The sequence below is a fragment of the Streptomyces sp. NPDC014894 genome (assembly GCF_043080985.1).
GTDB lineage: Bacteria > Actinomycetota > Actinomycetes > Streptomycetales > Streptomycetaceae > Streptomyces.
In genome coordinates, this window is sequence record NZ_JBIBWD010000003.1 from 427348 (window position 1) to 542690 (window position 115343).

Annotated in this window: 97 protein-coding genes, 2 tRNA genes and 3 pseudogenes (2 of these 102 only partly in view); 64 read left to right on the forward strand and 38 right to left on the reverse strand. The window is 72.8% G+C overall.

The features are described 5' to 3' along the window. The 8 genes from ACF089_RS09725 to ACF089_RS09760 all read left to right on the forward strand — a co-directional run. On the forward strand, positions 1-392 hold the end of the coding sequence (locus ACF089_RS09725) for a glycosyltransferase (RefSeq protein ID WP_392024184.1). Its footprint begins 1750 nt before the window's first position; the window shows 392 of its 2142 coding nt (coding positions 1751-2142); its start codon lies beyond the left edge, outside the window; its stop codon occupies positions 390-392. A 286-nt stretch (positions 393-678) separates the two neighbouring features. Next, positions 679-2181, forward strand: a complete 1503-nt coding sequence (locus ACF089_RS09730; protein ID WP_392024186.1) for a D-ribitol-5-phosphate cytidylyltransferase — start codon at positions 679-681, stop codon at positions 2179-2181. A gap of 205 nt (positions 2182-2386) precedes the next feature. Then, positions 2387-4534, forward strand: coding sequence for a hypothetical protein (locus tag ACF089_RS09735; RefSeq protein WP_392024187.1), 2148 nt, complete (start codon positions 2387-2389; stop codon positions 4532-4534). A gap of 162 nt (positions 4535-4696) precedes the next feature. After that, on the forward strand, positions 4697-5824 hold the full coding sequence (gene proB / locus ACF089_RS09740) for a glutamate 5-kinase (RefSeq protein WP_392024190.1): 1128 nt from the start codon (positions 4697-4699) through the stop codon (positions 5822-5824). Between the two features lie 289 nt (positions 5825-6113). Next, positions 6114-6662, forward strand: coding sequence for a hypothetical protein (locus ACF089_RS09745; protein WP_392024773.1), 549 nt, complete (start codon positions 6114-6116; stop codon positions 6660-6662). An 81-nt stretch (positions 6663-6743) separates the two neighbouring features. After that, positions 6744-8036, forward strand: a complete 1293-nt coding sequence (locus ACF089_RS09750) for a glutamate-5-semialdehyde dehydrogenase (protein ID WP_392024193.1) — start codon at positions 6744-6746, stop codon at positions 8034-8036. 296 nt (positions 8037-8332) lie between these two features. Further along, complete coding sequence (locus tag ACF089_RS09755) at positions 8333-8905, forward strand: hypothetical protein (RefSeq protein WP_392024195.1); 573 nt, start codon at positions 8333-8335, stop codon at positions 8903-8905. 138 nt (positions 8906-9043) lie between these two features. Further along, positions 9044-10123, forward strand: coding sequence for a hypothetical protein (locus ACF089_RS09760; RefSeq protein ID WP_392024196.1), 1080 nt, complete (start codon positions 9044-9046; stop codon positions 10121-10123). Positions 10124-10275: 152 nt separating this feature from the next. On the opposite strand, the gene ACF089_RS09765 is transcribed toward ACF089_RS09760, so the two are convergent. Continuing rightward, positions 10276-11358 carry a M48 family metallopeptidase gene (locus tag ACF089_RS09765; RefSeq protein WP_392024199.1) on the reverse strand — a complete coding sequence of 361 codons (1083 nt, stop codon included), beginning with the start codon at positions 11356-11358 and terminating at the stop codon, positions 10276-10278. 296 nt (positions 11359-11654) lie between these two features. Here ACF089_RS09765 and ACF089_RS09770 point away from each other — a divergent pair, with 296 nt between their 5' ends. The 8 genes from ACF089_RS09770 to ACF089_RS09805 all read left to right on the forward strand — a co-directional run bounded on the left by ACF089_RS09770 (position 11655) and on the right by ACF089_RS09805 (position 16634). Further along, positions 11655-11816 carry a hypothetical protein gene (locus ACF089_RS09770; protein WP_190122696.1) on the forward strand — a complete coding sequence of 54 codons (162 nt, stop codon included), beginning with the start codon at positions 11655-11657 and terminating at the stop codon, positions 11814-11816. Between the two features lie 44 nt (positions 11817-11860). Continuing rightward, positions 11861-12484, forward strand: coding sequence for a nicotinate-nucleotide adenylyltransferase (gene nadD, locus ACF089_RS09775; protein ID WP_392024202.1), 624 nt, complete (start codon positions 11861-11863; stop codon positions 12482-12484). Between the two features lie 19 nt (positions 12485-12503). Next, complete coding sequence (locus tag ACF089_RS09780) at positions 12504-14417, forward strand: LCP family protein (RefSeq protein WP_392024205.1); 1914 nt, start codon at positions 12504-12506, stop codon at positions 14415-14417. Positions 14418-14548: 131 nt separating this feature from the next. After that, on the forward strand, positions 14549-14980 hold the full coding sequence (gene rsfS, locus ACF089_RS09785; RefSeq protein WP_190122699.1) for a ribosome silencing factor: 432 nt from the start codon (positions 14549-14551) through the stop codon (positions 14978-14980). Further along, positions 14977-15633 carry a histidine phosphatase family protein gene (locus ACF089_RS09790; RefSeq protein WP_392024775.1) on the forward strand — a complete coding sequence of 219 codons (657 nt, stop codon included), beginning with the start codon at positions 14977-14979 and terminating at the stop codon, positions 15631-15633. Before rsfS ends, ACF089_RS09790 begins: the two co-directional genes overlap by 4 nt. A gap of 161 nt (positions 15634-15794) precedes the next feature. Further along, positions 15795-15867 (forward strand) — tRNA-Ala (locus ACF089_RS09795). A 268-nt stretch (positions 15868-16135) separates the two neighbouring features. Beyond that, positions 16136-16369 carry a hypothetical protein gene (locus ACF089_RS09800; protein ID WP_040916346.1) on the forward strand — a complete coding sequence of 78 codons (234 nt, stop codon included), beginning with the start codon at positions 16136-16138 and terminating at the stop codon, positions 16367-16369. 192 nt (positions 16370-16561) lie between these two features. Further along, a tRNA-Ala gene (locus ACF089_RS09805) sits at positions 16562-16634 on the forward strand. A 95-nt stretch (positions 16635-16729) separates the two neighbouring features. Here ACF089_RS09805 and ACF089_RS09810 read toward each other — a convergent pair. Together ACF089_RS09810 and ACF089_RS09815 are read right to left on the reverse strand one after the other, a co-directional pair. Next, the gene (locus ACF089_RS09810; protein WP_392024208.1) at positions 16730-18313 is read right to left on the reverse strand and encodes a ferredoxin; all 1584 of its coding nucleotides are present in this window, start codon (positions 18311-18313) and stop codon (positions 16730-16732) included. Further along, entirely contained in the window at positions 18310-19878 is a 1569-nt protein-coding gene (locus tag ACF089_RS09815) for a hypothetical protein (RefSeq protein WP_392024210.1), read from the reverse strand. Before ACF089_RS09815 ends, ACF089_RS09810 begins: the two co-directional genes overlap by 4 nt. 431 nt (positions 19879-20309) lie before the next feature. Here ACF089_RS09815 and leuS point away from each other — a divergent pair, with 431 nt between their 5' ends. From leuS to ACF089_RS09840, 5 genes and pseudogenes are all read left to right on the forward strand, one after another. Beyond that, positions 20310-23177 carry a leucine--tRNA ligase gene (gene leuS / locus ACF089_RS09820; RefSeq protein WP_392024213.1) on the forward strand — a complete coding sequence of 956 codons (2868 nt, stop codon included), beginning with the start codon at positions 20310-20312 and terminating at the stop codon, positions 23175-23177. 236 nt (positions 23178-23413) lie between these two features. Continuing rightward, positions 23414-24148 carry a hypothetical protein gene (locus tag ACF089_RS09825; RefSeq protein WP_392024216.1) on the forward strand — a complete coding sequence of 245 codons (735 nt, stop codon included), beginning with the start codon at positions 23414-23416 and terminating at the stop codon, positions 24146-24148. Between the two features lie 316 nt (positions 24149-24464). Continuing rightward, on the forward strand, positions 24465-25310 hold the full coding sequence (locus tag ACF089_RS09830) for a DegV family protein (RefSeq protein WP_392024218.1): 846 nt from the start codon (positions 24465-24467) through the stop codon (positions 25308-25310). A 424-nt stretch (positions 25311-25734) separates the two neighbouring features. Continuing rightward, the gene (locus tag ACF089_RS09835; RefSeq protein WP_392024220.1) at positions 25735-26460 is read left to right on the forward strand and encodes a helix-hairpin-helix domain-containing protein; all 726 of its coding nucleotides are present in this window, start codon (positions 25735-25737) and stop codon (positions 26458-26460) included. Between the two features lie 107 nt (positions 26461-26567). Beyond that, positions 26568-29267: pseudogene (locus ACF089_RS09840) on the forward strand (ComEC/Rec2 family competence protein); the annotation flags it as partial. A 129-nt stretch (positions 29268-29396) separates the two neighbouring features. Here ACF089_RS09840 and ACF089_RS09845 read toward each other — a convergent pair. Continuing rightward, entirely contained in the window at positions 29397-29858 is a 462-nt protein-coding gene (locus tag ACF089_RS09845; protein ID WP_392024222.1) for a pyridoxamine 5'-phosphate oxidase family protein, read from the reverse strand. 101 nt (positions 29859-29959) lie between these two features. On the opposite strand from ACF089_RS09845, the gene ACF089_RS09850 reads away from it, so the two are divergent. After that, positions 29960-30775 carry an arylamine N-acetyltransferase gene (locus ACF089_RS09850; protein ID WP_392024225.1) on the forward strand — a complete coding sequence of 272 codons (816 nt, stop codon included), beginning with the start codon at positions 29960-29962 and terminating at the stop codon, positions 30773-30775. Between the two features lie 49 nt (positions 30776-30824). Here the strand turns inward: ACF089_RS09850 and ACF089_RS09855 are convergent, their stop codons facing one another. Continuing rightward, a complete protein-coding gene (locus ACF089_RS09855) occupies positions 30825-31070 on the reverse strand; it encodes a hypothetical protein (RefSeq protein ID WP_392024228.1) in 246 nt (81 codons plus the stop codon). 56 nt (positions 31071-31126) lie between these two features. Between ACF089_RS09855 and holA the strand changes: the two genes are divergently transcribed. Next, positions 31127-32113, forward strand: a complete 987-nt coding sequence (gene holA, locus ACF089_RS09860; protein ID WP_392024230.1) for a DNA polymerase III subunit delta — start codon at positions 31127-31129, stop codon at positions 32111-32113. Between the two features lie 421 nt (positions 32114-32534). Here holA and rpsT read toward each other — a convergent pair whose 3' ends face one another. Continuing rightward, positions 32535-32801: a 30S ribosomal protein S20 gene (gene rpsT / locus ACF089_RS09865; RefSeq protein ID WP_392024233.1), complete on the reverse strand. Its 267-nt coding sequence runs from the start codon at positions 32799-32801 to the stop codon at positions 32535-32537. A 212-nt stretch (positions 32802-33013) separates the two neighbouring features. On the opposite strand from rpsT, the gene lepA reads away from it, so the two are divergent. From lepA to hemW, 3 genes are all read left to right on the forward strand, one after another. Beyond that, positions 33014-34882 carry a translation elongation factor 4 gene (lepA, locus tag ACF089_RS09870; protein ID WP_392024235.1) on the forward strand — a complete coding sequence of 623 codons (1869 nt, stop codon included), beginning with the start codon at positions 33014-33016 and terminating at the stop codon, positions 34880-34882. A 369-nt stretch (positions 34883-35251) separates the two neighbouring features. After that, entirely contained in the window at positions 35252-37141 is a 1890-nt protein-coding gene (locus ACF089_RS09875; protein ID WP_392024237.1) for an AMP-dependent synthetase/ligase, read from the forward strand. Between the two features lie 134 nt (positions 37142-37275). After that, positions 37276-38508, forward strand: a complete 1233-nt coding sequence (hemW, locus tag ACF089_RS09880; protein ID WP_392024239.1) for a radical SAM family heme chaperone HemW — start codon at positions 37276-37278, stop codon at positions 38506-38508. A 157-nt stretch (positions 38509-38665) separates the two neighbouring features. On the opposite strand, the gene ACF089_RS09885 is transcribed toward hemW, so the two are convergent. From ACF089_RS09885 to ACF089_RS09895, 3 genes are all read right to left on the reverse strand, one after another. Next, entirely contained in the window at positions 38666-39706 is a 1041-nt protein-coding gene (locus ACF089_RS09885) for a hypothetical protein (protein WP_392024242.1), read from the reverse strand. Between the two features lie 501 nt (positions 39707-40207). After that, complete coding sequence (locus ACF089_RS09890) at positions 40208-41011, reverse strand: DUF3097 domain-containing protein (protein WP_392024243.1); 804 nt, start codon at positions 41009-41011, stop codon at positions 40208-40210. A 9-nt stretch (positions 41012-41020) separates the two neighbouring features. Continuing rightward, complete coding sequence (locus ACF089_RS09895; RefSeq protein WP_392024244.1) at positions 41021-41746, reverse strand: MBL fold metallo-hydrolase; 726 nt, start codon at positions 41744-41746, stop codon at positions 41021-41023. Positions 41747-41923: 177 nt separating this feature from the next. On the opposite strand from ACF089_RS09895, the gene hrcA reads away from it, so the two are divergent. From hrcA to ACF089_RS09915, 4 genes are all read left to right on the forward strand, one after another. Further along, on the forward strand, positions 41924-42949 hold the full coding sequence (gene hrcA, locus ACF089_RS09900; protein ID WP_392024777.1) for a heat-inducible transcriptional repressor HrcA: 1026 nt from the start codon (positions 41924-41926) through the stop codon (positions 42947-42949). After that, entirely contained in the window at positions 42950-44086 is a 1137-nt protein-coding gene (gene dnaJ / locus ACF089_RS09905; protein WP_392024246.1) for a molecular chaperone DnaJ, read from the forward strand. It abuts the gene before it with no gap. A 382-nt stretch (positions 44087-44468) separates the two neighbouring features. Further along, positions 44469-45539 carry a nitronate monooxygenase gene (locus ACF089_RS09910; protein WP_392024249.1) on the forward strand — a complete coding sequence of 357 codons (1071 nt, stop codon included), beginning with the start codon at positions 44469-44471 and terminating at the stop codon, positions 45537-45539. Beyond that, on the forward strand, positions 45539-46282 hold the full coding sequence (locus ACF089_RS09915) for a 16S rRNA (uracil(1498)-N(3))-methyltransferase (RefSeq protein WP_392024251.1): 744 nt from the start codon (positions 45539-45541) through the stop codon (positions 46280-46282). Before ACF089_RS09910 ends, ACF089_RS09915 begins: the two co-directional genes overlap by 1 nt. A 109-nt stretch (positions 46283-46391) precedes the next feature. Here ACF089_RS09915 and ACF089_RS09920 read toward each other — a convergent pair whose 3' ends face one another. Continuing rightward, the gene (locus ACF089_RS09920; protein ID WP_392024253.1) at positions 46392-46775 is read right to left on the reverse strand and encodes a hypothetical protein; all 384 of its coding nucleotides are present in this window, start codon (positions 46773-46775) and stop codon (positions 46392-46394) included. A gap of 75 nt (positions 46776-46850) precedes the next feature. On the opposite strand from ACF089_RS09920, the gene ACF089_RS09925 reads away from it, so the two are divergent. The 5 genes from ACF089_RS09925 to ACF089_RS09945 all read left to right on the forward strand — a co-directional run bounded on the left by ACF089_RS09925 (position 46851) and on the right by ACF089_RS09945 (position 53254). Next, complete coding sequence (locus tag ACF089_RS09925) at positions 46851-47423, forward strand: hypothetical protein (protein WP_392024256.1); 573 nt, start codon at positions 46851-46853, stop codon at positions 47421-47423. Between the two features lie 197 nt (positions 47424-47620). Further along, entirely contained in the window at positions 47621-50827 is a 3207-nt protein-coding gene (locus tag ACF089_RS09930) for a S41 family peptidase (RefSeq protein WP_392024258.1), read from the forward strand. 114 nt (positions 50828-50941) lie between these two features. Continuing rightward, positions 50942-51301 (forward strand): histidine triad nucleotide-binding protein, encoded by a 360-nt coding sequence (locus tag ACF089_RS09935; RefSeq protein WP_392024260.1) that lies wholly within the window; start codon positions 50942-50944, stop codon positions 51299-51301. 13 nt (positions 51302-51314) lie between these two features. After that, positions 51315-52232 (forward strand): ribonuclease Z, encoded by a 918-nt coding sequence (locus ACF089_RS09940; protein ID WP_392024262.1) that lies wholly within the window; start codon positions 51315-51317, stop codon positions 52230-52232. A 14-nt stretch (positions 52233-52246) separates the two neighbouring features. Then, positions 52247-53254, forward strand: coding sequence for an adenosine deaminase (locus ACF089_RS09945; protein ID WP_392024263.1), 1008 nt, complete (start codon positions 52247-52249; stop codon positions 53252-53254). 31 nt (positions 53255-53285) lie between these two features. Here the strand turns inward: ACF089_RS09945 and ACF089_RS09950 are convergent, their stop codons facing one another. Continuing rightward, positions 53286-53804, reverse strand: a complete 519-nt coding sequence (locus tag ACF089_RS09950; protein WP_392024266.1) for a hypothetical protein — start codon at positions 53802-53804, stop codon at positions 53286-53288. Positions 53805-53883: 79 nt separating this feature from the next. Here ACF089_RS09950 and ACF089_RS09955 point away from each other — a divergent pair, with 79 nt between their 5' ends. The 13 genes from ACF089_RS09955 to era all read left to right on the forward strand — a co-directional run bounded on the left by ACF089_RS09955 (position 53884) and on the right by era (position 66110). Next, a complete protein-coding gene (locus ACF089_RS09955; RefSeq protein ID WP_392024269.1) occupies positions 53884-54222 on the forward strand; it encodes a helix-turn-helix transcriptional regulator in 339 nt (112 codons plus the stop codon). Then, a complete protein-coding gene (locus tag ACF089_RS09960) occupies positions 54219-54893 on the forward strand; it encodes a permease prefix domain 1-containing protein (RefSeq protein WP_392024272.1) in 675 nt (224 codons plus the stop codon). The genes ACF089_RS09955 and ACF089_RS09960 overlap by 4 nt, the downstream gene beginning before the upstream one ends. A 158-nt stretch (positions 54894-55051) precedes the next feature. Then, positions 55052-56260, forward strand: a complete 1209-nt coding sequence (locus tag ACF089_RS09965) for a carbohydrate kinase family protein (protein ID WP_392024275.1) — start codon at positions 55052-55054, stop codon at positions 56258-56260. Between the two features lie 228 nt (positions 56261-56488). Continuing rightward, positions 56489-57610: a PhoH family protein gene (locus ACF089_RS09970; protein ID WP_392024277.1), complete on the forward strand. Its 1122-nt coding sequence runs from the start codon at positions 56489-56491 to the stop codon at positions 57608-57610. A 15-nt stretch (positions 57611-57625) separates the two neighbouring features. Then, a complete protein-coding gene (gene ybeY, locus ACF089_RS09975; RefSeq protein WP_392024278.1) occupies positions 57626-58123 on the forward strand; it encodes an rRNA maturation RNase YbeY in 498 nt (165 codons plus the stop codon). Next, on the forward strand, positions 58120-59418 hold the full coding sequence (locus ACF089_RS09980; protein ID WP_392024280.1) for a hemolysin family protein: 1299 nt from the start codon (positions 58120-58122) through the stop codon (positions 59416-59418). Before ybeY ends, ACF089_RS09980 begins: the two co-directional genes overlap by 4 nt. Next, positions 59415-59768 carry an MmcQ/YjbR family DNA-binding protein gene (locus ACF089_RS09985; RefSeq protein ID WP_392024283.1) on the forward strand — a complete coding sequence of 118 codons (354 nt, stop codon included), beginning with the start codon at positions 59415-59417 and terminating at the stop codon, positions 59766-59768. The genes ACF089_RS09980 and ACF089_RS09985 overlap by 4 nt, the downstream gene beginning before the upstream one ends. A gap of 140 nt (positions 59769-59908) precedes the next feature. Beyond that, a complete protein-coding gene (locus ACF089_RS09990) occupies positions 59909-60616 on the forward strand; it encodes a hypothetical protein (protein WP_392024285.1) in 708 nt (235 codons plus the stop codon). 83 nt (positions 60617-60699) lie between these two features. After that, positions 60700-61062 (forward strand): cytidine deaminase, encoded by a 363-nt coding sequence (locus tag ACF089_RS09995; protein WP_392024288.1) that lies wholly within the window; start codon positions 60700-60702, stop codon positions 61060-61062. 857 nt (positions 61063-61919) lie between these two features. Then, positions 61920-62399, forward strand: coding sequence for a hypothetical protein (locus ACF089_RS10000; protein ID WP_392024290.1), 480 nt, complete (start codon positions 61920-61922; stop codon positions 62397-62399). A gap of 154 nt (positions 62400-62553) precedes the next feature. Next, positions 62554-63921, forward strand: a complete 1368-nt coding sequence (locus ACF089_RS10005) for a beta-xylosidase (RefSeq protein WP_392024292.1) — start codon at positions 62554-62556, stop codon at positions 63919-63921. A gap of 177 nt (positions 63922-64098) precedes the next feature. Further along, positions 64099-65127, forward strand: coding sequence for a WxL protein peptidoglycan domain-containing protein (locus ACF089_RS10010; protein WP_392024295.1), 1029 nt, complete (start codon positions 64099-64101; stop codon positions 65125-65127). 29 nt (positions 65128-65156) lie between these two features. Continuing rightward, positions 65157-66110 carry a GTPase Era gene (gene era / locus ACF089_RS10015; RefSeq protein WP_392024297.1) on the forward strand — a complete coding sequence of 318 codons (954 nt, stop codon included), beginning with the start codon at positions 65157-65159 and terminating at the stop codon, positions 66108-66110. Between the two features lie 139 nt (positions 66111-66249). Here the strand turns inward: era and ACF089_RS10020 are convergent, their stop codons facing one another. Both ACF089_RS10020 and ACF089_RS10025 read right to left on the reverse strand, forming a co-directional pair. Then, positions 66250-66516 carry a protealysin inhibitor emfourin gene (locus ACF089_RS10020; protein ID WP_392024299.1) on the reverse strand — a complete coding sequence of 89 codons (267 nt, stop codon included), beginning with the start codon at positions 66514-66516 and terminating at the stop codon, positions 66250-66252. A gap of 78 nt (positions 66517-66594) precedes the next feature. Further along, entirely contained in the window at positions 66595-67671 is a 1077-nt protein-coding gene (locus ACF089_RS10025; protein WP_392024301.1) for a M4 family metallopeptidase, read from the reverse strand. Positions 67672-67965: 294 nt separating this feature from the next. On the opposite strand from ACF089_RS10025, the gene leuA reads away from it, so the two are divergent. Both leuA and ACF089_RS10035 read left to right on the forward strand, forming a co-directional pair. Further along, positions 67966-69735, forward strand: coding sequence for a 2-isopropylmalate synthase (gene leuA / locus ACF089_RS10030; RefSeq protein ID WP_392024303.1), 1770 nt, complete (start codon positions 67966-67968; stop codon positions 69733-69735). Positions 69736-69993: 258 nt separating this feature from the next. Then, complete coding sequence (locus ACF089_RS10035) at positions 69994-70689, forward strand: TerB family tellurite resistance protein (RefSeq protein WP_392024305.1); 696 nt, start codon at positions 69994-69996, stop codon at positions 70687-70689. A 51-nt stretch (positions 70690-70740) separates the two neighbouring features. Here ACF089_RS10035 and ACF089_RS10040 read toward each other — a convergent pair whose 3' ends face one another. From ACF089_RS10040 to ACF089_RS10065, 6 genes are all read right to left on the reverse strand, one after another. Continuing rightward, positions 70741-71004: a hypothetical protein gene (locus tag ACF089_RS10040; protein ID WP_392024306.1), complete on the reverse strand. Its 264-nt coding sequence runs from the start codon at positions 71002-71004 to the stop codon at positions 70741-70743. Between the two features lie 90 nt (positions 71005-71094). Next, the gene (locus ACF089_RS10045) at positions 71095-72549 is read right to left on the reverse strand and encodes a S28 family serine protease (RefSeq protein ID WP_392024309.1); all 1455 of its coding nucleotides are present in this window, start codon (positions 72547-72549) and stop codon (positions 71095-71097) included. A gap of 118 nt (positions 72550-72667) precedes the next feature. Beyond that, positions 72668-73507 carry a hypothetical protein gene (locus ACF089_RS10050; protein ID WP_392024311.1) on the reverse strand — a complete coding sequence of 280 codons (840 nt, stop codon included), beginning with the start codon at positions 73505-73507 and terminating at the stop codon, positions 72668-72670. Then, the gene (locus ACF089_RS10055; protein ID WP_392024313.1) at positions 73431-74084 is read right to left on the reverse strand and encodes an RNA polymerase sigma factor; all 654 of its coding nucleotides are present in this window, start codon (positions 74082-74084) and stop codon (positions 73431-73433) included. The genes ACF089_RS10050 and ACF089_RS10055 overlap by 77 nt, the downstream gene beginning before the upstream one ends. 146 nt (positions 74085-74230) lie before the next feature. Then, positions 74231-74425 carry a DUF397 domain-containing protein gene (locus ACF089_RS10060; RefSeq protein ID WP_392024316.1) on the reverse strand — a complete coding sequence of 65 codons (195 nt, stop codon included), beginning with the start codon at positions 74423-74425 and terminating at the stop codon, positions 74231-74233. Then, positions 74407-75240, reverse strand: a complete 834-nt coding sequence (locus tag ACF089_RS10065; protein ID WP_392024318.1) for a Scr1 family TA system antitoxin-like transcriptional regulator — start codon at positions 75238-75240, stop codon at positions 74407-74409. Before ACF089_RS10065 ends, ACF089_RS10060 begins: the two co-directional genes overlap by 19 nt. A 358-nt stretch (positions 75241-75598) precedes the next feature. Between ACF089_RS10065 and ACF089_RS10070 the strand changes: the two genes are divergently transcribed. The 4 genes from ACF089_RS10070 to ACF089_RS10085 all read left to right on the forward strand — a co-directional run bounded on the left by ACF089_RS10070 (position 75599) and on the right by ACF089_RS10085 (position 78998). Next, complete coding sequence (locus ACF089_RS10070) at positions 75599-75823, forward strand: hypothetical protein (RefSeq protein ID WP_392024801.1); 225 nt, start codon at positions 75599-75601, stop codon at positions 75821-75823. Between the two features lie 339 nt (positions 75824-76162). After that, positions 76163-77128, forward strand: coding sequence for a prolyl aminopeptidase (pip, locus tag ACF089_RS10075; RefSeq protein WP_392024321.1), 966 nt, complete (start codon positions 76163-76165; stop codon positions 77126-77128). A gap of 175 nt (positions 77129-77303) precedes the next feature. Continuing rightward, positions 77304-78050 carry a DNA repair protein RecO gene (gene recO, locus ACF089_RS10080; protein ID WP_392024323.1) on the forward strand — a complete coding sequence of 249 codons (747 nt, stop codon included), beginning with the start codon at positions 77304-77306 and terminating at the stop codon, positions 78048-78050. A 111-nt stretch (positions 78051-78161) separates the two neighbouring features. Continuing rightward, entirely contained in the window at positions 78162-78998 is an 837-nt protein-coding gene (locus ACF089_RS10085; RefSeq protein WP_392024326.1) for an isoprenyl transferase, read from the forward strand. Between the two features lie 245 nt (positions 78999-79243). Here the strand turns inward: ACF089_RS10085 and ACF089_RS10090 are convergent, their stop codons facing one another. Genes ACF089_RS10090 through ACF089_RS10105 form a run of 4 tightly spaced genes read right to left on the reverse strand, consistent with a single transcriptional unit; the run spans position 79244 to position 82521 of the window. Further along, the gene (locus ACF089_RS10090) at positions 79244-79693 is read right to left on the reverse strand and encodes a Fur family transcriptional regulator (RefSeq protein WP_392024328.1); all 450 of its coding nucleotides are present in this window, start codon (positions 79691-79693) and stop codon (positions 79244-79246) included. A gap of 58 nt (positions 79694-79751) precedes the next feature. Continuing rightward, on the reverse strand, positions 79752-80687 hold the full coding sequence (locus ACF089_RS10095; RefSeq protein WP_392024331.1) for a metal ABC transporter permease: 936 nt from the start codon (positions 80685-80687) through the stop codon (positions 79752-79754). Positions 80688-80689: 2 nt separating this feature from the next. Next, on the reverse strand, positions 80690-81529 hold the full coding sequence (locus ACF089_RS10100) for a metal ABC transporter ATP-binding protein (protein ID WP_392024333.1): 840 nt from the start codon (positions 81527-81529) through the stop codon (positions 80690-80692). Continuing rightward, complete coding sequence (locus ACF089_RS10105) at positions 81526-82521, reverse strand: metal ABC transporter substrate-binding protein (RefSeq protein WP_392024336.1); 996 nt, start codon at positions 82519-82521, stop codon at positions 81526-81528. Before ACF089_RS10105 ends, ACF089_RS10100 begins: the two co-directional genes overlap by 4 nt. Positions 82522-82757: 236 nt before the next feature. On the opposite strand from ACF089_RS10105, the gene ACF089_RS10110 reads away from it, so the two are divergent. After that, positions 82758-84143 (forward strand): glycine--tRNA ligase, encoded by a 1386-nt coding sequence (locus ACF089_RS10110; RefSeq protein ID WP_392024338.1) that lies wholly within the window; start codon positions 82758-82760, stop codon positions 84141-84143. 215 nt (positions 84144-84358) lie between these two features. Next, on the forward strand, positions 84359-84565 hold the full coding sequence (locus ACF089_RS10115) for a DUF6243 family protein (protein ID WP_392024340.1): 207 nt from the start codon (positions 84359-84361) through the stop codon (positions 84563-84565). 137 nt (positions 84566-84702) lie between these two features. On the opposite strand, the gene ACF089_RS10120 is transcribed toward ACF089_RS10115, so the two are convergent. After that, the gene (locus tag ACF089_RS10120) at positions 84703-86142 is read right to left on the reverse strand and encodes an MFS transporter (protein WP_392024342.1); all 1440 of its coding nucleotides are present in this window, start codon (positions 86140-86142) and stop codon (positions 84703-84705) included. Between the two features lie 219 nt (positions 86143-86361). On the opposite strand from ACF089_RS10120, the gene dusB reads away from it, so the two are divergent. The 3 genes from dusB (at position 86362) to ACF089_RS10135 (ending at position 92237) form a co-directional block, all read left to right on the forward strand. Next, on the forward strand, positions 86362-87570 hold the full coding sequence (gene dusB / locus ACF089_RS10125; RefSeq protein WP_392024345.1) for a tRNA dihydrouridine synthase DusB: 1209 nt from the start codon (positions 86362-86364) through the stop codon (positions 87568-87570). A gap of 371 nt (positions 87571-87941) precedes the next feature. Beyond that, positions 87942-90659 (forward strand): pyruvate, phosphate dikinase, encoded by a 2718-nt coding sequence (gene ppdK, locus ACF089_RS10130; RefSeq protein WP_392024347.1) that lies wholly within the window; start codon positions 87942-87944, stop codon positions 90657-90659. A 528-nt stretch (positions 90660-91187) separates the two neighbouring features. Continuing rightward, positions 91188-92237, forward strand: coding sequence for a DUF5937 family protein (locus ACF089_RS10135; protein ID WP_392024350.1), 1050 nt, complete (start codon positions 91188-91190; stop codon positions 92235-92237). Between the two features lie 214 nt (positions 92238-92451). On the opposite strand, the gene ACF089_RS10140 is transcribed toward ACF089_RS10135, so the two are convergent. Then, complete coding sequence (locus ACF089_RS10140) at positions 92452-93612, reverse strand: alkaline phosphatase PhoX (RefSeq protein ID WP_392024353.1); 1161 nt, start codon at positions 93610-93612, stop codon at positions 92452-92454. Positions 93613-93758: 146 nt separating this feature from the next. Then, the gene (locus ACF089_RS10145) at positions 93759-95711 is read right to left on the reverse strand and encodes an APC family permease (protein WP_392024356.1); all 1953 of its coding nucleotides are present in this window, start codon (positions 95709-95711) and stop codon (positions 93759-93761) included. 193 nt (positions 95712-95904) lie between these two features. Here ACF089_RS10145 and ACF089_RS10150 point away from each other — a divergent pair, with 193 nt between their 5' ends. Then, complete coding sequence (locus ACF089_RS10150; RefSeq protein WP_392024359.1) at positions 95905-96579, forward strand: hypothetical protein; 675 nt, start codon at positions 95905-95907, stop codon at positions 96577-96579. Between the two features lie 16 nt (positions 96580-96595). Here ACF089_RS10150 and ACF089_RS10155 read toward each other — a convergent pair whose 3' ends face one another. From ACF089_RS10155 to ACF089_RS10180, 6 genes are all read right to left on the reverse strand, one after another. Continuing rightward, on the reverse strand, positions 96596-97522 hold the full coding sequence (locus ACF089_RS10155; RefSeq protein WP_392024363.1) for an oxidoreductase: 927 nt from the start codon (positions 97520-97522) through the stop codon (positions 96596-96598). Between the two features lie 49 nt (positions 97523-97571). Then, positions 97572-98333 carry an SDR family NAD(P)-dependent oxidoreductase gene (locus ACF089_RS10160; protein WP_392024366.1) on the reverse strand — a complete coding sequence of 254 codons (762 nt, stop codon included), beginning with the start codon at positions 98331-98333 and terminating at the stop codon, positions 97572-97574. 254 nt (positions 98334-98587) lie between these two features. Then, positions 98588-99172: a TetR/AcrR family transcriptional regulator gene (locus ACF089_RS10165; RefSeq protein WP_392024369.1), complete on the reverse strand. Its 585-nt coding sequence runs from the start codon at positions 99170-99172 to the stop codon at positions 98588-98590. Between the two features lie 32 nt (positions 99173-99204). Next, positions 99205-99834: a class F sortase gene (locus ACF089_RS10170; RefSeq protein ID WP_392024371.1), complete on the reverse strand. Its 630-nt coding sequence runs from the start codon at positions 99832-99834 to the stop codon at positions 99205-99207. A 248-nt stretch (positions 99835-100082) separates the two neighbouring features. Further along, positions 100083-100748, reverse strand: coding sequence for a hypothetical protein (locus tag ACF089_RS10175; protein ID WP_392024374.1), 666 nt, complete (start codon positions 100746-100748; stop codon positions 100083-100085). Between the two features lie 242 nt (positions 100749-100990). Beyond that, complete coding sequence (locus ACF089_RS10180) at positions 100991-101752, reverse strand: aminotransferase class IV (protein WP_392024377.1); 762 nt, start codon at positions 101750-101752, stop codon at positions 100991-100993. A 101-nt stretch (positions 101753-101853) separates the two neighbouring features. Here ACF089_RS10180 and ACF089_RS10185 point away from each other — a divergent pair, with 101 nt between their 5' ends. The 4 genes and pseudogenes from ACF089_RS10185 to ACF089_RS10200 all read left to right on the forward strand — a co-directional run. Then, positions 101854-102480: an NADPH-dependent FMN reductase gene (locus ACF089_RS10185; protein WP_392024379.1), complete on the forward strand. Its 627-nt coding sequence runs from the start codon at positions 101854-101856 to the stop codon at positions 102478-102480. A gap of 252 nt (positions 102481-102732) precedes the next feature. Next, entirely contained in the window at positions 102733-103077 is a 345-nt protein-coding gene (cutA, locus tag ACF089_RS10190) for a divalent-cation tolerance protein CutA (protein WP_392024779.1), read from the forward strand. Further along, a pseudogene (locus tag ACF089_RS10195) lies at positions 103074-103259 on the forward strand (gamma-glutamylcyclotransferase family protein); the annotation flags it as partial. The gene cutA and the pseudogene ACF089_RS10195, both read left to right, overlap by 4 nt. Positions 103260-103418: 159 nt before the next feature. Further along, positions 103419-103688 (forward strand): annotated as a pseudogene (locus tag ACF089_RS10200) (gamma-glutamylcyclotransferase); the annotation flags it as partial. A gap of 106 nt (positions 103689-103794) precedes the next feature. On the opposite strand, the gene ACF089_RS10205 reads toward ACF089_RS10200, so the two are convergent. From ACF089_RS10205 to ACF089_RS10230, 6 genes are all read right to left on the reverse strand, one after another. Continuing rightward, positions 103795-104376 (reverse strand): TIGR03086 family metal-binding protein, encoded by a 582-nt coding sequence (locus ACF089_RS10205; RefSeq protein ID WP_392024381.1) that lies wholly within the window; start codon positions 104374-104376, stop codon positions 103795-103797. 87 nt (positions 104377-104463) lie between these two features. Further along, positions 104464-105153 carry a vancomycin high temperature exclusion protein gene (locus ACF089_RS10210; RefSeq protein WP_392024383.1) on the reverse strand — a complete coding sequence of 230 codons (690 nt, stop codon included), beginning with the start codon at positions 105151-105153 and terminating at the stop codon, positions 104464-104466. A 47-nt stretch (positions 105154-105200) separates the two neighbouring features. Further along, on the reverse strand, positions 105201-107519 hold the full coding sequence (locus tag ACF089_RS10215) for a hypothetical protein (protein WP_392024386.1): 2319 nt from the start codon (positions 107517-107519) through the stop codon (positions 105201-105203). After that, on the reverse strand, positions 107516-111232 hold the full coding sequence (locus ACF089_RS10220) for a DUF5682 family protein (protein ID WP_392024389.1): 3717 nt from the start codon (positions 111230-111232) through the stop codon (positions 107516-107518). Before ACF089_RS10220 ends, ACF089_RS10215 begins: the two co-directional genes overlap by 4 nt. Further along, entirely contained in the window at positions 111219-112403 is a 1185-nt protein-coding gene (locus tag ACF089_RS10225; RefSeq protein WP_392024392.1) for an AAA family ATPase, read from the reverse strand. Before ACF089_RS10225 ends, ACF089_RS10220 begins: the two co-directional genes overlap by 14 nt. After that, on the reverse strand, positions 112400-115343 hold the 3' portion of the coding sequence (locus ACF089_RS10230; protein WP_392024395.1) for a hypothetical protein. The gene runs 2177 nt beyond the window's last position; 2944 of the gene's 5121 nt are visible here — the last part of the coding sequence; its start codon lies beyond the right edge, outside the window; its stop codon occupies positions 112400-112402. The genes ACF089_RS10225 and ACF089_RS10230 overlap by 4 nt, the downstream gene beginning before the upstream one ends.

Here is a 115343-nt window from a genome sequence, read left to right on the forward strand (position 1 = left end):
GGGCCGAGCTGACGCTGCGCCGCCGGGGCGGCCCCGAGGAGGAGATCGCCTTCCCCGCCGTCCGCGACGGCGCGCGCGGCTTCCGGGCCGTCATCCACGGCGAGGCCCCCGCCGCCCGGCAGCTGACCGCCCACGACGTCTGGGAGGTCTGGCTGCGCTGCGCCCCGGACCGGGACCCGGTGCGGGTGGCGCGGCTCCTCGACGACGTCGTCGACAAGAGCGACGTCTTCGTCTATCCGGACGCCCTCACCCACAAGCGGCGACCGCTGCTCCTGGCGCGCCGGGTGCTGCGCAGGCTCCTGGGCAGGGAGCAGCGGCTGGTGAAGGTGTCGCTCGGCTACGACGGCGACAATGGTCTGGTCCTCCGGCTCACCGACCGCCCGCCCGGATGACCGGGCCCGCGCCCGGGCCGCCCGCCCGTACCAGCCCCTGCCTGTCCGCCCGTACCAGCCCGTACCCGTCCGCCCGTACCAGCCCGTACCAGCCCGTACCTGTCCGCCCGTACCCGCCCCATGACGTCCGTCACCCGCCTCCCGCAGGCCCGGCGCCCCGACAGCCGGGGCCCCGGGTGAACACCGGGTGGACCCGGGGCGAGCGTCAGCCCCTACCCGCCTTGCGAGGTTGTCACACAGAGTGCGACCATCGCACCGTCTCACTCGTCTGAAGGTAGGTCGTTCTGTGTCTGTGCCGCACGAAGCCAAGCCCCGTACCACGGCAGTCGTCCTCGCCGGGGGTACCGGCCAGCGCGTGGGTCTGTCGATCCCGAAGCAGCTGCTGAAGATCGCCGGCAAGGCTGTCATCGAGCACACACTGACGATCTTCGAGCAGGCCGACTCCATCGACGATGTGATCGTGCTGATGGCCCCCGGGTTCGTCCCCGACATCGAGAAGATCGTCGCCAAGGCCGGACTGACCAAGGTCACCAAGGTGATCGAGGGCGGCGCGACCCGCAACGAGACCACCGAGCGCGCCATCGCCGCCCTCGGCGAGGGACTGGCCGAGGGCGAGGACCGCAACGTCCTCTTCCACGACGCCGTCCGCCCCCTGCTGTCACAGCGAGTGATCCAGGACTGTGTGGACGCCCTGGAGCGCTACCAGGCCGTCGACGTCGCCATCCCCTCCGCGGACACCATCATCGTGACCCGCACCCACGGCGAGGACGGCGAATTCATCACCGACGTCCCGGACCGCTCCCGGCTGCGCCGCGGCCAGACCCCGCAGGCGTTCAAGCTCTCCACCATCCGCAGGGCGTACGAGGTGGCCTCCGGCGACCCGAACTTCCAGGCCACCGACGACTGCTCGGTCGTGCTGAAGTACCTGCCGGACGTGCCGATCCACGTCGTCGCGGGCGACGAGTACAACATGAAGGTCACCCAGCCCGTCGACGTCTTCATCACCGACAAGCTCTTCCAGCTGGCCTCGACCGCCGCCCCCCGCCAGGCCGACGAGGCCGCCTACCGCGAGCTGCTCGAAGGCCGCACGCTGGTCGTCTTCGGCGGCTCGTACGGCATCGGCGCGGACATCGCCGAGCTGGCGAAGACGTACGGCGCGAACGTCTACGCGCTGGGCCGCTCCACCACCGGCACCCATGTCGAGAACCCGGAGCACGTGGACGACGCGCTCTCCAAGGCGTACTCGGAGACCGGCCGGATCGACTACGTCATCAACACCGCGGGCGTCCTGCGCATCGGCAAGCTCGCCGAGACGGACAACAGCACCATCCAGGAAGCGCTGAACGTCAATTACCTGGCGCCGGTCCAGATCGCCCGTGCTTCGTACAAGTACCTGGCGGAGACCAAGGGTCAGCTTCTGCTCTACACCTCCTCCAGCTATACGCGGGGCCGCGCCGAGTACAGCCTTTACTCGTCCACCAAGGCCGCGATGGTGAATCTGACCCAGGCGCTCTCCGACGAGTGGGCGAGCGAGGGCATCCGGGTCAACTGCGTCAATCCCGAGCGGACCGCGACCCCGATGCGGACCAAGGCGTTCGGCGCGGAGCCCGCGGGCAGCCTGCTCTCCTCCGAGGCCGTGGCGCGCACCTCCCTCGACGTCCTCCTCTCCGAGCTGACCGGTCATGTCATCGACGTCCGCCAGCAGGACCCGACCCGGGGCGCGAGCGAGGCCTCCGGCTTCGAGCAGGCGCTCGCCGCGGTCCTGATGCGCGAAGAAGATATGCAATAATTCGCTGTTAAAGCGATGAATGCTGTCACAGCAGTTTTGCGGGCCTCCGTGAACCTCCCTATGCGCGAAATGCCGGGGATGTTGGGGGACACGGAGGCCCGGCCGTTCGCTGTGTGAAGTCCTGACTCCGCCCTCGGGTTGCGAAGTCCCGGATTCGCAATTCTCGCAAAAAGGACCAAATCGGCACCCTTGGAGCAGGTTCTTCGTGATTTCCACAGCCATTCGTCTGGCGCGCGTCGGCAGCCTGTCCGAGCTGGCCGCCGCGGTTCTCCTCGGACTCGGTTATCCCTGCGTCATGATCGCCGCACTGCTGCCGAACGTCTGGATGTTCGCGGCAGCGGCCACCGCCACCTATGTCGCCGACTGGTATCTGCACCGCAAGGGCAGCTATCTGATCAACCGCCTCGGCAAGGTCCGCGTCGGCATCACGATCCGCTTCCTGCTGCGCCAGGTCCTCCTGGTGCTGCTGCTCGCCCGTGAGGGCCTGGCCGAGACCACGCTCTTCTACGTGGCCGTCGCGGGCTTCCTGGTCTTCTACGGCCTCCAGGCCCCGCACGGCGCCCTGGTCACCCTGATCCGGCTGCGCCGCTCGATGCCGGTGGTCACCCGGAACGTCGACCTCCAGAGCCTGGGCATCCCCGACGCGCCGCCGGCCGCGCTCCGCGTCCGCGCCGCCGAGAAGATCCTCCACATGGACATCCCGGCCGTGCTGGGCGTCCTGCTCGCCACCGCCCTGAACCGGGACGCCCTCGGCTACGCGGGCCTCGCCGTCAGCATCGGCCTCGCCGTGCTCTACATCCTCGCGCTCGCCCCCTACCTGCGCCGCAAGCGCCGGGTCCCGGCCGCGCCCGAGGTCCTCGACGCGGTCAGCGACTGGCTGCGCGAGTACCAGCCCACCGTCGTCCTGTACTTCTCCGGCTCCAAGGAGTCCGCCTACCAGGCCAACATGTGGCTGGAGACGATGGAGAACGTCGACGGACGGCCGCTGATCATCATGCGCGAGCGCGGACTGGTCAACAAGCTCCACCCGACCACCGTCCCGGTCATCTGCGTGCCCGGCGCGACCCACCTGATGAACATGGACCTCTCCTCGGTCCGGGTCGCGCTCTACGCGGCCAACGTCGGCAAGAACATCCACCTGCTCCGCGTGCCCACCATCCAGCACGTCTTCATCGGCCACGGCGACAGCGACAAGCTCGCCAGCGTCAACCCGTACAGCAAGGTGTACGACGAGGTCTGGACCGCGGGCCGGGCCGGCCGCGACCGCTACGCGCTGGCCGACGTCGGCGTCCGCGACGACGACATCGTCGAGGTCGGACGCCCGCAGCTGGCGCCCATCCAGTCCTGGACCGGCGCCCCGAAGAACCCGATCCCCACCGTGCTCTACGCCCCCACCTGGGAGGGCTGGGACGACAACCCGGGCAACACCTCGCTGCTGCTCGCCGGTGAGAACATCATCGGCCGGCTGCTCACCGCCGAGCGGCCCGTGCGCGTCATCTACAAGCCCCACCCCTTCACCGGCATCCGCGACAAGCAGGCCAAGGTCGTGCACCAGCGGATCAAGGACATGATCGCGGAGGCGACCGAGGCCCGCGCCGCCGACCCGAGGTGGTCGGGACAGGCCGCCGCCGCGAAGCAGGGCCAGGAGGCCGCCCGCGCCGAGATGGACCGGATCGAGGCCGAGCTGACCGCCCTGGCCAAGCCGGGCCGGGCCCGCCGCGACGCCGCCGAGGAGTCCCGCGACTCGCTCGCCGACCCGCAGCGCCTGGAGCGGATCAAGGCGCTCAGGGCCGAGTGGAACGACGCCTACTGGCGCTCCAACGGCTACTGGGAGCACCTGATCGTGACCGGCCCCGAGCCGAAGCTGTACGACTGCTTCAACGAGTCCGACGCGATGGTCTCGGACATCTCCAGCGTCGTCTCGGACTTCATGGCCAGCGGCAAGCCCTACGCCCTGACCGACTCCGCCGAACTGGGCGCCGCCGAGTTCCAGCGCCAGAACACCGCGGCCCGCGCCGCCGTGATCCTGAGCAACAGCGCCGCCGAACTGGACGCGCTGCTGGAGGCGGTGGCCTCCCCGGAGCGCGATCTGCTGGCGGCCGACCGCCAGGAGCTGAAGGAGTACCTCCTCGGCCCCGACCACCCCACCTCCATGGAGCGCTTCAACGACGCCGTGCGGGACCTCGCGGCCGAGTCGGAGGCCCGCAACCTGGGTGTGGAGCAGCGGCTGAACGAGGAGGCCCAGTACGAGCTGAACCTCCAGCCCGACGCCGGACCGGAGGCCGTCCCGGCCGAGGCCGAGTCCCTCGACCCGGTCGAGACCGACGGATCGGAAGCCTCGCTGCGGCGCTAGAGCGCACCGCTGTTCCCGAGGGCCCGTGCGGCGAGAGCCGCACGGGCCCTCTGGCGTTTCCCGGCCGCCGGGCGGGGAAGGGCGCGCCCCGGCCGGCCGCCGGCCTGTCCAGCCGGTGAAATGCCCGGGCGTACGCGGCCCGCACTGACATAGATTCAGCCTGTGACCGTGGCAAGAGAGCAGGTAACCCAGGCCCGCAGGATCGTCGTCAAGGTCGGTTCGTCCTCGCTGACCACCGCGTCGGGCGGCCTCGACGCCGACCGCGTGGACGCGCTCGTGGACGTGCTCGCCAAGGCCCGGGACGGGGGCGAGAAGGAGATCGTGCTGGTCTCCTCCGGGGCCATCGCCGCCGGGCTCGCCCCGCTCGGCCTGGCCCGCCGCCCCAAGGACCTGGCCCGGCAGCAGGCCGCCGCCAGCGTCGGCCAGGGACTGTTGGTCGCCCGCTACACCGCCTCCTTCGCCCGCTACGGCGTACGCGTCGGCCAGGTGCTGCTGACCGGCGACGACACCAGCCGCCGCGTCCACTACCGCAACGCCTACCGCACCCTCGACCAGCTGATCGCCATGGGCGCGGTGCCCGTGGTCAATGAGAACGACACCGTCGCCACCGACGAGATCCGCTTCGGCGACAACGACCGGCTGGCCGCCCTCGTGGCCCATCTGGTCCGCGCCGATCTGCTGGTCCTCCTCTCGGACGTGGACGGCCTCTACGACGGCGACCCGGCCAGGCCCGGCAGCTCGCGCGTCGAGGAGGTGCACGGGCCCGCCGACATCGCGCATGTCGAGACCGGCGGCGCGGGCCGGTCGGGCGTCGGCACCGGGGGCATGGCCACCAAGGTCGAGGCCGCCAGGATCGCGGCGGCGGCCGGGGTCCCCGTCGTCCTCACCTCCGCCGTCCGGGCCGCCGACGCGCTGGCGGGCCGGGTCACCGGCACCTTCTTCCACCGCACCGGACGCCGGTCCGCCGACCGGCTGCTGTGGCTGGCCCACGCCTCGACCCCGCGGGGCGCGCTGATCCTCGACGACGGCGCGGTCGAGGCGGTCGTCCACGGCCGTGCGTCGCTGCTGCCCGCCGGGATCGCCTCGGTCGAGGGCGAGTTCAGCGCCGGCGACCCGGTCGAACTGCGCGACGCCCGGGGCGCGGCGGTCGCCCGGGGCCTGGTCGGCTTCGACGCCAAGGAGATCCCCCAGCTGCTCGGCCGCTCCACCCGGGACCTCGCGAAGGAGCTGGGTCCCGAGTACGAGAGGGAAGTCGTACACAGGGACGATCTGGTCGTCCTGCACTCCTGAAACGGCTGAAAGTCCCGCCAACCAACAGGGACCTTTACCAAAACCACCCCATGTTCCGTCCAGGACTGGTCAACTTTGTGGCGGGGGGATGGCGGGGTACAGCAAGACGACACATGCAAACAGGAGGCCGCCGGTGAGACGAGCGCGCCCAGGGGATGTGCCCCGAGGGAACGGGGGCGTCCCGCGCATCCGCAGGACCGCGGGCGACCACGGCCGTACGACGGCGGGTGGAGCGTCCCGCACGACGGCGGGCGACCAGACCCGTGGGACGGCGGGTGAGGAACGCACTCTGACGAGCGTCGAGGCGGGCGCCGACTTCGACGACTCGGGCTTCGACGACTCCGACGTCGACGGCTCGGGTCGCGACGACTCCGGGGAGGGAGCCGAACAGGACCGGGAGGGGACCGACCGCCGGCCGCGCGGAACCGGCCGGGGCCCGGAGCCGGGCGCCGGCGCCAGAGCGGGGGAGTCCGGCGCGTACGGCGACGACCCGGCGCAGTCGAAGCTGTGGCACATCACCCTCAGCGTCTCCGGACCCGAGGCGCCGCTCACGGAGGTCAGACGCGGGCTCGAACAGCTGGCGCACGATCACCCCTTCCTGCTGACCAGCCGCTATGCGGGCGACCATGCCGAGATCCGGTACTGGGAGGAGGCCCGGGACCTGCATGACGCGGCGGCCGTCGCGCTCAGGCTCTGGGGCGAGCACCGCTCCACGGCGAAACTGCCGCCCTGGAAGATCGTGGGCCTGGAGGTCATCGACCGGCAGACCTACCACCAGCGGCTCGCGGAGGGCTACGGTCCGCCGCCCGCGTCCCGGGTGGGAGTCCACCCCTTCTGAGCCCCGGGGCCGCCGTCTCGCAGTACGGGACGGTGCGGAGTACGGCACGGACGGCCGCGGCGAGCGCACTACCCTGCGGGTATGACCACGCCCTCGCCGCTTTCGCCGTACGACAACCTCACCCCGGTCACCCAGGCCGCCTACCGGGCGCGGTCCGCCGCGGCGGATCTCGCGCCGCTGCCGCGCTCGGCGAAGGACGACGCGCTGCTGGCGATCGCGGACGCGCTGGAGGTCCGTACGAGCGAAGTCGTCTCGGCCAACGCCGAGGACATCGCCCGCGCCCGGGAGGCCGGCACCAGCGAGGCGATCATCGACCGGCTCACCCTCACCCCGGAGCGGGTGCGGGCCATCGCCGCCGACGTCCGCCATGTCGCCGCCCTGCCCGACCCGGTCGGCGAGGTGGTGCGCGGCTCCACCCTGCCCAACGGCATCGATCTGCGACAGGTCAGGGTGCCGCTGGGCGTGGTCGGCATCATCTACGAGGCCCGGCCCAATGTGACCGTGGACGCCGCCGCCCTCTGCCTCAAGTCCGGCAACGCGGTTCTGCTGCGCGGCTCGTCCTCCGCGTACTCCTCCAACACGGCCCTGGTGCGCGTGCTGCGCGACGCGGTGGGCGGCGCCGGGCTGCCGGCCGACGCGATCCAGCTGGTGCCCGGCGAGTCGCGGGACTCCGTCCAGGAACTCATGCGCGCCCGCGGCCTGGTGGACGTGCTGATCCCGCGCGGCGGCGCCGGACTGATCCGTACGGTGGTCGAGCAGTCCATCGTGCCCGTCATCGAGACCGGCACCGGCAACTGCCATGTGTACGTGGACGCCGAGACCGACATCGACATGGCCGTCGACATCCTGATCAACTCCAAGGCCCAGCGGCCCAGCGTCTGCAACACCGCCGAGACCCTGCTCGTCCACCAGGACGTCGCCGGGGCCTTCCTGCCGCGCGCCCTGGACGCCCTCGCGGAGGCGGGGGTGACCGTCCACGGCGACGAGCGGGTGCTGGAGCACGCCGAGAGCGCCAAGGCGACGGTGGTGGCGGCCACCCCCGAGGACTGGGAGACCGAATACCTCTCCCTGGACATCGCGGCGGCCGTGGTGGACTCGCTGGACGCCGCGGTGGCCCACATCCGGCTCTGGTCCTCCGGCCACACCGAGGCGATCGTCACCACCTCGCAGGCCGCGGCCCGCCGGTTCACCCAGTTGGTGGACTCGACCACGGTCGCCGTGAACGCCTCCACCCGCTTCACCGACGGCGGCCAGTTCGGCTTCGGGGCCGAGATCGGCATCTCCACCCAGAAACTGCACGCCCGGGGCCCGATGGGGCTGCCGGAGCTGACCTCCACGAAGTACATCGTCACCGGCGACGGTCACACCCGCTGACCCTCCCTCCCGCTCGCGGTCCCCGGCTCCCTCCGGGCCGGGGCCCGCGCCGTTTCACCGCGCCCCCTTCCCAGGTGGCTTGCCCGCGCCGTCTTCCCGCGCCGCCTTCCCGTCCCGGGCCGCCTTCCGTCCCGGCGGCCCTCCGTCCCGGCCGCTCTCCCGGCCCCGCGGGCTTCCGGTGCCGCCCGCCCCGGCGCACGGCGGTCGCACCCGCGGCTCGCGCCGAGGGCTCGCGCCGGCGGGGAGAGTTCTTCCCCGGACTGCCCAAACCCGGCGGCCCGGTCTACTCTGATTGCGTGCCGGACGACGTGGGGGGCAGGCCGTTCCCGGACGGCTGGGAGCCCGACGACGACCGCGGAGGCGCGGACGAGGACCTCGCCCCCGTGGTCTTCGACGAGGACTTCGTCAATGCCGCCCTCATCCACGAGCCCAGCGCCGTCGAACGGCTGCTCGCCGCCGCCGAGGCCCGCGCGGAGGCCGAGGCCGCCCGCGCCGCCGCCGCCCGTCCCGGCGTCCCCGACGACGAGCTGCACGAAGAGGGATACGGCCCCTACGACGACGACCGGCCGTACGAGGAGGGCTCCCACCCCGACGACGACGGCGATCCCTACGGCAGCCACGGCGGCGCCCTGCGCCCCTATCGCGGCAGCCCCCGCTGGCACCGCCCGGTCGCCTGGGTCCTCGCGCTGGTGATGGGCATCGGGATGGTCGCCCTCGCCTTCACCGCCGTGTACCGGGGAGCCTCGGGCCATCGCCACGACCAGGTGCCCCCGCCCGCGACCAGCGGCGTCGACGCCACCACCCCCGCCGGATCCACCGTCGACCGGCTCGTCGGCCCCTCCCTGTCCGCCGACCCCGGCGCCCCCTGACCGTCCCCCGTCCGGCCCGCTCCACCCCGGCCGGTGAACGCCCGCGTGCCCGGCCGGTGAACGCCCGCGTGGGAACTCGTCCGAGTTTGTCGCGCACCGTCACGTTTACCGAGGCCCCGCGAGACCCACCCTCAAGGTATGGCCGGCCGCGGAGACCCGCCTGAGGGAACACCCGAAGGGCGTCCCGGCGGCGGAGAGGACGAGTACCGATCCGTCGTCTTCGACGAATCGTTCGTCCAGGCTGCGCGGCTTCAGGAGTTCTCCGCGCGGGAGCGGATGGGCGCGCACGCGCCCGCCGTCCGCTCCCTCCCGTCCGCCTCCTGGAGCGTCGGACGCGGCACCGCCCCGGCCCTGCTGCTCGTCCTGATGGTCGCGCTCGTCTTCGGCACCGCGGTCTATCTGGGGGTGCGCCCCCCGTCCCCCTCCTCGTCCGCCAAACGGGCCGAGCCCCTGCGCATCACCCTGATCCCCCTCGCTCCCGCGGGGCGCGTCCCGGGCGGCGCCCCCGGCGATCTCTACGCCCGCAGCCCCGCCGCGCGCTTCCGCTCCGGAGCCGCGGGCATCACCCTCCCCGGCGTCCGCCGCACCGAGCACTTCTCGGTGGGCCAGGTGCTGACCGCGCTCACCACCGCCAAGGACTATCTGGTGGAGTCCTCCCTCGACCCCGACGTCCTCACCGGGGGCGCGGTCCGGCCCGTGCGGGTGCTCCTCGACCCCGACCAGCTGGAGCAGTTCGACCGCAGCATGTCCGCCCCGGCCGCCGACGGCCGCCACGCGGCCACCGGCTGGCTGGTGCGCTACGACCGGAGGCAGGTGGCCCTCGCCGACCCCGACGTACGCGTCAGGGGCACGCTGAGCGTCCGCGAGGCGGGCCCCGACGCCCTGGCGGTCACCTCCGACCACACCTTCGCCTACGCCCTGCGGCCCGTCGGCGGCGCCGAGGACGGTGCCTCGCTCTTCACCGTCCGCCGGGAGCTGCGATTCCGCTTCGACCGGGACGATCTGCGGCAGCACCGGACAGAACTGCTGACCAGCTCCGTCCAGGCCGGCCCCCAGGCGTGCTCGGCCGACGCCGTCTCGGTGCTGCGCCCGCTGCTGGCCGGCCGCCGGCCGCCCGCGGACGCCCCGCCGGGCACGGACCCGTACGCCCTCCGCGACACCCCGACGGCGCTCTGCGGCTCCCTGTCCCCCCGGGCCCAGCCGGGCCCGAGGCGATAGACCCGCCCGGCCGACGGGCCGGTCTACGGGCGCCCAGGCCCCGGGACGGGCAGCCTGACCGGCGGGCCTGACCGGCGGGTCGGACCGGTCGCGCCCGCCGCCGCTCTGGTCGGCCGCCGTCCGGGCCCGCCGCCAGGTCGGCCTCGGCCGGGTCAGCCGCCGCTGCGGCTGCCGTCGGCACCGCCGTCGCCGTTGCCGCTCCCGCCGCCGTTCCCGTTGCCGGTGAACTTGTCGCGGAGCTTCCCGCCCAGGTCGCCCGCGCCGCCGGCTATGTCGCCGACCAGCTTCATCAGCGGATCCTTGCTGGTGCGCACCGTGTCCGCGTAGTGCGAGGCGGACTCCCGGAACGAGTCGGTGACCGAGGTGTCCCGGTCCTCCGAGCGCCTCGGGTAGTGGCCGTCCATGATCCGCTGGTAGTCCCGGCCGTCGGCCCACTTCTTCAGCTCGGCGGCCCGCACCGTGGTGAACGGGTGCGAACGCGGCAGCACATTGAGGATCTTCAGCACGGAATCGCGGAGATCGCCGCCCTCCTCGTACTCCTCCGCCTGCTTCAGGAAGGCGTCGACATTCATCTCGTGGAGATGATTGCCGCCGGCGATCTTCATCAGACCGCGCATGGAGGCCTGAATGTCCTGGCCCACCAACAGCCCAGCCCGGTCCGCCGACAGCTCCGACTTGCGGAACCACTCCCGCAGTGCTGTGACGATCGCCATGATCGCCACATTGCCGAGCGGGATCCAGGCGACCTTCAGCGCCAGATTGGTGAGGAAGAGCAGCACCGTGCGGTAGACCGAGTGGCCCGAGAGCGCGTGACCGACCTCATGGCCCACGACCGCGCGCATCTCCTCCTCGTCCAGCAGCTCCACCAGACCGGTGGTGACGACGATGATCGGCTCGTCCAGACCGATGCACATCGCGTTGGGGCGCGGATCCTGGGTGACGTACATCGCGGGGACCTTCTCCAGGTCCAGGATGTAGCAGGCGTCCCTCAGCATCGAGTTGAGATGGGCGAACTGCTCGTCCCCGACCCGCACCGAGTCGGAGAGGAAGAGAAGCCGCAGGCTGCGCTCCGGCAGCAGCCCGCTCAGCGCCTTGAAGACGGTGTCGAACCCGGTGAGCTTGCGCAGCGCGACCAGCGCGGAGCGGTCCGCGGGGTGTTCGTACGCGCGGGACGAGATGCCGGGGAAGCGCTTGCGCTGCCTGCTCGGCACATTCTCGTGACTGCTTTCGGTCATTCATGCCCCCTGTGTGACCCGGATGGTGCTCGGTGTTTCGGTGTAACGGGTGTGGCTGGTGTGTTCGTCCCCCTGAACAGCCCCCAGCGTAGGCGCTGGGAACGATGTCCGCCGGAGGCTGTGGACAACCCCTGTTCGCCGTGCTCAGCGGGGTCTGTGGACACCCGCCGACGCCGTGGAACGGGGCCGTGACCACCTCAACGACCGAGTCGGCGTGAGCGTGCCCGAGCCTCCCGCATACGATGTGGGCGAAGTCTCTCCGCTTTGTCTCTCCGACCGATAAGGGCCCGCCGAAGATGAGCCTCACCAGCACCGCCACCCACCTGGTCACTCTCGCCGAGGGCGCCGAGGGCGGTGGCCGTCACCAGAGCCTCGAACCGATCGTCACCGGCGCCGGCGCGCTGGCGGTACTGCTGCTCCTGCTGTGGATCACCACCCGCTTCAACCGCGACCGCTGAGCGGCGGATCGGGCCGGGCGGCCGTGCCAGTAGGCTCTGCACGCATGGGAGAGCAGGAAGTGGCGGTGGGCTCCGCGCCCGGCCGGCGGCGACTCGGCGTGATGGGCGGGACATTCGACCCGATCCACCACGGACACCTGGTGGCCGCCAGCGAGGTGGCCTCCCTGTTCCACCTCGACGAGGTGATGTTCGTACCGACCGGGCAGCCGTGGCAGAAGAGTGAGAAGGCGGTCTCGCCCGCCGAGGACCGGTATCTGATGACCGTCATCGCGACGGCGTCGAATCCGCAGTTCTCGGTCAGCCGGATCGACATCGACCGCCCGGGTCCGACGTACACCATCGACACCCTGCGGGATCTGCGCTCCCTCAACGCGGACGCGGATCTGTTCTTCATCACCGGGGCCGACGCGCTCTCCCAGATCCTCGGCTGGCGGGACGCCACGGAGCTGTTCTCGCTGGCCCACTTCATCGGTGTGACCAGGCCGGGGCACGATCTGACCGACGACGGGCTGCCCGAGGGAAAGGTTTCCCTGGTGGAGGTCCCGGCGCTGGCGATCTCCTCGACCGGCTGCCGGGCCAGGGTCGCCCAGGGGGACCCGGTCTGGTATCTCGTGCCCGACGGTGTGGTGCGCTACATCGACAAGCGGCAGTTGTACCGCGGCGAGTGAGCCGCGGAGAGGGGCACCGGTGAACGACCAGCACAACCCGTACGACCCGTATCAGCCGCAGCCGCGCGTCATCGGCTACGACGAGTACGGGCAGCCGGTATACGAGCAGCCCCAGCAGTACGACCCGTACGCGCAGCAGCAGCAACCGCAGCAGCCACCGCTCCAGGCCCAGCAGCCGGACGCGGCCCCGGGCGGCCAGGACCAGGCCCAGACGTACGGCTACGACCCCTACGCCGATTCGCAGGCCCCGGTCTACCGGCAGCCGCAGCAGTACGACCCGTACGCGCCGCAGCAGCCGCTCCAGGCCCAGCAGCCGGACGCGGGCCAGGGCGGCCAGGACCAGGCGTACGGGTACGGCTACGGCGGCGCGTACGGCTACGGCCACGATCCCGCCGCGCCCGCGCCCGCGCCCGCGCCCGCGCCCGCGCCCGCGCCCTCCGCCGCCGTCGACACCGGCCAGGCGTGGGACATCCCGGAACAGCGGGCGGCGGCTCCGGCCGCGCCGCCCGCCCCGGGCCCCGCGCCCGAACCGCCCGCGCCCGCCCGGCCCGAACCGCCCGCGCCGGCGGCGAGCGGCCGGGCGGCCAAGAGGCGGGCGGCGAAGGGACCGGCGGCCAACGAGCCGACGGCGCCCGCGCCGGACCACTCCGGCCCTTCGGCGCCCGACGGCGAACGCGACTACCGCACCGAGCAGTTCTCCTTCATCGAGGAGCCGGACGGCGACTCCGAAGACGTCATCGACTGGCTGAAATTCACCGAGAGCCGCTCCGAGCGGCGCGAGGAGGCCAAGCGCCGCGGCCGCAATCGGGGCGTCGCCCTCGTCGTCGCCCTCGCGCTGGTTCTCGCGGGCGGCCTCGGCTATCTCTGGTACGCCGGACTGCTGCCCGGACTCTCCGACTCGGACAAGACCGGAGCCGCAGCCTCCGGTCCGCAGAAGCGCGATGTCATCGTCCTGCATCTGCACCACACCAAGAAGAAGGGCGTCACCTCCACGGCCCTCCTCGTCGACAACTCCACCACCCGCCGCGCGACCACCGTCCTGCTGCCCAACACCCTCTCCGTCGCCGACGACGACGGCATCGCCACCACCCTCGGCAAGTCCGTGGAGTCCGACGGGTCGGACGGCACCCGGGAGGCGATCGGCACCCTCCTCGGCGCGAAGATCACCGGCACCTGGCGGCTGGACACCCCGTTCCTGGAGAACCTCGTCGACCAGGTCGGCACCATCGACCTCACCACCGACGCCACGATCCCCGGCGCCAAGAGCGGCGACGACCCGCTGGTCGAGAAGGGCCAGGACCAGACCCTCAACGGCCGCGCGGCGGTCGCCTACGCCACCCACCGGGCCTCCGGCGAGCCCGAGACCCGGCAGCTGGAGCGCTTCGGACAGGTCATGCAGGCCGTCCTGAAGAAGATCCCCAGCGACGCCCGGTCCGCGACCGTCACCGTGGAGACCCTCGCCCAGATCCTCGATCCCTCGCTCACCGAGAGTGACCTCGGAGCCTCGCTGGCGAAGCTCGCGGAGCGCGCCAAGGGCGGCGACCACCGGACCGAGCTGCTCCCCGTGCAGCAGGACGGCACCCTCACCGAGCAGGCCACCACCGGAGTCGTCAAGAACGTCCTGGGCGGCTCGGTCAGCGCTCCCGACAAGGGCGACGCGGTTCGGGTGGGCGTCAAGAACGCCACCGGCGGCGCCGAGGCCGCCGAGACCGCCCGGGTCTCCCTGGTCAACGGCGGCTACGCGGTCGTCGACAGCGGCAAGGCGGACCCCGCCGCCACCTCGCGGGTCACCTACGGTGACGATGCGCGCAAGGAGGAGGCGGAAGAGGTCGCCAAGACGCTGGGGCTGCCCGCGAGCGCGGTCGAGAAGAGCGGCGCGGCGCCCAACGCGGACGTCAGCGTGGTGCTCGGCCAGGATTTCAAGACCGGGTGACGGGACCGACAGAAGCCGCGTGACCTGCGCGGACGACAGGAGACGAGCAAGGCGCGAAGAATCGCCGCGAGGAGTGTCGGCGGTACGTGAGACCCTGGTGGGGTCACCCGACCGCCGACGAAAGCCTGCTAGTGACCGCTACGGACCGCTCCATCGAGCTCGTCAGCACCGCCGCCCAGGCGGCTGCCGACCTGCTCGCCCACGACATCATCGCGTACGACGTCAGCGATGTGTTGTCGATCACCGACGCCTTCCTGCTCGCCTCCGCCCCCAACGACCGCCAGGTCAAGTCGATCGTCGACGAGATCGAGGAGCGGCTGAACAAGGAGCTGGGCGTCAAGCCGGTCCGCCGTGAAGGCGACCGCGACGCACGCTGGATCCTCCTCGACTACGTCGACATCGTCGTCCACGTCCAGCACAGCGAGGAGCGGGTCTTCTACGCCCTGGAGCGGCTGTGGAAGGACTGCCCCGAGCTGCCGCTGCCCGAGGACGCGCTGAAGACGCGCGGCAAGGGACAGGAGCACGCCCAGCTGACCGGCAATCCGGACGGTGAGTTGAGCTGAACGAGGACGCCTACAAACGGACCGGCCGCCGGATAGTCCTGTGGCGGCACGGTCAGACCTCGTGGAATCTGGAGCGCCGCTTCCAGGGCACCACGGACATCGCGCTGACCGAGACCGGCATCGCCCAGGCGCGCCGGGCGGCCCGCCTGCTCGCCTTCCTCCAGCCCGACGCGATCATCGCCTCCGACCTGAAGCGGGCCTCCGCCACGGCCGAGGAGCTGGCCGAGCTGGTCGGCCTCCCCGTCCAGTACGACCAGGCCCTGCGCGAGACCTACGCGGGCGTCTGGCAGGGGCTGAGCCACGCGGAGATCATCGAGCGGTACGGCGATCAGTACAACGCGTGGAAGCGCGGCGAGCCCGTCCGCCGGGGCGGCGGCGAGCTGGAGACCGAGGTGGCCGACCGGGCCGCGCCCGTGGTGCTGCGCCAGGTCGAGAAGCTCCCCGAGAACGGCACCCTGATCGTCGCCAGCCACGGCGGCACCATCCGTACCACCATCGGGCGTCTCCTCGGTCTGGAGTCCCAGCACTGGGAGAGCCTGGGCGGGCTCTCCAACTGCTGCTGGTCGGTGCTGGGCGAGGGCGCGCGCGGCTGGCGGCTGCTGGAGCACAACGCCGGCACCCTCCCGGAGCCGGTCCTCGGCGACGACGACTGACACCCGCTGACACCCGCCCGGCCTCCGGGATCCGGCCCTCGTGCGGCCGGCCCGGCCGGACCGGGGCGGTCCGCCTCGGCCCCGTACCCCCGGATTTCACTTTCGGGCAGGTCGCAGGCTAAAGTTCTTCTTGTTCGCAGCGCCGAGCGCGAAGAACACAAGGGGCTATAGCTCAGTTGGTAGAGCGCCTGCATGGCATGCAGGAGGTCAGGAGTTCAATTCTCCTTAGCTCCACAGAAGAAACCGTAAGGATCCCGTCCTCAGCAGAGGGCGGGATTCGGCGTTTCGCCAGCTCCTTCCTGTCAACGCCGCTGACCTTGTTGCGTGGTCATGGCAGAATCGGACGGCCGGAAGGGACCAACGGCCAGGACGGGAGGGGGAACGCGTGTCGGTTCTCCTCAGCTGCCCGTCCTGCGGATCGGTGCATGTCGCCCAGGTCCTCGGCGACAACGGCGGAGTTTCTTACGTGTGTACGTCCTGCGGTCACAGCTGGAGCTGAGTGATGGGGGCACACAGGCGTAAATGCGACTGGTGCGGCAGTGGTACGCCCATCGTCCGCGACATGGACCCGATCAACCCCGAGTACCAGTACTGGTGCGAGGAGTGCGCGCGGGCGCTGATCATAAAGGGCGACCCGATCGAGACCTATCGGGAGCTGGAGGGCGAGCCGATCTACGGCCGTCTCCTCGACGAGCACTGCACGCTGAAGCGCTTCTACTCGTTCGCCACGGCCTGAGCGGCCCCGACCGTCCCCGCAGGGCCCCTCTACGGCAGTCGATTTTCGGCCATCCTCGGCCGGGCGGCCGCGCCCCTCGTTCCCGCTGCTCCGGGGGGTGCGGGAATGGATTTGGTGAAGGGCGCGGGGGAGCGTTAATGTTGTCCACGTCGCCGAGCACGGAGGAAACTTCGGACCGGCGGTATCTCGCAAGGGGCTATAGCTCAGTTGGTAGAGCGCCTGCATGGCATGCAGGAGGTCAGGAGTTCAATTCTCCTTAGCTCCACAGGTACAGAAGCGGTGGATCACCCGATCGGGTGATCCACCGCTTCTGTGTTGTGGGCAGGGCCACGAGGGCCGGTCAGATGCGGTCGGCCGTGGTCAACCGCGTCCGCCGTCCAGCTCCTTGCGCCGGGGAACCCGCAGCTCGGAGCGGTCGTTCCCGGGTACGGGCCCGGCTGTCCGCTCGATCCGCATCGCCAGCGCGGGACACCGCCGCACCGCGCGCCGCGCCCGTCCCCGCAGATGCGCGGGCACGACCGCGTCGGCCACCGAGGGATAGCCGTCCGGATTGATCCGGATCAGCTCCGGGACGATGTCCGCGCAGAGCCCGTGCCCCTGGCAGAGCGTCCAGTCGACCAGAACCCGCTCCTCGCCCTCCGCCGGACCGGCCGTCTCGGCGGGGCCCGGCAGGGGCAGCACCCCGGCCGTCTCCCGTCCGCAGCCGCCGTGCAGCACATGGGCGGCCAGATCGTCCGTGAACGCGGCCAGCGTGGAGGTGAGGAAACGCGCCGAACCGTCCGGATGCTTGCACGCGCCCCGCCCCCGCACGGCCCCGGTGACCTCGCGCAGGGCCTCCAGCGCCGCCGGCCCGCCGCCGCCGATCACATCCGCCAGCCTTCCGGCCGCCGCCGGCAGCCCCAGCTTGCAGGGCCCGCACTGTCCCGCCGTCTCCGCGGCCAGCCAGTTCGCCACCCGCAGCGCCTCGCCCAGCGGGCAGGTCTCCTGGCCGATCGGCGAGATCGCGCCCGCGCCGAGCGAGCCGCCGGCGCCCGCCAGCGACTCGCGCGAGACCACCGACGCGTGGACGGCGGCCGAGTCGATCCAGCCGCCGTGATAGCCGCCGGTCAGCACCCCCTGCGGGTACGGCGGAGCCCCGGCCAGCTGGAGCACGTACCGCAGCGGCACGCCCGTCGGGACCTCCACCACCACCGGACGGGCGACCGCGCCCGAGAGCGTCAGCAGCACCGTGCCCGGCTCGGAGGGGACTCCGGCGGTGCCGTAGCGATGGGGGCCGACCCGGGCGGCGATCGCGAGCTGGGCGAAGGTCTCGGCGTTGGAGAGCAGCGTCGGCGCGCCGCCCACCCCCGCGTCCGAGGCCCGCGCCCGGCGGCCCGGCGGCAGGGCCGGGCCGCCGTTGACGGCCCGGACGACCGCGGCGGCCTCGCCCGAGACCAGGCGTTCCGGCGTACGGACGACCCGGGCGCGCAGCGGCCGGCCGCGCCGGTCGGACAGACCGCGCTCGGCCAGCGCGGCCCGCAGGGAGATCTCCGTGGAATCGCGGGTCACCACGACGACCAGGGTCCGCGCGCCGAGCGCCTCGGCGGCCAGCAGCGCGCCGTCCAGGATCAGATGCGGCGCCCGGTTCAGCAGGACGGTGTCCTTGCGGCAGGCCGGCTCGCCCTCGCTGCCGTTGACCACGACGACCGGTCGCACCCCGCGCCGGATCGCGGAGTCGGCCACGGCGCGCAGCTTCCGCGCGAAGGGGAAGCCGGCTCCGCCCCGGCCGCGGAGGGAGATCTCCTCCGCGAGCCGGGCCAGCCGCTCGCCCGCCATCGGCTCCAGGGGGCCGTGCGCCGTGAGATGCGTCCGCACGTCGAGGCGCGCGGCCAGGTCGAAGCCCCGCGTGAGCCGGGGCAGCCCGACGGCGCGGACCTCGGGGACATCGGGAAGGGGAAGGTTCAAGGCCGGTCTCCCGCAGAGGTGTTCCAGGGCTCTCCCGGCGGGGGAGCGACGAGCGGGCCGGGCGTCGCCGTGTCGCCGTCGTCGTACGGGGCGCGCGCCCCGGGCTCGGGGATCCCGTACGGGGAGGGGGAGGCGTGCGACACGGTGCTCCGGGCGACGGGGCCGCGCCCGGCGCGTCCGTACGGCGGAGGGCCGGGCGCGGGGGGTTCGTACGGCGGGGGTGTGCGGGGCGTGGGTTCGTACGGTCCGGGGTGGTACCGCGGGGGCGTGTGGGGCGGTGGGGGCTCGGACAGCCGCTCGTGCGGTCTTCCGGGCGGTCCGGGATCGTGCGGTCTTCCGGGCGGTCCGTCTTCGTGCGGTCTGCCCGGCGATCCGAGGCCCGGCGGGGGCGAGTGGCCCGGGGCCGGACCGGCCCGCGGGACGTCGGGGGCCTCCCCGGCCCCCGGCCCGCGTTCGGCGGCCTCGCCCGCCTGGGAGACCGCGCGGTACGCGGCCGAGATCCCGCGTTCCGCGCCCCGCCCGTGGACGCCGGCGACCCGCTCCGCCCCGTACGGCGCGGGGGCCTCGTACAGCCGCGGGGAAGGGGCGGTGAGCCCCGGCGGCCGGGGATCGCGGCCGAGCGGAGCGGGCCGCCGGAAGCCGTCGGCCGGGGCGGGTCCGCGCTGCGGCGGGACACCGTCCAGCCGGTCGAGCCCGGTCCTCGGCCCGTAGCCTTCCGGTCCGAAGTTCTCCGAGCCGAAGCTCCCCGGTCCGAAGTCCTCCGGATCGACGCGGTCGAAGCGGTCGAAGCGGTCGACGCGGTCGAAGCCGTCGAGCGGTGCGGCCGGATCGTGGTGTTCCGGTTCGGCGGCCCGGCGGCCCCGGCCCCCGTCGCCCGCCCGGCCCGGCAGCCGGTCCGCGACGATCCGCCGCGTCGGCCGGGGCAGCAGCCGCAGGGACAGCGCGCCCGCGACGCCGATCAGCGCCAGGCAGTACGCCGCGACCACCCAGCCGGCGGCCGGACGGCCCGCGAACAGCCCGTGGACCAGGGCGAGGCACCAGGCGGGGTAGGCGATCATATGCAGCGCCCGCCAGCGGCCGGCGGCCCCGGCCCGGCCCGCCAGGGCGCTGCGCAGCGCCCCGCCGGCGGCCGTGACGATCACGAGCAGCCCGGCCAGCGTGCCGAAGCCGATCAGCCCCGCCGCGCCGGTGACCCCCAGTCCGAACGGGATCAGCGCGCCGACGGGGCCGATGTGCCCGAGTGCGAGTTTCACGGCCGCGTGCAGCAGCAGGAGGCCGAGTGAGGCGGTCGCGGTCGCCCGGTGGACGGCCTGGGAGAGAAGGCGGTGGCGGGGGGAGAGCAGCAGCCGGTCGGTGGCGAGCAGCCCCCAGGCGACGGACGCCGTGAGGGCCACCAGGCACAGGACTCCGGTGGTGTGGTCGAGCGCGTGCCGGAAGTCCTCGCTCGCGCCGACGGCGAGTAAGGGGATCGACGCGAACGCCGCCGCGATGACGCCGCCTTGCACGGGGCGGCGTACTCCGGGGCTCGGTACGGGGGAGGAACGGCTCTTTCGGTGTGGCTTCATGGGGCAGCTCCGAGGGTGCGGGAAATGCGGTCCCGTTGACGCATGCTAGGGCGGCCCCCGCAGGCGGTCCGGGGTTTCGCGTTTACCGGGAGAGCACGCGATCGGGTGACGCGGAGGGCTGTCCCGGATAGATCGGTCATGCCGGGTAATAAGGCGTCCGGAACCGCCCGCGACCGGCCGATCGACGCCGTCGAGCCGCGCGGTCGGTCCGTACGGCGGCCGTCCCCGCGCCCGGATCGGCCGCTGCGGTACCCTGAGGCCATGCGTGCCGTACGCCTTCTGCTTAGCGAGCCGCGCTGATCAGTCCCGACGGATGAACAGATCCGGTCGGAATCGGCGCGGCGTCCCCTCCTGTGTGAGGGGTCCTTTTGTTTCTGGGCATGCCCGCCCGCAAACCGCCGGCAGAGACGATCGATGGAGCTTTAAGGATCATGAGCGAGACGACTTCTGCTGCTTCCGCCGCCGAGGCGGCCGCGCCTCATCGCTATACGGCCGCCATGGCCGCCGATGTCGAGGCACGCTGGCAGGACTTCTGGGACGCCGACGGCACGTACGAGGCGCCCAACCCGAGCGGCGAGCTGGCCGGGGACCCCGCTCTGGTGGCCCGGCCCAAGAAGTTCGTCATGGACATGTTCCCGTACCCCTCGGGCGCGGGTCTGCACGTCGGGCACCCCCTCGGCTATATCGCCACGGACGTCTTCGCCCGCCATCAGCGCATGACCGGCCACAATGTGCTGCACACCCTGGGCTTCGACGCCTTCGGCCTCCCCGCCGAGCAGCACGCGGTCGCCACCGGCACCCACCCCCGGGTGTCGACCGAAGAGGCCATGGCGAACATGAAGCGCCAGCTGCGCAGGCTGGGCCTGGGCCACGACCAGCGGCGGTCGATCGCGACGATCGACCCGGAGTACTACAAGTGGACGCAGTGGATCTTCCTGCAGATCTTCAACTCCTGGTACGACGAGACCGCCGGCAGGGCCCGCCCGATCGCGGAGCTGGTGGCGCAGTTCGAGAGCGGTGAGCGCGCGGTCGAGGGCGCCACGCGCCCCTGGGGCGAGCTGAGCGCCGTCGAGCGCGCCGAGGCGCTGGGCCGGTACCGGCTGGCGTACGCCTCGGACGCCCCCGTCAACTGGTGCCCCGGCCTGGGCACCGTGCTGGCGAACGAGGAGGTCACCGCCGACGGCCGGTCCGAGCGCGGCAACTTCCCCGTCTTCAAGGCCAAGCTGCGCCAGTGGAACATGCGGATCACCGCCTACGCCGACCGGCTGCTGGACGATCTGGACGCCCTGGACTGGCCCGAGGCCATCAAGCTCCAGCAGCGCAACTGGATCGGCCGCTCCGAGGGCGCGCGCGTCGACTTCGCCGTCGAAGGGCGCTCCGACGCCCGGATCACCGTCTTCACCACCCGCCCCGACACCCTCTTCGGCGCGACCTACATGGTGCTGGCGCCCGAGCACGGTCTGATCGACTCCATCCTGCCCGCCGAATGGCCGCAGGGCGTCAAGGAGGCGTGGACCGGCGGTGCCGCCACCCCGGCGGAGGCCGTGGCCGCCTACCGCAAGCAGGCGCAGACCAAGAGCGACGTCGAGCGCCAGACCGAGCACAAGAACAAGACCGGCGTCTTCAGCGGCGCGTACGCGCTGAACCCGGTCACCGGCACCCGGGTCCCGGTCTTCGTCGCCGACTACGTCCTGATGGGCTACGGCACCGGCGCGATCATGGCCGTACCCGGTCAGGACGAGCGCGACTGGGAGTTCGCCGAGGCCTTCAGCCTGCCGATCATCCGTACCGTGCAGCCGCCGGACGGCTGGGAGGGCGAGGCGTTCACCGGCCAGGGCCCGGCGATCAACTCCTCCAACAGCGAGATCTCCCTGGACGGCCTGGACGTCGCCGAGGCCAAGGCGCGGATCACCCAGTGGCTCACCGAGCGCGGCATCGGCGAGGGGACGATCAACTTCCGGCTGCGCGACTGGCTGTTCAGCCGCCAGCGGTACTGGGGCGAGCCCTTCCCGATCGTCTACGACGAGGACGGCGTCGCGCACCCGCTGCCGGAGTCGATGCTGCCGCTGGAGCTGCCGGAGGTCGACGACTACTCGCCGCGCACCTTCGACCCCGACGACGCCGACAGCCGGCCCGAGACCCCGCTCTCCCGCAACGAGGAGTGGGTGAATGTCACCCTCGACCTGGGCGACGGCCCCCGGACGTACCGCCGCGAGACCAACACCATGCCCAACTGGGCCGGTTCGTGCTGGTACGAGCTGCGCTATCTGGACCCGCGCAACAGCGAGCAGCTGGTCGCACCCGACATCGAGCGGTACTGGATGGGCCCGCGCGACGGCATGCCGCACGGCGGAGTCGACCTCTACGTCGGCGGCGCCGAGCACGCCGTACTGCATCTGCTGTACGCGCGGTTCTGGTCCAAGGTGCTGTTCGACCTGGGGCACGTCTCGTCCCCGGAGCCGTTCCACAAGCTGTTCAACCAGGGCATGATCCAGGCCTACGTCTACCGCGACGCCCGCGGCTTCCCGGTCCCGGCGACGGAGGTCGAGGAAGGGGCCGACGGGACGTTCTCGTACCAGGGCGAGCCCGTCAAGCGCGAGCTGGGCAAGATGGGCAAGTCCCTGAAGAACGCCGTCACCCCGGACGAGATCGCCGCCGAGTACGGCGCGGACACGCTGCGTCTGTACGAGATGGCGATGGGCCCGCTGGACGTCTCCCGGCCGTGGGACACCCGCGCCGTCGTCGGCCAGTACCGGCTGCTCCAGCGGCTGTGGCGCAATGTCGTCGACGAGTCGACGGGCGAGGTCACCGTCGTCGACGGCGAAGCGGACGAGACCGTGCTGCGCGCCCTGCACAAGGCGATCGACGGCGTCGGCCAGGACATGACCGCGCTGCGGTTCAACACGGCGATCGCCAAGATCACCGAGCTGAACAACCACCTCACCAAGGCGGGCGGCCCGCTGACCCGAGAGGTGGCCGAGCGCCTGGTGCTGCTGATCGCGCCGCTGGCCCCGCACATCGCCGAGGAGCTGTGGCACAAGCTGGGCCACACCGACACCGTGGTCCACCAGGACTTCCCGGTCGCCGACCCGGCGTATGTCGTGGACGAGTCGGTGACCTGCGTCGTGCAGATCAAGGGCAAGGTCAAGGCGCGGCTGGAGGTCTCGCCCTCCATCGCCCAGGACGAGCTGGAGGCGCTGGCGCTGGGCGACGCCGGGGTCGTGGCGGCGCTGGGCGGCGCGGGCATCCGCAAGGTGATCGTGCGGGCGCCGAAGCTGGTCAACATCGTCCCCGAGTAGTCGGCCGCAGCCGCCGTCAGGGGGGCCGAGAGGTCTCCCCGCGCCGGTGCGCAGGGGTTTTCCGCGGGTTCGCCGCAGATTTTCCGCGGCCTTCCCGCGGGCTCCCCTGCGGGTTTCCCCTACGGGCAGGTTGGGGGTTCCGATGGAACCCCTGGCCTGCCTGTTCCGTTTACGGTGGAGAGAAGCACAATGGACGTACGCAGCCGGCGCACACAGCCGACGCCGAAGGGGCGCACATGGAAGTCGTGATCACGATACTGGCGCTGCTTCTTGTCGCCTTCGTGGCACTGGGGGTCTTCGCCACGGTCAAGGCCGTCCGCGTCGCCAAGCGCGGTGTGGAGCGCACGGTCACCCAGGCCCGCCGCACGGTGGAGGACACCACCCTGCGGGCCAAGAGCCTGGGTCAGGGCGGTGTCGCCGGCGAGCTGGCCCAGCTCCGGCTCTCGCTGCGCACCTCGATGAGGGCCACTCAGGACGCCCTTCAGGCCGGGGCCGCCGAGGACGCGTCCCTCACCGAGACCATCGGTCTCTTCGAACGGCTGAGCGTGCACGGCCGTGAGCTGGACGATGAACTGAAGCGTCTGGAGCGCGAGCCCGACCGGTCCACCGTCGCCTCCCGCCTTCCCGACCTCCGGGAGCGTACGGAGCGGATCACACACTCGGCGGAGTCCCTGCGCTGGGCCGCGCGCGACCGCGCCCGGAGGTTCGCCGACGACGAGCTGGACCTGCTCAGCTCCGAGATCGACATGGAGGCGGGGGCGCTGCGCCACTGGTCGGAGCCCGAGGACCAGAGCACCCGGCCCGCGGCCGGAGCCTCCGGCCGGACGCGGCCGGAAGCGGCCGCCGCCCCGGCAGGGCCCGCCGAGACGCCGGATCCGCAGCCGCAGGCGATCACCGCGCGTGACCCGCGACAGCCGACCGCGTATCCGTGGGAGAAGACCGCCCGCCCCGAGACCGAGACCACGAACTGACCGCGGACCACCGGCGCACGGCGGGCCGGGTTTCGGTGCGGCGTACGACGGTCCTGGTGCCGGGGCGGTGTGGCGTGGTGCCGGTGCTGCGTACGGCGGTGTCGGTGCCGGGGTGGCATGCGGCGGTGCCGGTGCGGTGTACGGCGGTGTCGGTACGAGCGGCGGCCTGCGGGGGCGTCGACGGGGGCGGTTGCGGGGAGTCCGGCGGACATGACCTGCTCCGGGGTCCCGGCGACGGCGTACGCGGCCCGCTCCGCGGCGATACGGCTGTGGTCCCGGCTGCCCTCCGATGCCCGTGACCGGTAATCTCCCGCTCATGTCCCGCCATGTCGCGATCGTCACCGATTCCACGGCCTACCTGCCGCAGCCGGCGATGGACCGCCACGACATCGTGGCGGTTCCGCTGACCGTCGTGCTCGGCGGCCAGGCCCTTGAAGAGGGCACCGAGATCTCGGCCCGATCACTCGCGCAGGCGCTCCAGAAGCGGCGTCCGGTGACCACCTCGCGGCCGAGCCCCGAGACGTTCGCCGAGGTGTACCGGGCGAGTGCGGCGGCCGGGGCGACCGGCATCGTGTCGCTGCATCTGTCCGCCGAGATCTCCGGCACCTACGACGCGGCCGTGCTCGCCGCCAAGGACGCGCCCGTGCCCGTCGTCGTGGTGGACACCGGCATGGTCGCGATGGCGCTCGGGTTCTGCGCGCTCGCGGCGGCCGAGACTGCGGAGAGCGGCGGGTCTCTCGACGAGGCCGTGGCCGCCGCCGAGAAGCGTGCCTCCGGCACCTCCGCCTATTTCTATGTCGACACCCTGGACTATCTGCGGCGCGGCGGCCGGATCGGAGCCGCGCAGGCCCTGCTGGGCTCGGCGCTCGCGGTGAAGCCGCTGCTGCAACTGGACGGCGGCCGGATCGAGTTGCTGGAGAAGGTGCGCACCGCCTCCCGGGCGATCGCCCGCCTGGAGGAGCTGGCTGTGGAGCGGGCGGGCACAAGCGGTGTGGATATCGCGATCCACCATCTCGCCGCCCCCGAGCGGGCCGCCGCCCTCGCCGACCGACTGCGCGAGCGGGTGCCCGGACTGGTGGAACTGCATGTCAGCGAGGTGGGCGCGGTGATCGGCGCGCACACCGGACCGGGACTGCTCGGGGCCGTGATCTCGCCCCGCTGAGGGCCCCCGCTCGACAGACCGCGATCCTTAGCCCGTACGGGTGACGGAGTTGTCCACAACTCCGAGGTTTTCCACGGGATTTCGGTGTCTTCAGCGGGATTCGGCCCCGCTGCCTACCGTCCTGTTCATGGCTCCTCGATCACGTTCCGCGACCAGCGGGCCGGGCCGCGCCCCGGCCTCCGACAGCCGCGCCCGGTTCAGACGCGCGGCGGCCCCCGGCCACGGTCCGGGACGGACGGCCCGAAGGCGGCCGCCCTCCCGTACGAGGGCCCTTGCCCGTACGCGGACGGCCCGTTCCGCTGCCACGGCCGCCGGCCGCCGGGCGGACGCGCTGTTCGGCGCTCCGCCGCCGGGGGCTTCCGGGGCGGCTGGAACGCCCGGCGCACAGCCGCCGGTCGCGGGCGCGGAGGCGGACGCGGACGTCTTGAGCGGTGCGGACACGGGCAGGGCCGAGTCGGCGGTCCAGGGGCGGGGGAGCGCCGGCCTGGCTCTGCGGGAGCGGCTCCCGCTGTGGATCCAGCTCCGCTGCGGTCTGCGGCCCAGGGCCCTTGCCGCGCTCTCCGTCGTCCTCGTGGTGGCCGCGGTCCTCGCCGTCCAGCACTTCTGGGCGGGCCGGCCGCAGGCCGTGCGCGCTCCGGACCTCGTCCGCCCGGCGCCCTCGGCGGCGCAGCAGCCGTCCGGTGCGGGAGGCGCGGGGCGGATCGTCGTCGACATCGGCGGCAAGGTGCGGCGGCCGGGCGTGCTGCGACTGCCCGCGGGCTCCCGGGTCGCCGACGCGCTGCGCGCCGCGGGCGGGGTCAGGGCGGGCGCGGACCTCACCGGTCTCAACCGGGCGCGGCCGCTCGTCGACGGCGAGCAGGTCGTGGTGGGCGCTCCGCCCCCGACGGGCCCGCCCGTCCCCGGAGCGGATCCGCCCCGGCCCGGCGGGAGCGCGGCAGCCGCCCCGGGCGGGACCGCCGGTCCGCTCAGCCTCAACGCGGCCACCGCCGACCAGCTCGAAACCCTGCCGGGAGTGGGCCCGGTCCTGGCGCGGCACATCATCGACTACCGCACCCGCCAGGGCGGGTTCCGCTCCGTCGACCAACTGCGCGAGGTCGACGGCATCGGGGACCGCCGCTTCGCCGACCTCCGACCGCTGGTGCGGCCATGACGAGCCGTCATTCCTCGCGCGCCGGAGCGGACGGCCGGGCGGGGGGCGCTCCGTCACCGCCCGCCGGGGCCGGGCCGGGGAGCGCTCCTGCCCGGGCCCGCCAGGAGGTGCACGCGGCGTCGGGCCACCGGCTCGGCTCGGCCCACCCTCGGCAGGAGGGACCGGCCGATCTCCGGCTGGCGCCCCCGGCCCTGGCCGCCTGGGCGGCCTCCGCCCTGGCCGTGGGCGCTCCCGGGCGGTGGACGGCGATCGGGGTGGCCTTCTGTGTCGCCCTGGCGCTGCTGCTCCTGGTTCTGGCGTCGGCGCGCACGCCGGCCCGAAGGGGCTGGGGGAGGGGCCCGGGCTCGGTGGTTCGCCGTCCGCCTTCGCGACAGGATCGCGCTGGCCTGCCGGGCCGCCGTCCGCCGTCGCCGCAGGGCCTGCCGGGCCGCCGTCCGCCCTCACTCCAGCTTCGCCCGGTCCTGCCCGGCCGACGCCGGGCCCGGGCCCGCGCCTTAGGTGTCCCCTCCGGCTCCACCACTCCCTCCGTCTCCTCCGGCCGCGGTGTCCGTATCGGCTCCGGCGTCACCGCGCTCGCCGCGGTTCTGCTCTGCGCGGCGGCGGGCGGGGCCACCGCCGGGCTCTACGGCGCGGATCTGCGGCGCGGCCCGCTGCCCGGGCTGGCGGAGCGCCATGCCCACGCCACCCTGGAAGTGACGGTCACCACCGACCCACGACTCACCCGCCCCCGGGCCGCCGGGGACCATCAGGGCGCGCGGGCGCTGGTGTTCGACGCGGAGGCGACCCGGGTCACCGCGTCCGACGGGACGGCCACCCGCACCCGGAACCCGGTGCTCGTCGTCGTCCGCCCCGGGCTCTCCCGTGCCGGACTCGACCGCTGGCAGCGGCTGCTGCCCTCGACCCGGCTGCGGCTGACGGGCCGGCTCGCGCCCCCGCTGAACGGGGACGACCGGTTCGCCGCCGTGGTCCGCGTGCCGGGGGACCGCCCGGAGACCATCGGCCCGCCCACCGCCGTCCAGCGCACGGCCGGAGCGCTCAGAGCGGGGCTGCGGGAAGCGTCCGACGGGCTCGATCCGGATCCCCGGGCGCTGCTGCCCGGGCTGGTCGTCGGAGACACCTCACGTATCCCGCCCGATCTTCAGAGCGCCTTCGAGGCCACCGACCTCACCCATCTGCTCGCGGTCTCCGGCAGCAATCTCACCATCCTCCTCATGGTGCTGATCGGACCCCCGGGCAGAGCGCTCAGGGCCGAACGGGGCGGTCTCGCACCCCGGCTGGGCATCACCCTGCGAGGCACCGCCCTGACCGGCGGGGCGCTGACCCTCGCCTTCGTCATCGTCTGCAGACCCGAGCCGAGCGTCCTGCGCGCGGCCGCCTGCGGAGCCGTCGCGCTGCTCGCGATCGGCACCGGCCGTCGGCGTTCCCTCGTCCCCGCACTGGCCGCCGCCGTACTCCTGCTCGTCCTCTGCGTCCCCGCCCTCTCCCGGAGCTACGGCTTCCTGCTCTCCGTCCTGGCCACCGGCGCGCTGCTCACCGTCGCACCCGGCTGGAGCGCGGCGCTGCGACGGCGCGGTGTGCCGCCGAGGCTCGCGGAGGCGCTGGCGGCGGCCGGCGCGGCCCAGGCCGTGTGCGCGCCCGTGGTCGCGGTCTTCGCCGCCCGGGTCAGCCTGGTCGCCGTCCCCTGCAATCTGATCGCGGAGTTCGCCGTCGCCCCGGCCACCGTCCTCGGCTTCGCCGCGCTCGCCGCCGCCCCGGTGGCGATGCCCGTGGCCGAGGCCCTCGCCCGGGTGGCGGGCTGGCCGGCCGGGTGGATCGCGTCCGTCGCCCGGACCGGGGCGTCCCTGCCGGGAGCCCAGCTGGACTGGCCCGGCGGCTGGCGCGGCGGCCTGCTGCTCGCCGTGGTCACCGCGTCGGCGGTGCTCGCCGCCCGCAGGCTGCGCCGCCACCCCTGGACGGCCGCCGGCTGCGCCCTGCTGCTCCTGCTCGCGATCCTCCGCCCGGCCCCGCTGACCAGGGCCGTCACCGGCTGGCCGCCGCCGGGCTGGAGCTTCGCCCTGTGCGATGTGGGACAGGGGGACGCCATGGTCCTGGCGGCGGGCGACGGCACGGGCGTGATGGTCGACGTGGGCCCCGATCCGGAGCCGGTCGACCGCTGTCTGCGCGATCTGGGCATCAGCAGAATCCCGCTGATCCTGCTGACCCACTTCCACGCCGACCACATCAGAGGACTTCCCGGAGCGCTGCGGGGCAGATCGGTCGGCGCGGTGCAGACCACCACGCTCGAAGAGCCGGAGGAACAGAGCGCGTTCGTCCGCAGAACGGCGGCGGAGGCCGGTGTGCCGCTGCTGCGGGCGACGGCGGGGGAGCGCGGACGGACCGGGCGGCTGGAGTGGCGGGTGCTCTGGCCGGAAAGCCCCTCCCCGGACGCCCACTCCGCGCCCCAGGGGCCGTCTGCCGAACCCAACGACGCCAGCGTCACCCTGCTGGCTCGCGTCGACGGCGGTCCCACGCTGCTGCTCCTCGGCGACCTCGAACCCCCGGCCCAGCGCGGGCTGCTGCTCGCCCATCCGGCGCTGCCGCCGGTGGATGTGCTCAAGGTCGCCCATCACGGCTCCGCCCACCAGCACCCCGCCCTGCTGCACGCGGTGCGCCCGCGACTGGCGCTGATCTCGGCGGGCCGGGACAACCCGTACGGCCACCCCGCTCCCCGTACCGTGGACGCGCTGCGGTCCCAGGGGGCCGCGGTGCTGCGCACCGACCGGGACGGGCCGATCGCGGTGACCGGGGCGGGCCGCGGCCTGCGGGCCCATCCGCGCCGGGGAGCCCTCAGGGCCGACCGGACCGCCCGGACCGCACAGACCCGGACCGCCCGCACCTGGGCCGCGCGGGTCGACCAGCACGGGCGCACCGGGGCAGGCCCGAGCGCCCGTCCCGGGTCAGACCAGCCATACGCCGTCGCGCATGAGGTCCCGGTCGGCCAGCTCGTTCACCTCGCGCCAGGCCTTCACCACCACGGGGGTGACCCGGAGATAGACGTACGCCTTGTGCTCACGCGGATTCCAGCCGCGCTGCTTCACCGTGAACGCCTCGCCGGACGACGGCTCCAGCGCCGAGCCCTCCACCATCTCGGCGGAGCCCTCGATGTGCACCACATCCCTGCTGTGTCCCAGCGTGACGACCATCCGCCCGCGCGGGGTCACATTGCGCGCGGTCGGATTCGTCCGCCGCGTGGCCATCAGCAGCGTCTCCCGGTCCCAGACGAACGACAGCGGTACGAGGGTGGGTTCACCGTCCGCCGACGCGGTCGCCGCCCAGAGGTCCTCCTCCGTCTCCAGCTTCGCCAGTACGTCCTGTTTGCGCTGTTCCGGCGTACGCGCCGGCTCCCTCTGAACAGTCATGATCTGCACGCTAGCGGTCGCCGCGCCCTCCCGGCCTCGGGCTCGGGCCCTAGGACCAGCGGTGCATGGCGCGGGTCCGCCGCCGCGCCCACACTGGGGCCATGGACGCCTACCTTCGCCGTATCGGAGCCGAGCGCCCGCGCCGCGCCGACCACGCCGCGCTCCGGGAGCTGCAGGAGCGCCATCTCCTGGCGGTTCCGTTCGAGAATCTCTCGGTCCATTTGGGCGAGGAGATCGTCCTGGAGGAGAAGGCGCTCCTCGCCAAGGTGGTCGAGGGCGGGCGCGGCGGCTTCTGCTACGAACTGGGCGGCGCGTTCGCCGCGTTGCTGCGGGATGTCGGGTTCACCGTCAGCCTGCTCCAGGCCCGGGTCCACGACGGGGCCGGCGGAATCGGCATCCCCTACGACCATCTCGCCCTGCTGGTGGAGACGGAGGCGGGTACGGCGGGGACGGTGGAGCCCGGGGCCGGTGGGCGATGGCTGGTCGATGTGGGCTTCGGTGAGAACTCCCGCCATCCGCTGGACTTCGACGCGCGCGGCGACCAGCCCGATCCCGCGGGGACCTTCCGGATCGTCGAGACCGAGCACGGGGATCTCGATCTGTACCGGGACGGGAAGCCGCAGTACCGCATGGAGACCAGGCCGCGCGTGCTGGAGGACTTCCGGGCGGGCGCCCGGTGGCACAGCACCGCCCCCGAGTCGCCCTTCCTCAAGTCCCTGGTCTGCTCGAAGCTCACCGCGGACGGCCGGATCACGCTCAGCGGCAGCAAGCTCGTCCGCACCGGGCCCGGCGGACGCCGGGAGGAGCCGCTCGCGGACGACGCCGCGGTGCTCGCCGCCTACCGCGACCACTTCGGGCTCCGGCTCGACCGGCTGCCGCCCGATCCGCGGGCCGGCCGGGGCCGGGCGGAGGTCTGACCGGCCCCGGCCGGCCGGGACCGCCGGCGCGACGGTCCGGGCGGGCGGGTCAGGGGGCCTCCAGCCATCCCTCGTACTCGTCGGCGAAGGCGTCCAGGGCCGCCGGGTCGAGCCGGGCGGCCGGGTCCTCCACCACGACCAGCCACTGGGCGTCCTCGGCGTCGTCCTCGCCGGCCAGCGCGTCCCGTACGAGCTGGGGCTCCTCGGTCACGCCGAAGCGGTCGGCCAGCTCCCGCGCCACCTCCTCCGCGGCGTCGCGGTCGGGCAGCACCAATACATGTCGTCCATCGCTCACCCGCCCATTCTCCGGCACGGGAAGGGGTGTCAGCGGCCCATGGGATGCTGGACGCGATGGCCACCAGGAAGAATTCGACCGACGATCCGCTCGCCCCCGTCACGCTCGCCGTGGGCCAGGAGGATCTGCTTCTCGACCGCGCGGTGCAGCAGGTGGTGGCGGCGGCGCGCGCCGCCGACGCCGACACGGATGTGCGCGATCTCACCGCTGACCAGCTCCAGCCCGGCACCCTCGCCGAGCTGACGAGCCCGTCGCTCTTCGCCGAGCGCAAAGTCGTGATCGTGCGGAACGCCCAGGATCTCTCCGCCGACACGATCAAGGACGTCAAGGGCTATCTCGCCGCTCCGGTGGAGGAGATCACCCTCGTCCTGCTCCACCCCGGGGGCGCGAAGGGCAAGGGGCTGCTGGACGCGGCCCGCAAGGCCGGCGCGCGTGAGGTCGCCTGCCCGAAGACGACCAAGCCGGCCGAGCGGCTCACCTTCGTCCGGTCCGAGTTCCGGACGCTGGGCCGGTCCGCCACTCCGGAGGCGTGCCAGGCGCTGGTGGACTCCATCGGCAGTGATCTGCGGGAGCTGGCCGGCGCGGTGTCGCAGCTCGCGGCGGATGTGGAGGGCACGATCGACGAGGCCGTCGTCGGGCGCTACTACACGGGCCGGGCGGAGGCGTCCAGCTTCACCGTCGCCGACCGCGCGGTGGAGGGGCGGACGGCGGAGGCGCTGGAGGCGCTGCGGTGGTCGCTGTCGACCGGGGTCGCGCCCGTGCTGATCACCAGTGCGCTGGCGCAGGGGGTGCGGGCGATCGGGAAGCTCTCCTCGGCGCGCGGGGGCAGGCCGGCGGATCTGGCGCGGGAGCTGGGGATGCCGCCCTGGAAGATCGACAGGGTGCGGCAGCAGATGCGGGGGTGGACGCCGGACGGGGTGGCGGTGGCGTTGCGGGCGGTGGCGGAGGCGGATGCGGGGGTGAAGGGGGGCGGGGATGATCCGGAGTACGCGTTGGAGAAGGCGGTCGTCGCGGTCGCCCGGGCCGCGAGGGCTCGGCGCTGATCCCGGCGGGGGGCCGGGGGTGCGCGGCCTCCCGCGAGGGCCCGGGTCGTGGTCGGGGGCGCTGCCCCCGAGCCCCTGCTCCTCAATCGCCGGAGGGGCTGGGTATGCCTCGACCCGGTGGGCTGGATGTGTCTCCCCCCGGAGGAGCGCTGGAGGCGGCGCATACCGAAGGCCCCGAGCCGGGGCCGTGTCCTGGGGAAGGACAAGGGGGGTTCGGGGCCTTGGTGAGGTGGTGCGGTGGTGCGGTGGACTCGCACCCGCGTGGCGAACGCAGGTCCAAGTGCGAGTCCGGAGGGATGCCGGTCGGGGAGCGGAGAGAGAGGGCCCGCTCGGGTCCGTCCGGCGATCAAGTCGTCCGGCGGTTCACCCGCGAAGGGTGGGGCCGGGGTCCGGGGTCGCCCCCGGGGTCACAGCGGAGTGCTCAGCCCTGGAGGGAGACCAGCTTGGACGCCAGCGCCGACTTCTTGTTGGCGGCGGCGTTCTTGTGGATGACACCCTTCGAGACAGCCTTGTCGAGCTTGCGGGTGGCCTCGCGAGTGGCCACGGTGGCCTTCTCGACGTCGCCCGCGGCAGCGGCCTCACGGGCCTTGCGGATAGCGGTCTTGAGCGACGACTTGACGGCCTTGTTGCGCAGGCGCGCCTTCTCGTTGGTCTTGTTCCGCTTGATCTGGGACTTGATGTTCGCCACGAAAGAGCCTTCTCAGGTTCGATTGATCTTCGATGAGCGTCTCGAGCGTCATGGACTGATCCACGACATGAGACACAGCTAGCCAGGCTACCAGCAGCATTCCCGGCGGCCCAAACCGGCCGCAGTCCCTCACCCGTGGGACGATAGGGGCTACGTATCGATCCGCCATCGCCCAGACGAGACGCCCGGCGTCTCAAGAATCAGGACCTTGCGTGCCCGCGACTCCTTCCAACGTGCCCGAGCCGAGCCGTACAGACCCGGCGCTGATCCGCAATTTCTGCATCATCGCGCACATCGACCACGGCAAGTCCACGCTCGCCGACCGGATGCTCCAGCTGACCGGTGTGGTCGACCAGCGGCAGATGCGTGCTCAGTATCTCGACCGGATGGACATCGAGCGTGAGCGCGGCATCACGATCAAGTCCCAGGCGGTCCGGCTGCCCTGGGCACCCACGGAGGGCGACGGCCGGGGCACGACCCACATCCTGAACATGATCGACACCCCGGGGCACGTGGACTTCACCTATGAGGTCTCCCGTTCCCTGGCCGCCTGCGAGGGCACGATCCTGCTCGTGGACGCGGCCCAGGGCATCGAGGCGCAGACCCTCGCCAATCTCTATCTGGCGATGGAGAACGACCTCGCCATCGTCCCGGTCCTCAACAAGATCGACCTGCCGGCCGCCCAGCCGGAGAAGTTCGCCGAGGAGCTGGCGAACCTCGTCGGCTGCGACCCGGACGATGTGCTGAAGGTCTCGGCGAAGACAGGTCTCGGCGTCGAGGCGCTGCTCGACCGTGTGGTGCGCGAGGTCCCCGCCCCCGTCGGCGTCGCCGACGCGCCCGCCCGCGCCATGATCTTCGACTCGGTCTACGACTCCTACCGGGGCGTCGTGACCTATGTGCGAGTGATCGACGGCAAGCTCGGCAAGCGCGAGCGGATCCGGATGATGTCCACCGGGGCCACCCACGAGCTGCTGGAGATCGGCACCAACTCGCCCGAGATGCTCCCGGCCGACGGCCTGGGCGTCGGCGAGGTCGGCTATCTGATCACCGGGGTGAAGGACGTCCGCCAGTCCAAGGTCGGCGACACCATCACCCAGCAGCACAAGGGGGCCACCGAGGCGCTCGGCGGCTACAAGGACCCCAAGCCGATGGTGTTCTCCGGCCTCTATCCGCTGGACGGCTCGGACTACCCCGAGCTGCGCGACGCCCTCGACAAGCTCCAGCTCAACGACGCCGCGCTGGTCTACGAGCCGGAGACCTCCGCCGCGCTCGGCTTCGGCTTCCGCGTCGGCTTCCTCGGGCTGCTGCACCTGGATGTGATCCGGGAGCGGCTGGAGCGCGAATTCGGCCTCGACCTGATCGCCACCGCGCCCAACGTGGTCTACCGCGTCCTCATGGAGGACGGCGCCGAGCACACGGTGACCAATCCGAGCGAGTTCCCCGAGGGCAAGATCTCGGAGGTCTACGAGCCGGTGGTCCGGGCCACGATCCTCGCGCCCAGCGAGTTCATCGGCGCGATCATGGAGCTGTGCCAGACCCGCCGGGGCACCCTCATCGGGATGGACTACCTCTCCGAGGACCGGGTCGAGATCCGCTACACCCTCCCGCTCGCGGAGATCGTCTTCGACTTCTTCGACCAGCTGAAGTCCAAGACCCGCGGCTATGCCTCGCTCGACTACGAGCCCATCGGCGAGCAGACGTCCAGCCTGGTCAAGGTGGACATCCTGCTCCACGGCGACAAGGTCGACGCCTTCTCCGCGATCACCCACAAGGACGCGGCGTACGCGTACGGGGTGCGGCTCGTGGCCAAGCTGCGCGAGCTGATCCCCCGGCAGGCGTTCGAGGTGCCGATCCAGGCCGCCATCGGCTCCCGGGTCATCGCCCGCGAGACCATCCGCGCCATCCGCAAGGACGTCCTCGCCAAGTGCTACGGCGGTGACATCTCCCGTAAGCGGAAGCTGCTGGAGAAGCAGAAGGAGGGCAAGAAGCGGATGAAGATGGTCGGCAGCGTGGAGGTGCCGCAGGACGCCTTCATCGCCGTTCTCTCCAGCGACGAGAGCGGCGGCAAGAACAAGAAGTAGCGGAGTGCCGGCCGGCCCCGGACCTCCGGAGCCGCCCGGCCCCGGAATCCAGAGCCGCCCGGCCCCGGAGCGCCCCGCGCCGCTCCGGAAGCCCCGCGCCGCCCCCGGATCCCTGGGCGGCGCCGGGCCCGCCGCGCCCTCCCCGTACGCGTACGAAAAAGCGCCCGCCCCACCCCCGGAGCGGGCGCTTTCGCCGTCCGCACCCGGCCTGAGCTGCCCCCTCCCGGCCGTACCCTTCGTTATCAAGCGGCAGCCCGCATCCTCTTACGCACTGGCAGAGTGGCCTCTACTCTGATCACGGCTCGATGGTTACTCGCCAGTTAAAGAACCAGCCCGTCGTGCAGTGCTGCCGCAGGCCCGGAGGACATCGTGAGCGACACACAGACCCAGATCGAGAACCGGCCGCCCTCGGTGGCGACCCTCTTCACCGAGCGCGTCGCGGCCACCCCGGACGCCGAGGCCTTCCGCTATCCCGTGCCGCCCGCCTCCGGCCGGGGCCCCGACGACTGGGCGTCGCTCAGCTGGGCGGAGACCGCCGCACGGGTCTACGCCGTCGCCGCCGGTCTGATCGGGCTCGGGATCGAACCCGAGGACCGGGTCGCCCTGCTCTCCGCCACCCGCGTCGAGTGGATCCTCGCCGACCTCGGGGTGATGTGCGCGGGCGGCGCGACCACGACGATCTATCCGTCCACCAACGCCGAGGAATCGGCGTACATCCTCTCCGACTCCGGCAGCCGGATCCTCATCGCCGAGGACGCCGCCCAGCTCGCCAAGGCGCGCGAGCGCCGCGCCGGACTGCCCGAGCTGCGGCATGTCGTCGTCATCGACGGCGCGGGCGTCGCCGCCGAGGAGGGCGACCCCGAGGGATGGGTGCTCACCCTCGACGACCTGGAGCGACGCGGGGCCGCCCGGCTGCTGGAGGAGCCCGGCCTCGTCACCGGACGGATCGGCGCGATCACCGCCGAACAGCTGGCCACGCTGATCTACACCTCCGGCACCACCGGCCGCCCCAAGGGCGTACGGCTGCGCCACGACAACTGGTCGTACATGGCGAAGGCCATCGCCGCGACCGGGCTGATCTCCCGGGAGGACGTCCAGTACCTCTGGCTGCCGCTCGCCCACGTCTTCGGCAAGGTGCTCACCTCCGGACAGATCGAGCTGGGACACGTCACCGCGGTCGACGGCCGTATCGACAAGATCATCGAGAATCTGCCGGTCGTCCGGCCAACCTACATGGCCGCCGTGCCGCGCATCTTCGAGAAGGTCTACAACGGCGTCGCCGCCAAGGCCCGGGCCGGCGGCCCCGCGAAGTACAAGATCTTCCAGTGGGCGGCCGGGGTCTCCCGCGAGTACGCCAAGGCCGCCCAGGACAACTTCCGCCGCACCGGGACCGCCTCCGCGCCCTTCGCGCTGACCGCCAAGCACAAGGTCGCCGACGCGCTGGTCTACGCCAAGCTCCGCGAGGCCTTCGGCGGCCGGTTGCGCGCCGCCGTCTCCGGCTCCGCCGCCCTCTCGCCCGAGATCGGCTACTTCTTCGCGGGCGCCGGGATCCACATCTTGGAGGGGTACGGACTGACCGAGTCCAGCGCCGCGTCCTTCGTCAATCCCGGCGAGGCCTATCGCACCGGCACCGTCGGCAAGCCGCTGCCCGGCACCGAGGTCCGGATCGCCGACGACGGCGAGGTGCTGCTGCGCGGCCCGGGGATCATGGAGGGCTACCACGGCCTCCCCGACAAGACCGCCGAGGTGCTGGAGGCGGACGGCTGGCTGCACACCGGGGACATCGGCGAACTCTCCCCCGACGGCTATCTGCGGATCACCGACCGCAAGAAGGACCTGATCAAGACCTCCGGCGGAAAGTACATCGCGCCGACCGAGGTGGAGATCCAGTTCAAGGCGGTCTGTCCGTTCGTCTCCAACATCATCGTCATCGGCGCGGACCGCAACTACTGCACCGCGCTGATCGCGCTGGACGAACCGGCGATCCTCGGCTGGGCGAAGGACCACGGTCTGGCGGGCCGGTCGTACGCCCAGGTGATCGCCGCCCCAGCGACCCAGGAGCTGATCCAGGGGCAGGTCGACCGGCTGAACGACGGGCTCCAGCGCTGGCAGACGGTCAAGAAGTTCCGGCTGCTGCCCCGGGACCTCGATGTGGAGCACGGCGATCTGACGCCCAGCCTCAAGCTGAAGCGGCCGGCCGTCGAGCGTGAGTTCAAGCACCTGATCGAGGAGATGTACGAGGGGGCGAGGGAGGCGTAGCGGCGGAAATCGCCCCGCGGGCGGCCTCCCGCCCCACCCCCAGGACTGTCCGTCACCGGTCACGGCACCGCTCACCGTGCCCGGTGACGGACACACGGCACGGCCCCCGCGCCCGGTGACGGACAATGGGGGACATGCCTTCCGTACTGCCCGACGGCGAGTCCGTGCCCGAGGACGGGTCGCTCCCGGCCTCCGCCCTGCACGGAGCCGGTGACCGGCCGCTCGCCTTCTATCTGCATGTTCCGTACTGCGCCACGCGCTGCGGCTACTGCGACTTCAACACCTACACGGCCACCGAGCTGCGCGGCTCGGGCGGTGTGCTGGCCTCCCGCGACAATTACGCCGCCACCCTCGCCGAGGAGGTCCGGCTCGCCCGCAAGGTGCTGGGCGACGATCCCCGCCAGGTGCGCACGGTCTTCGTCGGCGGCGGTACGCCGACGCTGCTGGCCGCCGCCGACCTGGTGGCGATGCTGGCGGCGGTCCGGGAGGAGTTCGGCTTCGCGGAGGGCGCGGAGATCACCACCGAGGCCAATCCGGAGTCGGTGAATCCGGAGTATCTGGAGGAGCTGCGGGCCGGCGGCTTCAACCGGATCTCCTTCGGCATGCAGAGCGCCCGCCCGCATGTGCTGAAGGTGCTCGACCGCAATCACACCCCCGGCCGGCCCGAGGCGTGTGTCGCCGAGGCGCGCGCGGCCGGATTCGATCATGTGAATCTGGACCTGATCTACGGCACGCCGGGGGAGAGCGACGACGACTGGCGCGCCTCGCTGGCGGCGGCGGTGGCCGCCGGGCCCGACCACATCTCGGCGTACGCGCTGATCGTGGAGGAGGGCACCCAGCTGGCCCGCCGCATCCGGCGCGGCGAGGTGCCGATGACCGACGACGACGTCCACGCGGACCGCTATCTGATCGCGGACTCCGTGCTCGCGGACGCGGGCTACTCCTGGTACGAGGTCTCCAACTGGGCCACGTCGGACGCCGGGCGCTGTCTCCACAACGAGCTGTACTGGCGGGGCGCGGACTGGTGGGGCGCGGGCCCGGGGGCGCACAGCCATGTGGGCGGGGTGCGCTGGTGGAATGTGAAGCACCCCGGCGCGTACGCGGCGGCGCTGGCCGAGGGCCGCTCCCCGGGCGCGGGCCGGGAGCTGCTGCCGGCGGAGGACCGCCGGGTGGAGCGGATCCTGCTGGAGCTGAGGCTGCGGGAGGGCGTGCCGCTCACCCTGCTGAAGCCGGCCGGTCTGGCGGCCTCCCGCCGCGCCCTCGCGGACGGGCTGCTGGAGGAGTCGGCGTACGCACAGGGGTACGGGGTGCTGACGCTGCGCGGCCGGCTGCTGGCGGACGCGGTGGTGCGCGACCTGGTGGACTGAACGGCGTCCGGGCGGGCCGAGGGGCGCCCGGGCCGAGGGGCGCCCGGGCCGAGTGAGGCCCTGGCCGTGGGGCGCCCGGGCTCTGAGACGCCCGGGCTCTGAGACGCCCGGGCCGTACCCGCCTGAACCGGCCCCGCGAGGGAATCGCCGTCCCCGGCTACAGGCCCGACAGGCTGCCGCCGCGGGCCGCCCAGCTCGCCGTCCATCCGTTGTTGGCCGAGGTCTGCCATTTGTGCCACAGCGCGTTGTCGAAGCTGAGGTGGAGCGATTCCAGCCGCCCGTCGGCGTTGCGCCCGAGGACGGGGTCGGTCGCGAGCAGCCCGCCGTGGGCCTGCCAGTCGCCCCAGGGCCCGTTGGGCACCTGCTGCTCGGCCCGCCATCCGCCCAGGTCGCTCCCCCGGGCGAAGACGACCAGCCGCCCGTCGGCCTCCTGGAAGACGGCGGGCACGCCGATCCGGGGCCCGCCGCGATTGGCCCAGTTCGGGTGCCAGCCGCCGCCCGGCGTGGTCTGCCAGATGTGGCGCAGGGTGTTGTCGGGGGCCTTGGCGAAGACCTCCAGCCGGCCGTCCTTGTTGGCGAACACCGCCGGGTCGGCCCGCAGATCGCCGCCGCGCGAGGCCCAGCTCCTGGTCCACGCCCCGTCGGGCGCGGTCTGCCACAGATGCCACAGGGCGTCGTCGCCGCCGCGTACGAAGACCTCCAGCCGCCCGTCCCGGTTCTGGAAGACCGCCGGACAGCCGCGCAGCACCCCGCCCCGGGAGATCCACCGCTCGTGCCAGTCGCCGCCGGGCGTGGTCTGCCAGATGTGCCAGAGCGCGTTGTCCTCGCCCCGGGCGAAGACCTCCAGCCGGCCCCCGGCGCTCTGGAACACCGCGACCCGCCGCCCCAGGATCCGCTGATCGCCCAGGGCCCGCCAGGACGTCGTCCAGCTGCCGCCCGGCTTCTGCTGCCACAGATGCCACACCCGGCCGTCGACGCCTCCGGCGAAGACCTCCAGCCGTCCGTCCGCGTTGCGGAAGACCGTGGGGGAGGTGGTCAGCGCGCCGCCCCGGCTGGCCCAGTCCCCGGTCCACGCGCCGCCGGGCTCGGTCTGCCAGATGTGCCAGAGGGCGCGGTCCGAACCGGTGGCGAACACCTCGAGGCGGTCGTCCGCGTTGCGGGCGGCGCGGATGCTCGCGAGGCCGGGGTCGAGAGCCATGGCGGTCCTCCTCAGTCTGCGGGGCGGCCGGGGAACGGGCGCACGCCCGCTGCACAGGGTACGCACGCTGTCGCAGAGAGGAGTTGTCCACGGTCGGCGGCCCTTACACGACAGGACCGATTAACGACTCAAAGTCGCAATACTGACCGGAAGGAGACTTATTCACATATTCATCCCGCCTGGGGAGTGTTGCGACGGCCGCTCGGCGGCGGGCAACGGCGCTCATCGGTGGGCGGAAACGGTCAGCGGAAGGCGAATGGGAGACAGAGGCGGGCAGGAACTGGCAGGGGACGGCAGCCCCGGTCATACCGCGGTCCGCCGGCGCTCACCCCCGGTCCCCGGCCCCCGCCGACCACCCGCCCGGAGCCCGTACCGCCCCGACCGCCCACCGGGAGCGGACCGCCCGCGCGCCGGGAACCCCGGTCGCCCACCGGTCGCCGCCCGGTCGCCGCCCGGTCGCCGCCCGACCGCCCGCCGGGAGCCCCGACCGCCCACCGGCCGTCATTCCGCGGTCACAAAATCGATCAGCTCTTCCACCCGCCCCAGCAGCGCGGGCTCCAGATCCCGGTACGAGCCCACCCGCGACAGGATGTGCTGCCAGGCCGCGCCCGTGTTCGGGGGCCAGCCCAGCGCCCGGCACACCCCCGTCTTCCAGTCCTCGCCGTGCGGAATCCGCGGCCACGCCGCGATCCCCAGGGACGACGGCTTCACCGCCTCCCAGACGTCGATGTAGGGATGGCCCACCACCAGCACGTCGTCGCCGGTCACCGTCGCCGCGATCCGGGACTCCTTGGAGCCCGGCACCAGATGGTCCACCAGCACCCCGAGCCGGGCGTCCGGCCCCGGGTCGAACTCGTCGACGACGGCGGGCAGATCGTCGATCCCCTCCAGATACTCGACCACCACCCCCTCGATCCGCAGATCGTCCCCCCAGACCCGCTCCACCAGCTCCGCGTCGTGTCTGCCCTCGACATAGATCCGGCCCGCCCGCGCCACCCGCGCCCGCGCGCCCGGGACCGCGACGGACCCCGAGGCGGTGCGCGTCGCTCCGGCGGCGGCGGACCGCACCGGCCGGACGAGGGTCACCGTCCGGCCCTCCAGCAGAAAGCCCCGGGGAGCCAGCGGGAAGACCCGGCGCCGGCCGAAGCGGTCCTCCAGCGTCACCGTCCCCGCCTCACAGCCGGTCACCGCGCCGCAGAAGCCCGTGGCGACCTCCTCCACGACCAGATCGGGATCGGCCGGCACCTCGGGCGCCGGGGCCGACTTCTTCCAGGGCGGGGTCAGATCGGGGCTGTAGCTGCGCATCCGGCGACGCTACGACACCGGGAACCGCTCCGCCAGCGCATCCCGCTGGGCGCGTACGAACGCCGCGCCGACCACCGCGCCGTGCCCCGGCACGTACAGCGCGTCCTCGCCGCCGAGCGCCAGCAGCCGGTCCAGCGCCGCCGGCCAGCGCGCGCCCATCGCGTCCGGGCCCGCCTGCGGTTCGCCCGACTCCTCCACCAGATCGCCGCAGAAGACCACCTCCGGCCGGCCCGGGACCAGGGCGGCCAGATCGTGCCCGGTGTGCCCCGGGCCCACGTTCGCCAGCAGCACCCGGCAGCCGCCGCCCAGATCCAGGGTCAGCTCCCCGCTGACCGGGTGCTCCGGGGCGACCAGCACATCGGCGGCCAGGGCCGCGTCCCGTTCGGCGACCCCGTGGCGCACCGCGTCCGCGCGCAGCGCCTCCCGCTCCCGCCGCAGCAGCGCGTCGACGCCCACCGCGCCGTACACCGAGGCCCCCGCGAAGGCCGCCGTCCCCATCACATGGTCGAAATGGGGATGGCTGAGTGCGACATGCGTCACCCGGCGGCCGCCCAGCAGGGCCTGCGCCTGGGTGCGCAGCGCGGCCCCTTCGCGGAGCGTGGAGCCCGTGTCGTACAGCAGCGCGCCCTCCGTGCCGACGATCAGTCCGCAGGTGGCGTCCCAGCCGGGCAGCCTGCGCCTGCCCACTCCGTCGGCCAGTCGTTCCCAGCCGTGGTCTTCCCAACGCACGTTCATACCGGGACGCTACTGGCAACGCCCCGAGCGGGGCACGCGGTACCGTGGCCGGTCGCCCTTGCCCAGGGCGTACCCCACGGCCGTACACTGGCACGGAGAAATTTTGGCACTCGAACGGGGTGAGTGCCAGGCAGTGACCGAAGAACCACCGAGGGAACACAGCTGGAGGTGTGCGCGATGCTCAGCGAACGCAGACTCGAGGTGCTGCGCGCCATCGTCCAGGACTATGTGGGCACCGAGGAGCCCGTCGGTTCCAAGGCCCTCACCGAGCGGCACCGGCTCGGCGTCTCCCCGGCGACCGTCCGCAATGACATGGCCGTGCTGGAGGAGGAGGGCTTCATCGCCCAGCCGCACACCAGCGCGGGGCGCATCCCCACGGACAAGGGCTATCGCCTCTTCGTGGACCGGCTGGCCGGGGTCAAGCCCCTCTCCTCGGCCGAGCGCCGCGCGATCCAGAGCTTTCTGGACGGCGCGGTGGACCTGGACGACGTCGTCGGCCGTACGGTACGGCTGCTCGCGCAGCTGACCCGGCAGGTCGCCGTCGTCCAGTACCCCTCGCTCACCCGGTCCACCGTCCGGCACGTGGAGCTGCTCTCCCTCGCGCCGGCGCGGCTGATGCTGGTGCTGATCACGGACACCGGCCGGGTCGAGCAGCGCATGATCGACTGCCCGGCGCCCTTCGGGGACACCTCGCTCGCGGATCTGCGGGCGCGGCTGAACAGCCGGGTCGTCGGACGCCGCTTCTCGGACGTCCCGCAGCTGGTGCAGGATCTCGCCGACTCCTTCGACCCCGAGGACCGGGGTACGGTCACCACCGTGCTCTCCACTCTGCTGGAGACCCTGGTCGAGGAGACCGAGGAGCGGCTGGTGATCGGCGGCACCGCCAATCTCACTCGCTTCGGGCACGATTTCCCGCTCACCATCCGGCCCGTGCTGGAGGCGCTGGAGGAGCATGTGGTGCTCCTCAAGCTGCTCGGTGAGGCGAAGGAGTCGGGCGGTATGGGCATGACCGTCCGTATTGGTCATGAGAACGCCCATGAAGGGCTCAACTCCACCTCCGTGGTCGCCGTCGGCTACGGTTCGGGCGACGAGGCAGTCGCCAAACTCGGCGTGGTCGGACCGACCCGCATGGACTACCCCGGAACGATGGGAGCGGTACGCGCAGTGGCACGTTACGTCGGACAGATCCTGGCGGAGTCGTAAGTGGCCACGGACTACTACGCCGTACTCGGCGTGCGCCGCGACGCATCGCAGGACGAGATCAAGAAGGCCTTCCGGCGGCTCGCACGCGAGCTGCATCCGGACGTCAATCCGGACCCGAAGACCCAGGAGCGGTTCAAGGAGATCAACGCCGCTTACGAGGTGCTCTCCGACCCGCAGAAGAAGCAGGTCTACGACCTCGGCGGGGATCCGCTGTCGCAGGCCGGCGGCGCGGGCGCGGGCGGCTTCGGAGCCGGCGGCTTCGGGAACTTCTCGGACATCATGGACGCGTTCTTCGGGACGGCGTCCCAGCGCGGGCCCCGGTCGCGGACGCGGCGCGGCCAGGACGCGATGATCCGTCTGGAGATCGACCTCAGCGAGTCCGCCTTCGGTACCACGAAGGAGATCCAGGTCGACACCGCTGTGGTCTGTACGACCTGCAGCGGCGAGGGCGCGGCGCCGGGCACCTCGGCGCAGACCTGCGACATGTGCCGCGGCCGCGGTGAGGTCTCGCAGGTGACCCGGTCCTTCCTGGGCCAGGTCATGACCTCGCGGCCGTGCCCCCAGTGCCAGGGCTTCGGGACGGTCGTCCCGACCCCGTGCCCGGAGTGCGCGGGCGACGGACGGGTGCGTTCCCGCCGGACGCTGACTGTGAAGATCCCCGCCGGTGTCGACAACGGCACCCGGATCCAGCTCGCGGGCGAGGGCGAGGTCGGCCCCGGCGGCGGTCCCGCCGGCGATCTGTACGTCGAGATCCACGAGCTTCCGCACCCCGTCTTCCAGCGGCGCGGCGACGATCTCCATGTCACGGTGACCGTGCCGATGACGGCGGGCGCGCTGGGCACCAAGGTGCCGCTGGAGACCCTCGACGGCGTGGAGGAGGTCGACATCCGGCCGGGCACCCAGTCCGGGCAGTCGATCCCGCTGCACGGCAGAGGCGTCACCCATCTCCGGGGCGGCGGACGCGGCGATCTCATCGTGCACGTCGAGGTGATGACGCCCCAGAAGCTCGACGTCGAGCAGGAACGGCTGCTGCGCGAGCTGGCGAAACTGCGGGGCGAGGAGCGCCCGCTGGGCCAGTTCCAGCCCGGTCAGCAGGGGCTCTTCTCCCGGCTGAAGGACGCTTTCAACGGCCGCTGAGGCCGCTTGACGCGGGTATGGGGGGTACGGGGTTTCCCGTGCCCCCCTTTCCCGTGCCCTCGCGCTTCCCGTGCCCCGCGCTTCCCCCGCCCCCGGGCTCCCGCGCTCTCCGTGGGCGGGCCCGGGCTTCCGGGCGCGGGGTTCGGGTCCGGGGCCAACGGGACCCCGGCGCGCGGGCCTTGGCGGCCCGCCCGGGCCGCGCCGGGGTCCCGGCCGCGATACGCCGGAGCCCCGCCGCACCCTCGTTCGCGACCCGCCGGAGCCTCGCCCGGTCCTCGCCCGGACCTCACCCCGGCCCCGCCCGGGACCCGTCGGGGATCAGGGGCCCGCGCCCGGTCCCGCTCGATTCGGCGGCCCGGGGGCGACGTGGCACGATGCAAGCATGTCCTCCGCACTGACCGATCTCTGCCGGTATCCCATCGTGCAGGCCCCCATGGCGGGCGGCGCGTCGTGCCCGCAACTGGCCGCGGCCGTGTCCGAGGCGGGCGGACTCGGCTTCCTCGCCGCCGGGTACAAGACCGCGGGCGGCATGTACCAGGAGATCAAACAGATCCGGGGACTCACCGCACAGCCCTTCGGGGTCAATCTCTTCATGCCGCAGCGGGCGGCCGCCGACCCCGCCGCCATCGAGGTCTACCAGCAGCAGCTCGCGGGCGAGACCGCCTGGTACGAGACCCCGCTCGGCGACCCCGACTCCGACTCGGACGACGGCTACGAGGCGAAGCTCGCCATCCTCCGCGACGACCCGGTGCCCGTGGTCTCCTTCACCTTCGGCTGTCCCGACGCCGAGGTCCTGGAGTCCTTCGCCAAGGCCGGCACCCTCACCGTCGTCACCGTCACCACCCCCGAGGAGGCGCGCACCGCCCAGCTCGCGGGGGCGGACGCGCTCTGCGTCCAGGGCGTCGAGGCCGGCGGACACCGGGGGACCCACCGGGACGACCCCGCCGCCGACGGAGCCGGGATCGGACTGCTCACCCTGATCGCGCTGATCCGGGAGAGCGTGGACCTGCCGGTCATCGCCACCGGCGGACTGATGCGCGGCACCCAGATCGCCGCCGCGTTCGCGGCCGGGGCGAACGCCGCCCAGCTCGGCACCGCGTTCCTGGTCTGCCCCGAATCGGGCGCCCACACCCTGCACAAGCAGGCCATGACCAATCCGCTCTTCACCCGCACCGAGCTGACCCGGGCCTTCTCCGGGCGTCCCGCGCGCGGGCTGGTGAACCGTTTCATGCGTGAGCACGGGCCCTACGCCCCCGCCGCCTACCCCCAGGTGCACCATCTGACGAGCGGTCTGCGCAAGGCCGCCGCGAAAGCGGGAGACCCGCAGGGGATGTCCCTCTGGGCCGGTCAGGGCCACCGGATGGCGCGCGCCCTGCCCGCCGGGGAGCTGGTCGAGACGCTCGCCGCCGAAACGGACCGCGCCCGCGCCGAACTCGTCCCGGAGGACTCCTGATGACCGCTCCCGTCTTCGTCGTGGACTCGCTGGAGGGCGCGTCGCCCGGCGTCCCGCTCACCCTCGACGGCTCCGAGGGCCGGCACGCCGTCTCCGTACGGCGGCTGGAGCCCGGCGAGGACATCGTCCTGACGGACGGTCTGGGCCGGGGCGTCGCCGGGGTCGTCCTGCGGACGGAGGGGAAGGACCGGCTGATCGTGGAGGCCCGGGAGTTCCCGGTCGAGCCCGAGCCCCGGCCGCGTATCACCGTCGTCCAGGCGCTCCCCAAGGGCGACCGGGGCGAAGTCGCCGTCGAGACCATGACCGAGACCGGTGTGGACGCCGTCGTACCGTGGTCCGCCGCGCGCTGCATCACGCAGTGGAAGGGCGAGCGGGGGGCGAAGTCCCTCGCCAAGTGGCGGGCCACCGCGCGCGAGGCGGGCAAGCAGTCGCGCCGCCTCCGCTTCCCCGAGGTCGCCGAACCGGCCTCGACCAAGCAGGTCGCCGCCCTGCTCGCGGCGGCCGACTTCGCCGCCGTGCTCCATGAGGAGGGCGCGGAGCCGCTCGCCGCGGCTGAGCTTCCGGCGGACGGTTCGATCGTGCTGGTGGTGGGCCCCGAGGGCGGGGTCTCGCCCCAGGAGCTGGCGGTCTTCGCGGAGGCCGGGGCGAGGCCGTACCGGCTGGGGCGCACCGTGCTGCGCACCTCGACGGCGGGGACGGCGGGCGTCGCCCTGCTCCTCGGCCGCACCGGCCGCTGGTCGTGACCGGGACGGCCGGCCCCTGGGCCGGTCCGGTCCTGGCTCGCCCCGCAGGGCCCGGGCCGCGCGGATGGCCCCGGGCGACCTGACGTCGCCCCGCCCCGCGGCCTCGGCCTCAGCCGACCCGCGCGCCCGTGATCGCGTCGAAGAGCGGCCAGCCGTCCGTCTCGGCCGTCCCCTGCGGGGCGGGCAGCAGCCCGCGCTCCGTCGCCTCTGCGGCGAAACGCCGGACGACTCCCGGTTCGTAGAGATTCAGCCAGTTCTGTTCGCTGTCGCCGACCGTGCCGGACTCGGCGTAGCCGTCGGCCACGATCCGGCCGTGGCCTGCGCGGAAGGCGAGATCGAGACGGGGGACGGTGCCTTCGCGGCGTAAGGACAGGATCGTACGACAGTCGGGCCAACGACCGTCCTCGCCCGAGTGTTTGTGGCGAACCGTCCACATATAGACCGTGTCGGGGTTGATGACGAGCCTGCGGGGCCGGATCAGCTTCCTGGTCATCCCCGTCACCGTACGGGGGATGTGTGTCCGCAACCACTCTTTTACTGGCCGCCGCTCGGTGCCACGCTGCCGTTCATGAACGGCACGACCGGCGACAACAGCACCACGGCGAACGGCGCGAGACGCCTCCGCCCTCCCCTTCTGGCCGCCATCGGCGTCGCGGGCGCCGCGGCGATCGCCCTGACCGGCTGCGAACCGGCCTCCGACGCCGGACTCAGCTCCAGCTCCGTGGCCCTCACCACCGACCGCACCGCCACCAGCACCCTGGAACGCCTCGGCGTCGAGGTGCGCTGGTTCAGCTGTACGGCGAAGCTCGGCGACGGCGGCGGGGCGAGCGCCTCCCCGGCCCGGGGCGCGGACCGCGCCACCGTCGACTGTGAGGGCGAGACCGCCTCCCGCAGGCCGATCACCCTCCGGGGCACGGTCACCGACGAGCGGTCGGGCGACTGTGTGCGCGGCGACCTCACCGCGCGGATCGACGGCGAGACCGCGTTCGACGCGGACTTCCTCGGCGCCTGCGACAAGAGCGGCCCGTCGAGCCGCCCGCCGCGCGCCACCCCCTGGGGCGAACGCCCCCGGCCCGCCGCCACCGTGACCGTGACCGTGACACGGACCGTGACCGCCCCCGCGGAGGCCCGCGGCTCCTGATCCGGCCCGGCCCGCGCGCCCCGCCGGGGGTTCGGGCCCCGGCCGCTCGAACCCCGGTCCCCGCCGCCCGGAACCCCGGCCCCCGGCCGTCCCGAACCCCGGCCCCCGGCCGTCCCGAACCCCGGCCCCCTGATCCGGCGAAGCCCTGTTCCCCCAAAGCCCTGTTCCCGCCGTACTGACCTGCCTAGGGTGACAGGGTGACGCAGCCTGCCTACCTTCGGTATCCGCATACCCACGGCGAGTTGATCGCCTTCACCGCAGAGGACGACGTCTGGGTCGCCCCCCTCGACGGCGGCCGCGCCTGGCGCGTCAGCGCCGACGATGTGCCGGTCGACCATCCCCGGATCTCGCCCGACGGCTCGCACATCGCCTGGACGTCGCGCCGCGACGGCGCGCCCGAGGTGCATCTCGCGCCCGTCGACGGCGGACCCACCCGCCGCCTCACCCACTGGGGCAGCCCCAGGACCGCCGTCCGCGGCTGGACCCCCGACGGCGAGATCCTCGCCCTCACCGCGCACGGACAGCCCTCCCTGCGCCGCACCTGGGCCCGCGCCGTCCCGCTCGACGGCGGCCCCGCCGCCGGGCTTCCGTACGGACCGGTCGGCGGTCTGGCCCACGGCGACCCCGGCGTGCTGCTGCTCTCCGCCACCATGGGCCGCGAGGCCGCCGCCTGGAAGCGCTACCGGGGCGGCACGGCCGGAAAGCTCTGGATCGACCGCGCCGGCGACGGCGACTTCACCCGGATCCACACCGGACTCGACGGCAATCTCGAATACCCCCTCTGGGCGGGCGGCCGGATCGCCTTCCTCTCCGACCACGAGGGCGTCGGAGCCCTCTACTCCTCCCTCCCCGACGGCTCCGAACTCCGGCGGCACACCCCCGTCGACGGCTTCTACGCCCGCCACGCCGCCACCGACGGCACCCGCGTCGTCTACTCCTCGGCCGGTGAACTCTGGCTCCTCGACGACCTCGAAGGGGCCGAGCCCCGCCGGCTCGACATCCGCCTCGGCGGCCAGCGCACCGATCTGCGGCCCCGGCTGATCCACGCCGACCACCACATCTCCTCCGCCGCCCCCGACCACACCGGCCGCGGCAGCGCCGTAGCGATCCGCGGCGGCGTCCACTGGGTCACCCACCGCGAGGGCCCGGCGCGCGCCCTGGCGGTCGAGCCGGGCGTCCGGGCCCGGCTCCCGCGCACCTTCCGCGCCGACGGCGAACAGCACGTCGTCTGGGTGACCGACGCCGAGGGCGAGGACGCCCTGGAGTTCGCGCCCGCGACCGGCACCGCGGCCGGCGCCACCCCGCGCAGGCTCGGCGCCGGACAGCTCGGCAGGGTGCTGAGCCTCGCCGTCGCGCCCGACGGAGGCCGGGCCGCCGTCGCCTCCCACGACGGCCGCGTCCTGCTGGTGGAGCGCGAGTCGGGCGAGGTGCGCGAGGTCGACCGCTCCGAGGACGGCGAGGCCACCGGGCTGACCTTCTCGCCCGACTCCGGCTGGCTCGCCTGGTCGCACGCGGGCTTGGCGCCGCTGCGCCAGCTGAAGCTCGCCAACACCGCCGATCTCGCCGTCTCCGAGGCGACCCCGCTGCGCTTCCGCGACTACCAGCCCGCCTTCACCCTCGACGGCAGACATCTGGCGTTCCTCTCCGAGCGCGCCTTCGACCCGGTGTACGACACCCATGTCTTCGACCTCGCCTTCGTCGGCGGCTGCCGCCCGCATCTGATCACCCTGGCCGCCACCACGCCCTCGCCGTTCGGACCGCAGCGCCACGGGCGGGCCTTCGAGGCCGACAAGGACAAGGACGCCGACGACCGGCCCGAGGGCGAGAACGGCGCGCCCGTCACCCGGATCGATCTGGACGGACTCGCCGACCGGATAGTGCCGTTCCCCGTCGAGGCCGCCAGCTACTCCACCCTGCGCGCCGCCAAGGACGGCCTGCTGTGGCTGCGCCACCCGCTGCGCGGAGTGCTGGGCGCCACCCGCGCCACCCCGGACGACCCGGGCCCGAGGACCGCCCTGGAGCGGTACGACCTGGTCCAGCTGCGCAGCGAGGAGCTGGCCTCCGACGTCCGGGGCTACTCCGTCAGCGGCGACGGCAAGCGGGTGCTGCTCACCGTGGACGGCGCGCTGAAGGTCGTCCCCAGCGACCGCCGCGCCTCCCGCGACGAGGACAGCGACACCAACATCACGGTGGATCTCTCCCGTGTCCGCCGGCTGCTGGACCCGGCCGCCGAGTGGCGGCAGATGTACGCGGAGGCCGGCCGGCTGATGCGGGACAACTTCTGGCGGGCCGATCTCGGCGGCGTGGACTGGGACGGCGTACTGGAGCGGTACCGCCCGGTCCTGGACCGGGTCGCCACCCACGACGACCTGGTCGACCTGCTGTGGGAGGTGCAGGGCGAGCTGGGCACCTCGCACGCCTATGTCACCCCCCGGGGCGGATACGGCAGCGGCTCGACCCGGCAGGGGCTGCTCGGCGCGGACCTCTCCCGGGCCGCCGACGGGAGCTGGCGGATCGACCGCGTACTGCCCTCGGAGACCTCCGACCCCGACGCCCGCTCCCCGCTGGCCGCCCCCGGGGTCGCGATCCGCGCGGGCGACGCGATCCTCGCCGTCGACGGCCGCCCGGTCGACCCGGTCGCCGGACCCGGCCCGCTGCTGGTCGGGGCGGCGGGCAAACCGGTCGAGCTGACCGTCGCCCCGGCGGGCGGCGGCGATCCGCGCCACGCCGTGGTGGTCCCGATCTCCGACGAGGAGCCCCTGCGCTACCACGCCTGGGTCGCCGACCGCAGGGCCCATGTCCACGAGCGGTCCGGCGGCCGGCTCGGCTATCTCCACGTCCCCGACATGCAGGGCGCGGGCTGGGCCCAGATCCACCGCGATCTGCGCGTCGAGGTGGTCCGCGACGGACTGGTCGTGGACGTGCGGGAGAACCGGGGCGGGCACACCTCACAGCTGATCATCGAGAAGCTGGCCCGCCGGATCGTCGGCTGGGACCTGCCGCGCGGCATGCGCCCCTCCAGCTATCCGCAGGACGCGCCGCGCGGACCGGTGATCGCCGTGGCCAACGAGTTCTCCGGCTCGGACGGGGACATCGTCAACGCGGCCATCAAGGCCCTGGGCATCGGCCCGGTGGTCGGCACCCGGACCTGGGGCGGGGTGATCGGCATCGACAGCCGGTACTCCCTGGTGGACGGCACGCTGGTGACCCAGCCGAAGTACGCCTTCTGGCTGGAGGGATACGAGTGGGGCGTCGAGAACCACGGCGTCGACCCCGACGTCGAGGTGGTCATGACCCCGGCCGACCATGTCGCCGGCCGTGATCCGCAGCTGGACGAGGCGGTCCGGATGGGCCTGGAGGCGCTGGCCGGGAATCCGCCGAAGTCGCCGCCCTCGCTCCCCTGAACGGCGGCGCGCCGGCCGGGCCCCGTCCGCGGGTCCCGCCCGGCGCGCCGGTGGGCGGCCCCGGTCGATAGCATGCTCGGGTACTGGTCGACCCACGCGAGGAGGAAACCCGGCATGGCGGGAGAACCCCAGGCTGACTGCCTGTTCTGCAAGATCGTCGCGGGCGATGTGCCGGCCACCGTGGTCAGCGAGACCGACACCGTCGTCGCCTTCCGCGACATCAACCCCCAGGCTCCCAGCCACGTCCTGGTCATCCCCAAGGCGCACTACCCGGACGCCGCCTCCCTCGCCGCCGCCGAGCCCGTGCTCGCCGCCGACGTGCTGCGGGTGGCGGGCGAGGTCGCCGCGCTGGAGAAGACCGTCGAGCCGGGATACCGGATCGTCTTCAACACCGGCTCCGGAGCCGGACAGACCGTGTTCCACGCGCACGCCCACCTCCTCGGCGGCCGCGGCCTCGCCTGGCCCCCCGGATAGCGGGCGTCCCACCGTGTCCGTACGAGAACTCGTGGTCCTCGGCACCGCCAGCCAGGTGCCCACCAGGCACCGCAACCACAACGGCTATCTGCTGCGCTGGGACGCCGAGGGCATTCTCTTCGACCCCGGCGAGGGCACCCAGCGCCAGATGCTGCGCGCCGGGGTCGCGGCCCACGACCTCAACCGGATCTGTGTCACCCACTTCCACGGCGACCACTCCCTCGGACTCGCCGGAGTCATCCAGCGGATCAATCTCGACCAGGTCCCGCACGAGATCACGGCCCACTACCCGGCCAGTGGACGGCACTTCTTCGAGCGGCTGCGGTACGCCACCGCCTACCGCGAGACCGTACGGCTGACCGAGGCGCCCGTCGACGGCCCGGACGGGCTGGTGACCCTCGCCCGGACCGAGGCGTACACCCTGGAGGCGCACCGCCTCTCGCACCCCGTCGAGTCCTACGGCTACCGGCTCACCGAGCCCGACGGCCGCCGGATGCTCCCCGAGCGGCTCGCGGCCCACGGCATCGCCGGGCCCGACGTCGGCCGGCTCCGGCGCGAGGGCGAACTGCGCGGGGTGACCCTCGCCGACGTCAGCGAGGAGCGCCCCGGGCAGCGCTTCGCCTTCGTCATGGACACCCGGCTCTGCGACGGCGTCCACGCCCTCGCGGACGGCTGCGACCTGCTCGTCATCGAGTCCACCTTCCTGGACGAGGACGCCCGGCTCGCCGCCGACCACGGCCATCTGACCGCAGGTCAGGCCGCCCGGGTCGCGCGTGACGCGGGCGTGCGCCATCTCGTCCTCACCCACTTCTCCCAGCGCTACCCGGACGCCGGGGAGTTCGAGCGTCAGGCCCGCGCCGCCGGATTCGACGCCGAGCTGACCGTCGCCTCCGACCTTCTGCGCGTCCCCGTCCCCAAACGTCGACCATGAGCGAAGCTGGACCCGTGCCACTCCCCAAAGCCGAACTGCACCTGCACGTCGAAGGCACCCTGGAGCCCGAACTCGCGTTCGCGCTCGCCGCGCGCAACGCGGTGGAACTGCCCTTCGAGAACACCGAAGCGCTGCGCCGCGCCTATGACTTCCAGGACCTCCAGTCGTTCCTGGACCTCTACTACGGCCTGATGGCCGTGCTGCGCACCGAGGATGACTTCACCGACCTCGCCGAGGCGTATCTGACCCGCGCGGCGGCCCAGGGCGTGCGCCACGCGGAGATCTTCTTCGACCCGCAGGCGCACATCTCCCGGGGCGTCCCCATCGGCACGGTCATCGAGGGCCTGGCCCGGGCGCTGGACGCGGCGGAGCGGCGGCACGGCGTCTCCACCCGGCTGATCATGTGCTTTCTGCGGGATCTCTCCGCCGAGTCGGCCATGGAGACCCTGGAGGCGGCCAAGCCGTATCTCCACCGGATCACCGCCGTGGGCCTGGACTCCGCCGAGGCGGGCAACCCTCCGTCCAAGTTCCGCGAGGTGTACGAGGCGGCCGCCGCGCTCGGTCTGCGCAAGGTCGCGCACGCCGGCGAGGAGGGCCCGGCCTCCTATGTGAGCGAGGCCCTGGACGTCCTGGGCGTGGAGCGCGTCGACCACGGTCTGCGCTGTATGGAGGACGCGGAGCTGGTCGCCCGGCTGGCCCGGGAGCGGGTGCCGCTGACGCTCTGCCCGCTGTCGAACGTACGGCTGCGGGTCATCGACATACTGGAGGAGCACCCGCTCGCCCGGATGATGGACGCGGGCCTGATGTGCACCGTCAACTCCGACGACCCGGCCTACTTCGGCGGCTATGTCGGCGACACCTTCCACGCGGTCCGCGAGGCCCTGGCGCTGAGCGAGGAGCGGCTGCGGGAGCTGGCGCGCAACTCGTTCGAGGCGGCCTTCCTGGAGGACGACGAGGAGCGGCGGGCCCTGCTGATCGCCGAGGTCGACGCGTACGACTTCACCGTGGAGCTGCCGGAGTAGCCCCCGCCCGGGCCGATCCAAAAGAAAGACCCTAGGCCCCCGTGGTCGAGCCGGGGCGGACGATCATCAGCACCACGACGACCGCCCAGAGCAGATTGAAGATCCCGGTGAGGCCGGCGAGCCGGGCCTCGGCCCGGCGGGTCACGGCCCCGCCGGGTCCCGTCCCCGTCCCCGCCGTCCCCGTCCCCGCCGTCGCCAGTTCGAGCAGCCGGGCCTGGCGGGGGAGTATCGCCAGCGCGAGCAGCCCCGCGGCGATCGCGGTGAGCGCCATCGACACCAGCAGCCAGGCGTCGGTCAGCACGCCGAGCTTCGCCCCGGTGGCGACCCCGAAGACCGGGACGACCAGCCCCACGATCGTGTAGGCCCGGCAGATCCGGTGCAGCATCCCGGCGACGGCCGCCGCCCGCTCGCCGCTCTCCTCGCCGCCGTCGGCCGCCTCCCCGCCGGTCGCCGCCCGCGTGTAGCGGGGGAAGGCCGAGGCGGCCACGGTGATCGGTCCGATCGTCACGATCGACGCGAGCACATGGATGGACAGCAGCATTTTCGTCACGATGGGCCCCTCCGGGCGAAGATATCTTGGCTGCCAATAGATAGCATGCCAAGTGGTCGAGTGTGTAGGCTGCCTACCCATGAGGACAGACGCGGTACGAGGACATCTGGACGGACTGCTGCTCGCCGTGCTCGAACCGGGCCCGCTGCACGGGTACGCGATCATCACGGCGGTCCAGCGGCGCAGCGGCGGCGCGCTGGAGCTGCGCACGGGCACCATCTATCCGGCGCTCCAGCGGCTGGAGCGGCTCGGACTCCTGCGCAGCGACTGGGAGTCGACGGGCGAGCGCCGCCGCCGGGCCTATGAACTGACCGAGGCGGGACGCGGGGCGCTGGCCGCCGAGCGGACCGCCTGGCAGGAGTTCACCGCCGCGATCGGCTCGGTGCTGAACCCGGCCGCCCCCCGGGCCGCCGTATGAGCCCCGCCCCGGCCGGGAGCCCGGCCGCCGGCGACCTCGTCGAGGAGTACGTCACGGCCCTGGCCGCCGCCGTGCACGGCCCGGCCCGGGTCAAGGCCCGTATGGTCGAGGAGATCCGCGACGGCCTCGCCGAGACGGTCGCCGCCCGCACCCGCGAGGGAATGAGCCGTCCCGAGGCCGCCCGCCACGCGATCCGGGAGTTCGGGACCGTCGAGGAGCTGGCCCCGGGCTGGCAGGCCGAGCTGACCGTCGCGGCCGCCCGCCACGCGGCCCGCTCCGCCGCCCTCGCCCTGCCGCTCCTGCTGCTCTGCGGAGTGCTGGCGTACGGCGCGAGCGGCGGCCAGGGCTGGGGGCTGCGGCTGCTCGCGGTCCATCTGGCCGCCGTCGCGGCGGTCGCCGCGCTGCTCGCCGCCGGGACGCCGGCCGTCACCGGAGTCTTCGCCCGGCGGCGCTCCGTCCCGTCCCGGCTGCCGCTCGTCGTCGCCTGGACCGGCACCGCCACCGCGATGGCCACCGCGCTCGCGGTCCTTGGCCTGGCCGCCGCCTCGATCGCGGCGCAGAACTGGCCGCTGACCGCCCTCGCGGCCGCGCTCGCCGCCGTGTCCCACGCCCTGATCGCGGGCCCGGCGCGCGCCTGCCGCCACTGCGCCCGGCTGATCCCGACCGCCTAGGGTCCGGCCGTCCGGCATCCCCCGCCTGCCCGGCATCCGCCGCCCGCCCGACATCCGCCGGCCGCCCGGCATCCCCCCGGCCGGCCCGGGCCCCTCGCCAGGGCCCGGCCCCGGGGGACACAGCCGTCGCGAAAGCCCCCAAGGCCCCAGCAGTCACCATGATTCGCCGTGTGCGAGTGTCCGAGCGGCGGTATTTGGCACACTGGCCAGATCGCACCACGCACAGAAGCGGCGGCACAGTGAGCACTCGGCACACCACCCACCACGGCCCACCGGTGACGGGCCACCGGCCCCCCTGCCTCGATCCCCTCGCCCATCTGCGGACCGCCGCCGACCCCGGCTGCGACGTCTATCTCACCGGCACCGTCTTCCTGGACATCATCTTCACCGGCCTCGACTCCGCGCCGGTGCGGGGCACCGAGTCCTGGGCCCGGGGCATGGGCTCCAGCCCCGGCGGCGTCGCCAACATGGCCACCGCGCTCGCCCGGCTGGGGCTGCGCACCTCGCTCGCCGCCGCGTTCGGGGACGACCACTACGGGGACTACTGCTGGGACGCCCTCGAACAGGGCGAGGGCATCGACCTCGCCCTGTCGCGCACCGTGCCCGGCTGGCACTCGCCCGTCACCGTCTCCATGGCGTACGAGGGCGAACGGACCATGATCTCCCACGGCCACGAGGCCCCGCCGCCGGAGGCCGCCCGCGAGCGCCCGCCGCGCTCCCGGGCCGCCGTCGCCTCGCTCACCCCCGGGCGGCGCGACGAGTGGATCGCCCGCGCGGCCCGTGAGGGCACCCGGGTCTTCGCCGACGTCGGCTGGGACGAGACCGGCCGCTGGGACCCGGACGACCTCGCCGACCTGGAGCACTGCGAGGCCTTCCTCCCCAACGCCGAGGAGGCGATGCGCTACACCCGCGCCTCCTCCCCGGTCGAGGCGGCCCACGCGCTCGCCGAGCTGGTGCCGGTCGCCGTCGTCACCCTCGGGGCCGAGGGGGCGTATGCCGTGGACGGCCGCACCGGCGAGAGCGCCCAGGTGCCCGCCATCGCGGTGGAGGCGCTCGACCCGACCGGCGCCGGGGACGTCTTCGTGGCCGGATTCGTCACCGGCACCCTCGCGGACTGGCCGCTCGCCGACCGGCTCGCCTTCGCCGGGCTGACCGCCGCGCTCTCCGTGCAGGAGTTCGGCGGCTCGCTCTCCGCGCCCGGCTGGCTGGAGATCGGCGCCTGGTGGCAGCGGGTGCGGTCGCTCGCCGGGCAGGACACGGCCGCGCTCGCCCGGTACGCCTTCCTCGACACGCTGCTGCCCGCCCCGGCCGGCGCCTGGCCCCGGCGCCGGGCCGTCCCGACCATCGGCTTCCGCAGCCCGGTCTGATCCGGACGGGACTTCGGCCCCGCCCGGATCAGACCGGGCTGACCGCTTCCACGGCCCGGCCCGGTCCGGGGCGGGCCGCCGGGCGGCAGCCCCCGGGCCGGACCCCCGGCCGCCCGCCGGAAAAGCCCTCGGTCCTTGTCAGTGCGGCGTCGTACGCTGGATGTCCAGAGGTTGTCGAGCAGCGAGAACCCTGCAGCGGGAGGTATGTGCAGGCCACAGAGCCGGCCCATGACTCAGACACCCACAGCCCACACCGTCCCCCCGCGCCCCGGCGGCCCGGCGGGACCCCCGGCGACGGGGCAGGCACGAGCCGCGTTCACCGTTCCCGCCAAGCACCCCATGGTCACGGTCCTCGGCTCGGGCGACGCCCTGTTGCGAGTGATCGAGAAGGCTTTCCCGGCAGCCGACATCCATGTCCGGGGCAATCAGGTCAGCGCGGTCGGGGACGCGGCGGAAGTCGCCCTCGTCCAGCGCCTGTTTGACGAGATGATGCTCGTGCTCCGCACCGGGCAGCCGATGACGGAGGACGCAGTGGAACGCTCGATCGCCATGCTCCGTGCCAGTGAGAACGGCGGCGCGGACGGCGCGGCCGAGACCCCGGCCGAAGTGCTCACGCAGAACATCCTGTCCAGCCGGGGCCGGACCATCCGCCCCAAGACGCTCAACCAGAAGCGGTACGTCGACGCGATCGACAAGCACACCGTCGTCTTCGGCATCGGCCCCGCGGGCACCGGCAAGACCTATCTCGCGATGGCCAAGGCGGTCCAGGCCCTCCAGTCCAAGCAGGTCAACAGAATCATCCTGACCCGCCCCGCCGTCGAGGCGGGGGAGCGGCTCGGCTTCCTCCCCGGCACGCTCTACGAGAAGATCGACCCCTACCTCCGCCCGCTCTACGACGCGCTGCACGACATGCTCGACCCCGACTCCATCCCCCGGCTGATGGCCGCGGGCACCATCGAGGTCGCGCCCCTGGCCTATATGCGGGGCCGCACCCTCAATGACGCGTTCATCATTCTGGACGAGGCGCAGAACACCAGCCCCGAACAGATGAAGATGTTCCTCACCCGGCTGGGCTTCGACTCGAAGATCGTCATCACCGGCGATGTCACCCAGGTCGACCTGCCCAGCGGCTCCAAGAGCGGTCTGCGCCAGGTCCAGGACATCCTGGAGGGCGTCGACGACGTCCACTTCTCACGTCTCACGTCCCACGACGTCGTACGGCACAAGCTGGTCGGCCGTATTGTCGACGCGTACGAGAAGTACGACGGCCAGGGCGGCGGTCAGCACGGCGGCCAGAGCGGCGGCCGGAAGGCCCCTCGCCAGGGCCATGGGACCGGAAACGGGAAGTAGCGGTAAGAAAGCACCATGTCGATCGACGTCAACAACGAGTCCGGAACCGAGGTCGACGAGCGGGCGATCCTCGATGTCGCCCGCTATGCCCTCGCCCGGATGCGCATCCACCCGCTCTCCGAGCTGTCGGTGATCGTCGTGGACGCCGAGGCCATGGAGCAGCTCCACATCCAGTGGATGGACCTGCCGGGACCGACCGATGTCATGTCCTTCCCGATGGACGAGCTGCGTCCGCCGGTCAAGGACGACGAGGAGCCCCCGCAGGGGCTCCTCGGCGACATCGTGCTCTGCCCCGAGGTGGCGAAGCAGCAGGGTGAGCAGGCCCCGACCCAGCACTCCATGGACGAGGAGCTTCAGCTGCTCACCGTCCACGGAGTGCTGCATCTCCTGGGGTACGACCACGAGGAGCCGGACGAGAAGGCCGAGATGTTCGGCCTCCAGGCGGCGATCGTCGACGGCTGGCGGGCGGAGACGGGTCTCACCGGTCCCTCCCCGGCGCCGACCGTCTCATGAGCGCGCCCCTCATCGTCGGCGCGGTGGCGCTGGTCATCGTGGCCTGGCTGGCCGCGTGCGCCGAGGCCGGCATCGCGCGCGTCTCCAGCTTCCGCGCCGCCGAGGCCGTCCGCGCGGGCCGGCGCGGCGCGGCCCGGCTGGAGCAGGTGGCCGCCGACCCCACCCGCTATCTCAACGTCGCCCTGCTCGTCCGGGTCGCCTGCGAGATGGCCGCCGGGGTCCTGGTGACCTATGTCTGTCTCCAGGAGTTCCCCGAGACCTGGGAGGCGCTGGCCGTCGCCATCGGCGTGATGGTCCTCGTCTCCTATGTCGCCGTCGGCGTCTCCCCGCGCACCATCGGCCGCCAGCACCCGCTGAACACGGCCACGGCCGCCGCCTATGTGCTGCTGCCGCTGGCCCGGATCATGGGCCCGATTCCCCAGCTGCTGATCCTCATCGGCAATGCGCTCACCCCCGGGAAGGGCTTCCGCAAGGGACCCTTCGCGAGCGAGGCGGAGCTGCGGGCGCTGGTCGACCTGGCCGAGCAGGAGTCCCTGATCGAGGACGACGAGCGCCGGATGGTGCACTCCGTCTTCGAGCTGGGCGACACCCTCGTACGCGAACTGATGGTCCCTCGCACGGACCTCATCAGCATCGAGCGGTACAAGACGGTCCGTCAGGCGCTGACCCTCGCGCTGCGCTCGGGCTTCTCGCGGATCCCCGTCACCGGGGAGAGCGAGGACGACATCGTCGGCATCGTCTATCTCAAGGACCTGGCCCGCAAGACGCATGTCAACCGGGAGTCGGAGTCGGACCTCCTCTCCACGGCGATGCGTCCCGCCGTCTTCGTCCCCGACACCAAGAACGCGGGGGACCTGCTCCGCGAGATGCAGCAGAAGCGCAACCATGTCGCGGTCGTCATCGACGAGTACGGCAGCACCGCGGGCATCGTCACCATCGAGGACATCCTGGAGGAGATCGTCGGTGAGATCACCGACGAGTACGACCGCGAGCTGCCCCCGGTCGAGGATCTGGGCGACGGCAGCTATCGGGTCACCGCCCGGCTCGACATCGGCGATCTCGGCGAGCTGTACGGACTGGACGAGCTGGACGACGAGGATGTGGAGACCGTCGGCGGACTGCTCGCGAAGGCGCTGGGCCGGGTCCCGATCTCCGGGGCGAGCGCCGTGGTCGACCTGCCGGACGGGCGGGCGCTGCGGCTGACCGCCGAGTCCCCGGCCGGCCGGCGGAACAAGATCGTCACCGTGCTGGCGGAGCCCGTCGAGGCCCGCCCGGAGGGAGATCACGCGGCATGAGGGCGCGGCAGCTGAAGGCGTTCTGTCTGGACTTCAACGACGTGGTCGAGGAGTTTCCCTTCGGCCCGGAGACCTCGGTCTTCAAGGTCGCGGGCAAGATGTTCGCCCTCAGCGCGCTCGACGCGAAGCCGCTGACCGTCAATCTCAAGTGCGAGCCGGAGAACGCGGTGCGGCTCCGCGCCGACCATCCGGCGATCCTCCCCGGCTATCACATGAACAAGCGCCACTGGAACACGGTGACCGTCGGCGAGCTGCCGGACCGGATGGTCCGGGAGCTGATCGAGGACTCGTACGACCTGGTGGTGGCCGGTCTTCCCAAGGCGGTGCGGCTCCGGCTGGACCGTCCCTGAGGGCGGCCGGCCGGAGCCGGTATCACCGGGTGGTGGGCCCGGTCGATGAAGTTGTGAATCCCCTGTGTGGGTATTCTCTGCCAGTCCAGCAGGGAGGGCGGAAGCTCCCCAGCACCTGCCCTAAGGGAGTCACCACTTTCATGCGTACCCGTATGCGCCGCCGCGCCGCCGCCGTCCTCACCGTCTCCGCCCTCTGTCTGACGGCCGCCGCCTGCGGCGACTCGGACTCGGGCTCGGGCTCCGACGGCGACAAGAAGTCCAAGGGCTCCGCCACCGCCAAGCCGCTGACCGCCGAGCAGATGAAGGCCGGTCTGGTCGAGCTGAAGGACCTCCCCGCCGGATACAAGGCGGGCGAGTCGGCCACGGACGAGATCGCGTACAAGGCCGACAAGAAGGAGTGCCAGCCGGTCGCCGACTTCCTCAACAAGAAGATCGCCGGGGCGACGGACGGCGGCAGCGCCGACTTCGAGGGGCCCAAGGAGAGCGGCCTGCTCGCCCAGAACGTCTTCACCTTCACCGGCTCGGGAGCCGAGGACTTCACCAAGGCGCTGAGCACGGCGCTGGACGCCTGCACCGCCTTCGCCATCGGCGAGGGCGAGCAGGGGATGGCGATGACGGTGGAGAAGCTGCCCTCCGCGCCGAAGGCCGGGGACGAGTCCCACGCCTTCCTGATGAAGACCGAGATCAAGTCGCTCTCGATGAAGTTCGAGACGAACCTCCAGGTTGTCCGTCAGGGCACCGGCGTCTCCCGGATCTCCTACGTCCCGTCCGACGCCTCCGGGCACAAGAACTTCGACGACCTCGCCAAGCGCTCGGGCGAGAAGTTCGTCAAGGCCGCCCAGGGCTGATCGTCCCCGGCGCGCCGGTCCGGCGAGGGTCCCGGTCCCGGGGCCCTCGCCGCTGTGCGGGGGCCCCGTCCTATGCTCGGGGTATGACGCAGAGCACCGACTCCGGCGACCTCGGCCCCGAGGACCGCAAGATCATTACGCTGGCGCGCAGCGCCCGGGCCCGCAACGGTGTGCCCGAGGGCGCGGCCGTGCGCGACGAGACCGGGCGTACGTATGTGGCGGGCACCGTCGCGCTGGAGTCGCTGGCGCTGAGCGCGCTGCAGACGGCGGTGGCGATGGCGGTGGCGAGTGGGGCGAGGTCTTTGGAGGCGGCGGCGGTGGTGTCGGAGGCGGAGGCGGTGTCCGACGCGGATCGTGCCGCCGTGCGTGACCTCGGCGGCCCCGCCACCCCCCTCCACCTCGCCACCCCCGACGGCACCCTCAAATCCACCACCCTCACCACCTGACCGCCCCCTCCTCGCGCCTCAATCGCCGGCGGGGCTGGGGTGTCGCTTCGGCCGGCCCGCCGTTTGAGGACGGACCCGCCGCCCTGGGCTCCGGGGATATGTGACGGCCCGGTGGGGTGTGGCTTCAGCCCGTCCGGCGTTTGAGGACGGTCCTGGGCTCGGGGGTGCTGGGGTGTGGGCTGGGGCGTGTGGTTCAAGTTCCAGCCCGTCCGGCGTTTGAGGACGGCCCTGGGCCTCGGGGGCTGTCGCGTGGCTGCGGCTTGTTGTCGGGGGCCTGCCCCCGAGCCCCCGCGCCTCAATCGCCGGCGGGGCTGGATATTGCTTCGGTCGGCCCGCCGCCCTGGGCTCCGGGGTTTTGTGGGGCCCGCTCGCCCAGCGTTTGGCGGGGTTGGGTGTTGCTTCGGTCGGCCCGCCGCCCTGGGTCCCGGGGTTTTGTGGGGGCCCGCTCGCCCAGCGTTCGGCGGGGCTGGGTGTCGCTTCGGCCGGCCCGCCGGTTGAGGACGGGCCCGCCCGCCCGGCTCCGGTGGGGCTGAGCGTCGCTTCGGGCCCCCGGGGCCCGCGAGGGCCCCCGCCCCCCCAGGCTTAAGAATCAAGCCGAGTTGTCTTGCAATCGTCGGCCCGGTGGGGGTCAATGAACAGCGGTTGAACCGACGGGTCGTCAGGTCTGTCGGGGTGGTCCGCCCCGGGGTCCGGGGTGGGCCGGGCGTTCCTGGTGTTCGTGTGGCGTGCGCACCCCGCCCGCGGGATTCCCGGACGACCCGTCCGCACGTTCCGACGCGGCTCCCCCGCGCCCGCCCGCCCCCGGCGCGGTCCGTCGCCGCGCCCACCGATCCCCGAAACGGGAAGGGGAAACCCCCATGCGAGGCAGCAGACCACTGATCGGCACGGCCCTGACGGCGGGAGCGCTCGCCGTCGCCTCCCTCGTCCTCGCCCCGGCCGCCGCCGCGGTCACCCCCGGCACGGCGCAGGCGACGTACGACTGCGGCACCTGGGGCGGCGGCGCCGCCACCCTCACCGCGACCCAGAGCGGCACCGCCGCGACGATCACGATCAACTCGGCGGTGACCACCCCGGTCGCCGTCGCGAAGGACACCATCAGCTCGACGCTCACCCTGGCGAAGAGAGGCGGCGGGACCGTCAAGTTCACCGGCAAGAGGAACCCGGCGCTCCCCGCCAACTCGGCGGTGACGATGGGCCCGCTGAGCGGCACGGTCGCCCCCGGCAACAGCCTCGACTCGTACTTCGCGGGCACCGCCCTGTCGATGACCATCTTCGGCTTCCCGGTCAGCTGTGACGCGGTGACCTCGCAGACCCCGGGCCCGTTCGTCTTCAGCTGAGCCCGCGGATCCGGCCGGGAGGCGGGGCCCCACCCGCTCCCGGCCGGATCCTCAGCGTATCTGATGGGCCATCAGACAAAGCCGTCCGGCTCCCTTGACTTCTCCGTGCCCCACCCCGTCAATGGCTCCCTGCGATCCTCCGAAGGGCACCGACATGGCCTCAGCCACCCGAGAGTCCGCCGCGCGAGAGCCGGCCGCCCGCCGCCGCGGCCCCCGCCGCTGGACCGCCGCGCTCGGCGCGGCCCTGCTCGTCGCCGGTACGGCGGCGCTCACCGGGCCCGCGAACGCCGCGCCCGCCGCCGCCGGCGCGGTGGACTTCGCGACCCGCTGCGTACCGCCGCCCGTCGCCGGCATCCCGCCCATCAACGGCACCACCACCGCCGAGATCACCGTCGACAAGACCGCCCCCAAGGTCGGCGACACCGTCACCGTCACCTACAAGGTGAGCAAACCGGCCGCGAGCAACCCGGTCGATCTGGCGCTGCCCGCCGACATCATGACGCCCACCGGAGAGGTCGCCCTCGGCGGCGCGCAGAGCGGAAAGCTCACCGTCACCGGCCCCAAGAAGAATCCGCCCGTCCCCGGCAAGGGCGAATTCCCGCCATTTTCCATGACCGGGTCCTTCAAGGTCACCGCGCCCGGTTCGATCACGCTTTCGCCCGGCGACTACAACATCCACACCAGCTACATCATGGAACTCGACACCCCCTGCACGGTCAGCAGCCCGCCCGCGCCGGTCTCCGCGACGATCGTGGCGACCGACGACCCCGGGGCCAATGAGCGCGCGATCTCCCTCGGCTCCGCCTCCGGAAAGCCCGGCGACCGGGTCACCGTCACCGGCTCGAAGTTCACCCCGCTCACCGAGATCACCCTCGCCGGCCGGGCCGGCCAGGCCCAGACCGCCGACAGGCTGACCTTCACCTCCGACGCCGAGGGCGGCTTCACCGGGCGGCTGAAGGTCAACGACCGGGCGACCACCGGAATCGTCGCGTACGAGGGTGCTTCCTGGTCGGCCGAGAAGGGCGCGGGCCCGGCGGCGTACAGCGTCGTCGACGACACCCCGCTGCCCAAGGACAGCCAGAAGCTCACCGCCTCCGTCACCGCGGGCTCGCTCACGATGTCCCAGGCGGGAGACGCCGTACGGCTCTCGTCCGTCGACTTCGGCACCGGCGGCGGCGCGAAGGGCGATCTTCAGACGGTCACCGTCAAGGACTTCCGGGGCGGCCCCGCCGGCTGGTCCCTCACCGGCAAGGTCACCGACTTCACCGGCCCCTCCGGCAGCGTGATCGACGCCGGCCGGCTCCACTGGGTCCCCGCCTGCGCCACCCGGCAGGGCAGCCCCAGCGTCTGCGAGGCCGGTTCGAAGGGGAGCGTCGGCAGCGCCGGGGCGACCCTCGCCTCCGCCCCGGACGGCACGCTCACCGGCGGCGAGTTCACCGTGGACGCCTGGGTCTCGCTGAAGGTGCCCGCGTACACCGCGCCCGGGGAGTACTCCGGAGTGCTCACCCTCACGCTCACCTGACCCGTCCGCCCGCCCACGCCGTCCGACCACTCGCCCGACCACGCTGGCCGCCCGACCACCCGCCCGACCACGCTGGCCGCCCGACCGCCCGACCACCCGCCCGACCACGCCGTCCGACCGCCCGTCCGGCGGACCGGCCGCCCACCCGGCCGGTCCGCCCCGCCCCGGGGGCCGCCCATGTCCCAGCCCACCTCGCCGCGCGCCCTGCTCCCGGCCCTCGCCCTCGCCCTCGCCCTCGCTCTCGTACTGGCCCTCGCGCCCGCCGCCGTCCTGCTCGCGGCCCCGAGCGCGCGGGCCGCCGACAACGGCCAGTGGTCCGTCTTCCCGGCGGCGGCCGGGCCGGGCGGCCGGCCGTACTTCTATCTCTCCGCCGACCCGGGCCAGTCCGTCACCGACAAGGTCACCGTCACCAACCGGACCGCCGCCCCGCTGACCTTCCGGCTGTACGCGGCCGACGCCTACAACACCCCCCGGGACGGCGGCTTCGCCGTGCGCTCCCCGGACGAGAGACAGCGCGGCGTCGGAGCCTGGGCGTCGCCGGCCCGGGAGCGGATCACCGTCCCCGCGCGCGGCTCGGTCACCGTGCCCTACACCCTCACCGTCCCCGAGTCCGCCGAACCGGGCGACCACCCCGGCGCGCTGGTCGCCCTGGACGAGCGGGTCGCTCCGCCGAAGGGCCCGGTCGCCGTCGGCGTACGGCAGGCGGTGGGCGCCCGCGTCCATCTGAGGGTGAACGGACCAGCCGTCCCCGCCCTCTCCGTCGAGGACGTCCGGATCGACCAGGACCGCCCGCCGGCGCCCGGACTCGGCGAGAGCAGCGCTCTCATCTCGTACACCCTCCACAACCGGGGCAATGTGACCCTCGATCCCACGGTCACGCTCAAGGCGGAGGGGCTCTTCGGGCGGGATCTGCTCAGCCGGAGGCTGACGAAGGTCCCCGCCGAGCTGCTGCCCCGCCAGCGGATCCGGCTCACCGAGCGCTGGTCCGGCTCGCCCCAGCTGGAGTGGGGCGAGATACGGCTGACCGCGACCGCCCGGGAGGTACGGGAGTCGGCGGGCGCCTCCTTCCTCGCCGTGCCGTGGGGGGCGGCCGCCGTGCTCGCCGCGGCGGCGGCCGGACTCGCGTTCCGGTTCCGCGAACGGCTGCTCCACCGGCTCCGGAACGGACCCCGGAACCGGCGCGCCGCGACCCCCGGGCCGGGCTGACGACACGAGGGCGTCCGGCATCAGCGACAATGGGCGGCATGAGTGTTCGTACCCCGTCCTCCGAGCCCGCCGCCCACCGGGCGGGCTTCGCCTGCTTCGTAGGCCGCCCCAACGCGGGCAAGTCCACCCTCACGAACGCTCTCGTCGGCCAGAAGGTGGCGATCACCTCCAACCGGCCGCAGACGACCCGGCACACCGTGCGCGGCATCGTCCACCGCCCCGAGGCGCAGCTGATCCTGGTCGACACCCCCGGCCTGCACAAGCCGCGCACCCTCCTCGGCGAGCGGCTCAACGACGTCGTGCGCGCCACCTGGGCCGAGGTCGACGTCATCGGCTTCTGCCTGCCCGCCGACCAGAAGCTCGGCCCCGGCGACCGCTACATCGCCAAGGAGCTGGCGGAGGTCAAGAAGACCCCCAAGGTCGCGATCGTCACCAAGACCGACCTGGTCGACTCCAAGGCCCTCGCCGAGCAGCTCATCGCGATCGACCAGCTCGGCCGCGAGCTGGGCATCGAGTGGGCGCAGATCATCCCGGTCTCGGTCGTCGCCGACAAGCAGGTGCAGCTCGTCTCCGACCTGCTGGTCCCGCTGCTCCCGGAGGGTCCCGCGCTCTATCCGGAGGGCGATCTCACGGACGAGCCCGAGCAGGTCATGGTCGCGGAGCTGATCCGCGAGGCCGCGCTGGAGGGCGTCCGCGACGAGCTGCCGCACTCGATCGCGGTGGTCGTGGAGGAGATGATCCCGCGCGAGGACCGTCCGGCGGACAAGCCGCTGCTGGACATCCACGCCTATCTGTACATCGAGCGCCCCAGCCAGAAGGGGATCATCATCGGCCCCAAGGGCAAGCGCCTGAAGGACGTCGGGACCAAGTCCCGCAAGCACATCGAGGCGCTCCTGGGCACCCCCGTCTTCCTCGATCTGCACGTCAAGGTCGCGAAGGACTGGCAGCGCGACCCGAAGCAGCTGCGCAAGCTCGGCTTCTGACCCGGGGATCCCCTCGGACGTCACCCGGACCGCTCCGGACCACTCCGGACACCCCGGACCGGTGACGCCCGAGGGCCCTCACCGGTCCCGGGCCGGGCCCGGCACGCGAGAAGCCCGGCGCGAGCCCGGCGCGAGCCCGCTACGAGCCCTCTTTCAGCACGCGGGAGATCAGCTCGCGCTGCCCGTCCGTGAGCCGCGGGTCCGAGCAGTACACCGTCCGCCCGTCCACGGTCAGCTCGTAGCCGAATCCGTCCGGCACCCCCCTGCCGGGGGCGGCGGACGCCTCGGCCACCGCCGCCTCGGCGAGAGCGTGCCAGCTGTCCGCGTCGGTCCGCTCCGAGGTCTCCACCTCGGCGTACCGCTCGATCCCGGCGAAGCCGCCCGTACGTCGTACCTGGATGCGCATGGCTTCCGTTCTAGTACGGATCGGTCCGGGACGGTAGCAGCGCGCCGCCCCGGACCGGTCCACCGGCCGTGACGGCGCTCAGTCGGTCGGCACCTTCACCGTCGACCACGCCTTCTGGACCGCCTGCAGCTCCTCGCCGTCGCCGTAGCGCGCCCGGGCGGCCGCCACCGTCAGCCGGGCGAATTCGCCGAACCGCGCGTCCGAGGACAGCTCGCCGCCGGTCAGGGTGTCGAACCAGATCTGCCCGGCCCGCTCCCACGACTTTCCGCCCAGCTCGGTGGCGAGCAGATAGAAGGCGTGGTTGGGGATGCCGGAGTTGATGTGCACCCCGCCGTTGTCCCGGCCCGTGCGGACGTAGTCGTCCATCGTCGCCGGCTGCGGGTCCTTGCCCAGGACGTCGTCGTCGTACGCCGTCCCCGGGGCCTTCAGGCTCCGCAGCGCGACGCCCGTGACGCGCGGGGCCAGCAGCCCGGCCCCGATCAGCCAGTCGGCCTCGTCGGCGGTCTGGCCGAGGGTGTACTGCTTCACCAGCGAGCCGATGACGTCGGACACCGACTCGTTCAGCGCGCCCGACTGGCTGAAGTACTCCAGATTGGCCGTGTACTGGGTGAGGCCGTGGGCCAGCTCGTGCGCGATGACGTCGACCGGGATGGAGAAGTCGAGGAAGATCTCCCCGTCCCCGTCGCCGAACACCATCTGCTCGCCGTCCCAGAAGGCGTTCCCGTACTTCTCGTCGTAGTGGACGCTCGCGATCAGCGGCAGCCCCTCGCCGTCGAGCGAGCTGCGGCCGTACGACTTCAGCAGCAGCTCGAAGGTGGCCCCCAGGCCCGCGTACACGCGGTTGACGGTGGCGTCCCGGCCGGGCTCCTCGCCCTCTGCGCGGACCTTCTTCCCGGGCAGCCTGGTGCGGTTCTCGCAGTCGTAGACCGTGCGGTCCGGCTCCTCGGGACCGGCCCCGAGGACCGAGGCGGCGGAGGAGACCAGGCCCCGGACGGTGGTGATCCGGCGCCGGGTCCGGTTGGCGGCGTCGAGCTCCAGGGTCCGCTGGGCGGCCGCGGCGAGCACCGCGTCCGCCCCCCTGGCCAGGGTGTCCAGCACATGCGGCGGGATGATCGTGCAGTAGACGGGACGGGAACCTGCGTGGGTGTCTGCCATGAGCGGCAATGTGGCACCGGGTCATGGCGTTGTCACTGGTTGCCACGACGATTAGTGAAATGGAGTGAAGTATCCCGGTTGGCTGAAACCGAACGGTGTCCCGCATAGTGATACGCGGGGGGTGTGCGCCGGATTCTCGGTTAGGCTGCCTCGCATCATGCGTTTCGGGCTGCTTCTCCTTAGCTGCCGCGGCGAGGGCCTGTAGTCGTAGGCCGACTCCCTCCCCGCGGGATCTGGTGCTGCTTCGAAATCGTCGGCCGTCCACAGCTTTGGACCCCGAGGAGCCCTGCGCATATGTCTGACTCGTCCGTCGGTCGCCCCACTCCCATCACCAACGCGACCCACACCCAGCAGCCGTCCGGCATGCCGATCCACAAATACGGCCCGTACGAGGCCGTGGACATCGCCGACCGCACCTGGCCCGACAACCGCGTCACCGTCGCCCCCCGCTGGCTCTCCACCGATCTGCGCGACGGCAACCAGGCGCTGATCGACCCCATGTCGCCCGCCCGCAAGCGCGAGATGTTCGACCTGCTGGTCCGCATGGGCTACAAGGAGATCGAGGTCGGCTTCCCGTCCTCCGGCGAGACCGACTTCGCGTTCGTACGCTCCATCATCGAAGAGGGCGCGATCCCCGAGGACGTGACGATCTCCGTCCTGACCCAGGCCCGCGAAGAGCTGATCGAGCGCACCGTGGAGTCCCTGCGCGGCGCCCACCGGGCCACCGTCCATCTGTACAACGCCACCGCGCCCACCTTCCGCCGCGTCGTCTTCCGGGGCTCGCGCGAGCAGGTCCGGCAGATCGCCGTGGACGGCACCCGGCTGGTCGTCGAGTACGCGGAGAAGCTGCTGGGCCCGGAGACGGTCTTCGGCTACCAGTACAGCCCCGAGATCTTCACCGACACCGAGCTGGACTTCGCCCTGGAGGTCTGCGAGGGCGTGATGGACGTCTGGCAGCCGGAGGCCGGCCGCGAGATCATCCTGAATCTGCCGGCCACCGTGGAGCGCTCCACGCCCTCCACCCACGCCGACCGCTTCGAGTGGATGAGCCGGAATCTGTCCCGCCGTGAGTTCGTCTGCCTCTCCGTGCACCCGCACAACGACCGGGGCACCGCCGTCGCCGCCGCCGAGCTGGCGCTGATGGCCGGCGCGGACCGGATCGAGGGCTGCCTGTTCGGGCAGGGGGAGCGCACCGGCAATGTCGACCTGGTGACCCTGGGCATGAATCTGTTCTCCCAGGGCGTCGACCCGCAGATCGACTTCTCGCAGATCGACGAGATCCGCCGCACCAGCGAGTACTGCAACCAGATGGAGGTCCACCCGCGCCACCCCTACGCGGGCGACCTGGTCTACACCGCCTTCTCCGGCTCCCACCAGGACGCCATCAAGAAGGGCTTCGACGCGCTGGAGGCCGAGGCCGCGGCGGCCGGCAAGACCGTGGACGACCTGGAGTGGAACGTCCCGTACCTGCCCATCGACCCGAAGGACGTCGGCCGCTCCTACGAGGCGGTCATCCGGGTCAACTCGCAGTCCGGCAAGGGCGGCATCGCCTACGTCCTGAAGAACGACCACAAGCTGGATCTGCCGCGCCGGATGCAGATCGAGTTCTCGAAGATCATCCAGGCCAAGACCGACACCGAGGGCGGCGAGGTCACCCCCGCCGCGATCTGGTCCGTCTTCCAGGACGAGTACCTGCCCAGCCCCGACGACGCCGAGGGCCGCTGGGGGAGGGTCCAGCTCCGCTCGGGCCAGACGACCACGGACACGGACGGTATCGACACCCTGACCGTCGAGGCGGTCGTGGACGGCGTCGACACCGTGCTGTCGGGCTCCGGGAACGGTCCGATCTCCGCCTTCTTCGCGGCGCTCAACAAGGTGGGGGTCGACGCCCGGCTGCTGGACTACACCGAGCACACCATGAGCGAGGGCGCCTCGGCCCAGGCCGCCTCGTACATCGAGTGCGCGATCGACGGCAAGGTGCTGTGGGGCATCGGCATCGATGCCAACACGACCAGGGCTTCCCTGAAGGCGGTCGTCTCCGCCGTCAACCGCGCCACTCGCTGATCCGGGTATCGCCTCCACCGCCGTGCCCCTGGCACATCCCGCCGCGGATGTTCCAGGGGCACGGTCCTTTTCACCGTGAATCTCCCTTGCGGGCACCGGGATTCCAGGTGCGGTTCGCGGGGATTTCGCCTGGGGACGGCATGGCGGGGAATCGGCCATGAACGGGCCTCCTGCCCCCGGGGTGCTGACGGCACCCGCGCCATGTGGCTAACATCACGTCAACGCGGGAATGTTGCCGGAGCGTTACGGAGGTGCGCGGTGCGCGCAGACCGGGGATTGTTTGGCCGAAAGCTGCTGGTCTGCGGCATTCACACGTCCTGGAACACGGTCGGGGACGGAGAGTTCTTCTGCCCCGACTGCGGAGGGGACCGCAACTACCGCCGCCGGACCGGCCGCCGCCGCTTCACCCTGCTCGGTGTTCCGCTGCTGCCGCGCGGGGCCGCCGGGCCGGTCGTCGAGTGCGCCGTGTGCCACGGGCACTTCGGGATGGACGCCCTCGACCACCCCACCACCGGCCGGTTCTCCGCGATGCTGCGGGACGCGGTGCACACCGTGACGCTGGCGGTGCTCGCCTCCGGCGGCACCTCCTCCCGTCAGGTCCGGGAGACCGCCGTGGCCACCGTCCGCGCGGCCGGCCTCCAGGACTGCACCGAGGAGCAGCTCACCGGGCTGATCGAGGCCCTCGCCGCCGACACCGGCCGCTTCGTCACCGATGTCGGCCCCTACGGCGCGGCCCTCGCGATCGAGCTGCACGAGGCGCTGGAGCCGCTGGCTCCGCATCTCGCCCCGGCCGGACGCGAGTCGATCCTGCTCCAGGGCGCGCGCATCGCGCTCGCCGACGCGCCCTACAGCCCCGCCGAGCGCGAGGTCCTGGCCACCGTGGGCGCCGCCCTCCAGTTCCAGCCCGCCGACGTCGACCGGCTGCTCTCGACGGCGCGTACGCCCTCGCCCTGAGGGGCGCGGGGGGCCGGCGGGGCCGTAGCCGGGCGCTCGCGGGGGCGGGGGCTAGAGGGGTGCCACGCCGAACGGCAGCAGCAGCAGAAGCCCCGTGGGGATCAGCCCGGCGGCCAGCCCGATGGCCGACTTGGTCCGGTGGACCTTGGCGACCAGCCCGAGGATCCCGAAGGTGACGGCCGGCGGCCCCAGCACGAAGGCGAGCGGGCCGACCCCGACCGCGTACAGGGCCATACAGACCAGGCCGATGACGCCGAGCCCGAGCGAGACGCTCCCGTAGAGAGCGGCGGGACCGTCTTCCGCTGCGCTGCCCATGGCACACCCCGCATCAGTCCGTGTTCGTTCGTGTGCACAGGTCCGTGCCCGAGGCGCCCGGTGCGGCACATGCCGCACCGGGCGCACGGCTCACGGAAGCCGGAGCGTCCGCTCGCGGCGGTCGTCCTTGCGGTCCAGCTCGGCGCTGAACGCGCCCAGCGGCTTCGCCTTCGAGTGGTCCTTCAGCACCGAGGCGGGGGCCACCCCGGCCCACTTCTGGAGCTTCGCGATGGAGAGCGTCCGCTGCTTCGACGGCAGGCTCGCGATGTCGGCGCCGTGGTTCGCCTTGGGCACGGTGAAGACATAGCTGTCCTTCGCGCCCTTGCCCAGGCGGAACGGCTCGGCGGCCCACGGGTCGTACTCGCCGTTGACGAAGAGCATCTGCCGGGCGTTGTCGCGCACCCAGCCGCCGATGTCCGCCATCGTCTTCGGCTTGAACGTCATCGGGATGTCGCGGGGCACGTACGAGCGCGGCGGCAGATCGCCGTAGCGGACCAGGCCCTTCAGATGGGCCGGCGTCTTCAGCGTGGGCGCGCCCAGCTCCGTGCCGGCCTGGTAGTAGTACGGCGTGAACGGTTCGAGGCCGGCGTCGCTGGAGCCGTCGACCCCGCCCAGCTCCTGCAGGGCCGCGTACAGCTTCGCGTCGCTGAGCTTCTTCGGCGCGGCCGGGATCGAGTCGCACACCTCCACCGAGGAGTACTGCCAGAAGCCCCACGCCATGCCGAGGATCGCGCCCTCGTACGCCTTGCTCAGGGAGCCCACGGTCTTGAAGGTGGCCCCGGTCTCGGCGGCCGACTTGGCGAGCAGCTTCTCCATCGGCCCCCGGCGGACCAGCGCCTCGCGCTGCATGCCCTTCAGCAGGTCACGGCACTTCTTGGTGCCGACCTTGTCGAAGAACTTGTCGTACGCCGAGTCCTCCTTGTTGTTCACGTCGTTGGGGGCGACATAGGCCACCACGCCGTCCATGTCCTTGGGGTGGAAGCGCTCGTAGTAGGAGGCGGTCATACCGCCCTTGGAGGCGCCGGTGGAGATCCACTTCTTGGTGTAGATCTTCTTCAGCGCGGTGAACAGCCGGTGCTGGTCGTCCGCCGCCTGGCGGATCGTGAGCTTCGACCAGTCCGCCGGCTGCGGCCGGGACGGCGGGAAGAAGCGGTGCTCCAGCGAGACCTCGTTGCCGTCGATGATCCGCGCGGGCTCCGAGCGCTCCGGGTCGGGCCAGAGGAAGTATCCGGAGGTGTGGAAGACGGTGGGGCGGCTGGTGTCCTTGTGCAGCAGCGTGAACTGCTGCTGGAACGTGCCCTTGCGCGGGTTCTTGTGGTCGATCGGCTGGGCGTAGCTCAGCGTGAAGAACCGGTGCTTGCCGACCTTCTCCTCGCTGATGAACTTGATCCCCGGTATCGCCAGGAGGCGGGCCTTGATGTCCGCCGCCTTCGCCTGGGTCCCGGCGGACCGCGCCGGGTCCTCCGACTCCACCGCGTGGGCCCCCGCCGTCGCCGTGCCCATCAGCAGGGCAAGGGAAACGATCCCCGTGAGCGTTCTCCGCATGTGCTTCCTCCCCATGGATGCTTCTACGCCCGGGGGGACGGCGTGGCGTGCGGAGAGGTTGTTCCGTTCAGGTGTGACGCGCAACTCAAGTCCCTTGTCCATAAGGTCGGCTGACGGTTCATTTCCGGCCCGACCTGGCGAATCGCTCTTCCGGCGGAAGGGAGGCGAAGGGCGCGGCCGCCGGGTCCGGATCCGCCGCCTCCAGCAGCTCGACCAGCGCCCGGGCATCCTTCCCCGCCACCCGCCGCTCCACACTGCCCTCGGGCGCGGTGACCGCCGCCGCGGTGACCCTCTCGCCCCCGGACTCGCCCTCGCCGATGACGGCCCCGTCGTACGGGAGGACCGCGCCGTCCCCGATCGGCCCCCACGAGCCCTCCGCCCCCCGGGCCAGCGCGACGATGTACGTGTGCCCGGTCTCCAACCGGGGCTCGCCCGGCCGGACGAACTCCTTCCGTTCCGTGCCCTCGACGGTCCACCCCGCCGCGTCCACGGTGAAGTGCACCGGAGCCCGGCCCTCGGCGGCCGGCCGGCTCCACAGCACCCGGTCGACGGTGAGTTTCGCGCTGCGGCTGATGTAACCGCGCTCGATCTCCTCCCGCGTGGGCGGGATCTCCTCGTCCTCGGTGGCCCGGACGACCGCGACCCAGTCGGCGTAGGTCACCCAGTCCGTCCCGGTCCGGGCGGGCAGATCCCCGTCCCAGGGCGCGGCCTCCGCACCGGTGGACCGCGGACTCTCCTCGCCCCCCGCGCCGAGGACGACCCCGGCCGCCACCCCGGCCAGCGCCAGCCCGAACCCCGCCCGCAGCGCGAGCCGCCGCCCGGCCCGTACGACGGTCACCGGCGCGTCCGCCCGTCCGGCGGCCACCTCGCCGATCACCCGCTCAGGCACCGTCTCCACCCCGGCGGCCGGATCGTGCGCCGACAGCAGCGCCCTCACCCGAGTCGTGTCCCCGCTCATCTCCCGCTCCCCTTCCTGCGCCTGTGCCTGTGCCTGTGTTCGCGTTCTTCGCGCCCGTGACCGTGCCCGTGCCCGTGTCCTGTGCGGTGTCGTCGTCGAGCAGCCGCTCCAGCCGTCTGCGGGCCCGGTGCAGCCGTACGGAGAACGCGGCCGTCCCGCACCCCGCGACCTTCGCCGCCTGCCGTACCCCCAGCCCGTCCCAGGCGACCAGCACCAGCGCCTCCCGGTCCCGCTCGGGCAGCCGGTCCAGCGCCTCCGCCGCCGAGATCCGGTCCACCGCCGACTGCTCGGCCGCCGGCCGGTGCCCGTCCCCGGTCTCCGCCTCCGCCGCCATCAGCTCCCGCAGCCGCCACGACCGCCCGGCCGTCCGCAGCGCGTTCGCCGCGACGAGCTTCGCTATCCCGTACAGAAAGGGCAGCGGCTCCCCGCGCAGCTCGCCCCGCCGCCGCCAGGCCGTCAGATACACCTCCGACAGCGCGTCCTCCGCCAGCTCGGCCGGAACCCTCCGCCGCAGAAAACGCAGCACCGGCAGCGAGGTCTCCCGATAGACGCTCTCGAACCCGCGCCAGTCATCCATGGCCGCCCTCCCTCCTCCGCATCGATCCACACCCTGTCTGTGTCCGGACGCCCGGACTTCTTACGGGTGCCGCGGAAACGGGTACGGGCCCGACTCGGCGCGTCAGCACGCGAGTCGGGCCCGTGGGGAGGCCGCTGCCGGGCGGGTCAGGCCCGGAGGTCGTCTATGAAGGTCTGCCAGGCGGGGGCGGGGATGACGAGGACGGGTCCGGAGGGGGTCTTGCTGTCGCGGACGGGGACGACACCGGGGACGTCGTCGAGCACCTCGACGCAGTTCCCGTTGTTGGTGTCGCTGTAGCTGCTCTTGCGCCACCGAGCAAAGCTCAGGTCGTACTCGCGCATCGTCTGTGGTCCTCTGCTGCCGACTCGATCAGGTCGAGGGACGCCTCGGGAGACAGTGCGGCGGCCCTGAGCAGATCGTAGGCCCGCTGTGCGCGCTTCACCACAGACGGATCGTCCAGCAGATTTCCTGAATACACAGCCTCTGTATAGACGGTGGGCGGCGTGTCCTCGAACTCCATCAGCCTCAGGCTCATGGCCATGAGCGGGTAGGCCCCAGCGCTAAATGGGATGACTTGTATCACTGCCCTGCGGCTACGGATAAGGTCCGCCAGGTGGGCAAGCTGCCGGGCCATGGCCTCGGGCCCGCCTACCGGGACCCGCAGCGTCGCTTCATGCAGGATGGCCCAGTACTCCGGATTGGATGGCCCCTGGAGCAGCCGGGCTCGATCCATCCGCAGTGCGACCTTGTCCTCGATCTCCTTCTCTCGTGCGAAGGGGTGGTCCGCGAGGATCATTGCTCGGATGTGCTCGGCGGTCTGCATCAGACCGGGCACCAACCCCGGCTCCCACTCATGGATGTGCGTCGCCAGCGACTCCAGCTCCGCAGCCGCCACGAAGTAACTCGCATGCGGCGAGCTGTCGATCAGCTTCCTCCACAGCCGCTCGAAAAAACCTCCGGTTTGCAGTAAAGCGTCGAGCCGCATCGCCACATCCAGCTGCGGCTTCCGGATCGCCTGTTCGAACTGGCCGATGTACCCGCCCGAGACGAAGACCGCCATCCCCACTTCGACCTGGGTCAGATCGGCGTCCTCGCGCCTTCGTTTGAGTTCCGCTCCGAAGAACTCCCAGGCCGCCTGCTGTTGACCTTTGGCCATGGCTCAACTCCTTTTCCCTGCCGACGCGTTGTAGAGCGCCGGACTCTGGCGAAGGTAGCCGGAGTGCTGTCACTGTCGCAATACGAAGCGTGAAATTCATCTGGGAGAGAAAGGGATCCACCATGTCGGACCAGGAAAAGCGCCATGCCATGGACTGTTTGAGCGATGCGGAGGACGCGGTCCTTGAATTGCGTACGGCGCTGAAGCGGACCGGAATCGTCTTCCCGTCCCTCCGGGTGGAGATCGGTTCCTATGCCCGGGAGGTCCCCTGCCCCCTGATCGAGCTGGGGCGGGCCCCTGTCGACGCTGTCCGGAGGCTTGCCGCTGTCCTCCGGAGAGATGAAAGCGGAGTCGCCCGGTGAACGCCGTCACCGCGCCGGTCGGTTCGTACGCGGTGGACACGGATACCGGCAGGGTGGGGCTGGTCATGGGTTATGAGGGTCCCTATGTCCAGCTCAGGCCGCCGGGCGGCGGCCGGGAGTGGGATTGCGAACTGGAGGCGGTCAGGGCCGCCACCTCCGCCGAGAGGATCAAGGCGATGAACGCGTATTCGAATGCCCGCAGCCGGGGCGAGGTGGTCTGAGGCCGGCCCGCCCGTGCGTCGAATAAATCTGACAGTAGTTCTTCAATGCTCCACGGGACGACCCGGAAGCGGACTCGTCCCGTGGGGTCGAATCCATTTCCCGACGAGGTCGCCGGGCTTTCCCGGCGTGCCCTTGGGGAAGTCGTGCCGGAATGACAATTCTTCGCGGATTCGCCGCATGTGCGCGATCCGGGGGCGTTCAGCCGTACCAGGTGATGTCGCAGATGCAGACGCGCTGATGGCGAGGTATCGCGAGAAACCCCGTGCCCCCGCGCGGTCCCTCCGCGAGGATGAGGGGATGACTTGTCCTGTGGACCCCGCCCGCGCCCGGATCGCCTCATGACCGAGCTGTACGCCCCGGTCGAGCCGTACGCGCGCGGGATGCTCGACGTCGGTGACGGGAACCATGTGTATTGGGAGGAATGCGGGAATCCGGAGGGGAAACCGGCGCTGGTCGTGCACGGGGGGCCGGGGTCGGGATGCCGGCCCGGGATGCGGAGGCTGTTCGACCCGGAGCGGTATCGGATCGTGCTGTTCGATCAGCGGGGGTGCGGGCGCAGCACCCCGCACGCGAGCGATCCGGCGACCGACATGCGGCACAACACCACCGCGCATCTGATCGCCGACATGGAGCGGCTGCGGGAGCGTCTGTCGATCGACCGCTGGCTGCTCTACGGCGGATCGTGGGGCTCCACCCTGATCCTGGCCTACGCCCAGACGCATCCCGAGCGCGTCTCGGAGATCGTCATCCCGGCCGTCACCACCACCCGGCGCTGCGAGGTCGACTGGCTCTACCGGGGCGCGGGCCGCTTCTTCCCCGAGGCGTGGGACCGCTTCCTCGCCGGAGCGCCCGGCGTCCCGGCCGACGGCGAGGGCGTCGTCGCCGCGTACGCCCGGCTCACCGAGGACCCCGATCCGGCGGTACGCGCCAAGGCCACCGCCGACTGGTGCGCCTGGGAGGACGCGGTCCTGCTGATCGAGACCAAGGGCGTCACCACCCCGTACACCGGCCGGGCCGACCTCGCCAAGCTGGCCCTGGTCCGGATCTGCGCGCGGTACTTCGGGCACGGCGCGTGGCTGGAGGAGGGCGCGCTGCTGCGCGACGCGGGGCGGCTCGCGGGCATCCCCGGGGTGCTGATCCACGGCCGGATCGACATGGCCGCCCCGGTCGACACGGCCTGGGCGCTCGCCAAGGCCTGGCCCGGCGCCGAGCTGACCGTCGTGGAGGACGCGGGCCACATGGGCTCGGACGTCATGCTCGACCGCATCCTCCAGGCCCTCGACCGTTTCGCGGGCGCCCGCTGACCCGGCCCCCGGCGCGCCCCCGGCCCACCGGCCCCGGCGCGCCGGGCGTACGACAGGCTCGTACGCCCGGCGGGGAGCGCGTCCGGGTGGCCCCGGTGAGCGCGTACACCCGCCCGGCGGTCCGTAAGGCGCGAGCGCGTGCCGGCGGCCGCCGCCGGTACGGGACAATGGCCCCATGAGCTTGTTCCGCGACGACGGCATCGTGCTGCGCACCCAGAAGCTGGGGGAGGCCGACCGCATCGTCACCCTGCTCACCCGCGGCCACGGCCGCGTCCGCGCCGTCGCCCGCGGCGTCCGGCGCACCAAGTCCAAATTCGGCGCCCGGCTCGAACCGTTCTCCCATGTCGACGTGCAGTTCTTCGCCCGGGGGAGCGAGCTGATCGGCCGCGGCCTGCCGCTCTGCACCCAGAGCGAGACCATCGCTCCATACGGTGGCCGGATCGTCACCGACTACGCCCGCTACACCGCGGGCACCGCCATGCTGGAGACCGCCGAGCGGTTCACCGACCACGAGGGCGAGCCCGCCGTACAGCAGTACCTGCTCCTGGTCGGCGCGCTCCGCTCGCTCTCGCAGGGGGAGCACGCTCCGCATCTGATCCTGGACGCGTTCCTGCTGCGCTCCCTCGCCGTCAACGGATACGCGCCCAGCTTCGAGGACTGCGCCAAGTGCGGTCTGCTGGGCCCCAACCGCTTCTTCTCCGTCGGGGCCGGCGGCGTCATATGCGGGGACTGCCGGGTGCCCGGCAGCGTCGTACCCTCGGCGGAGGCCATCGGGCTGCTCAGCGCGCTGCTGACCGGCGACTGGCCCACGGCGGACGCCTGCGAGCCGCGCCATGTCCGCGAGGGCAGCGGGCTGGTCGCCGCGTATCTGCACTGGCATCTGGAGCGCGGCCTGCGCTCGCTCCGGTACGTCGAGAAGTAGCCCCGCGGCGCCGGGACGACGGCGCCCGCACCGAAGCACCCGCACCGAAGAAGCAGCAGAAGCAACAGCCGTACCGAAGTAGCACCGAAGAAGCTAGGAGATGTGAGCCGCATGGCACGACGCGGAATCCTGGGCCGGTCCCGCCGCGAGTACAAGGTCCCCGAGCCGCACCCCTCCGGGGAGCGCCCGCCGAAGATCCCCGGCGAGCTGGTGCCCAACCACGTCGCCTGTGTCATGGACGGCAACGGACGCTGGGCCAAGGAGCGCGGGCTGCCGCGCACCGAGGGCCACAAGGTCGGCGAGGCCGTCGTCCTCGACGTGCTCAAGGGCTGCCTGGAGATGGGCGTCAAGAACCTCTCCCTGTACGCCTTCTCCACCGAGAACTGGAAGCGCTCGCCCGACGAGGTGCGCTTCCTGATGAACTTCAACCGGGACGTCATCCGCCGCCGCCGCGACGAGATGAACGAGCTGGGCATCCGGATCCGCTGGGTCGGCCGGATGCCGAAGATGTGGAAGTCGGTCGTCCAGGAGCTTCAGATCGCCCAGGAGCAGACCACCGGCAACGACGCCATGACGCTGTACTTCTGCGTCAACTACGGCGGCCGCGCCGAGATCGCCGACGCCGCGCAGGCCATCGCGCGCGATGTGGCGGCGGGCCGGCTCGACCCGTCGAAGGTCAATGAGAAGACCTTCCAGAAGTACATGTACTACCCGGACATGCCGGACGTGGACCTCTTCCTGCGCCCCAGCGGCGAGCAGCGCACCTCCAACTACCTGCTCTGGCAGAGCGCGTACGCGGAGATGGTCTTCCAGGACGTGCTGTGGCCCGACTTCGACCGCCGGGACCTGTGGCGGGCCTGTCTGGAGTACGCCCACCGCGACCGTCGCTTCGGCGGGGCGATCCCCAACGAGGTCCCCGGCGCGAGCCCGGGGCGGACGGGTGCCTGAGCCGATACCCGGTGGACCGGTCTCCGGCGGGCCGACACCCGGCGGGCCGGTCTCCGGCGACGCCGTCGAGCTGGTCTACCGGACGACCGCCCGCGACTTCGCCTGAGCGCTCCACGCCCGGAACCGGAAGACCGCCTCGGGCCGCGCGATGCCCGTCCGGTGGCCCGAACGGGGTGCGACAGGGCCCGCCGACGTCGACCGTCTGCGGACCCTGCCGGACCGGCACGTGCAGCGCGTCCAGCGCGCTACGGGCGCTTCCCGGCTCCCGCCTGGGCGCTCGCGCACTCGGCGCACGTACCGAAGATCTCCACGGTGTGGGCCACATTCACGAACCCGTGCTGCGCCGCCACCGTCTCGGCCCACTGCTCCACCGCGGGACCCTCGACCTCCACCGCCTTGCCGCACATCCGGCAGACCAGATGGTGGTGGTGGTCGTCGGTCGAGCAGCGCCGGTAGACCGACTCGCCGTCATTGGTGCGCAGGACGTCCACCTCGCCCGCGTCAGCGAGCGACTGGAGCGTCCGGTAGACCGTGGTCAGCCCCACCGAGTCGCCGCGGTGCTTGAGCATGTCATGCAGCTCCTGGGCGCTGCGGAACTCGTCCACCTCGTCCAGTGCCGCCGCCACCGCGGCACGCTGCCGTGTGGACCGGCCTCGCACTGGTGCGGTGTTCCCGCCGCTTGGCGCCGTCGCCACAGGTGCCTCCTCGCTTCGCCCCGCCATGCTGTCAGGGCCAATTCTGCCAGGCCCGGCGTCAGACCCTGACGTCGTCGACCGGCAGGCGGGTGGGCGGGACCTCCGCGGTGCACTCCGCCGCGCCCTTCCCCGCGCCCGTGCCCCGGCCCGTGCCCCCGCCTCCGGCGGTCTCCGTCCGGCGGGCCCGGAGCCTCGCCAGCGGCGCCGCCAGCGCGGTCAGGGCGATGAAGAACGCGATCGCGAGCAGGACGATCGTCGCGCCCGGGGGCACGTCCTGGTAGTACGAGGTGGTGGTGCCGGCCAGGGTCACCGTCACGCCGATGGCCACCGCCAGCGCGAAGGTGGCCCGGAAGGAGCGCGAGATCTGCTGCGCCGCCGCCACGGGGACCACCATCAGCGCGCTGACCAGCAGCAGGCCGACCACGCGCATGGCGACCGAGACGGTGACCGCGGCCGTGACCGCGATCAGCAGATTGAGCGCTCGCACCGGCAGGCCGGTGACCCGGGCGAACTCCTCGTCCTGGCTGACGGCGAAGAGCTGCCGCCGCAGTCCGACCGAGACCAGCACGACGAAGGCCGCGAGCAGCCCGATGGCGATGAGGTCGGAGTCGGACACGGAGGAGAGCGAGCCGAAGAGGAAGGAGTTGAGATCGCCCGTGGAGCCGGTGTCGGAGACATTGATCAGCAGGACGCCGCCCGCCATGCCGCCGTAGAAGAGCATCGCGAGCGCGATGTCGCCCCGGGTCCGCCCGTACGCCCTGATCAGCTCCATGCTGACCGCGCCGACGACGGAGACCAGGGTGGCCATCCAGATCGGGTTGGTGGAGAGCAGGAAGCCGAGGCCGACGCCGGTCATCGCGACATGGCCGATCCCGTCGCCCATCAGCGCCTGGCGGCGCTGCACCAGATAGATGCCGATGGCGGGCGCGGTGACGCCGACCAGCAGGGCCGCGATCAGCGCCCGCTGCATGAAGGCCGTCTCAAGGATTTCCATGGTCAGGTCAGCAGTCCTGTGCGGAGCGGCTCGTCGGCCGCGTGCGGATGTACGTGGTCGTGGCCGGGCAGCGCGTGCTGGCCCACGGCCTTCGGCGGCGGTCCGTCGTGCACCACACAGCCGTCGCGCAGCACCACCGCCCGGTCGATCAGCGGCTCGATCGCGCCCAGCTCGTGCAGGACGAGCAGCACGGTCGTCCCGGCCGCGACCTGGTCGCGCAGGGTGCCGGCGAGGATCTCCTGGCTGGCCAGGTCGACCCCGGCCATCGGCTCGTCCATGATCAGCAGCTCGGGCTCGGAGGCGAGCGCGCGGGCGATCAGCACCCGCTGGTGCTGGCCGCCGGAGAGGGCGCTCACGGAGTCCTTGGCGCGGTCGGCGAGCCCGACCAGCTCGACGGCCCGGTCCACGGCGGCCCGGTCGGCGCGCGAGAGCAGCCCGAGCCGGGCCCGGGAGAGCCGGCCCGAGGAGACGACCTCGCGCACGGTCGCGGGCACCCCGCTCGCGGCGGTGGTCCGCTGGGGCACGTATCCGACGCGGGACCACTGGCGGAAGCGGCGCAGCTCGGTCCCGAACAGCTCGATCCGGCCGTCCGTCAGCGGGATCTGGCCGATGACGGAGCGTACGGCGGTGGACTTGCCGGAACCGTTGGCGCCGAGCAGGGCGACGACCTCGCCGCGGCGCACGGTCAGATCGACGCCGCGCAGCACGGGGCGGGAGCCGAGGGTGGCGCGGGCGCCCCGGACGGCTATGACGGCTTCGCCGTCACCGGCGCCGGCGCCTTCGCCGGATATGGCGGGTTCGCTCGCGGCCGTGCTCACAGGGGACTCCGATCGGCTGGTCATTTCGCGCCCAGGGCCTTCTTCAGCGCGGTCAGATTGGACTCCATCACCTCGATGTAGTCGGCTCCCTCGGAGCTGCCGGTGAGTCCTTCGAGCGGGTCGAGGACGTCGGTCTTCAGACCGGTGTCGGAGGCGAGGGTCTTCGCGGTGCGGTCGCTGGCCAGGGTCTCGAAGAAGACCGTGGTGACCTTCTCCTTCTCCGCGACGGTCTGGAGCTCCTTGATCCGGGCGGGGCTGGGCTCCGCGTCGGGGTTGATGCCGGAGATGCCCTCCTGGTCCAGTCCGTACCGCTCGGCGAGGTGGCCGAAGGAGGTGTGGGTGGTGATGAAGGTCCTGGTGTCCGTGGTCCGCAGGGCCCGCTCGTACGAGGCGTCCAGCTGCTTCAGCTCGGTGACCAGGGCGGCGGTGTTCTTCCGGTAGGCGTCCGCGTTCTGCGGGTCGGCCTTCTCCAGGGACTTCCCGACGCCCTGGGCGACCTCGGCGTACTTCACGGGGTCGAGCCAGATGTGGGGGTCGGTGCCGGACTCGCCGCCGTGGTCGTGGCCGTCGTGCTCGTCCGCGCCGTGGGCCTCTGCTCCGTGGTCGTGGCCCTCGTCGCCCTCGTCGTTATGGGCGGTCGTCTTCGTGGAGGTGAGGGTGGCGGCGTCGATCCGGTGCTTCACGCCGGACTGCTCGACGGCCTTGTCGACGGCGGGCTGGAGACCCTTGAGGTAGAGGATGTACCCGGCCTCGCCCAGCTGGGCGGTCTGGCGGGGCTTCAGCTCAAGATCGTGCGGCTCGACACCCGGCTTGGTCAGGGTGGAGACGGTGACGTGCTCGCCGCCGATCCGCTCGGCGAGGAACTGCATGGGGTAGAACGACGCGGTCACCTTCAGTCTGCCGTCCTCCTTGCCGTCCCCGGAACCGGGGCCGGCGGAGCAGGCGGCGACCGCCGTCAGGCTCAGAGCGACTGCTCCGGCGGTGGCGGTGGTGCGTATGAGGCGTCGTACGTTCATGACAGTCATTTTCAACAAAAGTGGAAACGATTGTCAACAAACCTGGAGCGAATGCGGTCGAACACACACAGGCGCCCCCACCCCGAGGGCGCCCGGGGATCCGCCGGGGCCCCCGGGGTGACCTGCGCGGCGAGTCCCGGCCGTACCCGCCCGGCCATCGATTTGATCCAGGGGGTGCGTGCGCCGGTAATCTGAAGCATTCCTCGTTCGTCGTCGTCATCTATGAAGAGAGCACCGTGGCCGCCGACAAGATCGACACCATCGTCAGCCTCAGCAAGCGCCGTGGCTTCGTCTACCCGTGCAGTGAGATCTACGGCGGTCAGCGCGCCGCCTGGGACTACGGACCGCTGGGCGTCGAGCTGAAGGAGAACATCAAGCGCCAGTGGTGGCGCTACATGGTCACCTCGCGCGAGGACGTCGTCGGCATCGACTCGTCGGTGATCCTGGCCAGCGAGGTCTGGGAGGCCTCCGGCCACGTCGCGACCTTCTCCGACCCGCTCACCGAGTGCACCTCCTGCCACAAGCGTTACCGCGCCGATCACCTGATCGAGGCGTACGAGGAGAAGCACAACGGCCGCGCCCCCGAGAACGGCCTCGCCGACCTCAACTGCCCCAACTGCGGCAACAAGGGCACCTTCACGGACCCCAAGCAGTTCTCCGGCCTGCTCTCCACCCACCTCGGCCCCACCCAGGACTCCGGCTCGGTCGCCTATCTGCGCCCCGAGACCGCCCAGGGCATCTTCACCAACTTCGGCCAGGTGCAGCAGACCTCGCGCAAGAAGCCGCCGTTCGGCATCGCGCAGATGGGCAAGTCGTTCCGCAACGAGATCACGCCCGGCAACTTCATCTTCCGCACCCGTGAGTTCGAGCAGATGGAGATGGAATTCTTCGTCAAGCCCGGCGAGGACGAGCAGTGGCAGGAATACTGGATGGAGCAGCGCTGGAACTGGTACCGGGGCCTGGGCCTGCGCGAGGAGAACATGCGCTGGTTCGAGCACCCGAAGGAGAAGCTCTCCCACTACTCCAAGCGCACCGCCGACATCGAGTACCGCTTCCAGTTCGGCGGCAACGAGTGGGGTGAGCTGGAGGGCGTCGCGAACCGCACCGACTACGACCTCTCCGCGCACTCCAAGGCGTCCGGCCACGACCTGTCGTTCTTCGACCAGGAGGCCGGCGAGCGCTGGACGCCGTACGTCATCGAGCCCGCCGCCGGCGTCGGCCGCACGATGCTCGCCTTCCTCCTCGACGCGTACAACGAGGACGAGGCCCCCAACGCCAAGGGCGTGCTGGAGAAGCGCACCGTGATGCGTCTCGACCCGCGCATCGCGCCGGTCAAGGTCGCGGTGCTGCCGCTCTCCCGCAACCCGCAGCTCTCCCCGAAGGCCAAGGGGCTCGCCGCGGACCTGCGCCAGAACTGGAACATCGAGTTCGACGACGCGGGCGCCATCGGCCGCCGCTACCGCCGTCAGGACGAGATCGGCACCCCGTTCTGCGTGACCGTCGACTTCGACACCCTCGACGACAACGCCGTCACCGTGCGCGAGCGCGACACCATGACGCAGGAGCGGGTCTCCCTCGACCAGATCCAGGCGTACCTGGGCGCGCGGCTCATCGGCTGCTGACGCGTTCCACGGCCGCCGAGAGGCCGGACGGGCCCGCCGCCCGTCCGGCCTCTCGCCGTCCCCGGCCGGAAAAGCTGGTGCGGCCCCGCTTTCCCGGGCTGTAAAGTCGCCCGCATGTCTTCGTTCTTCCAGATCTACGAGTGAGAGAGAGGCGGACCGTGTCCGCCCTCGTCTGACGATCCCCACAGTCACCCTCACCACGATGGGAGAGCCCCATGGCCAAGAGCCGTAACAACCTCCTCGGCGTCGGCGGGCAGCGCAAGAAGCTGTCCCGCGCCGATCAGTCGGGCCTCGGTCCGACGCCGCAGGCCAACCGCGCGACCGCCGCCGAGCAGAAGGCGGAACTCCTGCGGAAGATGCGGGAGCGCGCCCAGAACACCGAGTCGGGCGAGTCCTCGGACTCCCAGGACTCCCAGGGCTGATCCAGCTCCCTCACCACCCGTCACACCGCCCCGCCGGACCGCTGTCCGGCGGGGCGTCGCGCTGTGCGGGCCCTCGTGGCTTCCCGCGCGTACGCCTCGTACAGCCCGTACAGCCCGCACAGCCCGTGCGAGGCCGCTCAGCGCCGCCCCGCCGGCTCCCCCGCGGGGCGGTCGGAGCCCAGGTGTTCGGCGCAGCTGAGGGCGGTGCGGCGGGCCCAGGGGCCGCTGGTGAGCGCGCCGACGACGAGGATGCAGAGTCCGCAGCCGGCGATGATCCACCAGGCGGCGCGACTGGCGTCCACGAAGACGTCCGCGTACCCGGGGGAGCCCACCGACGTGGAGTGGACGCCGTGCGCGAGGACCGTGCCGATCACCGCGACGCCCAGGGTCTGGCCGATCTGGCGGCTGGTGGAGGCGACCGCCGCCGCGACGCCCGCCTGGGCGCGGGGCATCCCGGAGACCGCCGTGTTGGTGATCGGGGTGTTCACCAGCCCGAAGCCGATGCCGAAGAGGACGAAGCCGGTGAAGAGGAGCGGGTCCGAGGTCTCGGCCCCGAAGGCGGCGAAGAGCACTCCGCAGGCCCCCATGGCGACCCCGGCGATCAGCAGCGGCAGCCGGGGCCCCCGGCTGCCCACCATCCGCCCCGACAGCGGGGCGCAGACGAAGGTCATCGCCGCCATCGGCAGCATGTAGAGCCCCGCGTGCAGGGCGGAGTATCCGCGCACGTTCTGGAGGTAGAGCGTGTTGAGGAAGAGGAATCCGCCGAGGGAGGCGAACGCGGCGACGGCGATGACCGTCGCCCCGCTGAACGGCGCGCTGCGGAAGAAGCGCAGATCGATCAGGGGCTCGCGCCGCCTCGGCTCGTACAGCACCACCCCGATCAGGGCGAGCACCGCGACCACGGCGAAGACGAGGTCCGTCTCGATGATCGCGTAGGTGAGCGAGCCGAGCAGCGCGATGATCAGCAGCTGGCCCACGGGGTCGGCCCGCCGGGGGTGCGGCGCGCGGGATTCGGGGACGTAGCGCAGGGTCAGCAGGAAGGCGGCGATCCCGACGGGCAGATTGATCCAGAAGATGGAGCGCCAGCCGACGGTGTCCACCAGCAGACCGCCGATGAGCGGTCCGGCCGCCATGGAGATGCCGACGACTCCGCCCCACACCCCGATCGCGCGGGCCCGTTCGGCCGGATCGGTGAAGGTGTTGGTGATGATCGACATGGCGACCGGATTGAGCATCGAGCCGCCGACGGCCTGGATCATCCGGAAGGCGACGAGCGACTCCAGCGTGGGGGCGAGCGAGCAGAGCAGCGAGCCGAGGGTGAACAGCGCCAGCCCGGCCAGGAAGACCTTGCGCCGGCCGATCCGGTCGGCGGTGGAGCCCGCCAGCATCAGCAGGGAGGCGAGGACCAGGGTGTAGGCGTCGATGGTCCACTGGAGCCCGGTCACGGAGGCGTCCAGCTCCCGGCCCATGACCGGCAGCGCCACATTGAGGACGGTGTTGTCCAGGCTGACGATCAGCAGGCTCATACAGCAGATGGCCAGCACCACGAGTTTGCGCCGGGAGGTCGGCTCCGCCATGCGTGGATCGTACGGCCGTCTTCCGCGCGCCGCCCGGCGCCGGGCGGCGTCCGGCCCATCGCCCGCGACTGCCCCCGTGCCGCGCGCAGCGCCTCCGTACCGCCGCGCCCACGCCTCCTCGCGTAACGGGACCGTCCCTGTGTCCCTCTGCGCCCGTGTCCCCGTGCGCGGGACGCAAGATCGCCCCCCGGTGCCCGCGGCATACGGGACAATGGACGGATGACCACGCTCGCCCCGTCGCCGTCCGCGTCCTCCACGACGCTCACCATCGGCCCGCACGCCGTACAGCCCCCCGTGGTGCTCGCACCCATGGCCGGGATCACCAACGCGCCCTTCCGCACCCTGTGCCGGGAGTTCGCCGAGGGTGTCCGGGGCTTCGGCGGCAGCCCCGCGCGGCGGGCGGAGCCGGGCTCCAAGGGGCTCTTCGTCAGCGAGATGATCACCACTCGGGCGCTGGTCGAGCGCAATGAGAAGACCATGCAGCTGATCCACTTCGACGCCCATGAGACCCCGCGCTCGATTCAGCTGTACGGGGTGGACCCGGTCACCGTCGGCAAGGCCGTCCGCATGATCGTGGACGAGGGCCTCGCCGACCACATCGATCTGAACTTCGGCTGCCCGGTCCCCAAGGTGACCCGCAAGGGCGGCGGCTCGGCCCTTCCGTACAAGCGGCCCCTGCTGCGGGCGATCCTCCACGAGGCGGTGTCCAACGCCGGGGCGCTGCCGGTGACCATGAAGATGCGCAAGGGCATCGACGACGACCACATCACCTATCTCGACGCGGGCCGGATCGCCGTCGAGGAGGGCGTCACCGCGATCGCGCTGCACGGGCGCACCGCCGCGCAGCACTACGGCGGTACGGCGGACTGGGACGCGATCGCCCGGCTGAAGGAGCATGTCCCGGAGATCCCGGTGCTGGGCAACGGGGACATCTGGTCCGCCGACGACGCGCTGCGGATGGTCCGGGAGACCGGCTGCGACGGGGTGGTCGTGGGGCGCGGCTGTCTGGGGCGGCCCTGGCTCTTCGGCGATCTGGTGTCGGCCTTCGAGGGGACGGGCTCGGCCGCCGCGCCCACCCTGCGGGAGGTCGCGGGCGTGATGCGCCGCCACGCGGAGCTGCTGGGGGAGTGGATCGGCGACGAGACGCGCGGAGTGATCGACTTCCGTAAGCATGTGGCCTGGTATCTGAAGGGCTTCTCGGTCGGCTCCGAGATGCGCAAGCGGCTGGCGATCACCTCCTCGCTGGCGGAGCTGGACGAGGGGCTGGCGCAGCTCGATCTCGACCAGCCGTGGCCGGCGGGCGCGGACGGCCCGCGCGGGCGCACCTCGGGCAACAACCGGGTGGTGCTGCCGGACGGCTGGCTGAAGGATCCGTACGACTGCGCGGGTGTCGGCGCGGACGCGGAACTGGACACTTCGGGCGGCTGACGGTCCGCTCGGGCACGTGATTCTCGCCACCCTTGATAGACCCTCCGCTCAAATGAGCGAAATGGGGGAGGGTGCATCTCTCGGAAGGGTGGCACTGCGTGCCACCCCTCATGAGTTCACGACCCCAATCGACATCGCTCGCCCCGGCACTCTGCGTCGATATGCCGGACCCTCCCGATCGCCCTGTGTATCGATGGCTTCAAGGCTTGAAGCAGCGCACTTGGCATGACAGATCGCCCTATCCCTTTCGATCCGGTGGCGGACGAGTGGTTACGGCCGTATGACGACCAAGTGGACGTACCCAGAAGCCTTTGATCTGGGTATGTTCCTCGCCGTCAGGGCAGCCACCGAGCCTCGAGGAGTCGAGAGCCGTGTCGGAAAACAAGGATCAGCCGGTTCAGAAGTTCGTTTACGACTTCACCGAAGGAAACAGGGACCTGAAGGACCTGCTCGGTGGCAAGGGCGCGAATCTCGCTGAGATGACCAACCTCCGGCTGCCCGTCCCTCCGGGCTTCACCATCACCACCGAGGCGTGCAAGGTCTACCTGACCAGCGGCGAGGAGCCCCCCGCCCTCCGCGACGAGGTGAGTGCGCACCTCGACGCCCTGGAGCGGCGCATGGGCAAGAAGCTGGGCCAGGCGGACGATCCCCTGCTCGTCTCCGTGCGCTCGGGCGCCAAGTTCTCCATGCCCGGCATGATGGACACCGTCCTCAACATCGGTCTCTCCGACGCCTCCGTCGCCGGACTCGCCGAGCAGTCCGGCGACGAGCGCTTCGCCTGGGACTCCTACCGCCGGCTCATCCAGATGTTCGGCAAGACCGTCCTCGGCGTCGACGGCGACCTCTTCGAGGAGGAGCTGGAGGCGGCCAAGGCGGCGAAGAAGGTCTCCGTCGACACCGATCTGGACGCCGCCGATCTGAAGTCGCTGGTCAAGCGCTTCAAGGAGATCGTCAAGTCCCGTGCGGGACGCGACTTCCCCGAGGATCCGCGGGAGCAGATGGACCTCGCCGTCAAGGCGGTCTTCGAGTCCTGGAACGGCGACCGGGCCAAGCTCTACCGCCGCCAGGAGCGCATCCCCGGCGATCTGGGCACCGCCGTCAACATCTGCTCCATGGTCTTCGGCAACCTCGGCCCCGACTCGGGCACCGGCGTCGCCTTCACCCGCGACCCGGCCAGCGGCCAGCAGGGCGTCTACGGCGACTACCTCCAGAACGCGCAGGGCGAGGACGTCGTCGCGGGCATCCGCAACACCGTCCCGCTCGCCGAGCTGGAGAAGATCGACAAGACCTCGTACGACCGGCTGATGCAGATCATGGAGACGCTGGAGAACCACTACAAGGATCTCTGCGACATCGAGTTCACCATCGAGCGCGGCCAGCTGTGGATGCTCCAGACCCGGGTCGGCAAGCGGACCGCCGGGGCCGCCTTCCGGATCGCCACCCAACTCGTCGACCAGGGACTGATCGACGAGGCCGAGGCGCTCAAGCGGGTCACCGGAGCACAGCTCGCGCAGCTGATGTTCCCCCGCTTCGACGAGGACGCCCGGGGCGAACTCCTCGGCCGGGGCATCGCCGCCTCGCCCGGCGCGGCCGTCGGCAAGGCGGTCTTCGACTCGTACACCGCCATCAAATGGTCCCGCTCAGGTGAGCGGGTCATCCTCATCCGCCGGGAGACCAACCCCGACGACCTCGACGGGATGATCGCCGCCGAGGGCATCCTGACCTCGCGCGGCGGAAAGACCTCGCACGCCGCCGTCGTCGCCCGGGGCATGGGCAAGACCTGTGTCTGCGGCGCGGAGGACCTGGAGGTCGACACCAAGCGGCGGCGGATGACGGTCGGCGACCAGGTGATCGAGGAGGGCGACGTCGTCTCCATCGACGGCTCCACCGGCAAGGTCTACCTCGGCGAGGTGCCCGTCGTGCCGTCCCCGGTGGTCGAGTACTTCGAGGGGCGGATGCACGCCGGCGCGGACGACGCGGACGAACTCGTCGCCGCCGTCCACCGGATCATGGCCTACGCGGACCGGGTACGCAGGCTGCGCGTGCGGGCCAACGCCGACAACGCCGAGGACGCCCTGCGCGCCCGGCGGTTCGGGGCCCAGGGCATCGGGCTCTGCCGCACCGAGCACATGTTCCTCGGCGAGCGCCGTGAGATGGTCGAGAAGCTGATCCTCGCCGACACCGACGCCGAGCGCACCACCGCGCTGGAACAGCTGCTGCCGCTCCAGAAGAAGGACTTCATCGAGCTGTTCGAGGCGATGGACGGCCTTCCGGTGACGGTCCGGCTGCTCGACCCGCCGCTCCACGAGTTCCTGCCGGACATCACCGAGCTGTCCGTGCGGGTGGCGCTCGCCGAGTCCCGCCAGGACCACAACGAGAACGACCTCCGTCTGCTCCAGGCCGTCCACCGGCTCCATGAGCAGAACCCCATGCTGGGGCTGCGGGGCGTACGGCTCGGTCTGGTCATCCCCGGTCTCTTCGCCATGCAGGTCCGGGCGATCGCCGAGGCCACCGCCGCCCGGATCGACGCCAAGGGCGACCCGCGCGCCGAGATCATGATCCCGCTGGTCGGCACCGTCCAGGAGCTGGAGATCGTCCGGGACGAGGCCGAGCAGGTCATCGCCGAGGTCGAGGCCGCCACCGGCGCCGAACTCAAGCTCGCGCTCGGCACGATGATCGAGCTGCCGCGCGCCGCGCTGACGGCCGGACAGATCGCCGAGGCCGCCGAGTTCTTCAGCTTCGGCACCAATGACCTCACCCAGACCGTCTGGGGCTTCTCCCGCGACGATGTGGAGGCGAGCTTCTTCACCGCCTACCTGGAGAAGGGGATCTTCGGCGTCTCGCCGTTCGAGACCATCGACCGGGACGGCGTCGGATCGCTGGTGCGCAGCGCGGCGGCGGCGGGCCGGGCCACCCGGCCCGATCTGAAGCTCGGGGTCTGCGGAGAGCACGGCGGCGACCCGGAGTCGGTGCACTTCTTCCACGAGGTCGGGCTCGACTACGTCTCCTGCTCGCCCTTCCGGATCCCGGTGGCCCGTCTGGAGGCCGGGCGCGCGGCGACCCTCGCGAAGGGCTCTTCGACCATCTGACGCCGGAGCCGGCGCCGACCCGACGACCCTCACCAGGGCGGCGCGGGCTCCGGAGCACCGAGGAGGGGCGGGCGGCCTGTGCGGGGCGCCCGCCCCTCCTGTTGCACGGGCCCGGACGCCACCTTCTGTTTCTTTCGGCACTTCCGTAAAGACCCTGTGAAATAGGGGACCCGGATAGATGCATGACGCGCGTAGCCTGATCTTGACGTAACCGAAATTCTGTCGTTCGCCCCGCAAAACGGCGGGCGGGGCGCGGCCTGTGGATCCCCATCCACGGGCCGCGCCCCATTACCCCACCGGACAGGGAGCCGCACCTTCTGTCACCCGCCGCCGGATGTGCGAAGCCCCCCACGGTCTTCAGCTCATCCATCGGAGACAGAAGGAACCTGCCCGACGCCGTACAGCCTTTCGGTTCGCACCCGACCCGGGCGAGACATTTCAACTCTGGCTGAAACTCCGTGGTGACCGCCTGTGATGACGTGCATACTCAGTGATCGGGGCGATTGCGGGTGCAACAGTGGGGGTTCAGTGCTGCGTATCCATTTCACCGGCGACGACCTGGCCAGAGTGAGAATGGCCACAAGACCGGATGCCATGTGGGAAACGATTCTCAGCTTTCATCGATTGAGAGAGCGCCGCCGCGCTCAGATGTTCGGGGAATGGCGTACGGAAACCCGGACGCGGTTGAATAGTGAAACAAGCCTCCTCTCCGCTCTGGTGCCGCCCCGGGGCTATTTCCCGGACTTTCTCACCCCGCCCGAAGGCAGCGGCGGCCTGGAGGCCGGGCTTGAGGCGATCCGCGCGACGGAGGTCCGGCGGCTCGATTCCGAACTGACTCTCGTGTCAGCAGGGAGCACCCCCGAACGGAAGACCGACCGTTCGGCCGAGCGGAGCGCCGAGCGCGCCGCCGAGCGCGCCGGACGGCTCGCCGGACTCGCCGAGGGCCGGCCCGAGCCGCTCGCCCGGCTCGTCTCGGTGCTGCGCAGCTACCACCGCGCCGCCATCGAGCCCTATTGGGCGCACATCCAGGCCCGGGTGGAGGCGGACCGCGCCGTACGCGGCCGGGCGCTGCTCGACGGCGGCGCGGGCGAACTCCTCGGCTCGCTGCCGCCCGTGCTGCGCTGGCGCGCCCCGGTGCTGGAGGCGGACTACCCCGTCGACCGCGAAGTCTGCCTGAACGGGCGGGGACTCCTCCTCCAGCCCTCGTTCTTCTGCCGGGGCATGCCGGTGGTTCTGCGCGACGCCGGGCTGCCGCCGATCCTCGTCTACCCCGCCGCCCACACCCCCGAGCCAGCCTTCGGCGAGACCGGCGGCACCGCGCTGGGCCCCTCCCTGGGCCGGCTCGTGGGCCACACCCGCTCGGCCGTCCTCCAGGCCATCCGCTACGGCTGCACCACCAGCGAACTCGCCCGCAGGGCCGGTGTCTCGCTCGCCTCCGCCAGCCAGCACGCGGCCGTCCTGCGGGAGGCCGGACTGGTGATGACGCTGCGCCACGGCAACGCGGTCCTCCACACGCTGACCCCGCTGGGCGCCGCCCTGCTGCGGGGCGGCGCACCGGCGGAGGCGACCGGCTGCTGAGCCGGGACGGGGGCCGAGGGGGCCCGGCCCGGGACGGCCGAGGCCGGGGACTGCCGAGGCCGGGGGCGAGACCGGGACCAGGACCGGCGGGACCAGGACCGGCGGGACCGGGACCGGGGCCAGGACCAGGACCGGGGCCAGGACCAGGGCCAGCGGGGCCAGGACCGGGGCCGGCGGGATCAGGGCCGGAGACCCGGCCCCGGGCGCGGCCGGCTCAGACCCGGAACGGCCCGCTCACCTCGTAGGTGATCCCGCCCGACGACGAACCCCGCGTACCCCGCTGGCTGGAGAAGTACAGCCGGCCGCCGTCCGGGGCGAACGCCGGGCCGGTGATCTCCGACCGCGACTGGCCCTCCACCCGCAGAAAGGGCGCGACCTCGCCGCCCGGAGTGATCACACAGATCTCCATCGTGCCGCCGTCCTCCGCCACATACAGATCGCCCGAGGCGCTGCCCGTGACATTGTCGACCCCGGTCAGCGGCCCGCCCCCGCTCACCAGGGAGTCGTCGTAGGCCAGCTCATAGGTGTCGTCCTCCACGTTCAGCCGCCAGACCCGGTCGTCGCCCTTGGTGGTGAACCACACCGTGTCGTCGGCGTAGTGGCACCCCTCCCCGCCCCGGAACCGCTTCGCCCCCGGGACCTGATCACGGGTCACGGTCGGCGAACCCCCGGGATCGGGCACATCCGCCCAGCCGAAGGAGCCCGAGCTTTGGCCGCCCGCCGTGAGCACCTGGAGCGTGCCGGAGGAGAGCGTCCCCCAGACCGTCGGGACGAACCGGTACAGACAGCCGTCGGACTCGTCCTCCGTCAGATACACCACCCGGCGTACGGGGTCGGCCGCCGCGGCCTCGTGCTTGAACCGGCCCATCGCGTCCTGGCGCACCGCCGCCCGCACCCCCCACGGATCGGTCTCCCAGACATAGCCGCGGCCGACCTCCTCGCAGGAGAGCCAGGTGTTCCAGGGAGTCTTCCCGCCCGCGCAGTTCTGCCGGGTGTTCGACAGGATCCGGTGCGCGCCGGTGATCGCGCCGGAGCCGTCGAAGACCACCGCGCTCGCCCCGCCCGACGGATCGATCTCCGAATTGGAGACATAGATCCACCCGGCCCCGTCCGCGAAGCACGCCCCGCCGTCGGGGGCGCTGTGCCAGCGATAGCCGGTCCCGGCGACCGGCTCGCCCGAGCGGGCCACCACCCGGCCCGTGAAGCCGCTCGGCAGCGCGAGACCCGACGCGTCGGCGGGCAGCAGCGGGCCGTACGGGCCGGGGCCCGGCTGCGCGGTGCCCGCCTGGGCCGCGCCGCGCCACAGCGAGCCGCCGAGGGCGGCCGCGGCCGATACGCCGACGACCGCTGTCCGCAGAAAACTCCGACGTTCCATACATCGCTCCAGAGCACTGGTGACGACCCGCGCCGCCGGGCGGCGGCGCGGGATCGCGCGACGAGGGAATCCGGAGGCGGCTCATTGACGGTGCGTCAATCCGCGCTGACCTCCGCAGGCCGGATGGCCGAAACAACTGGGCGTTTCTACGGATTCCGGGACTTCGACGCCTGCTCAGTATCGGTGAGCCGGAAGCGCAGACGGCAGATCACCGCCTCCGTGTCCCGGCGCACCGCGTGCGCCAGCACCGCCCCGCGCTGATTCTGGAGCAGCCGCTGCCACAGCCGTTCGGGCTCCACCTCCGCTATCAGCACGGTGACACGGGTGCCGGGGTGGTACCGGTGGATCCGGCGTACGTACTCCGACACCGGCCGGCCGATCGTCCGGTGCTCCGAGTGCAGCTCCACCAGGTCGATGCCCGGATTCCACCGCTCCCAGTCCCGGCGCAGCGCCCTCGACTCCGCACGGTCCTCCGCGTCCGGGTGGGTGACGGTGACCGCGCGCACCTCGTCCCCCAGCGAGACCGCCGCGTTCACCGCCTCGCACGTCAACCGGGACAGATGCGACACCGGCACGATCACCAGTGACCGCTCCCGGCGCGGCGGCTGCGGCACCAGCCCCAGACCGATGCGCTCGTCGATGCGCCCATAGGCGCGGTGGACCCGCTCGAAGAGCACCACCAGCGCGGGCAGAGCGATCACTATCAGCCAAGCTCCCTCGGTGAACTTGGTGGCCGTGACCACGATCGCGCTCACCCCGGTGAGGACCGCCCCCAGCCCGTTGAGCGCCGCCTTCAGCCGCCACCGGCCGGTCCGCCGCACCCGCCAGTGGATCACCATGCCGGTCTGGCAGACGGTGAAGCCCACGAAGACCCCGATCGCGAAGAGCGGCACCAGGGTGTTGGTGTCGCCGCCGGAGAAGAGCAGCAGCAGCGCCGCGACGGCGGCGAGCACCGCCACACCGTGCCGGTGCACCTCCCGGTCGGCCTTCAGCCGGAAGAGATGCGGCAGATGGTTGTCCCGGGCGAGCAGCGACATCAGCACCGGCAGCCCGCCGAAGGAGGTGTTCGCCGCCAGCGCCAGCAGCACCACGGTCGCGAACTGCACCACATAGAAGCCCCAGCCGTGGCCGAGCGAGGCGTCGGCGAGCTGGGCCAGCACCGTCACCCCCTCGACCGGCTGGAGATGGAAACGGCCGATGAGGACCGAGAGCCCGATCAGCATCACGCCCAGCAGCACGCCGAGCGTGACCTCGGTGCGCTGGGCGCGCCGGACGGCCGGGGCGCGGAAGGACGGCACCGCGTTCGCCACCGCCTCCACCCCGGTCAGCGCGGAGCAGCCGGAGGCGAACGCCTTGAGCAGCAGCAGCGCCCCGACCGTGGTGGCGCTCTCGCCGAGCGCCGAGGCATGGCCGGCGGCGGCCTCCGTGGAGACCGGGGCCGTACGGAAGAGCCCCACCGCGATCAGGGTGAGGATCGAGCCGACGAAGACGGCGGTCGGCACGACGAACGCCTTCGCCGAATCGACGATTCCGCGCAGATTCACCCCGGTGACCAGCACCAGGACGCCGAGACACAGCGGCAGCCGGTGCTCGTACAGACCGGGGAGGGCGGAGGTGAGCGCGGCGACTCCGGCGGTGACGGAGACCGCCACGTTCAGTACGTAGTCGAGGATCAGCGAGGCCGCCGCGACCAGTCCGGTGCGCCGGCCCAGATGGGCCCGGGCCACGGCGTAGGAGCCGCCGCCGTCCGGGAAGGCGGCGATGACCTGGCGGTACGAGGCGACGAGCACGGCCAGCAGGACGGCGATGGCCAGGGTGACGGGGAGGGTGTGGCCGAGTCCGACGCCGCCGGCGGCGGCCAGGACGAGGACGATGGCCTCGGGGCCGTACGCCACCGACGCCATCGCGTCGAGGGAGAGGGCGGCCAGGCCCTGGAGCGTGGTGAGCCGGTGGCGCTCGCCGGGGTCCGCCTGGGCGCCGCACTCGGGCCCGGGCTCGGCGGCGGCCTCGGATTCGGCGGCGGGCTCGGACGCGGTGCCGGGTGTGCTGGGCGTTTCGGGTTCGCCGGATCTTCCGGAGGGGGTGGAGAGCGTGGTCATCGGGGCGAACCTCCGGTGCTGGAGCCAGGAGCCTCAGCGTGAGGTCGGTGTTTTCCTCCGGCGGGCCCTCTTGTCGTGTCCCTTGCGCGCACGCGGCCGGTCTTCACACGGCCTTGACGCGCCGCGTAGAGAACCCGTCAGCGCTCGCCCCGGGCACGGCCGGCGCCCGTCCCGGGGCCCTACCGTCCCGCCCATGGAGAGCGCGAGCGAGAGCGGGCCCGAGAGCCCCGGCGGCCGACCGACGGGCCCCGACGGGTCCGGGTCCGGACCCGGAGATGCGTACGGGCACGCGTACGGGCAGGTGTACGGGGACGGGTGCGGGCGCGAGGACCGGCGCGGGGACGCGGACGGAGGCGGGGACGCGGGCGCGGTGCTCGCCGAGGACCGGGGCTGGGTGAACGATCTCTGGGCCGCCGCCTTCTGCGCCCTCAGCCTGATCGTCCTCCTCCATCTCGTGGACCTCGCCGCCGGCACCGTCGAAGCCGGCCGCACCGCCCTCTGGACGATCCTCGCCGCCGCCCTCTTCGCGGTCCTCTACCCGCCCCGGGTGACGGCCGGTCACGACTGGCTCTCCGTACGCGGACTGCTCGGCGAGCGCCGGGTGAGCACCGATCTCCTCACCCAGGTCGCCCGCAGGGGCGGGGTCGCCCAGCGGATCGTCCTGAGGGACGTCCGCGGCCGCCGGGTCGAGGTGGACCCGATGACCCTGGCCGCCAATCCGCTGCTCTGGCACGAGCTGGACCGGGGAGCCCGCAAGGCGCGGGACCGCGGTCTGCTGCGCTCCGGCTCGGCGGTGCTCCGCTCGCTCTCCGACCGGATCGAGTCCGACACCGCACGCGGCGTCTTCGAGGTCTCGGGCCTCCGGTAGCGCCGCCCTACGGCCTCTAGCGCGCGAGCCCCTCGTACACCACCCCGGTGAGCTGCTCCGACGCCACCCACAGCCGCTCGCCCGCCACATCGTCGCGGGTCCAGCCGGTGCGCCAGGAGGGAGCGGGCGCGCCGCGCCAGCCGAGGCGGCCGGGGCCGGTGAAGGAGTCGGGGCGCACTCCGGGGGCGGTCGCCGCGTACAGCGTCGGACGGGCGCCCGCCGTCGCCGACTGCGCGAAGAGCCGGTTCCCGAGGTTCATGATCTGTTCGGTCAGCCTGCGCCCCTCCATGCGCGGGCCGGCGCCCTGGAGATTGGTGGACGCGTAGCCGGGGTGGGCCGAGGCGGCGACCACATCGGATCCGGCCGCCGCCAGCCGCCGCGCCAGCTCGTGCGTGAAGAGCAGATTCGCCGTCTTGGAACGGGCGTAGGCGATCCACTTGCGGTACTGGTGCTCGCTGTTGAGATCGCCCATGTCCAGATCGGCCAGCGCGTGCAGACCGCTGGAGACGGTCACCACGCGCGCGCCCCCGGCGCCGAGCAGCTTCGGCAGCAGCAGCCCGGTGAGCGCGAAGTGGCCGAGGTGATTGACGCCGAACTGGGTCTCGAACCCGTCGGCGGTCCGGCCCTGCGGGAGGGCCATCACCCCGGCGTTGTTGATCAGTAGATCAAGCCGCTCGTACGGGTAACCGGCGGCGAACTCCCGTACGGAGGCGAGGTCTCCGAGGTCCAGCCGCCGGTATTCCGCCTCGGCGCCCGGCAGCGCCCGCCGGATCCGCGCCTCGGCCCGGCGGCCGCGCTCCTCGCTGCGGCAGGCGAGCACCACACGGGCGCCCGCCCGGGCCAGTTCCCGGGCCGTGATCAGCCCGATGCCGCTGTTGGCCCCGGTGACCACGGCCGTACGTCCGCGCTGATCCGCCATGTCGCTGGTGTGCCGGCCCGCCATCGCACTCGCCCTTCGAAGCCCGTCGTCTGGGCGATCAGCGTAGGAGCCGTCAGGCCGAGGAGCCACTGTCCACGACGAGATCGGAGCCCACGACCGATCCCGCGTCGTCCGAGGCGAGATAGAGGACGGCGGCGGCGACCTCCCCGGCGGTGGCGGCCCGGCCGAGCGGGTTCTCGCTCTTCAGCCGCTCCGTGCGGTCGGCCTCGGTCTCGCCCGGCATCAGCGACATGGGCCCTTCCGACGCTCCGGGGCTGACCGCGTTGATCCGGATGCCCTCGGCGATGTGGTCGAGGGCGGCGGCGCGGGTGAGCGCCGAGACGGCGGCCTTGGAGGTGATGTACGCGGCGGCGTTCGGGATCCGCGCGTGCGCGCCGAGGTTGGAGGAGATGTTGACGATCGCGCCGCCGCCGTTCTGCCGCATCTGCGCCACCTGGTGCTTCATCGCCAGCCAGACGCCGGTGACATTGGTGCGCAGCACCGTCTCCCAGTCGCCCTCGCCGATGTCGGCGGCGGGCTCGAAGCCCCGGAACACGCCCGCGTTGTTGACGGCGACGTCCAGGCCGCCGAAGCGGGCGACGGCCGCCCGGACCAGGGCGCGCACCTGGTCGGGGCGGGTGACGTCGGCGGTGACCGCGATCGCGGAGCCGCCGGCGTGCTCGATCAGCTTGACGGTCTCCTCCAGGGTCGCGGCGGTGCGGCCGGCGGCCACCACGGAGGCGCCCTCGGCGGCGAACGCGAGGGCGATGGCGCGGCCGAGGCCGGTGCCGGCGCCGGTGACGAGGACGGTCTTGCCGCTGAAGCGATCGGACATGGTGTCAGTCTCCCGAGATGAGTTCTGCGGAGCGGTTCTTCTGAGGCTTTAGTGGAATGATCGGTTTAATATGAGGGCAGGGGGCAGGGGCGCCTGGTGCTTCGGCTGCCCGGGCGCGACTGGGTGTTTGAGCGTTCAGGTGTATGAGCGTGCGGGTGGTCGGGTGTTTCGACGCCTGGTGCCTGGTGCCTGGTGCCTGGTGTTCGGCGCCTGGCGTCGTGTGCCGGCCGGGTGCGGGGCGCGGCCGCGGCCGGTCAGTCCAGCAGGGTCAGCGCCTGTTCGGCCGCGTCGGTGACCCGGGCCGGGTCGGCGCTCGCCTTGCCGACGATCCGCGCCCCCTGCATCAGCACCAGCAGCATCCGGGCCAGCGCGCGCGGATCCCGGTCCGCCGGCAGCTCGCCCTGGGACTGCGCCCGGATCAGCGACGAATGCAGGAGAGTCTCTATCTGGTCCCAGCTCAGCTCGACCCTGCGGGCCGCCGCCGGATCGTGCGGGGCCAGCTCGGCGGCGGTGTTGGTGACCAGGCACCCGCGCAGCCGCCGTTCGGCGTCCCCGCACTCGGCGGCGAACTGCCGTACCGCCCGCCGTATCCCCGGCAGCGCGGGGCCGGGCGCGGAGAGCGTCTCGACCAGCCGGGCCGTGGCCGTCTGCGCGTACCGGTCCATCGATCTCAGATACAGCTCGTGCTTGCTGCCGAAGGTGGCGTAGATGCTGGCGCGGCCGATGCCGAGGTGCTCGACGAGATCCGCCATCGAGGTCGCCTCGTAGCCCCGCCGCCAGAACAGCTCAAGGGCGGACTGGAGTGCGGCGTCCGGATCGAATTCCTTGGTTCTGGACACAAGATCACGGTAGCTCAATTCAGAACGAGCGGTCAAAAAACTGGCGTTCCGCGTACGCCGATGAGATGAGCGAAGGCGATCACGTTCCCCCGGTAGCCGGACTTCTCGCTGAAACCGCCGCCGCAGGTGATCACCCTCAGCTCGGCGCGGCCGCGCGGCCCGTACACCTTGGCGTCCGGGAAGCCGTCCGCCTCGTAGACCTCGATCGCGTCGATCGTGAAGACGGCGGTGCGCCCGTCCTGGCGCGACACCTCGATGCGGTGGCCCTTCTTGAGCGCGCCCAGTCCGTAGAAGACGGCCGGGCCCTCGGCGTTGTCGACATGGCCCGCCACGACGGCGGTGCCCTTCGCGCCCGGGGGAGTGCCGTCCCGGAACCAGCCCGCGAGATTGCCGTCGTCGGGCGGCGGCACCTCCAGGCTGCCGTCCTTGGCGAGGCCGAGACCCGTGAGGGGGGTGTCGACGCCGATGTACGGGATGCGGAGCCGCAGCGGCCCGGACGGGGGCAGCGGTTCGGCGGCCGCGTCCGTGTGCGCGTGCGGACCGGAGGCGAAGGCCTCGGCGGCGGTGGGCATGGGCGGGGTGACGTCCCGGGAGCCGTTCTGCACCAGCCATACGCCGGCGCAGACGGCGAGGGCCAGGCCCCAGCCCTTGGCGCTGCTCATCGGTCCTTCGGTCCTCCGGCGTTCGGGCGTTCAGGCGTTCGGGCGTTCGGGTGGTCGGGCGGTCGGGCGGCGGCGGGGCCACGGGTCGGGACTGGTGCGGGTGCGGGTGCGGGTGCGGGTCCGGGTCCGGGTGTGGGTCCGGGCCGGGCTCCGGAGGCGCGGGTCCCCGAGGCGCGGACGCCCCGTTCCCGGCAGGCCGGGGCCTGCCGGGAACGGGGGACAGCGGGTGGACGGCGCGGGGCCGCCCGTCAGCCGCCCTGAGTGCCGCTCGCCCGGCGACGCAGGAGCAGGGTCCCGCCGACGGCGGCGGCCGCCAGCACGGCAGCCCCCGCCGCGATCTGGGCGGTGTCGGGGCCCACACTGCCCCCGACGCCGGTCTGCACATGACCGCTGGGCTGCTGGTGGTGCTGGCCGGCCTGGCCGCTCTCGTCGTACCCGCCCGAGTCGTGGCCCTGGCCGCTCTCATCGCCGCCGCCGCTGTCGTGCCCGCTTTCGCCGCCGCTCTCGTGCGAGCCCGAGTCGCCGTTGTTCTTGCCGTTCAGCGAACTCGACTCGTCCTCGCGGGGCCGCAGGGTGACATCGCCGGTGACGCGCTTGCCGTTGTCGCAGCGCACGCCGACCGAGTAGGTCCCGGGCTGGACTCCGTAAGGCACCCTGAGCTGTCCCACCACGGATTCCTTGTGGGCTCCGGGGGACAGCCGGAACTCGCCCGCGCCCAGCGCGCGGGCGTCTCCGAAGCCCTGGCCGTTCTCGCCGCAGGCTGTCGTGTTCAGGGTGAGGGTCGCCCCCGGAGCGGCGGTGGACGGGAACACCTCCAGGGACTCGTGGTCCCCGGCGAACGCTCCGGGGGCACTGAGGCCTATGGTGGCGACCGCCAACACGGCCGTGGTCAGCAGTCGGGCACTGGTGGGCATGGCGCTCCTCCGAAAACGGTGCTGAGTACGTCACCTCCGAGATAAGGCGCACCGCGCGCCCCACGCATGCTGATGCCTCGTCAGATCGATGGGTCCCGCTCGGCGTGTCGCGCTGGACAGTCGGTATCGTCGCAGGTCAGAGCGGGTGATAACCCATCAGATGGCAGCCGCGCTGAATGAGTGACGGGTTCACCCGTTCACCTCTGACGCGGTGTCGGGGGCCGGCTCCGGCCGGGGTCCGGTCAGATGAGGTCCCATGCCACGGTGTCGTGCGCCGCCCGCACCGACTCCATGAGCGCCGCGTCCACCCCGTACGCCACCGCGTCCACCCCGGCGACCGGGGCGAAGCCGCGGGAGTTGGTGATGAGGGCGGCGCGGTAGTCGCCCAGATCGGCGAGGGTCACCCGCCTCCTGACCGACGGCAGCCGGGGCTCCAGCAGCGCCCGCTCCGTCCCCATCAGGCACGGAGCGTCGGGCCAGACCATGTGCTCGCCGTCCCAGAAGGCGATGTTGGTGACCGCGCCCTCGGTGATCGCGCCGTCCGGCGCGATGAGCAGGGCCTCGTCGTATCCCGCCCGGGCGGCGAGGGTGAGCACATGGTTCTGTCCGAAAGAGCCCAGGTGCTTGAGGTGCGGGTGGTCGCGGACATAGGGCACCGACATCAGCCGTACGGGCGTCGGGGCCATCGTGAAGGGCTCGCGCACGGTGACCATGAGGGTCGCCCGCTCGTCGTCCTCGGGCCAGTACACGTAGACCCGCACGGACGCGTCCGAGGTCCCGGCGGCGGCGAGCGCGTGTCGGATGTCCGCCCGGACCAGGTCCCCGTCCAGGGGTTCTCCGAACAGTTCCCGCGTCGCCGCGTCGAGTCTCTCCAGATGCAGTCCGAGCCCGCGGACCCGATCGTTTCTGACCTGCATCGCGGTGAAGTGGCCATAGCTGTTCAGTACGGGCATGACCAGGGTTTCGGAGGTGGCGGTGACACCATTGATCTGTATGTGAGTCATGTCACTACGGTAGGCGAGCCGGGGTCGATCACCGGGCGATCGCGCCATCGCCTCCCGCCCCCCTTGACCTCAATTTAGGTTGAGGTTGGAAGCTCCTGTCCATGAACTCCACCACGCGGGAGACCCCGCGATCCACCGCCGCCGTCCGCACCGCTCCTCTGCGGCTCGTCGTCATCCTCTCCAGCAACCGCCAGGGGCGGTTCGGACCCGTCATCGGCGACTGGTTCCTCGAACACGCCCGGCCGCACGGGGACTTCGAGGTCGAGGTGGTCGATCTGGGCGAGGTCGATCTGCCCACCGGGCTGACCAGCGAGGTCACCCCCGCCCTCGGCAAGACGCTCGAAGAGGTCTCGCCCCGGCTCGCCGCCGCCGACGCCTTCGTCGTGATCACCCCCGAGTACAACCACTCCTTCCCCGCCTCCCTCAAGAGCCTCATCGACTGGCACTTCACCGAGTGGAGCGCCAAGCCCGTCGGCTTCGTCTCCTACGGCGGGCTCTCCGGGGGGCTGCGCGCCGTCGAGCAGCTGCGGCAGGTCTTCGCCGAGATGCACTCGGTGACCATCCGCAACACCGTCTCCTTCCACAACGCCCACGGTCAGTTCGACGCCGAGGGGCGGCACAAGGACCCGGCGGCCTGCGACACCGCCGCAGTCGACATGCTCGACCAGCTCGCGTGGTGGGGGCACGCGCTCCGGGAGGCGAAGGAGGCGCGGCCCTACGGCGGGTGAGGCGCGGCCCTGCGGCGGGTGAGGCGCGGCCCTGCGGGGGTGGGGCGCGGCGGCCTTGCTGGGGTGGGGCGCGGCCCTGCGGCGGTGGGGCGCGCGCTCGGCGCGGGGGTGCGGCGGCGGGTGCGGCGGCGGCCGGGGGTCCCGTACCGTGGCCGTCTGCCACCCCGTACCGACCTCCTGGGAGGACCTGTGGGACTCGTGGACGCGCTCGCGCCGGACGGCGAGTCCGCCGCGCCCGTCACCGCGTCGGCCGTGTTGACCGTGCTGACGGTGCTGACCACGACCGACACCGCCGCCAAGGCGGAGGCCCTGGCCCATGGGGCGGTGACGGCCCGGCTGGCCGCCTGCGCGCAGATCTCCTCCGCCCCCGTCACCTCCGTCTACCGCTGGCGGGGCGAGATCGAGACCGCCCAGGAATGGCAGGTTCTGCTCAAGACCACCCGGCTGCGCTACCCGGAGCTGGAACGGCATCTGATCGCCGCGCACGACTACGAGACGCCCGAGATCATCGCCACCCCGGCGGCCGGCGGCAGCGCCGCCTATCTGGAGTGGGTCGCGGACGAGACCGACACTCCCCGCGGGCGGTCGGGCGGATGAGCGGGCCGCCGCCCCCGCACGCCCCGCGCGAGCTGCCCTTCTTCGTCTACGGCACCCTCCGCCCCGGCGAGCGCAATCACACCCTCCTGCTCCGGGGCCGCACCGTGTCCGAGGAGCCCGCGCGCCTGCCTGGCGCGACGCTCTACGAGGGCCCCGGCTATCCCTACGCCGTCAAGCCTCCCGGTCCACCCTGGCCGCCCGGACTCGGTCCCGTACTCGGACCTGGACCCGTACTCGGACCTGGACCCGTACTCGGACCTGGACCCGTCCTCGGACCTGGACCTGGACCTGGACCCGGTCCCGGACCTGGACCCGGTCCTGGTCCCGGGCCCGGCGTCGGCGACGGTCCCGGGTCGATCACCGGCGAGGTGCTGACGGCGGCCCCGGGGGAGTACCGCGCTCTGCTCGCCGCACTCGACGAGCTGGAGGAGTACTTCGCCCCCGGCCACCCGGCCAATCTCTACGAACGGGTCGTCCGCGACGTCCGGCGCGCCGACGGCACGGCGATACGGGCCTGGGTCTATCTGGCCGCCCCCGCCGTCGCCCGCCGGCTGCTCCTCGACGGCACTCCCGTCCCGGGCGGCGACTGGTGCGCCCGCCCGGTCGGCTGACCGCCCCGCTCTCCCGGCCGGCCGACCGCCTCCCCGTTCGCCGGCCGGCCGACGACCCCGTTCGCCGTGACGGCCGACCGTCCCCGCCCGGTCGCCCGCGCCGCCGTCAGGCGCGTCTGCCCAGCAGCGCGAGCAGCCTGGTCTGGTGGCTGTCGCCCGGCGGGGGCTCGATGGGCGGGGCGAACAGCCCCGACTTCGACAGCTCCGCCGCGTACGGAGTGACCTCCCGCAGCGCGAAGCCCACCAGCTCGTCGGGCAGCCGCTCGGACGCGCCGACGGCCCGCGCCAGATCCCAGCTGTGCACCACCGCGTCCATGATCATCTGCGAGCAGTAGGCCACCGCCGGGGTCTCCCCGTACGACAGCCACACTGTCCGCTCCAGCGCCCCCGGCTCGGCGAACGCCTTCCGGGCGGCGCGGGCGGCGGCGTCCCAGGCGGCGCGCGGATGCGCCCCGAGGACGTCGCCGTCGTGGGCGTCGCCCACCTCCTCGATCGTGGAGCCTTCCGTGATCAGGTCCGGAACCCACAGCTGCTCCGCGGTCAGATGGTTGACCAGGTCGCGTACGGACCATTCGTCGCAGGGTGTCGGCTCGTCCCACTGGTCGGCCCGCACCTGGTGCACCCGGTCTCCGAAGAGCGCCAGCGCCTCGGTGTGCCGGGCGAGCAGAGCGGTGACGTCTCTGTCCATGAATCCCATGGTGCTCACTGTCGCGCGCGGGACATGGAGACGCGAGCCGCCCGCCCGCGTGTCCGGCGAGATGTCTCGCCGCGCGCCCTACTCCCCGGCCGCCGCCAGCGCCTCCGCCACGCCCTTCTCCTCGTCCCCGAGGAAGCGCGGATCCGGCTTCAGCGCCACGTCCAGCGCGGCCTTGCCCGCCGCGAACATCTCGCGCACCCCGCCGTAGATCCACGTCGAGTCGTGGGGCTCGGCCACGCTCACCCCGTACGACTCGATCCCCGCCGAGCGGCAGAGCGTCACCGCCCGCCGGATGTGGAAGCCCTGGGTCACCAGCACCGCCCGGTCGACGCCGAAGATCTTCTTGGCGCGTACGCACGAGTCCCAGGTGTCGAACCCGGCGTAGTCGCTCACGATCCTGTCGCCGGGCACCCCGCGCTCGGTCAGATAGGCCCGCATGGCGTCCGGCTCGTCGTACTCCTCCCGGCTGTTGTCCCCGGTGACCAGGACGACCTTGACCTTGCCCGTGCGGAACAGCTCGGCCGCGGTGTCCAGACGGTGGGCGAGATAGGGCGTGGGCCTGCCCTGCCACAGACCGGCTCCGAAGACCACGGCCACCTCCTGCGCCGGCACCTCCGCCAGCGGGCGGACCCGGCTGTCGGCGACGGCGTGCATCCAGGTCGCGGGCGAGAGCGCCAGCACACAGCCGAGCATCGTCGCCTGCACCAGCCGCCGCCGGCCCCGTCGGGTGCGGGGCAGGTGCGGTCGGCGCAGCGGGGGCAGTTTCATTCTCGGGCGCTTCACACCCGCTCAGACGGTGTTCGAGCCTGTTCGGTTCACCTTCCCTCCGGAGCGGGGGCCTGTCGGCCTGGCTCGGCGGCCCCCGCCGACCACGCGGCGGGCAGCAGCGAACGGGTCGCCGCCGAGGCGTATACGGAGGCGGCGAGCCAGGCCGCGGCGAAGGCGTCCGGGTCCGCCGGGAGCAGCCGGCCGAGCGCGTCGTGGCGACGGTCGGCGGCCGTCTCCGCGAGGGCGCGGGCGCACTCCGCGCCCGTGGTCAGACCCACCGCGCGCAGTCTGCGCGGGAGTTCGCCGTCCGCCGCCGCGGCGGTCACCGCCCGCCCGCCCGCGACCGCCCGGTCCACTGCCCTGCGCAACAGCTCCAACTCCACGGGCACCGCGGGGATCGCGGGCGATCCGGGCCCGTCCGGCTCGCCCGCGGAGCGCGGGCCGGGGACCGGACCGACGCCGGGGCCCGGCCCCGGGGCGCGGGCCGGGGCGGCGACGGGGTCGGGGCCTGTCGTACCTGTCGTACCGGCCGGGTCGGCCGGGTCGGCCGGTCCACCCGGGCCCGTGGGGTCCGTACGGTCCACGGGGTCCGTCGGGCCCGGGCCGACCGAGGTGCCCGCGAGGCCCGTCGGACTCGGGTCGCTCGGGGTCCCCGCCGGACCCGTGGGGTCCGGGCCGACCGGGGCGCCTGTCGGATCCGTGAGGTCCGGAGTGCCGGGAGGCGCCGAGGCGCTCGCCCGGTCCGGGGCGGCCGGGACGCCGGCGGCCGGCGGGGGGCCCGTGGGGTCCGGGGCGGCCGGGTGCGGGCCGGTCGGGGTGCCGGGGGCTGCCGGGCTGTCCGTGGAGTCCGTCGGGCTCGGGGCCGACGGGGTGCCCGGGGTGCCCGGGGTGCCCGGGGCGCCCGGGGGCGGCAGGTGGGAGCGGTTCAGACGGCGGAGGCCGAGGTCCGCTCTGACGGTCTCCCCGTCGTGCCCGGTCCACGCCGCAGCCAGCGCCTGAACCGCGCCGGGCCGGTCGGCCACCGCCCGCGCGATCAGCCGCAGCCGCAGCCCCGGCCGGGAGGCGAGCAGCCGCAGATTCTCCGCGTACGCCAGCTCCGCCCGCTCGTCCGGAGCCAGCAGCCGCAGGAGCGGTCCGCCGGCGACCCGGAAACCGCCGCCGGTGACCGTGCCGGTGAGGAAGAGCAGATCGCCGCCCGCCTGACGGGTCTCGACGGGCTCGGCCGGTCCGCCGAGCGCACGGGAGAGCTGTTCGGCGGGCGGCCGCCGCCAGAGCGCGTCGAGCGGCGGCTCGTGCCACCGCGCGCCGGCCGCCCGTACCGAACGGATCCGCGTACCGCCGCCGATCCGGCCCTCCGGCGACACCGTCGGACCGGTCAGGATCACCGCGCCCCCGTCGCCCCACTCGCGCAACGGCAGCGCGCAGCCGCCCGGGACCGGAGTCCCCGACGCCTGGGCCGCGCGCTCCGGGCCGCCGGGCGCGATGTCGGAGACCGTGTGCAGGGTCCCGTCGGGGGCCATTCCGTACGCGGTCGCCCCCGCGTAGCCCGAGGCCGTCACCACCGGCTCGGTGAACAGGCCGTACAGCCTCAGCGGCCCCGCCGGCCGATAGGAGCGGCGCGCCGGCGTCACCGCGTCGGCGGGCCGCCGCAGCAGATCGAGCAGCCCGGCCAGTTCGGCGCAGAGTTCGGGCAGCCGGAAGGCGGGATCGTCCGAACGCGCCTCGCCGAGCCGCCGGGCGATCCGCACCGCCGCGGCGGCCGGGAGGGGGAGTCCGGCGAGCCTGCCCGAGTGCGCGGCGTGCAGCAGCTCGGCCCGGTGGACGGCTCCGGCCCCGGCGACCCCGGTCACCAGGACCGAGGTCGCGGCGGCCCGGAGGGAGGCGATCGCGGCGACCTGGGCGGGGGTGAGGGCCGGGCCGCCCTCGACCGGCCCGCCCGACGCCCCGCCGCCGGGGCTTCCCCCGCCCGTGCTCTCCTCGCCCCGGGCCCGGCCGTCCGTATCCCCGCCGAACGGCTCCGGCGCTGTCTCTGCCTCCGGCTCTGGCTCTGGCTCTGGCTCCGACGGTTCGGCGAGCGGCGCGCCGGAGAGCACGGCCGCGCGGTGCAGACAGGCCGGCGCGAGGAGACAGCCGCACACCGCGTCCTCGGCGCGCGCCACGATCCCGCCGGTGGTCCGCAGCGTCACCGAGGTCTCCTCGTCGACCCGGACCCGTACGCCGTCGGGCACCGACTCCACCGGCCACCCGGCCAGCTTGGCGAGGGCTCCGTCCACCCGTTTGCGCAGCCGGGCGGGGAGCAGATCCAGCGCCCCGGCCGCCACCTCGGCGGCCACCGGGGGCAGGTGCGGGGAAGGGTTCACGGTCACCGGTGCGTACCTCCTACGCGCTCGCCGACCCAGCGGGCCAGCTCCAGTGGGCTGAGTGCGGCGATCGGCATGCCGGCGGCCACCAGCCGGCCCGCCACACCGGTGGAGTACCTCGGCCGGCCCTCGTCGTCGAGCGAGGCGCAGCCGAGCACATGGCAGCCGGCGTCGACCAGCGTCCGCACCTCCGACAGCAGCGGTCCGACCGGGCCGCCCTCCTCGAAGTCGCTGATCAGGACGACGAGGGTGCGGGAGGGCACGGTCACCAGCTCGCGGGCGTGCCGCAGCCCCCGCGCGATGTCGGTGCCCCCGCCGACCCGGACCTCCAGCAGCAGGCTCAACGGGTCCTCCACCTGGTCCGTGAGGTCGAGCACCTCGGTGGAGAAGGCGATGAAGTGCGTGCTGAGCGTGGGGACCCCGGCGAGCACGGAGGCGGTGAGCGCGGACCAGATCGTGGACGCCTCCATGGAGCCGGACACGTCCACGACGAGCACCAGCCGCCAGTCGGTCGACCGGCGCGCCCGGGTGCGGAACACGGGCCGCTCCGGCAGGACCGTGACCGCGCCCGTCCCCGGATCCCGCCGGGCGGTCGTCAGATTCGCCCGCAGCGTGCGGGCCAGATCCAGCGGGCCGCCCGGCCGGCGGGTGGGCCGGGGGTGCGCGAGCCCGGTGAGCGCGGGGCGCAGCCGGTTGGCGAGCGCCTCGGTCAACTCCCCGACCAGCCGCGCCACCAGCGGCCGCAACCGGGCGAGCTGCTGCTCGGGCAGCCCGCCCGCGTACGAGAGCACGGTCCGCAGCAGTTCGACGGAGGGGCGGGCGGCGCCGGGGTCCAGTTCGAGCGCGGCGTCGAGCCGGCCCGCGTCGGCGGCCGAGGCGAGGACCTCCTCGCGCACGCCCGGGCCGAAGAGCGCGGCCAGCTCCTCGGACCAGGCCCGGATGTCCGGGTACGGAGCCTCGCTCCCGCCCCCGGAGCCGCCTCGGCCGTGTCCGTCCTCCCCGCGCGAGCCCTCGCCGCGCCCGCTGCCGTACAACTCGTCCAGCGCGGTGGCGTACCGGAGCGCGCTCCCGGTCAGCTCCCGGCCGCGTCCGAGCAGCAGCCGCCACCGCTCCCCGCCGGTGAGCGCGTGCCCGGCCGATCCGGCGCTCGCGCCCGACGGGGCGTTCGGGGCGACGGGGGCCTCCGGGGGCGGTGCCTCTCGTACGGCAGCGGGCGCGGGCGCGCCCAGCCCCCGGGACAGCAGCGCCTCCCGGCCCGCCAGATCCGCCAGGGCGAGCAGGGCCAGCGCCTCCGGGTCGGTGACCGGGCCCGTCAGGGCGCCCGCCGACGCGCCGGTGCGGTCCTCCACGACGGAGAGCAGCCGGGAGCGGGCCGCCGGAGCGAGGATGTCGAACCCCGCCCTGAGCGCGGGCAGCCGCTCCAGGAACGCCCGGTCGGAGAAGGACTCCACCCGCTCCAGCAGCGGGTCGAGCGCGCGGCCCGTCTCCAGCAGCGGGCCCGCCGCGAGCAGCGAGCCGTGCAGCGTCCCGGCGAGCGCGGAGCGCAGTTCGGGCGTGGTGGCGGAGTCGGCGAGCGAGGCCAGCCGGTCCCCGAACCAGCCGGGGTCCCGCTGCCCCAGCAGCACCCGGGCCGCGCCCGCCGCGCCCCGGATCAGCGGGGTCGCGCCGTCCTCGAGCCGGGCGAGCGCGTCGGCGAGCCGCAGCCCGCCGCCCAGCTCGGCGGCCTGACCGGCGAGCGAGACCAGGGCACGCGCGTCGGACGGCTCGGTGGAGCCCGCGAGTCCGTCGAGCGCGCGCACCCCCGCCGAGGCCAGCTCCTCGTAGGCCGCGTCGACCGAGGGCCGCTCCCACTCGGCCTCCACGCCCGGCACATGGCCGGACCGGATCCGGTCCAGCAGGCCCATCGCGGTGAGCAGTTCGGGCAGGGCGCCCGTCGCCGGGAGCAGCTCGGCCGTCTCGGCCAGCAGCTCCGCCGCCAGCGGACGCAGCGCGCAGGCCGCCGCCAGGCCCAGCGCGTCGAGCACCTCCGCGGCCGTGGGGCCGCCCCGGCGGCGCTCGTCCGCCCTGCGGCGGCGCAGCGTCCCCTCGGCGGCCTGCTCCAGCGTCACCCCGTGCAGTCCCGCCACATCGAGCATCGCGGCCGTCGACGGCGTCCAGGCCACGGCCCAGCGGGTGGTCAGCGCGGCGGCGTCGCCGACCCCGGCGACCTCGGACTCCTCCCCGTACGGCACCCGGCACACCGCGAGCCGCCGCAGGGCGATCTCCCGGCGCCGGTCGAGATCGGTGCGGAGCGTGTCCAGCCGCACCTCCCGGCGGTCGGGCTCCTCCGGCCCCGGCAGCCGCAACTCGGCGAGCAGGCTCTCGACCGAGGGGCCGAGCCCGGAGCGCGGCGTCCCCGGAGCCAGCCGGCCCTGGCGCGAGCCGACCAGCACCTGTTCCATCGCGGCGGCGACGACCCGGCCGCGCCCGAGCAGCCGGCCCTGGGTGAGCACCGTCCGCGCGGCCTCCGCCAGTTCGCCCCGCCCGGCGGCGGGCAGTCCGCGCAGCGTCGCCAGATCGCGGGCGACCCGCACCACCTCCCGGGCGTCGGCGGGACCGCTGGGATGCCCCGAGGCCCGCACCGCCGCGCAGATCCGGACGGCGGTGGCGATCAGCAGCTCGTCCAGGAGCCGGGGATCGCCCGCCGCCCGGAACACCCCGTGCTGCCACTCGGGATCGCGGATCCCGGCCGGGTATCCCGACCGCTCGTCCAGCAGCGGATACGCGTACGGCACCAGCGAGGTGACGACCTCGGCGGACCCCGCGCCGCGCGCCGCCCGGGCCGGCGCGACCGGATTCCCCCCGGCCGCGCCCGTGCCCGCGCCTCCCGCACCCGCTCTTCCGGCGTCCGCGCTTCCCGCGTCCGGAGCCCCGGCGGCCGCGCTCCCGGTGAGCGCGGGCGCGTGGAACGCGCCGATGACCGCCGCCGCCCGTCGGCCGGTGTGCTCGGCCAGCCGCCGCCGCATATGCGCCTCGCGCCGCAGGTCGTACGGGTCGACTGGGCCCCCGTCCTCGCGCAGGGCCCAGCCGACGAGCAGCGCGGCCCGGCGCAGCGCCTCCGGCTCGCCGCCGGGAGCGGCCGCCTCGACCAGCCGGTCCCACAGATCGTCACCGGGCCGCCCGCCGGCCCGGGACCGCAGCGCGGCCGCGAGCGCCCCCGGCGGTACGGATCCCGTGCCCCCGGTGCCGGTGCCGGTGCCGGTGCCGGAGCCCGAGCCCGAGCCGGAGTCGGAGCCGGAGTCGGGCCCGGCGGCAGGGCCGGGCCCGGCCGCGGGACCGGCCCGCCGCCCGTCGGGGCCGGTGTCCCGGGCCCCGAGCGGCAGATCGAACGGGACGACCTCCACCCCCGCCTCCCGCGCCCAGCGGATCGCCGCCAGCTCCGGCGAGAACTCGGCGAACGGCAGGAACACCAGCTCGGCCCCGCTGCCCGCGAGCGCCACCGGAGCCACCGTCGCCGGATCGCCCAGATGCCCGAGCCAGGGCGCGAACTCCTCCGGCAGCTCGATGAACAGCACCTCGGGGTCCGCCGCCGCCAGCAGCGCCGGAACGGCCGCCGCCAGCGCGGGCGAATGGTGCCGCACCCCGAGCAGATACGGCTCCCGGCACCCCGCCAGCTCCGCGACGGCCTCCTCGGGACCGCCCGCCGCGCCGCCGGTCCCCGCCCGGTCAGGCGAGTTCATCGCGCAGCTCCCACAGCGTCCGCCACAGCGGCGCACCGCGCTCCGCCCGCCGCCGGACCGGCCCGTCCCAGTAGCCGAGGAGCCGGGCGTGGTCGGACGGGTCGTCCTTGCGGACCGTGCCCAGCAGATGGCCCGGCAGGGTCCGGACCACATCGCGCCCGTCGCTCAGATAGGCCGCGCCGAGCCCCATGGAGGTGGCCACATGCACCGCCTCCGCCGTGGACATCACCGTCGAGGGGCGCTCGATCTCCCAGCCCTCCGCGCTGCGCCCGGAGCGCAGATCCCGGAAGGCGGTCACCAGCGCCTCCAGCACCGTGTCGTCCACCGCGAAACCCGCCCCGGAACGGGCGAGCGCCGCCGTCGCCTGCCCGCGCACCAGCGCCGTCTCGGCGTCCAGATCGGCGATCGGGCCCACTTCCTCGAAGTTGAACCGGCGCTTGAGGGCGGCGGACATCTCCGAGACGCCCTTGTCGCGCAGATTGGCCGTGGCGATCAGGGTGAAGCCGGGCACCGCGTGCACGGTCCCGTCCGCACCGTCGCCGCCCGCCAGCTCGGGCACCGACATCCGGCGCTCGGAGAGCAGCGACACCAGCGCGTCCTGCACCTCCGGGAGACAGCGGGTGACCTCCTCGATCCGGGCCACCGCGCCCCGGGTCATCGCGGTCAGCACCGGCGAGGGCACCAGGGCCTCCCGGCTGGGGCCCTTCGCCAGCAGCATCGCGTAGTTCCAGCCGTAGCGCAGCTGGTCCTCGGTGGTGCCGGCGGTGCCCTGGACGGTGAGGGCGCTGCTGCCGCACACCGCCGCCGACAGCAGCTCCGACAGCATCGACTTGGCGGTGCCGGGCTCCCCGACCAGCAGCAGGCCCCGCTCGCCCGCCAGGGTCACCACGCACCGCTCGACCAGCGAGCGGTCGCCGACGAACTTCCGCGCGATCTCCAGCTGCCGTCCGTCGGGGGCCTTCAGCGGCTCGCCGCCGGATCCGCACACGAACACCACCACCGCCCGGGGCGTCATCCGCCAGCCCGGCGGCCGGGGGCCGTCGTCCCAGCCGGTCAGAAACTCCAGCTCCCGCGCGTACCGGTCCTCGGGCAGCTCGATCTGCCGCTGTCCCGGCGCCGTCCCCACCGTCTCCACCGTGTCCACCGTCTCCACGCCTTCGCGCCCGCTCATCGCGAACCTCCCTTGCCCCTCTTGGCGTTACGTCCCCTGAACTCCTCGAACCCCGGCGCCTCGCCCTCCACCACGCGCTGCCAGGCCGCCGCGAACAGCTCCGCCACCGGCCGGTCCGGAATCGCGAACCCGCCCCCCGACTCGGGCAGCAGCGCCGTCTTCCAGCTCTCCAGGGGCAGCCTCGGCGTCCGCGCCTCCAGCCAGCCGCCCGGCAGGAAGAGCGAACGCCCTGCCCTGGCCCGCTTCGCCTCCACCACCAGATCGGTCGCCGCCAGCTCCGCCCGCGCCTTCTTCAGCCGGGCGGGCTTCCAGCCCGTCCACTCGGCCTGATTCCGGTCCGTCGGATCCGGCAGCGCCAGCAGCATCAGATAGAGCGCCGCCGCGTCCTCGGAGAGACCGAACCGCCCGGCGGCCTCCGCCACGAGCCCGGGCGCGCTGCGCACCGGATGCTGGGCGGCCCCCTCGGGCCCTTCGGCGGATATCAGCTCCTCGAACTCCGGGCCGAGCAGCGCGCGCAGCGCGGCCATCGCGTCCGAATCGCCCGCGATCGCCAGCAGCAGCTTCAGCGCCGGATGGTCGGGGCCCGCGTGCTCCCCCGACATCAGCGCCGCGGACCGCACCCACACCGACTCGAACTCCGTGTAGTAGCGCGCGGGCGTGAGCAGCAGCGCGTCGGACACCTCGACCGGACCGCCCTGGCGGCTCTCCGTGCGCGGGCCGAGGCCGAGCGCCTCGCGGATCCGCCGCGACGTCGCCTTCCCCTTCTCGTCCCAGTCCGCCTGGAGGTCGAGCAGCAGCCCCGGATCGGCGAGCCGCTCCCGCAGCATCCGCAGGGTCACCGGCAGCACGGCCCGCAGCGGATCGCCGAACGGCAGCCGGTAGGCCAGCCAGCGCAGCATCGTCACATAGGACACCAGCCGATATCCGGTGAGCAGCCGGTCCTTGTCGACCGCCTCCAGATCGCCGTCCTCGTCGGGCCGCTGCTCGGTGCGCCCGGTCAGCTCCGGCCGCGCCTCGGGATTGAGCGCCGCGTCCAGACCCGGGTCCGAGCTGAACTCGGCGACCAGCCGCCCGGTCAGCCAGGACGGCGTGGCCCGCCGCCTCCCGCGCTCGGCGATCCAGGCCTCGGTGAGCGGCTCCAGGTCGAAGCCCCGCGTCCACAGCCCGTCCGCCCGGTCCGGATCGGCCGGCAGCAGCAGACCGGTGAACCTCTGGCGGGCGCCGGGCGAGAAGTCGCCCACGGTCTCGCGGGCCGAGGTGGCGTCCGCCCTCTTGAGCCCCAGCGGCGTGAGGTACTCCGCCGCCAGCAGCCCGTCCCGCCCGTACTCATTGAGGCCGGGCAGTCCGAGCTGGACGAGGGCGGCCGTCACCGGGCCCACGCCGACCCGCTCGGCGAACTCCACGGCCTGCTCCGGCCGGTACGGCAGCGGCCCGTGCTCGCGTACGCCGTCGACGACGCGGCGCACCGACTCCGCCCGCGCCGGATCCGACGCGGAGCCCAGCACCCGGGACGCGGTCTCCGTGAGCCCGTCCCAGCCGCCGAAGGCCCCGGCGGGGTCGTACTCGACGCAGTTCCACACGGCGTGCGGCGGCTCGGCGCGCTCGACGTCCAGGATCATCAGCACCCGGTCGGCCGAGCGCAGCAGCGAGCCGGCCCGGCGGGCGGGCTCGCCGTCCGACGCGCCCTTCACCTTGAGGGTCCGCAGCCGTCCGCGCGGGTCGAGCAGGATCGCGTCGCCGTCCGCCCGCACCTCCAGCGCGGTGTCCAGGAACTCCAGCAGCGCCTCCCGCTCCTTCTCGGACGTGGTGGGGGAGGCGGCCCGGATCGCGGCCCCGGCCAGGCCCGGTCCGGACAGCGGCAGCCAGTTCACACTGGAGGGCCGCACCCCGTCCGCCGCGTCGCCGTCCGCCAGCACCCGCCGCAGCGACCACAGCTGGCTCATGGCCGAGGAGTGGTCCTGCTGCCAGCCGTACGAACCGTAGTAGCGGTGGGACTCCGTCAGGCAGTTCAGCGCCTGCCGCAGCAGACCGTCATGGGCGGCCCGCACCGCCGGAACGTCCTCGGACGCGCCGGGACCCGTCCGTCCGCGCGCCTTCTCGGCCAGCGCCCCGACCCGCCCGCCGTGCCGCGCGGCCTCCTTCACGAGCCCGGCGACCCCGGCGATCAGATTCGGGTGGGTGATCCGCGGCAGCAGCTCGGCCACGGCGAGGGCCGGTTCGGCTCCCTCGGCGACCGCCGCCAGCAGCGCCGCGGCGTCCGCGTCGGTCACCGCGCGCAGCGCGTGGGAACCTTGCTCGTCGCGCGGGCGCAGCGCGTGCCAGTGCCCGATCGGGGCCACCACCGGTGTGCCGCCCGCGTAGGTCTGGCCCCGGGCGCCCTCGGTGACGGAGGCCAGACAGACGCCCTCGGCGTCGTACAGCCGCACGCCCTCGCGGAAGCCGCGGGCCTCGCGCGGATGGAGCGCGGCGCCGCCGGGCAGCCTCAGCGGCGGCAGCGGGAATCCGCCGCCGAACCGCTCGGGGCGGGTGCCCCGGGGGACCTCCACCGAGGGGCTGCGGCCGCCGTCCACGGAGCAGGCGGTGAGCGTGCTCGTCGCCGGGTCGAACCGCACCCACCAGCCGACCAGCCCGTCCTTGCTGCCGAACGGCGACGAGTCGAGACCCGCCCGCGCGGGCAGCAGCCGGCAGTAGCGCGGCATCAGGGTCCCGGAGCGCTCCGCGAGCGCCGAGTCGAAGAAGGCCGGGAGCGTGACCCGGCCCCGGCGGGCCGTCGCCGGGTCGTAGTCCCACCACTCGCCCTCGTGGAGCACCCAGACGGAGACTCCGTCCGAGGCGACCGCCCGGGACTCGTCCGCGAACGAGGTGTCGCCCGGGTGGACCGGACGTCCGCCGAAGGTGCGGCCGCCGTCGGGCAGTTCCAGCGAGGGGATCCTGGACGAC

Bases quoted from the DNA above. Each gene is read 5' to 3' on its own strand.
- ACF089_RS09750 (WP_392024193.1), top strand. From the start codon at position 6,744: ATGACCACGCCCTCGCCGCTTTCGCCGTACGACAACCTCACCCCGGTC.
- ACF089_RS09760 (WP_392024196.1), top strand. From the start codon at position 9,044: ATGGCCGGCCGCGGAGACCCGCCTGAGGGAACACCCGAAGGGCGTCCC.
- ACF089_RS09765 (WP_392024199.1), bottom strand. From the start codon at position 11,358: ATGACCGAAAGCAGTCACGAGAATGTGCCGAGCAGGCAGCGCAAGCGC.
- ACF089_RS09770 (WP_190122696.1), top strand. From the start codon at position 11,655: ATGAGCCTCACCAGCACCGCCACCCACCTGGTCACTCTCGCCGAGGGC.
- nadD (WP_392024202.1), top strand. From the start codon at position 11,861: ATGGGAGAGCAGGAAGTGGCGGTGGGCTCCGCGCCCGGCCGGCGGCGA.
- ACF089_RS09800 (WP_040916346.1), top strand. From the start codon at position 16,136: ATGGGGGCACACAGGCGTAAATGCGACTGGTGCGGCAGTGGTACGCCC.
- ACF089_RS09815 (WP_392024210.1), bottom strand. From the start codon at position 19,878: ATGAAGCCACACCGAAAGAGCCGTTCCTCCCCCGTACCGAGCCCCGGA.
- leuS (WP_392024213.1), top strand. From the start codon at position 20,310: ATGAGCGAGACGACTTCTGCTGCTTCCGCCGCCGAGGCGGCCGCGCCT.
- ACF089_RS09825 (WP_392024216.1), top strand. From the start codon at position 23,414: ATGGAAGTCGTGATCACGATACTGGCGCTGCTTCTTGTCGCCTTCGTG.
- ACF089_RS09830 (WP_392024218.1), top strand. From the start codon at position 24,465: ATGTCCCGCCATGTCGCGATCGTCACCGATTCCACGGCCTACCTGCCG.
- ACF089_RS09845 (WP_392024222.1), bottom strand. From the start codon at position 29,858: ATGACTGTTCAGAGGGAGCCGGCGCGTACGCCGGAACAGCGCAAACAG.
- ACF089_RS09850 (WP_392024225.1), top strand. From the start codon at position 29,960: ATGGACGCCTACCTTCGCCGTATCGGAGCCGAGCGCCCGCGCCGCGCC.
- holA (WP_392024230.1), top strand. From the start codon at position 31,127: ATGGCCACCAGGAAGAATTCGACCGACGATCCGCTCGCCCCCGTCACG.
- hemW (WP_392024239.1), top strand. From the start codon at position 37,276: ATGCCTTCCGTACTGCCCGACGGCGAGTCCGTGCCCGAGGACGGGTCG.
- ACF089_RS09885 (WP_392024242.1), bottom strand. From the start codon at position 39,706: ATGGCTCTCGACCCCGGCCTCGCGAGCATCCGCGCCGCCCGCAACGCG.
- ACF089_RS09890 (WP_392024243.1), bottom strand. From the start codon at position 41,011: ATGCGCAGCTACAGCCCCGATCTGACCCCGCCCTGGAAGAAGTCGGCC.
- ACF089_RS09895 (WP_392024244.1), bottom strand. From the start codon at position 41,746: ATGAACGTGCGTTGGGAAGACCACGGCTGGGAACGACTGGCCGACGGA.
- hrcA (WP_392024777.1), top strand. From the start codon at position 41,924: ATGCTCAGCGAACGCAGACTCGAGGTGCTGCGCGCCATCGTCCAGGAC.
- ACF089_RS09910 (WP_392024249.1), top strand. From the start codon at position 44,469: ATGTCCTCCGCACTGACCGATCTCTGCCGGTATCCCATCGTGCAGGCC.
- ACF089_RS09915 (WP_392024251.1), top strand. From the start codon at position 45,539: ATGACCGCTCCCGTCTTCGTCGTGGACTCGCTGGAGGGCGCGTCGCCC.
- ACF089_RS09920 (WP_392024253.1), bottom strand. From the start codon at position 46,775: ATGACCAGGAAGCTGATCCGGCCCCGCAGGCTCGTCATCAACCCCGAC.
- ACF089_RS09925 (WP_392024256.1), top strand. From the start codon at position 46,851: ATGAACGGCACGACCGGCGACAACAGCACCACGGCGAACGGCGCGAGA.
- ACF089_RS09935 (WP_392024260.1), top strand. From the start codon at position 50,942: ATGGCGGGAGAACCCCAGGCTGACTGCCTGTTCTGCAAGATCGTCGCG.
- ACF089_RS09955 (WP_392024269.1), top strand. From the start codon at position 53,884: ATGAGGACAGACGCGGTACGAGGACATCTGGACGGACTGCTGCTCGCC.
- ACF089_RS09960 (WP_392024272.1), top strand. From the start codon at position 54,219: ATGAGCCCCGCCCCGGCCGGGAGCCCGGCCGCCGGCGACCTCGTCGAG.
- ACF089_RS09965 (WP_392024275.1), top strand. From the start codon at position 55,052: ATGATTCGCCGTGTGCGAGTGTCCGAGCGGCGGTATTTGGCACACTGG.
- ACF089_RS09970 (WP_392024277.1), top strand. From the start codon at position 56,489: ATGACTCAGACACCCACAGCCCACACCGTCCCCCCGCGCCCCGGCGGC.
- ybeY (WP_392024278.1), top strand. From the start codon at position 57,626: ATGTCGATCGACGTCAACAACGAGTCCGGAACCGAGGTCGACGAGCGG.
- ACF089_RS09980 (WP_392024280.1), top strand. From the start codon at position 58,120: ATGAGCGCGCCCCTCATCGTCGGCGCGGTGGCGCTGGTCATCGTGGCC.
- ACF089_RS09985 (WP_392024283.1), top strand. From the start codon at position 59,415: ATGAGGGCGCGGCAGCTGAAGGCGTTCTGTCTGGACTTCAACGACGTG.
- ACF089_RS09990 (WP_392024285.1), top strand. From the start codon at position 59,909: ATGCGTACCCGTATGCGCCGCCGCGCCGCCGCCGTCCTCACCGTCTCC.
- ACF089_RS09995 (WP_392024288.1), top strand. From the start codon at position 60,700: ATGACGCAGAGCACCGACTCCGGCGACCTCGGCCCCGAGGACCGCAAG.
- ACF089_RS10000 (WP_392024290.1), top strand. From the start codon at position 61,920: ATGCGAGGCAGCAGACCACTGATCGGCACGGCCCTGACGGCGGGAGCG.
- ACF089_RS10005 (WP_392024292.1), top strand. From the start codon at position 62,554: ATGGCCTCAGCCACCCGAGAGTCCGCCGCGCGAGAGCCGGCCGCCCGC.
- ACF089_RS10010 (WP_392024295.1), top strand. From the start codon at position 64,099: ATGTCCCAGCCCACCTCGCCGCGCGCCCTGCTCCCGGCCCTCGCCCTC.
- era (WP_392024297.1), top strand. From the start codon at position 65,157: ATGGGCGGCATGAGTGTTCGTACCCCGTCCTCCGAGCCCGCCGCCCAC.
- ACF089_RS10020 (WP_392024299.1), bottom strand. From the start codon at position 66,516: ATGCGCATCCAGGTACGACGTACGGGCGGCTTCGCCGGGATCGAGCGG.
- ACF089_RS10025 (WP_392024301.1), bottom strand. From the start codon at position 67,671: ATGGCAGACACCCACGCAGGTTCCCGTCCCGTCTACTGCACGATCATC.
- leuA (WP_392024303.1), top strand. From the start codon at position 67,966: ATGTCTGACTCGTCCGTCGGTCGCCCCACTCCCATCACCAACGCGACC.
- ACF089_RS10040 (WP_392024306.1), bottom strand. From the start codon at position 71,004: ATGGGCAGCGCAGCGGAAGACGGTCCCGCCGCTCTCTACGGGAGCGTC.
- ACF089_RS10045 (WP_392024309.1), bottom strand. From the start codon at position 72,549: ATGCGGAGAACGCTCACGGGGATCGTTTCCCTTGCCCTGCTGATGGGC.
- ACF089_RS10050 (WP_392024311.1), bottom strand. From the start codon at position 73,507: ATGAGCGGGGACACGACTCGGGTGAGGGCGCTGCTGTCGGCGCACGAT.
- ACF089_RS10055 (WP_392024313.1), bottom strand. From the start codon at position 74,084: ATGGATGACTGGCGCGGGTTCGAGAGCGTCTATCGGGAGACCTCGCTG.
- ACF089_RS10060 (WP_392024316.1), bottom strand. From the start codon at position 74,425: ATGCGCGAGTACGACCTGAGCTTTGCTCGGTGGCGCAAGAGCAGCTAC.
- ACF089_RS10065 (WP_392024318.1), bottom strand. From the start codon at position 75,240: ATGGCCAAAGGTCAACAGCAGGCGGCCTGGGAGTTCTTCGGAGCGGAA.
- pip (WP_392024321.1), top strand. From the start codon at position 76,163: ATGACCGAGCTGTACGCCCCGGTCGAGCCGTACGCGCGCGGGATGCTC.
- recO (WP_392024323.1), top strand. From the start codon at position 77,304: ATGAGCTTGTTCCGCGACGACGGCATCGTGCTGCGCACCCAGAAGCTG.
- ACF089_RS10085 (WP_392024326.1), top strand. From the start codon at position 78,162: ATGGCACGACGCGGAATCCTGGGCCGGTCCCGCCGCGAGTACAAGGTC.
- ACF089_RS10095 (WP_392024331.1), bottom strand. From the start codon at position 80,687: ATGGAAATCCTTGAGACGGCCTTCATGCAGCGGGCGCTGATCGCGGCC.
- ACF089_RS10100 (WP_392024333.1), bottom strand. From the start codon at position 81,529: ATGACCAGCCGATCGGAGTCCCCTGTGAGCACGGCCGCGAGCGAACCC.
- ACF089_RS10105 (WP_392024336.1), bottom strand. From the start codon at position 82,521: ATGAACGTACGACGCCTCATACGCACCACCGCCACCGCCGGAGCAGTC.
- ACF089_RS10115 (WP_392024340.1), top strand. From the start codon at position 84,359: ATGGCCAAGAGCCGTAACAACCTCCTCGGCGTCGGCGGGCAGCGCAAG.
- ACF089_RS10120 (WP_392024342.1), bottom strand. From the start codon at position 86,142: ATGGCGGAGCCGACCTCCCGGCGCAAACTCGTGGTGCTGGCCATCTGC.
- dusB (WP_392024345.1), top strand. From the start codon at position 86,362: ATGACCACGCTCGCCCCGTCGCCGTCCGCGTCCTCCACGACGCTCACC.
- ACF089_RS10140 (WP_392024353.1), bottom strand. From the start codon at position 93,612: ATGGAACGTCGGAGTTTTCTGCGGACAGCGGTCGTCGGCGTATCGGCC.
- ACF089_RS10145 (WP_392024356.1), bottom strand. From the start codon at position 95,711: ATGACCACGCTCTCCACCCCCTCCGGAAGATCCGGCGAACCCGAAACG.
- ACF089_RS10150 (WP_392024359.1), top strand. From the start codon at position 95,905: ATGGAGAGCGCGAGCGAGAGCGGGCCCGAGAGCCCCGGCGGCCGACCG.
- ACF089_RS10155 (WP_392024363.1), bottom strand. From the start codon at position 97,522: ATGGCGGGCCGGCACACCAGCGACATGGCGGATCAGCGCGGACGTACG.
- ACF089_RS10160 (WP_392024366.1), bottom strand. From the start codon at position 98,333: ATGTCCGATCGCTTCAGCGGCAAGACCGTCCTCGTCACCGGCGCCGGC.
- ACF089_RS10170 (WP_392024371.1), bottom strand. From the start codon at position 99,834: ATGAGCAGCGCCAAGGGCTGGGGCCTGGCCCTCGCCGTCTGCGCCGGC.
- ACF089_RS10175 (WP_392024374.1), bottom strand. From the start codon at position 100,748: ATGCCCACCAGTGCCCGACTGCTGACCACGGCCGTGTTGGCGGTCGCC.
- ACF089_RS10180 (WP_392024377.1), bottom strand. From the start codon at position 101,752: ATGACTCACATACAGATCAATGGTGTCACCGCCACCTCCGAAACCCTG.
- ACF089_RS10185 (WP_392024379.1), top strand. From the start codon at position 101,854: ATGAACTCCACCACGCGGGAGACCCCGCGATCCACCGCCGCCGTCCGC.
- ACF089_RS10205 (WP_392024381.1), bottom strand. From the start codon at position 104,376: ATGGACAGAGACGTCACCGCTCTGCTCGCCCGGCACACCGAGGCGCTG.
- ACF089_RS10210 (WP_392024383.1), bottom strand. From the start codon at position 105,153: ATGAAACTGCCCCCGCTGCGCCGACCGCACCTGCCCCGCACCCGACGG.
- ACF089_RS10220 (WP_392024389.1), bottom strand. From the start codon at position 111,232: ATGAACTCGCCTGACCGGGCGGGGACCGGCGGCGCGGCGGGCGGTCCC.
- ACF089_RS10225 (WP_392024392.1), bottom strand. From the start codon at position 112,403: ATGAGCGGGCGCGAAGGCGTGGAGACGGTGGACACGGTGGAGACGGTG.